The sequence below is a fragment of the Novosphingobium sp. SG707 genome (genome assembly GCF_012275515.1).
GTDB lineage: Bacteria > Pseudomonadota > Alphaproteobacteria > Sphingomonadales > Sphingomonadaceae > Novosphingobium.
This window is the reverse complement of sequence record NZ_JAAZQL010000006.1, coordinates 112488-226819: the sequence shown is the minus strand read 5'-3', so window position 1 is coordinate 226819 and position 114332 is coordinate 112488. Positions and strand designations below refer to the sequence as shown.

95 protein-coding genes, 1 tRNA gene and 1 other RNA gene (1 of these 97 only partly in view) are annotated in these 114332 nt (G+C 63.7%); 37 read left to right on the top strand and 60 right to left on the bottom strand.

What is annotated here, in order from left to right; all coding sequences use genetic code 11:
* The 7 genes in view from FHW92_RS17755 to FHW92_RS17725 are tightly spaced (each overlapping or abutting the next) and all read right to left on the bottom strand, a layout consistent with a single transcriptional unit that may run on beyond the window.
* Positions 1-316, bottom strand: the 5' portion of a protein-coding gene (locus tag FHW92_RS17755; RefSeq protein ID WP_246870244.1) for a TrbI/VirB10 family protein. The gene continues 713 nt to the left of window position 1, outside the view; the window shows 316 of its 1029 coding nt (coding positions 1-316); its start codon is at positions 314-316; the stop codon falls past the left edge of the window.
* Entirely contained in the window at positions 313-975 is a 663-nt protein-coding gene (locus FHW92_RS17750; protein ID WP_210428568.1) for a TrbG/VirB9 family P-type conjugative transfer protein, read from the bottom strand. Before FHW92_RS17750 ends, FHW92_RS17755 begins: the two co-directional genes overlap by 4 nt.
* Entirely contained in the window at positions 972-1781 is an 810-nt protein-coding gene (locus FHW92_RS17745; RefSeq protein ID WP_168604607.1) for a VirB8/TrbF family protein, read from the bottom strand. Before FHW92_RS17745 ends, FHW92_RS17750 begins: the two co-directional genes overlap by 4 nt.
* The gene (locus tag FHW92_RS17740) at positions 1778-2926 is read right to left on the bottom strand and encodes a type IV secretion system protein (RefSeq protein ID WP_210428567.1); all 1149 of its coding nucleotides are present in this window, start codon (positions 2924-2926) and stop codon (positions 1778-1780) included. The genes FHW92_RS17745 and FHW92_RS17740 overlap by 4 nt, the downstream gene beginning before the upstream one ends.
* Positions 2923-5247 (bottom strand): VirB4 family type IV secretion/conjugal transfer ATPase, encoded by a 2325-nt coding sequence (locus FHW92_RS17735; protein ID WP_168604605.1) that lies wholly within the window; start codon positions 5245-5247, stop codon positions 2923-2925. Before FHW92_RS17735 ends, FHW92_RS17740 begins: the two co-directional genes overlap by 4 nt.
* On the bottom strand, positions 5226-5534 hold the full coding sequence (locus FHW92_RS17730; RefSeq protein ID WP_168604604.1) for a VirB3 family type IV secretion system protein: 309 nt from the start codon (positions 5532-5534) through the stop codon (positions 5226-5228). Before FHW92_RS17730 ends, FHW92_RS17735 begins: the two co-directional genes overlap by 22 nt.
* Positions 5531-5860, bottom strand: a complete 330-nt coding sequence (locus tag FHW92_RS17725; protein WP_282599797.1) for a TrbC/VirB2 family protein — start codon at positions 5858-5860, stop codon at positions 5531-5533. Before FHW92_RS17725 ends, FHW92_RS17730 begins: the two co-directional genes overlap by 4 nt.
* A 277-nt stretch (positions 5861-6137) precedes the next feature.
* Here FHW92_RS17725 and purC point away from each other — a divergent pair, with 277 nt between their 5' ends.
* The 7 genes from purC to purQ all read left to right on the top strand — a co-directional run bounded on the left by purC (position 6138) and on the right by purQ (position 17143).
* Complete coding sequence (purC, locus tag FHW92_RS17720) at positions 6138-6917, top strand: phosphoribosylaminoimidazolesuccinocarboxamide synthase (RefSeq protein WP_168604603.1); 780 nt, start codon at positions 6138-6140, stop codon at positions 6915-6917.
* A 232-nt stretch (positions 6918-7149) separates the two neighbouring features.
* Entirely contained in the window at positions 7150-10137 is a 2988-nt protein-coding gene (locus FHW92_RS17715) for an insulinase family protein (protein WP_168604602.1), read from the top strand.
* Between the two features lie 160 nt (positions 10138-10297).
* Positions 10298-11488 carry an efflux RND transporter periplasmic adaptor subunit gene (locus FHW92_RS17710; protein ID WP_168604601.1) on the top strand — a complete coding sequence of 397 codons (1191 nt, stop codon included), beginning with the start codon at positions 10298-10300 and terminating at the stop codon, positions 11486-11488.
* Between the two features lie 18 nt (positions 11489-11506).
* A complete protein-coding gene (locus tag FHW92_RS17705) occupies positions 11507-14665 on the top strand; it encodes an efflux RND transporter permease subunit (protein ID WP_168604600.1) in 3159 nt (1052 codons plus the stop codon).
* A complete protein-coding gene (locus FHW92_RS17700) occupies positions 14662-16089 on the top strand; it encodes a TolC family protein (RefSeq protein WP_168604599.1) in 1428 nt (475 codons plus the stop codon). The genes FHW92_RS17705 and FHW92_RS17700 overlap by 4 nt, the downstream gene beginning before the upstream one ends.
* Positions 16090-16237: 148 nt before the next feature.
* Positions 16238-16468, top strand: a complete 231-nt coding sequence (purS, locus tag FHW92_RS17695) for a phosphoribosylformylglycinamidine synthase subunit PurS (RefSeq protein ID WP_168604598.1) — start codon at positions 16238-16240, stop codon at positions 16466-16468.
* Positions 16469-16471: 3 nt separating this feature from the next.
* A complete protein-coding gene (gene purQ, locus FHW92_RS17690) occupies positions 16472-17143 on the top strand; it encodes a phosphoribosylformylglycinamidine synthase subunit PurQ (RefSeq protein WP_168604597.1) in 672 nt (223 codons plus the stop codon).
* A gap of 43 nt (positions 17144-17186) precedes the next feature.
* Here the strand turns inward: purQ and FHW92_RS17685 are convergent, their stop codons facing one another.
* From FHW92_RS17685 to glmU, 3 genes are all read right to left on the bottom strand, one after another.
* The gene (locus FHW92_RS17685; RefSeq protein ID WP_168604596.1) at positions 17187-19577 is read right to left on the bottom strand and encodes an EAL domain-containing protein; all 2391 of its coding nucleotides are present in this window, start codon (positions 19575-19577) and stop codon (positions 17187-17189) included.
* A 143-nt stretch (positions 19578-19720) separates the two neighbouring features.
* Positions 19721-21544 carry a glutamine--fructose-6-phosphate transaminase (isomerizing) gene (glmS, locus tag FHW92_RS17680; RefSeq protein WP_168604715.1) on the bottom strand — a complete coding sequence of 608 codons (1824 nt, stop codon included), beginning with the start codon at positions 21542-21544 and terminating at the stop codon, positions 19721-19723.
* Between the two features lie 99 nt (positions 21545-21643).
* Complete coding sequence (glmU, locus tag FHW92_RS17675; protein WP_168604595.1) at positions 21644-23008, bottom strand: bifunctional UDP-N-acetylglucosamine diphosphorylase/glucosamine-1-phosphate N-acetyltransferase GlmU; 1365 nt, start codon at positions 23006-23008, stop codon at positions 21644-21646.
* Between the two features lie 60 nt (positions 23009-23068).
* On the opposite strand from glmU, the gene FHW92_RS17670 reads away from it, so the two are divergent.
* Positions 23069-23746 carry an HAD-IA family hydrolase gene (locus tag FHW92_RS17670; protein WP_168604594.1) on the top strand — a complete coding sequence of 226 codons (678 nt, stop codon included), beginning with the start codon at positions 23069-23071 and terminating at the stop codon, positions 23744-23746.
* On the opposite strand, the gene FHW92_RS17665 is transcribed toward FHW92_RS17670, so the two are convergent.
* Genes FHW92_RS17665 through FHW92_RS17650 form a run of 4 tightly spaced genes read right to left on the bottom strand, consistent with a single transcriptional unit; the run spans position 23743 to position 26818 of the window.
* A complete protein-coding gene (locus FHW92_RS17665) occupies positions 23743-24093 on the bottom strand; it encodes a DUF2794 domain-containing protein (RefSeq protein WP_168604593.1) in 351 nt (116 codons plus the stop codon). The two genes, FHW92_RS17670 and FHW92_RS17665, sit on opposite strands and share 4 nt — an antisense overlap.
* Positions 24094-24102: 9 nt before the next feature.
* Complete coding sequence (gene epsC, locus FHW92_RS17660) at positions 24103-24795, bottom strand: serine O-acetyltransferase EpsC (protein ID WP_168604592.1); 693 nt, start codon at positions 24793-24795, stop codon at positions 24103-24105.
* Positions 24796-24850: 55 nt separating this feature from the next.
* Positions 24851-25483: an ATPase gene (locus FHW92_RS17655; protein WP_246870242.1), complete on the bottom strand. Its 633-nt coding sequence runs from the start codon at positions 25481-25483 to the stop codon at positions 24851-24853.
* A 15-nt stretch (positions 25484-25498) separates the two neighbouring features.
* Positions 25499-26818: a heavy-metal-associated domain-containing protein gene (locus tag FHW92_RS17650; protein WP_168604590.1), complete on the bottom strand. Its 1320-nt coding sequence runs from the start codon at positions 26816-26818 to the stop codon at positions 25499-25501.
* A 98-nt stretch (positions 26819-26916) separates the two neighbouring features.
* On the opposite strand from FHW92_RS17650, the gene purM reads away from it, so the two are divergent.
* Entirely contained in the window at positions 26917-28026 is a 1110-nt protein-coding gene (gene purM, locus FHW92_RS17645; protein ID WP_168604589.1) for a phosphoribosylformylglycinamidine cyclo-ligase, read from the top strand.
* Positions 28019-28972 (top strand): phosphoribosylglycinamide formyltransferase, encoded by a 954-nt coding sequence (purN, locus tag FHW92_RS17640; protein WP_168604588.1) that lies wholly within the window; start codon positions 28019-28021, stop codon positions 28970-28972. Before purM ends, purN begins: the two co-directional genes overlap by 8 nt.
* A gap of 279 nt (positions 28973-29251) precedes the next feature.
* On the opposite strand, the gene ndk is transcribed toward purN, so the two are convergent.
* The 3 genes from ndk to FHW92_RS17625 all read right to left on the bottom strand — a co-directional run bounded on the left by ndk (position 29252) and on the right by FHW92_RS17625 (position 31672).
* Complete coding sequence (gene ndk / locus FHW92_RS17635) at positions 29252-29674, bottom strand: nucleoside-diphosphate kinase (RefSeq protein WP_168604587.1); 423 nt, start codon at positions 29672-29674, stop codon at positions 29252-29254.
* Between the two features lie 87 nt (positions 29675-29761).
* Entirely contained in the window at positions 29762-30202 is a 441-nt protein-coding gene (locus FHW92_RS17630; RefSeq protein ID WP_168604586.1) for a DNA polymerase III subunit chi, read from the bottom strand.
* The gene (locus tag FHW92_RS17625; RefSeq protein WP_168604585.1) at positions 30203-31672 is read right to left on the bottom strand and encodes a leucyl aminopeptidase; all 1470 of its coding nucleotides are present in this window, start codon (positions 31670-31672) and stop codon (positions 30203-30205) included.
* A gap of 131 nt (positions 31673-31803) precedes the next feature.
* On the opposite strand from FHW92_RS17625, the gene lptD reads away from it, so the two are divergent.
* From lptD to rsmA, 4 genes are all read left to right on the top strand, one after another.
* The gene (lptD, locus tag FHW92_RS17620) at positions 31804-34125 is read left to right on the top strand and encodes an LPS assembly protein LptD (protein WP_168604584.1); all 2322 of its coding nucleotides are present in this window, start codon (positions 31804-31806) and stop codon (positions 34123-34125) included.
* Between the two features lie 128 nt (positions 34126-34253).
* Positions 34254-35735, top strand: coding sequence for a peptidylprolyl isomerase (locus tag FHW92_RS17615; RefSeq protein ID WP_246870241.1), 1482 nt, complete (start codon positions 34254-34256; stop codon positions 35733-35735).
* 28 nt (positions 35736-35763) lie between these two features.
* Positions 35764-36783: a 4-hydroxythreonine-4-phosphate dehydrogenase PdxA gene (pdxA, locus tag FHW92_RS17610; protein ID WP_168604583.1), complete on the top strand. Its 1020-nt coding sequence runs from the start codon at positions 35764-35766 to the stop codon at positions 36781-36783.
* Positions 36783-37628 carry a 16S rRNA (adenine(1518)-N(6)/adenine(1519)-N(6))-dimethyltransferase RsmA gene (gene rsmA / locus FHW92_RS17605; RefSeq protein ID WP_168604582.1) on the top strand — a complete coding sequence of 282 codons (846 nt, stop codon included), beginning with the start codon at positions 36783-36785 and terminating at the stop codon, positions 37626-37628. Before pdxA ends, rsmA begins: the two co-directional genes overlap by 1 nt.
* Positions 37629-37667: 39 nt before the next feature.
* On the opposite strand, the gene FHW92_RS17600 is transcribed toward rsmA, so the two are convergent.
* A complete protein-coding gene (locus tag FHW92_RS17600) occupies positions 37668-39818 on the bottom strand; it encodes a malate synthase G (protein ID WP_168604581.1) in 2151 nt (716 codons plus the stop codon).
* 339 nt (positions 39819-40157) lie between these two features.
* Here FHW92_RS17600 and FHW92_RS17595 point away from each other — a divergent pair, with 339 nt between their 5' ends.
* Entirely contained in the window at positions 40158-40400 is a 243-nt protein-coding gene (locus FHW92_RS17595) for a hypothetical protein (protein ID WP_168604580.1), read from the top strand.
* Here the strand turns inward: FHW92_RS17595 and FHW92_RS17590 are convergent.
* The 4 genes from FHW92_RS17590 to mscL form a co-directional block, all read right to left on the bottom strand.
* Complete coding sequence (locus FHW92_RS17590; RefSeq protein ID WP_168604579.1) at positions 40397-40936, bottom strand: rRNA large subunit pseudouridine synthase E; 540 nt, start codon at positions 40934-40936, stop codon at positions 40397-40399. The genes FHW92_RS17595 and FHW92_RS17590 overlap by 4 nt on opposite strands.
* A complete protein-coding gene (locus tag FHW92_RS17585) occupies positions 40936-42072 on the bottom strand; it encodes a cupin domain-containing protein (RefSeq protein ID WP_168604578.1) in 1137 nt (378 codons plus the stop codon). Before FHW92_RS17585 ends, FHW92_RS17590 begins: the two co-directional genes overlap by 1 nt.
* Before the next feature lie 193 nt (positions 42073-42265).
* Positions 42266-42667: a transfer-messenger RNA gene (gene ssrA / locus FHW92_RS17580) on the bottom strand.
* Positions 42668-42742: 75 nt separating this feature from the next.
* Entirely contained in the window at positions 42743-43180 is a 438-nt protein-coding gene (gene mscL / locus FHW92_RS17575) for a large conductance mechanosensitive channel protein MscL (RefSeq protein ID WP_168604577.1), read from the bottom strand.
* Positions 43181-43334: 154 nt separating this feature from the next.
* On the opposite strand from mscL, the gene FHW92_RS17570 reads away from it, so the two are divergent.
* On the top strand, positions 43335-43895 hold the full coding sequence (locus FHW92_RS17570) for an NUDIX hydrolase (protein WP_168604576.1): 561 nt from the start codon (positions 43335-43337) through the stop codon (positions 43893-43895).
* Between the two features lie 63 nt (positions 43896-43958).
* Positions 43959-45059, top strand: a complete 1101-nt coding sequence (locus FHW92_RS17565) for a substrate-binding domain-containing protein (RefSeq protein ID WP_172249327.1) — start codon at positions 43959-43961, stop codon at positions 45057-45059.
* Positions 45060-45326: 267 nt separating this feature from the next.
* On the opposite strand, the gene FHW92_RS17560 is transcribed toward FHW92_RS17565, so the two are convergent.
* The gene (locus FHW92_RS17560) at positions 45327-46760 is read right to left on the bottom strand and encodes a DEAD/DEAH box helicase (RefSeq protein WP_168604575.1); all 1434 of its coding nucleotides are present in this window, start codon (positions 46758-46760) and stop codon (positions 45327-45329) included.
* Between the two features lie 147 nt (positions 46761-46907).
* Positions 46908-47480: a hypothetical protein gene (locus FHW92_RS17555; RefSeq protein WP_210428566.1), complete on the bottom strand. Its 573-nt coding sequence runs from the start codon at positions 47478-47480 to the stop codon at positions 46908-46910.
* 188 nt (positions 47481-47668) lie between these two features.
* Between FHW92_RS17555 and FHW92_RS17550 the strand changes: the two genes are divergently transcribed.
* Together FHW92_RS17550 and FHW92_RS17545 are read left to right on the top strand one after the other, a co-directional pair.
* Positions 47669-49099, top strand: coding sequence for an FAD-binding oxidoreductase (locus tag FHW92_RS17550; RefSeq protein WP_168604573.1), 1431 nt, complete (start codon positions 47669-47671; stop codon positions 49097-49099).
* 104 nt (positions 49100-49203) lie between these two features.
* Entirely contained in the window at positions 49204-49989 is a 786-nt protein-coding gene (locus tag FHW92_RS17545) for a SapC family protein (protein WP_168604572.1), read from the top strand.
* Positions 49990-50311: 322 nt separating this feature from the next.
* On the opposite strand, the gene FHW92_RS17540 is transcribed toward FHW92_RS17545, so the two are convergent.
* Entirely contained in the window at positions 50312-51265 is a 954-nt protein-coding gene (locus FHW92_RS17540) for an N-formylglutamate amidohydrolase (protein ID WP_168604571.1), read from the bottom strand.
* A gap of 146 nt (positions 51266-51411) precedes the next feature.
* Here FHW92_RS17540 and FHW92_RS17535 point away from each other — a divergent pair, with 146 nt between their 5' ends.
* The 3 genes from FHW92_RS17535 (at position 51412) to FHW92_RS17525 (ending at position 53624) form a co-directional block, all read left to right on the top strand.
* Positions 51412-51786 (top strand): cell cycle two-component system response regulator CpdR, encoded by a 375-nt coding sequence (locus FHW92_RS17535; protein ID WP_168604570.1) that lies wholly within the window; start codon positions 51412-51414, stop codon positions 51784-51786.
* A 128-nt stretch (positions 51787-51914) separates the two neighbouring features.
* Positions 51915-51989: transfer RNA gene (locus FHW92_RS17530), tRNA-Val, on the top strand.
* A gap of 159 nt (positions 51990-52148) precedes the next feature.
* The gene (locus FHW92_RS17525) at positions 52149-53624 is read left to right on the top strand and encodes an oligosaccharide flippase family protein (protein WP_168604569.1); all 1476 of its coding nucleotides are present in this window, start codon (positions 52149-52151) and stop codon (positions 53622-53624) included.
* On the opposite strand, the gene FHW92_RS17520 is transcribed toward FHW92_RS17525, so the two are convergent.
* A complete protein-coding gene (locus FHW92_RS17520) occupies positions 53601-54518 on the bottom strand; it encodes a glycosyltransferase family 2 protein (protein ID WP_168604568.1) in 918 nt (305 codons plus the stop codon). The two genes, FHW92_RS17525 and FHW92_RS17520, sit on opposite strands and share 24 nt — an antisense overlap.
* A 238-nt stretch (positions 54519-54756) precedes the next feature.
* Here FHW92_RS17520 and FHW92_RS17515 point away from each other — a divergent pair, with 238 nt between their 5' ends.
* Positions 54757-55980 (top strand): NADP-dependent isocitrate dehydrogenase, encoded by a 1224-nt coding sequence (locus FHW92_RS17515; protein ID WP_168604567.1) that lies wholly within the window; start codon positions 54757-54759, stop codon positions 55978-55980.
* 168 nt (positions 55981-56148) lie between these two features.
* Here the strand turns inward: FHW92_RS17515 and FHW92_RS17510 are convergent, their stop codons facing one another.
* Entirely contained in the window at positions 56149-56874 is a 726-nt protein-coding gene (locus FHW92_RS17510; protein WP_168604566.1) for a tetratricopeptide repeat protein, read from the bottom strand.
* Positions 56875-57073: 199 nt separating this feature from the next.
* Here FHW92_RS17510 and FHW92_RS17505 point away from each other — a divergent pair, with 199 nt between their 5' ends.
* The gene (locus tag FHW92_RS17505; protein WP_168604565.1) at positions 57074-58852 is read left to right on the top strand and encodes a cation:proton antiporter; all 1779 of its coding nucleotides are present in this window, start codon (positions 57074-57076) and stop codon (positions 58850-58852) included.
* Positions 58853-59121: 269 nt separating this feature from the next.
* Here FHW92_RS17505 and alaS read toward each other — a convergent pair whose 3' ends face one another.
* The 9 genes from alaS to FHW92_RS17460 all read right to left on the bottom strand — a co-directional run bounded on the left by alaS (position 59122) and on the right by FHW92_RS17460 (position 71034).
* The gene (gene alaS, locus FHW92_RS17500) at positions 59122-61770 is read right to left on the bottom strand and encodes an alanine--tRNA ligase (protein WP_168604564.1); all 2649 of its coding nucleotides are present in this window, start codon (positions 61768-61770) and stop codon (positions 59122-59124) included.
* A gap of 191 nt (positions 61771-61961) precedes the next feature.
* The gene (gene recA / locus FHW92_RS17495) at positions 61962-63035 is read right to left on the bottom strand and encodes a recombinase RecA (RefSeq protein WP_168604563.1); all 1074 of its coding nucleotides are present in this window, start codon (positions 63033-63035) and stop codon (positions 61962-61964) included.
* Between the two features lie 107 nt (positions 63036-63142).
* Positions 63143-65599, bottom strand: coding sequence for a response regulator (locus FHW92_RS17490; RefSeq protein ID WP_168604562.1), 2457 nt, complete (start codon positions 65597-65599; stop codon positions 63143-63145).
* 5 nt (positions 65600-65604) lie between these two features.
* Complete coding sequence (locus FHW92_RS17485; RefSeq protein ID WP_246870240.1) at positions 65605-66129, bottom strand: DUF2062 domain-containing protein; 525 nt, start codon at positions 66127-66129, stop codon at positions 65605-65607.
* Positions 66130-66170: 41 nt separating this feature from the next.
* The gene (smpB, locus tag FHW92_RS17480; protein WP_168604561.1) at positions 66171-66653 is read right to left on the bottom strand and encodes an SsrA-binding protein SmpB; all 483 of its coding nucleotides are present in this window, start codon (positions 66651-66653) and stop codon (positions 66171-66173) included.
* Between the two features lie 128 nt (positions 66654-66781).
* Positions 66782-67990 (bottom strand): type III PLP-dependent enzyme, encoded by a 1209-nt coding sequence (locus tag FHW92_RS17475; protein WP_168604560.1) that lies wholly within the window; start codon positions 67988-67990, stop codon positions 66782-66784.
* A 309-nt stretch (positions 67991-68299) separates the two neighbouring features.
* Complete coding sequence (locus FHW92_RS17470) at positions 68300-69475, bottom strand: carboxynorspermidine decarboxylase (protein WP_168604559.1); 1176 nt, start codon at positions 69473-69475, stop codon at positions 68300-68302.
* Between the two features lie 3 nt (positions 69476-69478).
* Positions 69479-69823 carry a DMT family protein gene (locus FHW92_RS17465; RefSeq protein WP_168604558.1) on the bottom strand — a complete coding sequence of 115 codons (345 nt, stop codon included), beginning with the start codon at positions 69821-69823 and terminating at the stop codon, positions 69479-69481.
* Positions 69823-71034 (bottom strand): saccharopine dehydrogenase family protein, encoded by a 1212-nt coding sequence (locus FHW92_RS17460; protein ID WP_168604557.1) that lies wholly within the window; start codon positions 71032-71034, stop codon positions 69823-69825. The genes FHW92_RS17465 and FHW92_RS17460 overlap by 1 nt, the downstream gene beginning before the upstream one ends.
* A 199-nt stretch (positions 71035-71233) precedes the next feature.
* Here FHW92_RS17460 and FHW92_RS17455 point away from each other — a divergent pair, with 199 nt between their 5' ends.
* Both FHW92_RS17455 and FHW92_RS17450 read left to right on the top strand, forming a co-directional pair.
* Positions 71234-72472, top strand: a complete 1239-nt coding sequence (locus FHW92_RS17455; protein ID WP_168604556.1) for a BtaA family protein — start codon at positions 71234-71236, stop codon at positions 72470-72472.
* A 5-nt stretch (positions 72473-72477) separates the two neighbouring features.
* Positions 72478-73131 (top strand): class I SAM-dependent methyltransferase, encoded by a 654-nt coding sequence (locus FHW92_RS17450; RefSeq protein ID WP_168604555.1) that lies wholly within the window; start codon positions 72478-72480, stop codon positions 73129-73131.
* Between the two features lie 16 nt (positions 73132-73147).
* Here the strand turns inward: FHW92_RS17450 and FHW92_RS17445 are convergent, their stop codons facing one another.
* From FHW92_RS17445 to FHW92_RS17425, 5 genes are all read right to left on the bottom strand, one after another.
* Complete coding sequence (locus tag FHW92_RS17445) at positions 73148-74347, bottom strand: class I SAM-dependent RNA methyltransferase (RefSeq protein ID WP_168604554.1); 1200 nt, start codon at positions 74345-74347, stop codon at positions 73148-73150.
* 9 nt (positions 74348-74356) lie between these two features.
* Positions 74357-75739 carry an NAD(P)H-hydrate epimerase gene (locus tag FHW92_RS17440; RefSeq protein WP_168604553.1) on the bottom strand — a complete coding sequence of 461 codons (1383 nt, stop codon included), beginning with the start codon at positions 75737-75739 and terminating at the stop codon, positions 74357-74359.
* Positions 75736-77577: a dihydroxy-acid dehydratase gene (gene ilvD / locus FHW92_RS17435; RefSeq protein WP_168604552.1), complete on the bottom strand. Its 1842-nt coding sequence runs from the start codon at positions 77575-77577 to the stop codon at positions 75736-75738. Before ilvD ends, FHW92_RS17440 begins: the two co-directional genes overlap by 4 nt.
* Before the next feature lie 78 nt (positions 77578-77655).
* Positions 77656-78390, bottom strand: coding sequence for an N-formylglutamate amidohydrolase (locus FHW92_RS17430; RefSeq protein ID WP_168604551.1), 735 nt, complete (start codon positions 78388-78390; stop codon positions 77656-77658).
* Positions 78387-79214, bottom strand: a complete 828-nt coding sequence (locus FHW92_RS17425; protein WP_168604550.1) for a 4-(cytidine 5'-diphospho)-2-C-methyl-D-erythritol kinase — start codon at positions 79212-79214, stop codon at positions 78387-78389. Before FHW92_RS17425 ends, FHW92_RS17430 begins: the two co-directional genes overlap by 4 nt.
* A 105-nt stretch (positions 79215-79319) precedes the next feature.
* Here FHW92_RS17425 and FHW92_RS17420 point away from each other — a divergent pair, with 105 nt between their 5' ends.
* Genes FHW92_RS17420 through moaB form a run of 3 tightly spaced genes read left to right on the top strand, consistent with a single transcriptional unit; the run spans position 79320 to position 82530 of the window.
* Complete coding sequence (locus FHW92_RS17420) at positions 79320-80114, top strand: hypothetical protein (RefSeq protein ID WP_168604549.1); 795 nt, start codon at positions 79320-79322, stop codon at positions 80112-80114.
* On the top strand, positions 80111-81976 hold the full coding sequence (locus FHW92_RS17415; RefSeq protein ID WP_168604548.1) for a lytic transglycosylase domain-containing protein: 1866 nt from the start codon (positions 80111-80113) through the stop codon (positions 81974-81976). Before FHW92_RS17420 ends, FHW92_RS17415 begins: the two co-directional genes overlap by 4 nt.
* Positions 81977-81990: 14 nt before the next feature.
* Positions 81991-82530 carry a molybdenum cofactor biosynthesis protein B gene (moaB, locus tag FHW92_RS17410; protein WP_168604547.1) on the top strand — a complete coding sequence of 180 codons (540 nt, stop codon included), beginning with the start codon at positions 81991-81993 and terminating at the stop codon, positions 82528-82530.
* Between the two features lie 239 nt (positions 82531-82769).
* Here moaB and FHW92_RS17405 read toward each other — a convergent pair whose 3' ends face one another.
* Positions 82770-83648, bottom strand: coding sequence for an arylamine N-acetyltransferase (locus tag FHW92_RS17405; protein WP_168604546.1), 879 nt, complete (start codon positions 83646-83648; stop codon positions 82770-82772).
* A gap of 102 nt (positions 83649-83750) precedes the next feature.
* On the opposite strand from FHW92_RS17405, the gene FHW92_RS17400 reads away from it, so the two are divergent.
* On the top strand, positions 83751-84830 hold the full coding sequence (locus FHW92_RS17400) for a PA0069 family radical SAM protein (RefSeq protein ID WP_168604545.1): 1080 nt from the start codon (positions 83751-83753) through the stop codon (positions 84828-84830).
* On the opposite strand, the gene dnaE is transcribed toward FHW92_RS17400, so the two are convergent.
* From dnaE to FHW92_RS17370, 6 genes are all read right to left on the bottom strand, one after another.
* On the bottom strand, positions 84831-88388 hold the full coding sequence (gene dnaE, locus FHW92_RS17395; RefSeq protein WP_168604544.1) for a DNA polymerase III subunit alpha: 3558 nt from the start codon (positions 88386-88388) through the stop codon (positions 84831-84833).
* Between the two features lie 88 nt (positions 88389-88476).
* Positions 88477-88959, bottom strand: a complete 483-nt coding sequence (locus FHW92_RS17390) for a glutathione peroxidase (RefSeq protein ID WP_168604543.1) — start codon at positions 88957-88959, stop codon at positions 88477-88479.
* 10 nt (positions 88960-88969) lie between these two features.
* On the bottom strand, positions 88970-89566 hold the full coding sequence (locus FHW92_RS17385) for a GNAT family N-acetyltransferase (RefSeq protein ID WP_349237705.1): 597 nt from the start codon (positions 89564-89566) through the stop codon (positions 88970-88972).
* Between the two features lie 3 nt (positions 89567-89569).
* The gene (locus FHW92_RS17380) at positions 89570-89812 is read right to left on the bottom strand and encodes a hypothetical protein (RefSeq protein WP_168604542.1); all 243 of its coding nucleotides are present in this window, start codon (positions 89810-89812) and stop codon (positions 89570-89572) included.
* A gap of 57 nt (positions 89813-89869) precedes the next feature.
* Positions 89870-90574: an ABC transporter ATP-binding protein gene (locus tag FHW92_RS17375; RefSeq protein ID WP_168604541.1), complete on the bottom strand. Its 705-nt coding sequence runs from the start codon at positions 90572-90574 to the stop codon at positions 89870-89872.
* Positions 90567-91808 (bottom strand): lipoprotein-releasing ABC transporter permease subunit, encoded by a 1242-nt coding sequence (locus tag FHW92_RS17370; RefSeq protein WP_168604540.1) that lies wholly within the window; start codon positions 91806-91808, stop codon positions 90567-90569. Before FHW92_RS17370 ends, FHW92_RS17375 begins: the two co-directional genes overlap by 8 nt.
* 186 nt (positions 91809-91994) lie before the next feature.
* On the opposite strand from FHW92_RS17370, the gene FHW92_RS17365 reads away from it, so the two are divergent.
* From FHW92_RS17365 to FHW92_RS17355, 3 genes are all read left to right on the top strand, one after another.
* A complete protein-coding gene (locus tag FHW92_RS17365; protein ID WP_168604539.1) occupies positions 91995-93764 on the top strand; it encodes a sensor domain-containing diguanylate cyclase in 1770 nt (589 codons plus the stop codon).
* A 106-nt stretch (positions 93765-93870) separates the two neighbouring features.
* On the top strand, positions 93871-95364 hold the full coding sequence (gene purF / locus FHW92_RS17360) for an amidophosphoribosyltransferase (RefSeq protein ID WP_168604538.1): 1494 nt from the start codon (positions 93871-93873) through the stop codon (positions 95362-95364).
* A 3-nt stretch (positions 95365-95367) separates the two neighbouring features.
* Positions 95368-96069 (top strand): SDR family NAD(P)-dependent oxidoreductase, encoded by a 702-nt coding sequence (locus FHW92_RS17355; RefSeq protein WP_168604537.1) that lies wholly within the window; start codon positions 95368-95370, stop codon positions 96067-96069.
* 186 nt (positions 96070-96255) lie between these two features.
* Here FHW92_RS17355 and FHW92_RS17350 read toward each other — a convergent pair whose 3' ends face one another.
* The 3 genes from FHW92_RS17350 to FHW92_RS17340 all read right to left on the bottom strand — a co-directional run bounded on the left by FHW92_RS17350 (position 96256) and on the right by FHW92_RS17340 (position 100859).
* A complete protein-coding gene (locus tag FHW92_RS17350) occupies positions 96256-97629 on the bottom strand; it encodes a deoxyribodipyrimidine photo-lyase (protein WP_168604536.1) in 1374 nt (457 codons plus the stop codon).
* A gap of 294 nt (positions 97630-97923) precedes the next feature.
* The gene (locus FHW92_RS17345; protein WP_168604535.1) at positions 97924-98967 is read right to left on the bottom strand and encodes a 2-oxoacid:ferredoxin oxidoreductase subunit beta; all 1044 of its coding nucleotides are present in this window, start codon (positions 98965-98967) and stop codon (positions 97924-97926) included.
* Positions 98968-98978: 11 nt separating this feature from the next.
* Complete coding sequence (locus tag FHW92_RS17340) at positions 98979-100859, bottom strand: 2-oxoacid:acceptor oxidoreductase subunit alpha (RefSeq protein ID WP_168604534.1); 1881 nt, start codon at positions 100857-100859, stop codon at positions 98979-98981.
* Between the two features lie 332 nt (positions 100860-101191).
* Between FHW92_RS17340 and FHW92_RS17335 the strand changes: the two genes are divergently transcribed.
* A complete protein-coding gene (locus FHW92_RS17335; protein ID WP_168604533.1) occupies positions 101192-101692 on the top strand; it encodes an RNA pyrophosphohydrolase in 501 nt (166 codons plus the stop codon).
* Here the strand turns inward: FHW92_RS17335 and FHW92_RS17330 are convergent, their stop codons facing one another.
* From FHW92_RS17330 to FHW92_RS17305, 6 genes are all read right to left on the bottom strand, one after another.
* Positions 101693-102277 carry a tetratricopeptide repeat protein gene (locus tag FHW92_RS17330; RefSeq protein WP_168604532.1) on the bottom strand — a complete coding sequence of 195 codons (585 nt, stop codon included), beginning with the start codon at positions 102275-102277 and terminating at the stop codon, positions 101693-101695.
* 27 nt (positions 102278-102304) lie between these two features.
* Positions 102305-103483, bottom strand: a complete 1179-nt coding sequence (locus FHW92_RS17325; protein ID WP_168604531.1) for an RsmB/NOP family class I SAM-dependent RNA methyltransferase — start codon at positions 103481-103483, stop codon at positions 102305-102307.
* A 264-nt stretch (positions 103484-103747) separates the two neighbouring features.
* The gene (gene guaB / locus FHW92_RS17320) at positions 103748-105205 is read right to left on the bottom strand and encodes an IMP dehydrogenase (protein ID WP_168604710.1); all 1458 of its coding nucleotides are present in this window, start codon (positions 105203-105205) and stop codon (positions 103748-103750) included.
* Between the two features lie 146 nt (positions 105206-105351).
* Positions 105352-106221, bottom strand: coding sequence for a GGDEF domain-containing protein (locus FHW92_RS17315; RefSeq protein WP_168604530.1), 870 nt, complete (start codon positions 106219-106221; stop codon positions 105352-105354).
* Positions 106222-106431: 210 nt separating this feature from the next.
* Entirely contained in the window at positions 106432-106758 is a 327-nt protein-coding gene (locus FHW92_RS25570) for a hypothetical protein (RefSeq protein ID WP_210428565.1), read from the bottom strand.
* Positions 106759-106850: 92 nt separating this feature from the next.
* Positions 106851-108326, bottom strand: a complete 1476-nt coding sequence (locus tag FHW92_RS17305) for a M20/M25/M40 family metallo-hydrolase (RefSeq protein WP_246870239.1) — start codon at positions 108324-108326, stop codon at positions 106851-106853.
* Between the two features lie 240 nt (positions 108327-108566).
* Between FHW92_RS17305 and FHW92_RS17300 the strand changes: the two genes are divergently transcribed.
* Both FHW92_RS17300 and FHW92_RS17295 read left to right on the top strand, forming a co-directional pair.
* Entirely contained in the window at positions 108567-109481 is a 915-nt protein-coding gene (locus FHW92_RS17300) for a neutral zinc metallopeptidase (RefSeq protein ID WP_168604528.1), read from the top strand.
* 65 nt (positions 109482-109546) lie between these two features.
* A complete protein-coding gene (locus FHW92_RS17295) occupies positions 109547-110065 on the top strand; it encodes a hypothetical protein (RefSeq protein WP_168604527.1) in 519 nt (172 codons plus the stop codon).
* A gap of 317 nt (positions 110066-110382) precedes the next feature.
* Here FHW92_RS17295 and sdhA read toward each other — a convergent pair whose 3' ends face one another.
* From sdhA to sdhC, 3 genes are read right to left on the bottom strand one after another with little or no spacing between them, the layout of a single operon-like run.
* Positions 110383-112191 carry a succinate dehydrogenase flavoprotein subunit gene (gene sdhA / locus FHW92_RS17290; protein WP_168604526.1) on the bottom strand — a complete coding sequence of 603 codons (1809 nt, stop codon included), beginning with the start codon at positions 112189-112191 and terminating at the stop codon, positions 110383-110385.
* Positions 112192-112195: 4 nt separating this feature from the next.
* Positions 112196-112576: a succinate dehydrogenase, hydrophobic membrane anchor protein gene (gene sdhD / locus FHW92_RS17285; RefSeq protein ID WP_168604525.1), complete on the bottom strand. Its 381-nt coding sequence runs from the start codon at positions 112574-112576 to the stop codon at positions 112196-112198.
* Between the two features lie 12 nt (positions 112577-112588).
* Entirely contained in the window at positions 112589-112990 is a 402-nt protein-coding gene (sdhC, locus tag FHW92_RS17280; protein ID WP_168604709.1) for a succinate dehydrogenase, cytochrome b556 subunit, read from the bottom strand.
* A 194-nt stretch (positions 112991-113184) separates the two neighbouring features.
* On the opposite strand from sdhC, the gene FHW92_RS17275 reads away from it, so the two are divergent.
* On the top strand, positions 113185-114168 hold the full coding sequence (locus tag FHW92_RS17275; protein ID WP_168604524.1) for a 50S ribosomal protein L11 methyltransferase: 984 nt from the start codon (positions 113185-113187) through the stop codon (positions 114166-114168).
* The last annotated feature ends 164 nt before the right edge of the window (positions 114169-114332 follow it).

Below are 114332 nucleotides of genomic sequence, written 5' to 3'. Positions count from 1 at the left end.
AGGTAAAAGCCGCCGCAGGAGGCATATAGGCCACCGGCGGCGGAGGTGGCGGGAGCGAGGGCGCTGTCCGACGCAACACCACCGGATGCGCCACCACAACCGGCGCCCGATCAACCGGCAGCACCAGCGGCGGCGGCACGCTCAGCATGACCTGCGCCTGCGGCTCGGGCGGCACCTTCCTCTGCCCCTGCATCCAGACGAACAGGCCCAGCCCCAGCGCGCCCGCCACCCCCAGCATCACCGGAAAGGGCAGCATATCGCGCGGCGGGGCCACTTTCGGGCGAATATCGCGCCCTGTCATCGGGTGGTCGCTCATGGCACGATCCTCCGCCCCTCGGCCCGCGCATGGCCCGCGATGAAGGTCAGCCGCGCATAGACCCCCTCGACCACATAGAACCCATCGCGCATCGCGCCATTGACCAGCGCCCGCCCCCCTGCTCCCACGCCATAGACCGCAGGCATCGCCGCCCCCTCGGCCCAGCGCATCCGCGTCACCGCACCATCATCGCCAATTTCCACCGGCCAGAGCGCCTGATCCCCGCCCAGCCGATAGCGCCCCACAACCACCGGCCCCGCCGCCACCGGCACGGGATAGGTAAAGCTCAGGAGATAGGGCTGAACCCCTTCGCCCGGCGCCGCGCCATAAAGGGTGAAATTATAGGCCCGCGCATCGCTCAACACCGTCAAATTGGTCGTCGGCGCATAGCCAACCGGCTTGATAATCAGACTGTCGGCCCGCTTGTTGGTCTGCACCACCCATCCCGCGCCATCGCCCAGCGTCACCGTCTCTATCCGCTCATCCGCGCCGAACCGCACCGTCAGCGCAAAGCCATTGGCCACACGCAGCGCCACCACCTCGTCCGGATCATAGGCCACCGTCTGCACATGCGGATCGCCGCCGCCCGCGCGCGGCGTGATCTCGGCTACGGCGGGCGTGCCCCCCATCAGGGCAAGGGCGAGCAGCAGGCGCATCATGGCTCTCCTCCGCCCGGCTGCACGATCTGGGGCGCCCGGTGAGGATTGCGGAAAGGATAGGGGCGCGGCTGCGGCGCATCAGGCGCAACCTCTCGCACGGCTTCCGCTGGGGCCACGGGGCGCGGCGCGGCGGGCACGGCGACAGGCGCGGCTGGAGGCGCCTCCTGATCCCGGCGATAGGCGGTCACCTGAAAGCCCAGCGGGTTGATCATCCGATCCTCCATCCGCTGCGGCGCGCCGGAAAAGCGGTAATGCACCAGCGCCACCCAGTAATCGCGCCCCTCCGGCCTCTCCGCCCAATAGCGCACCATCGCCTGACCGGCGCCCATCGGCGTCACGCTCTCCACGCCCACATGCACCACCTTGGCGCGGCCATAGAGGCTGATCGGCCCCTGCGGATTGCCCGCCTGCATCAACGCCAGATAGTCGCGCCGCGCCGCGTCGGCCGACCACAGGGCAACCTTGCGATACTGCTCCTCGACCGTGGCGGCATCATAGCCTTCGCGCGCGATAACATATTGCACCAGCAGCGATTGCGTCAGCGCCGCGTCCGGGCGAACCGTCTGGGGATGGATGCCCTCCAGCGTCTGGGTAAAACCGGTGTGGCTGTCGACCAGCAGCGTGTAGGGCACCACGGTTTTCAACGGAGTCAGCGCGATAATGGCCAGCGCCTCCAGCCCCGCCACGCCCACCGCGACGCCCGCCACGATCCACGCCCGCCGCGCCGAGCGGGCATAGGCCGTATCACGCTGCCGCGCCCAACTGTCGGCCTGTTGATAATAGGCGATCCTCGTTTCCTCGCTCATGCCGCCCCGTTCCCGTTTCGCGCATCCCGCCGGCGCGCGGCGCCGGAGATCCGGCCCATCCGCCGCGCTGCCGCGCCGCCCGTTTGGCCCAAAGGTACCCATGCGGCGTTCGCCCGCTCGCTGTTTCGTTCAATGTGCATTTCCTCGCGGCACAGGCTGCGCATGGCGGCCTGCGCAATATGTTGCGCGCGAGTGGTGCTGTTGGTCTGCCGGGTCCGGTACGAACCGGTCGTCTGCGCTGATACTGCTGCGTAGAAGGGAGACGAAACCACCCGCTCCTCACGCCTCACGCCTTCGGGCAAACGGATCGCAAAGGCCGCCCGCATCACCCCCAGCGCCACCGCCCCCAGCAAAACCGCAAACAACCCCGCCCCCGAGGCGATCCGCCCCGCTATCGCATTGGCCCCATCGCCCCCCAAGGCGCCGAGCAACCCCGCCACCTGTGGCCCGATCACCGCCAGTTCCAGCCCGAGCACCATCGCCCCCGCCACCGCCGCCAGCATCGCTCCTGCAACGGCCCGCACCCAGCCCACAAACAGCCCCTGCGCGCCCACCAGCAGCAGCGCGCCCACAAACAGCGGCCCCAGCCCCAGCAGCAGCGCGATCACCAAACGCGGCGCCATCAGCCCCGCCAGCGCCGCCCCCGTCAGCCAGCCACTGGCCCATGCCACTTGGCCACGCGCCTCGCTCGACAAGACATGGCCGCCCTGTTGCACCTTGTCCTCGGCGGTCTGGGCCGCATCCATGCGCAGGGCCTCGTCCAGATCGCCTGCGATTCCATCAAACCGCGCCGCAAGACCATAACGCGCACCATCCGCGCCGATCACCGAAAGAGCGAGGCTCTCCGGCCCCTCGATCCCCACGCGATAGGCCACCGCCTCCCACGCGGGCCATTGCGTGGTCAGCGCCAGCACCACCCCGATGCGCAGCGCCAGCATCAGCCCGTCGCGCCCGCGCGCCTGCCCCAGCATCAACCGATAGCCGATCAACGCCACGGCAATCGTCAAAGCGGCAGTTAACCACGCGCTGCCGCCCAACACCCGCCAGCCATCCTGCGCCAGCCCCAGCGCCCGGCAATCGGCCAGCGCCAAAACCCCGCCCACATAAGGCCCGGAAGGATCGAACGCTCCGCAATCGGCCATCATCCATCCCCCAACAGGCGCGGCAGCCAGCAGGCCGGATCATCCCCCACCTCAGCCCGGATGGCATCAAGCCGCCGCACATGCGCCTCACGCCCCGACAGCACCGTCAGCCAGCGCGCCCCGCCATTGAGCGCAAGGCGCAGGACCACACTCTCCCCGCCCTGTTTCACCAGAAAGCATCGCGCCGCATCGGGCATCGCGCGCACCAGTTCGAACTCATGCAGGGTCAGGCCAAAGCCATCGACATAATCCACCGCCCGCGCCTTGGGGTTGGCGGTGAAGATCTGGGTCGCCGTCTGCTCGACGATCGCCCCCGCGATCCGGCTGGCCAAGGCATCCTCGGCATTTTGCGTGACAAAGCCCAGAATGCCGCCCCGCTTGCGAATGGTTTTCAGCCAGTCGCGCAGCCGCCCGGCAAAGATGTCATCATCCAGCGCCTTCCATCCTTCATCCACAACGATGATCGCGGGCATGCCGTCCAGCTTGGCGTCCACCAAATGAAACAGCGCCATCATCAACGGCGTGCGCAGCACCGGATGGTCCAGCACCAGCGTCATGTCGATCCCGACCACATCATGCGTCAGATCGAGGCTGTCCGCCCCCTCATTGTCAAACAGCCAGGCATGTTCACCCCCGCCCCACCATGGCCGCAGCCGCGCCGCCAGATCATCGGGCGTGGGCCGCGCCCCCCCGCGCAGCAGCGCCGCAAAATGGCGCAGCCGCCGCAATTCGGGCGGGGCCAGATAGTTGGCCTCCACCGCCGCCCGCATAACCTCCATTTCCGCCGCATCGCGCAGCCCGCCGACAAGGCAGCCCAGCCAGTCGAGCAGAAACGTCCGGTTGCCCGCCGTATCGGGCAGGCGCAGCGGATTGAGGCCGGAGGGCCGGTCGGGCCGCATTGCCTCATAGGCGCCCCCCATCGCGCGGATGAAGATTTCCCCGCTGCGATCCTTGTCAAACAGCACGATGCGCGGGTCAAAGCGGCGCGCCTGTGCAAGGAGGAAATTGGTGATGACGGTCTTGCCGCTACCGCTGGGGCCGATCACGGTGAAATTGCCCAGATCGCCGTCGGCGTGAAAGTTGAAATGGTAAGGCCCCGCCGCCGTGGTTTCAAACAGGGCCACAGCATCGCCCCACGGATTGCCCCGCGCGCGGCCCAGCGGGAAATTATGCCCGCTGGCAAAGGCGGCGAAATTGGCCGATCCGATCAGCGCGCGGCGGGTGATATAGGCAAAATTGCCCGGAAACTGCGCCCAGAAGGCCGGTTCCATCCCCACATCCTCGCGCACCGCCACGATGCCCAGATCGCCCAGCGCCGCCAGCACCTCGGCCACGCCCGCATCGACCTCGCGCTGATCCTCGCCCATGATCTGCACGCTCAGGTGGTGTTCGCCAAAACCGGCGCGCCCTGCCGCCACTTCATCCTTGGCCTGCGTCAGTTCCTCACGCAGGCTGATCGCCTCATCATCGGCGGCGCGCATCCGGCGCAGCGCGCGGTTCATCCGACCAAGGCTCTCCCCCCGGTCCACAAAGGCAAAACTCTGGCTGATGCTCATCGCACAGGGCAGGCGCAGCAAATCGTCGAGCATCCCCGCCGTGGTCTGCCCCGGATAGTCCTTGATCGAAACCATCGCGCCAAAACCATGCCCGATTTGCAGCGTATCCTGACCAAAGGAGACGCGGGCGCGAGGCAGATGATGGCCGACATCGCCATGGGGCAGCAGCATCGGCGCCATATCGCCATGAAACAACGCGCCCAGAAATTCGAGGAGCTCGCTGCACACGCCATGGCCCGCGTCATAGGCCCCCAGCCGCCGCGCGCCATAGGGGGCAAGCGCGGCCAGCACCTGTTCCACCGCCGCCTCCAGCGCGCGACGTTCCCCCGCCATCTCCGCCCCCTGCGCCCGGCTCCACAGGCGCCGCACTCGCGCCGGGCGGCGGATGACGGTGATGAACAAGTCATTGGCATAGAGCCGCCGCGCCGCCAGCCTTTCGCGCCATGCCTCGTCCAGCCCCGCGCTGAAGGCATCAGGGAAAGCGCCCCCCAGCTCAGGCTCCACCCGGCGACGCAGGATATGGTGATAGAGAGCAAAGCGCGAGGAGCCGATCGCCCGCAGCATCGCCTCACGCATGTCCTTGCGATAGTTCAGCGTATCGCCATCGGCGGTTTCAAACATCAGCCCGTCGATGCGGATCACCTGCATCAGCGCCCCGTCGCGCAGCGCCAGCGTGGCATCATCGACCATATGCGAATAAGGCAGATGCGCGCCTGCCGCCGCCTCTCCGGCGTAATCGGGGGCCTTTACGGCCGATAGGAATTGCATTGCCAGAACCGGTAATGCCGCACGCGCGGACAGCGCATGGCGCGGACCATCCAGAGATCGAACCGACGCGGTTCATGCAAACAGGCCAGCGCCCCCAGCCCATGCACCCCCAAGGCCAACGCCACCACCCATGCCGAGCGCAGCAGCAGGAACGCCTCGGTCGAGACAACCAGATTGAGCACGAAAAACGACCATGTGACGCCCGCGAACATCTGGGGCCGGGTCAGCCCCACAAACAGCGTATCGCGCGCCAGAGGGGCCGAGGATGGCGCGGAACGTCCGTTCATTGCCCCATCCCCGCCGCCGATTGAATGCCCGCCACGATGCTGGCCGCGCCGAACAGAACGAAGCATCCAAGGATGACGCTCGCCCCGTATCGCCAGTTGATCCGTCCGGTCAGCATCATCATGCCCACCACCGCCACGGCCACCACCGCCGCCACCGTGGCCACCGAGCCCATCAGCGTGCCTTGGACCCAGCGCAGCGCGCCCACAATGGGGCCGGAGCCCGCCGGGTCCACCCCGCCATAGGTTTGCGCCCAAAGCGGCGCGGCCCAAAGCGCCATCAAAAGCCCGGCCATCCGGCGATAATAGGGGATCAGATCCTGTTTCATGCCCCGAGGCTAAAAACGGGCCGCCCCCCGCGCAACGCGGATTGTATCGGTTTTCAATCCGATTTTTTACCTAAAAGCATCAGCCCTATCGTTCAATCTCGACAAAGCGTGTCGGACAAAGGTTGATGCCGGGGCCTGCTTCGGCTAAAGGCCCGCCCTTTCCCGGAGTCCGGCGGTATTGTCGCCGAATTTTTCCGCATTCCGGGGCTTGCCTTTTGGCGGCGCTGGGCGCCAAAGGCATGTATCGCCGATCCAGTCAGGAATTAGGGGAAAGCCCATGTCGCGTCGCCGTCAGATCTATGAAGGCAAGGCCAAGATCCTTTACGAGGGTCCTGAGCCGGGCACGATCATCCAGTATTTCAAGGATGATGCCACCGCTTTCAACGCGCTCAAAAAGGGCACGATCAACGGCAAGGGCGTGATCAACAATCGCATCAGCGAATATGTGTTCACCCGCCTGAACCATATCGGCATCCCGACCCACTTTATCCGCCGTCTCAACATGCGCGAACAACTGGTGCGCCAGTGCGAGATCGTGCCGATCGAGGTGGTGGTGCGCAATGTGGCCGCAGGTTCGATTTCCAAGCGTCTGGGCATCCCCGAGGGTGAGCCGCTGCCCCACACGCTGATCGAATATTACTACAAGGACGATGCGCTGGGCGATCCGATGATCGCCGAAGAGCACATCGCCTGCTTCGGCTGGGCCAGCAATGAGGAAATGCAGGACATTTCCAGCATGGCCATCCGCATCAACGATTTCATGTGCGGCATGTTTGCGGCGATCAACATCCGTCTGATCGACTTCAAGCTCGAATTCGGCCGTATCTGGGATGGCGATTACAGCCGTGTGATCCTGGCCGATGAAATCAGCCCCGACGGTTGCCGCCTGTGGGACATGAATTCGGGCGAGAAGCTGGACAAGGACCGCTTCCGTCAGGATCTGGGCGGCGAGGAAGAAGCCTATCAGGAAGTCGCGCGCCGTCTTGGCCTGCTCGACAATGAAGGACCGAGCGAGGTTCTCGACCTGAACCACCATCGCAAGCTGCGCGGCAAGTAAGCCGGCGGCTTTCGGGTCTGAACAAAGGGAGCGCTCCACACCGGGGCGCCCCTTTTTGTATGCGGCCAATCCTGTGAGTTGGGTCCGGCCTGGATCTCGTATCCGCAATTATCCGGTTGCGCCATAAACGCTTCGATAACGGATAAAACTGGCCGATGCGGTTCCTGCGCCCGGAGGATCCGGCGACAATTGTCCGCTTCCCCTGCGCGGCTTTCGCCCTTACTCTGAGGCCATGAAGCCGCTTCGTACTTCGTTTGCCCCTGCCGCCCTATTCGGAGCCGCCCTGTTCGGACTGGTTGCCGCCCCGCTGTGGGCGCGTCCGGCGCCTTTGCCGCAACATGGCGTGGCGCATCGCGCCATCGCCGCCAATATCGGCACATGGCCGTTTCAAAAGAGCGATATTGCCCCCGACCCGGCCTATCGCTTTGGCCAGTTGCCCAACGGCATGCGCTATATCCTGCGCCACAATGAAACGCCCAAGGGCGAAATCGCGGTGCGGATGCGCTTTGATGTCGGCTCGCTGGACGAGGGCGAGCAGGAGCGCGGCTTTGCCCATTTCGTCGAACATATGGCGTTTCAGGGCAGCACCCATGTCGCGCAGGGCGAGATGGTGCGCCTGCTAGAACGCAAGGGGCTGGCCTTTGGCGCGCATACCAACGCCTTTACCACCTATGAAACGACGACTTATCATTTAGACCTGCCGCGCAACACGCCCGATCTGATCGACACGGCCCTGATGCTGATGCGCGAAACGGCGGGCGAACTGACCATCTCGCCCGAGAGCGTGAGCAATGAGCGCGGCGTGATCCTGTCGGAAAAGCGCGACCGCAATAACTGGCAATATCGCGAGGCGCAGGACCGCTACGCCTTTGTCGATCCCAAATCGCGCTATCTGCAACGCAGCCCCATCGGCACCGAGGAAACGCTGGGCGGAGCCACGGCCGAAGCGCTGCGCGCGTTCTGGCGCCGTAATTATGTGCCGGAAAAGGCCGTGCTGGTGATGGTGGGCGATTTCGATGTCGCCGCGGTCGAGGCCGAGATCCGCTCCCGTTTTGGCGACTGGGCACCATCGCCCGCCGCGCCGCAACCTTCGGCGGGGCCGATTGACGGGGCCGATGCGGGGCGCAATTCGATCTATCTCGACCCTTCGCTGTCCGAACATATCACCATCACCCGGCGCAGCGCATGGCGCGACGAGCCCGACACATGGGCCAACCGACGCAAAGGTCTGGCCGGCACGGTGGGCTATGCCATCATCAACCGGCGGCTGCAGAAATTGTCGCGGCGGCTCGATCCGCCCTTCCGCGCGGCGCAATTCGGTACGAATGACATTTTCCACGCCGGGCGCGATACGGCGATCAATGTCGATTCGATCGACGGACGCTGGCGCCGCGCGCTGACCGCCGCGACCACCGAGGTGCGCCGCGCGATCGAGCAGGGCTTTACTCAGCGCGAGATCGACGAGCAGGTAGCGGTGCTGACCAGCCTTGCCGAAACGGCGGCGGCGCGCGAGGAAACGCAGGGCAGCGTGGCGCTGGCCAATGCGGCGTTGGGGATGCTGCGCGGAGGGGCGATCCCGTCCGATCCGAACGCCAACCTGGCCTTCATCAAGGCGCAGACCCCCGGTCTGACGCCCGAGCGCGTGCTGGCTGCCGTCAAGGCCGATATGGCTGAACTCGACAATCCGCTGATCCGTTTTACCGGACGGCGCGCGCCCGATGGCGGGGCCGACGCCATCCGCACGGCGTGGAACGAGGCATCCACCACCCCCCTGCCCACGATCATGGAGCCGCCGCCCGCCCCCTTTGCCTATACCGATTTCGGCGCGCCGGGCCGCGTGGTTGAGGACAAGCGCGAGCCCTATTTCGGCATCCGCGAGATCCGTTTTGCCAATGGCGTCCGGCTGAACCTGAAGCGCACCACACTTTCGCGGCAATCGGTGCTGGTGCATATGGCGATTGATGGCGGACAGATGCTGGCCACCAGCGGCAATCCGCTGGCCGTGGAAATGACCGCGATGATGGGCACGGGGGGCCTTGGCAAACATACGCTGGACGAGATGCAGTCGCTGACCGCAGGCCATCTGGTCAGCCTTGGCCTGACCGCCACGGGCGACAGTTTCAACGCATCGGCGGGGACACGGCCCAAGGATCTCCTGCTCCAGCTTCAGATGATGGCCGCGCTGATCACCGATCCGGGCTATCGGCAGGAGGGCGAGAATATCTTTCACCAGAACGCCAACACGATGTTCCTGCGCCTGCGCGCCACGCCGAGCAGCGCGTTGCAGAGCGCCATCGGCGGCATTCTGTCGGACAATGACCCGCGCTTTACGCTGCAGCCCGTCACCGCTTATCGCGGCCTGACCTTTGCCAAGCTGAAGGCCGATATCAGCGAGCGCCTGCAGCATGGGGCCATCGAGATCGGTCTTGTCGGCGATCTGGACGAGGAGGCCGCGATTGCCGATGTGGCGCGCACCTTTGGCGCGCTGCCCCCGCGCGAGGCCGAGTTTCGCCAGTATGATGACCAGCGCAAACGGCCCTTTACCAGCCGGAGGGGGGATCGCACTCTGACGCATACCGGGCCTGCGGATCAGGCGCTGATCTATGACGTGTGGCCCACGCGCGATGATCGCGATCCCAATGAAAAGCAGGTGTTCAACATGCTGCAGCGGGTGGTGCGCATCCAGTTGACCGAAACCTTGCGCCAGAAACTGGGCCGTTCCTATTCGCCCAGCGCCAGCAGCGATCTGAGCCGGGTGTGGCGCGATTACGGCACTTTCGCGGTGGCCGCGTCGGTCGATGTGAACAGCGTGGATGTGGCCAAGCAGGCGATTGACGAGGCGGTGGAGGCACTGGTCAAAACACCCCCTTCGGAGGATCTGATGTTGCGCGCGCGTCAGCCCTTGCTGGAAACGATCGACAACACGCTCAACACCAATGGCGGCTGGCTGGGCATCGTCGCGCTGGCCCAGAGCGAGCCCGATCAGATTGAGCGTCAGGTCCATGCGGCGCAAAGGTTGCGCGCCGTAACGCCAGAGGCGGTGCAGGCCGCTGCGCGGCGCTATCTGGCCGCGCGCGATGCGGTGCGGATCACGGTCCTGCCCGCCTCTGCAGCGGCGCCCGAGCCATCCACGGCCCCCAAGGAACCGGCCGCACAGCCGCAAGGGACGACAACGCATGAAAGCGGTTTTGTTTCCCGCAGCGATGCCCCGGCCTCGTGATTTTACCGAATGGCCGTAAAGTGAGCGAAACAGCGTATGCCTTGCGACAAATAATTACCCTTTTTCCGACATTCTGCTCCTTTGGCACCCTTGACGTTTGTGGCCTGTGACCGGAAAGCCGCAAGCTATAGAACGATTGTATCAGTACCGGGGGCCCTCCATGTTTCATAGCCGTCGCCTTGCCTCCCTTGCGGGTGGGCCTGCCATGCTGGCTGTCAGCCTTGCGCTGGCATTGTCCGCGTGTTCGGGCGGCCCGCAACGCGACAAAAAGACCCCGCAGGTCGGCTTTTCACAGGTCACGCTGACCGAGGTTCCGCTCGAAATAGAACTGCCGGGCCGTACCGCCCCCTATCGCCAGGGCCAGGTCCGCCCGCAGGTGTCGGGCGTGCTGATGCGCCGCCTGTTCACCGAAGGCCAACTGGTCCATCAGGGCCAGCCCCTTTATCAGATCGACCCCAGCGTCTATCGCGCCGCCGCCGATCAGGCCGCCGCCAATCTGGTGAGCGCGCAGGCCAGCGCCGAGGCCGCCAAGGTCAAAGCCGACCGCTACAAGCCATTGGCGCAGGATCAGGCCGTGGCCCAGCAGGATTACACTGATGCCGCCGCCGCCGCGCGCACCAGCGCCGCCTCGGTCGCGCAATATCGCGCCGCGCTCAACGCCGCCAAGGTCAACCTGCGCTTTACCACTGTCCCCGCCCCGATCACGGGCCGCATCGGCCGCTCGCTTTATACCGAGGGCGCGCTGGTGACGGCGAACCAGACCGATCCGCTTTCGGTGATTTCGACGCTGGACCCGATCTATGTCGATATTCAGCAGAGCAGCGCCAGCCTGATGAAGCTGCGCAAGGAATTTGCCGATGGCGGCATCAAGGAAGTCGGCAAGGTCAAGCTGATCCTTGAGGACGGCAGCGAATATCCGATCCCGGGCACGCTGGAATTTTCCGAAGTCACGGTCGACACCACCACCGGCACGGTCGCGCTGCGCGCCAAATTCGCCAATCCCGACGGTACGCTGCTGCCCGGCCTGTTTGTCCGCACGCGCGTGTCGCAGGGCAAGCAGAGCAAGGTCGTGCTGGTGCCGCAGGGCGCGCTCAGCCGCGATCCGCGTGGGGGCGCCACGGTGATGGTGCTGGGCGCGGGCAGCAAGGCCGAGATCCGCAAGGTGACCGCCGACCGCACGATCGACGACCAATGGGTGGTGACCGATGGTCTGAAACCGGGCGACAAGCTGATCACGCAAGGCCTTGGCAAGATCCGTCCGGGTCAGGTCGTGGTGGCCGTGCCCGACAGCACGCCGCAGGGCATCAAGGCCCATGACAAGTCCTCAGCCCAAAAGCCCTCCGCAAAGTAAGAGACGGGAAAAAGCGTCATGTCGCGCATCTTTATTGACCGTCCGATCTTTGCATGGGTGATCGCGATCATCATCATGCTGGCCGGTATCGCCGGGGTTTCGACCCTGCCGGTGCAACAGTTTCCCGATATCGCCCCGCCGCAGGTGAACATCAACACCACCTATCCGGGCGCATCGGCCGCCATTCTGGAAACCAGCGTCACGCAGGTGATCGAGCAGCAATTGACCGGCCTTGACGGGCTGCTCTACTTCTCGTCCACCTCGAGTTCCTCGGGCTCGGTGTCGATTTCGGCCACGTTCGAAAAGGGCACCAACCCCGACATCGCCCAGGTGCAGGTGCAGAACAAGGTGCAGCAGGCCCTCTCGCGCCTGCCCTCGGTGGTGCAGCAGCAGGGCGTGCGCGTCACGAAGTCGAACCCCGACTTCCTGCTCGTGGCCTATGTGGCCGACACCTATGACCGCACGACCAATATCGACGTTTCCGACTTTCTGGCGAGCCGGTTGCAGGAGCCGATCGGGCGCATCGAGGGCGTGGGCCAGACCAACGGTTTTGGCGCGCAATATGCGATGCGCGTCTGGATGGACCCGAACAAGCTGGCCGCCAACCAGTTGATGCCCTCCGACATCATCACCGCGATCACCGCGCAGAACGCCGAAGTGGCCGCTGGCGAAATCGGCGCTGTCCCCTCGCCTGCGGGCCAGATGCTGGACGCCACCGTGACCGCCCAGTCGCGCCTGACCAGCCCGGCCGAATTTGCCCAGATCGTGGTGAAGAGCGCCAGCAGCGGCGCAACGGTGCGCCTCTCGGACGTGGCGCGCATTGAGCTGGGTTCGGAATCCTATGGCGTGGTCAGCCGCGTCAACGGCCATCCGGGCGCGGCGCTGGCCATCTCGCTGGCGCCGGGGGCGGACGCTCTGGCCACGGCCAAGCTGGTCAAGGCCAAGTTCGCTGAGCTCTCCAAGAGCTTCCCGGCGGGCTATACCTATGGCTTTGCCAATGACTCGACGCGCTTCATCTCCAAGTCGGTGGCCGACGTGGTGGAAACGCTGTTCGAGGCGATCATTCTGGTGGTGATCGTGATGTTCGTCTTCCTGCAAAGCTGGCGCGCGACGCTGATCCCGGCGATTGCGGTGCCGGTGGTGATGCTGGGGACTTTCGCGATCTTTGCGGTGGCGGGCTATTCGATCAACACGCTGACGCTGTTCGGCCTTGTGCTGGCCATTGGTCTGCTGGTCGATGACGCGATCGTGGTGGTGGAGAATGTCGAGCGATTGATGGCCGAAAATCCGGGCATGACCCCGCGTGAGGCGACCATCGAATCGATGAAGGAAATCTCCATCGCGCTGATCGCCATCGCGCTGGTGCTCTCGGCGGTGTTCATGCCGATGGCTTTCTTTGGCGGCTCGACGGGCGTGATCTATCGCCAGTTCTCGCTGACCATCGTGTCGGCCATGGCGCTTTCGGTGGTGGTGGCGCTGGTGCTCTCGCCCGCGCTGACCACGACGATCCTGAAAAGGCCCGAGGATGAGGATGAAACCTCGCTGGTGGGCCGGGCCAGCCATTGGATGCGGGTCCGTTTCGAGCGCTATTTCGGGCGCCTGCTCGAATGGTATCACCCCAAGGCGAGCTGGGCCGCGACGCACAAGCGCATTCCGATTGTGGCCTATGGCATGGTGCTGGTGGCGTTGGTCGTGCTGTTTGTGCGGATGCCTACGGGCTTCCTGCCTTCGGAAGATCAGGGCATGGCCCAGATCAGCTTCCAGTTGCCCGCCGGCGCCACGCTGGAGCGCACGCAGGAAGCACAGCTGGCGATCGAGAAATATTTCCTCCAGCACGACAAGAAGAACATTGATGCGGTTCTGGTCGTGGCGGGCGGTTCGCAGGGCGGCGGCAGCGGCCAGAACGCGGGTCGCGGCTTTGTCTCACTGACCGACTGGGACGAACGCAAGGGCACGGAAAATTCGGCCGAGGCCATCACGCGCCGTGCGACTGCCGCGATCAGCGGCGGCTATCGCGATCTGGAATTCTATGCGCTGCAACCGCCCACTGTACGCGGCCTTGGTCAGGCCACCGGCTTTACCGCCGAGGTGCTGAACAGCGGCGGCATGGATGCCGAAGCCTTTGCCAAGCTGCGTGACGAAATTCTGGCCGAGGCGCGCACGCTGCCCCAGCTTTCGAACGTTCGCCTGACCGGGCTGCCCGATCAGCCGACGCTGAAGATCACCACCGACACGGCCAAGCTGACCGCGCTGGGTGTCGCGCCTTCGGATGTAAACACCACGCTGGCCGCCGCCTGGGGCGGGCGCTATGTCAATGACTTCGTAGATCGCGGGCGTGTGAAGCGCGTTTATGTAATGGGCGATGCCCAGTTCCGCTCGCGCCCCGAGGATCTGTCGCAATGGCAGGTGCGCAACAGCAGCGGCAAGATGGTCCCCTTCTCGGCCTTTGCCAGCTTTACGTGGAGCAAGGCGCCCAATGCGACCTACCGCTTCTCGGGCACGCCCAATTTCGAAGTTTCGGGCCAGTCCTCGCAGAGCTATTCCTCGGGCGATGCGATGAATGCGTTCGAGGCTTTGGTCGCGCAATATCCTGATGTATCGATCGCATGGTCGGGCGCCTCCTATCAGGAACGCCTGTCCTCGGGTCAGGCGCCGCTGCTCTATTCGGTGTCGCTGATCGTGGTGTTCCTGTGCCTTGCCGCGCTGTATGAAAGCTGGAGCATTCCCTTTGCCGTGCTGCTGGTCATTCCGGTGGGTCTGGTGGGGGCGGTTGCTCTGGTCACCCTGCGCGGGCTTCAGAACGACGTCTATCTCCAGATTGGCCTGACGACGACGATGGGTCTTGCGGCTAAGAACGCGATCCTGATGATCGAATTTGCCGAACAGGGCGAAAAGGCGGGCAAGGACCCTATCACGGCGGTGCTGGATGCGGCGCGGATGCGTTTGCGCCCCATTCTGATGACGTCCTGCGCGTTCATCTTCGGCGTGCTGCCGCTGGCCATTGCTACGGGTGCGGGCGCCAATGCGCGCATCGCCATCGGCACTTCGGTGATCGGCGGGATGCTGACCGCCACGGGTCTGGCGATCTTCTTCATTCCGCTCTTCTTCGTGCTGGTGCGCGGCGGTTTCCGTCAGTTCCGCCGCAAGAAAGCGGACGATCAGGGAGCGGTGGCATGAAGAACCTCTCCCTGATTGCGGCTCTCGCTCTGGTGGTCGTCCCGGCAGGACTCGAAGCCCGCCCGCGCGCGGATCAGCCCGCCGATCCCGCGCCCTTGCCGATCCCCGCCGCCTGGCCCAAGGGCGAGGCCTATGTCCTGCCCGGCGATGCGGCGCTGCCGTCCTATTCCTATGCGCAGGTCCTGGCCGATCCGCGTCTGGTCAAGGTGATCGAACTGGCGCTGACCAGGAATCAGGATCTGGCCGTCGCGCTCGCCAATATCGAGACGGCGCGAAACCAATATCTGGTGCAGCGCGGCGCGCTCTTTCCCGAAATCGACGCCAATGGCGGTTTCACCCATGCGGGCGGCGATGGCAACCGCGTGACGGGCGCGACCACCAAGGGCGATTCGGCCAGCGCGACCGGCACTCTGGCCAGCTATGAGGTCGATCTGTTCGGGCGCGTGCGCGGCCTGACGGCGGCGGCCAAGGCGACCTATCTGGCCAGCGAGGCCGGATCGCGCGCCACGCGGCTGACGCTGATCGCCAATGTGGCCAATGGCTGGCTGACCTATGCGGCGGATCGCAGCCTGCTGAAACTGGCGCAGGATACGACGGCCAGCGCGGAAAAGAGCGTGGCGCTGACCCGGCGGCGCGTCGAAGGCGGGATCGGCCTGCTGGCCGATCAGCGCAAGGCCGAACTGACCCTGCGCACGGCGCAGGCCGATGTCGCGGCCCAGACCAATGCGGTGGCGCAGGACCTTAACAGCCTGCGCCTGCTGGTGGGTGATGAGGTGCCGGGCGATCTGTTGCCCGCTTCGATTGATGATGCGGCCTCACATCTGGCGCCGGTGGCGGCAGGGCTCGATTCCTCGATCCTGCTGCGCCGCCCCGATGTGGCGCAGGCGGAATTTTCGCTGCGTTCGGCCTATGCCAATGTCGATGCCGCGCGCGCGGCGCTCTATCCCAAAATCACGTTGACGGGCGTTGCGGGGGTGGCGACCACTGCGCTTTCCAGCTTGTTTTCGCCCACGAATTTCGCATGGGGTCTTACCTCGGCGGCCTCGTGGCCGATCTTCAAGGGCGGCGCGGCCAAAGCATCCTATCGCGTCAGTCAGGCCCAGCGCGATGCGGCGCTCGCCACCTATCGCAAGACGGTGCAGACCGCGTTTCAGGATGTGGCCAATGTTCTGGCCCGCCGCGGCACGATCGAGGCGCAGGTGGAGGCCGTGCGTGCCGGGCGCGATGCGGCGTCCGACAATTACCGTCTGGTCAACCGCCGCTATGAAGGCGGGATCGGCACCTGGCTCGATGCGCTGACCGCGCAGCAGGCGCTCTATTCGGCTGAAAAGACGCTGGTGTCGGCTCAGTATACGCGGGCCAGCAATCTGGTCGGCCTCTATCGCGCGCTGGGCGGCGACCGCGCGGCCATTGCACCGCGTTAAAGGGGCAGTGCGGGCTTTTTGACGTCAAAAGGCCCGCGCCCCCTTGGCTTTTGCGCCATTGCGCGCCATAGGCGGGGCCGATTCTACCATGATGCATCATCGGTGCATCGCACCCGATCGGGTGCCATAACAGAAAGGCCGCCCAGCGATGAAAGTGCGCGTTTACGTCAGCCTCAAGAACGGGGTGCTCGATCCGCAGGGCCGCGCGATCCACCATGCCATCGAAGGCCTTGGCTTTTCGGGCGTTTCCGACGTCCGCGCCGGTCGCCTGATCGAGCTGGAAGTGGACGAGACGGTCAGCGATGCAGCGCTTGAAGAGATGGCGCAGAAGCTGCTCGCCAATCTGGTGATCGAGAACTACCGCATCGAGAGGGTGTAAGCCATGCGTTCGGCAGTCATCACCTTTCCCGGATCGAATTGCGACCGCGACATGGCCGTGGCCGTTGAGCAGGTCTGCGGCGGCGAGGTTCACCGCGTCTGGCATGGCGACGCCGCCCTGCCCGAAGGGCTGGACTTCATCGCACTGCCCGGCGGTTTCTCCTATGGCGACTATCTGCGCAGCGGCGCGATGGCGGCTCGCAGCCCGATCATGCGTGCCGTGATCGAGGCGGCCAATCGCGGCGTCAAGGTGCTGGGCGTTTGCAACGGCTTTCAGGTGCTGACCGAGGCGGGCCTGCTGCCCGGCGCGCTGATGCGCAATGCCGGTATCCGCTTTGTCTGCCGCGAAGTGAAGCTGACGGTGGACAACAACACCAGCGCCTTCACGCATCGCTATCTCAAGGGTCAGACGATCACCATCCCCGTGGCGCATCACGACGGCAATTTCTTTGCCGACGATGCCACGCTTGACCGCATCGAGGGCGAAGGCCGCGTGGCTTTCCGCTATGCCGAGGACGTCAATGGTTCGGCCCGCAACATCGCGGGCGTGCTGAACGAAGGCGGCAATGTGCTGGGCATGATGCCCCACCCGGAACGCTTCATCGAGGCGGCGCAGGGCGGCACCGATGGCCGCGCGCTGTTCGAAGGCGTGACCAAGGCGCTGCTGAGCGCCTGATCGCTTCAGACGATGGGATCAGAAAGGCGGGTTGACCAGACGGTCAGCCCGCCTTTTCCTGTTGCGCCACCGGCATTGAGCGGGTGCCGAACAGATCGCGCACTTCCTCCACCCCGCGCGCCTCGCCATAGGCCAGCCCCTGAAGGCGGCGGCAACCCAGTTTGCAGGCGATTTCCAGCTCTTGCGGGGTTTCCACACCTTTGGCGATGGTGATCATTTCCAGACTGTCGGCAATCGCCACGGCGGCGCGGATCATCGCCACGCTTTCCGCATTGCCCGAAGCCGCGCCTTTCATCAGCGCCCGGTCCAGCTTGATAGCGTCGAACCGCATCTCGCACAGGATCGCGACCGAGGCTTGCCCCGCACCGAAATCATCAAGGATCACCGAGCAACCCAGCGCCGTCAGCCGCTCTATCGTGGCGCGCGCCAGCGCAGGGTCGCGCTGGAACAGGCTCTCGGTCACCTCGATTTCCAGCCGCTGCGGCGCCAGATTGCTGACCGCCAGCGCGGTGACGACATGATCGATGAAGGCCGGATCCAGCGCCTGCTTGTCCGAAACATTGACCGAAACACGCAGATTGCCGGGCCATTGCGCCACCTGATGGCAGGCTTCTTTCAGCACCCATGCGCCGATCGGCAGGCTCAGGCGCGTGTCCTCGGCCAGCGACAGGAAGCGGTCGGGCGAAACCCGGCCCAATTCGGGGCTGTTCCAGCGCAGCAAGGCTTCAAAACCCACCAGCCGTTCGCTGGGCGCATCGACGACGGGCTGATAGAACATCTCGAATTCCTGCCGCTCGACCGCCGCGCGCAGGGCCTCTTCCAGCCAGGCGCGCGCCTCAGCCTCGGCGCGCAGCGCTTCGTCAAAGGCAGAATGCATGCCGCGCCCGTTGCGCTTGGCGCGATAGAGCGCGAAATCGGCATTGCGCATCAGGGCCGGTACGCTGCCTCCATCGACAGGGCCAAAGGCCGAGCCGACCGAGGCGCCGATGGTCAGTTCATGACCATCGACGAAATAGGGCTGCGAGAGGTCGGCAATGATCGCCTGGGCCAAACGGGCCACGAGCGTGCGCTCATTCGCCTGACGCAGCACCACGCAAAATTCATCACCGCCCAGCCGCCCGCACAGCGAATTGGGTGTCATCAGCACGCGCAAACGTTCGGCCACCTGGCTCAGCAACTGATCGCCCACAGGATGGCCCAGCGTGTCATTGACCGCCTTGAACCGGTCGAGATCGATCATCATGAAGGCGCATTGCCCATCGCCCTCACGCGCGGCGACCAGCGCATTTTCCAGCGCATCAATCACCATCATGCGGTTGGGCAGCCCGGTCAGCGTGTCATAGCGCGCCAGATAGGCAATCTTTTCACTGGTTTCCTGCTGCTCGGTCACATCCGATGCCACGCCGCGAAAGCCCATGAAGGCCCCCACCTCATCGAACCGCGGCGCGCCCGAGAGCGACCAGTAGCGCCGCGTGCCCTGCACCATCACGCGCACCACGAGGTTCGAGAAACTCTCGCGCGCCTTGAACTTTTCTTCCAGTTCCTTAAGTCCTGGCACCGTCCCGCGCTCAATCCCACGCCCCTCGCCCGAGCGCGGATCGCCGCCCGGCCCCAGCAACAGCGCGAGAAAACCCGCGCCCTCGATCTCGCTGGGGGCCATGCCCATGGCTTCGGCAAAACGTTCCGACACCGCGCGCACCCGGCGCTGGGCGTCGGTCTGCCACAGCCAGTCGGCCTCATCCTCATCAAATTCGCGCAGCAGCAGGCTCACCACCTCGTTGCGTTCGGCCATGCCCGCCACCGCAAGGCGCGAGGCAAGGAAATGACGCGAGGCCTCGATCGTGCCCAGCGCGATACTGGCCACAAACAGCGCCGCGACCCCAGCCATGCCCGGCTGAAGCAGCGTGAAAAAGCCCACCACCGAGCCGCAGCCGACAATCGTGGAAAACAGCAGCGTGGACAAAGGTACCGTGGGCACGATCACCGCCGAAACGGTCATCAGCATTGCCAGCACGGTCCAGAATTCATAGCGCAGATGCACCGGCGCCTGAGGCAGGAAAAACAGCAAAGGCGAGGCCCAGACCAGCGCATTGATGATCGTGCCAAGCGCCTGACGGCGGAATTCATTGCTGGACATGCCGCGGCGGTCGGCGTCGCTCAATTGCCCTTCGTTGCGCACACTATAGGTTAACGAGGCGCATAAAGCGCCCAGCCAACCCCCGATCATCGGATGGCTGACAAAGGGGGCAAACAGCAGTACCGAGACGATTGCGGCCAGCGCCTGCGCCCAAATCCGCGCGCGCGCCACCAGCGCAAGTTGCGAATATTGCAGGCCGCGCAGCCGCGCCCATTCATCCGTGCCTTGGCCAGAAAGGCCCAGCACCGACCAGATGCTCAATTCGCCAATCGCGGGGGAGGAAATCGCGTGAGTCATTGCAGAGTAACCTACGCTGCAATGCCTATCACCATGTGTAATGGATTTGGTAAACGACCAATCAACCCTTTGCCGTTTTAAAGTCAAAAAGGGGGCGGGAACAAACAGATACTCTGCCGTCCCCGCCCCCGCAATTCCGTCAATTATTCCACCGTCACCGACTTTGCCAGATTGCGCGGCTGGTCAACATCGGTACCCTTAACGCAGGCCACATGATAGGCCAGCAACTGCACCGGCACGGCGTAGACCAGGGGCGCGATCAGCGGGTGGACCTGCGGCATTTCGATGGTAGCCATACAGCCCTCACCCGCCTCGGCCAGACCTTCGGCATCCGAAATCAGCACGATCTTGCCGCCGCGCGCGCGCACTTCCTGCATGTTTGAAACGGTCTTTTCAAACAGCGGGCCCGATGGCGCGATCACGATCACCGGCACATGCTCGTCGATGAGGGCAATCGGCCCATGCTTCATCTCACCCGAAGCATAACCTTCGGCGTGGATATAACTGATTTCTTTCAGCTTAAGCGCGCCTTCCAGCGCCAGCGGATAATCCTGACCACGGCCCAGATAGAGCACATCGCGCGCCGGTGCGATCAGATGGGCCATGGCCGCAATCGCATCGTCATAGGCCAGCGCGGCATTGAGCGCCGAGGGCGTCTCGATCAGATTGCGCACAACTTCGCGCTCTTCATCGCGCGTCATGCGCCCGCGCTTGACCGCCAGATGCGCGGCCAGAGCCGCCAGCACGGCGAGCTGACAGGTGAACGCCTTGGTCGAGGCCACGCCGATTTCCGGCCCGGCATGGGTGGGCAGCAAGAGATCGGCCTCACGCGCCATGGACGAGGTGGGAACATTCACCACCACCGCGATGGTCTGCCCATTGGCCTTGCAATGGCGCAGAGCAGCCAGCGTATCGGCCGTCTCGCCCGACTGGCTGATGAAGATCGCCAGACCGCCCGGCTCCAGCACGGGATCGCGATAGCGGAATTCGGACGCCACATCGATGTCCACCGGCAGGCGCGCGAAATGCTCAAACCAATATTTGGCCACGAGGCCCGCGTAATACGAGGTGCCGCAGGCCACGATGGTCACGCGCTTGATCGCCGACAGATCAAAGTCGATCTGGGGCAGCGCCACGCTTTCATCATCGCGGCGGACATAGCTTTGCAGCGTCTGGGCTACGACCGTCGGCTGGTCGTAGATTTCCTTCTGCATGAAATGGCGGAAATTACCCTTTTCCACCGCCGCCGCCGAAGCGCCCGAGGCCACAATCGCGTGGGTGACCGGATTGTTGTCCTTGTCGTAAATCTCCACCCCTTCGCGGCGGATGACGACCCAGTCGCCTTCCTCGAGATAGGTGATGCGCTGTGTCAAAGGCGCCAGAGCCAGCGCGTCTGAACCGAGGAAAGTCTCACCCTCGCCATAGCCCAGCACCAAAGGCGAACCCAGACGGGCGCCGATCAGCATGTCGGGATGTTCGCGGAAGGCAATCGCCAGCGCAAAGGCCCCGCGCAATTGCGGCAGCGCAGCCTTGACCGCATCGACCGGAGACAGTCCGCCCTCGACCAGATCCGACACCAGATGGGCCACCACCTCGGTATCGGTTTCCGATTCAAACACGCGGCCCTTGGCCTGCAATGCCTCACGCAGAGGGCGGAAGTTCTCGATGATGCCGTTATGCACCAGCGCCAGCTTTTCCGTGGCATGGGGGTGGGCATTGGCGGCCGTGGGCGCGCCATGCGTGGCCCAGCGGGTGTGGGCGATGCCCACATTGCCCGGCGCGGGATTGACCGCCAGTTCCTTGACCAGATTGAGCAATTTGCCCGGTGCGCGGCGGCGGATCAATTCGCCGTCATACACGGTGCAGACGCCCGCCGAGTCATAGCCGCGATATTCCATCCGGCGCAGACCATCGACCAGACGATCCGCCACCTCTTCCTTGCCGACAATGCCGATAATCCCGCACATATGTTCAGCCGCCCCTTTATCCATCCGTGGCCGGACCATGCCCGGCCATTCCTTGCCGCCCCTATAGGGGGCAAACGCTTTCTGTCCGATTAAGCGGGTTTAGCCCTGCTTTTCGGCCTTTTTCTTCTTCATCGCGTCGTGAAAACGATCGGCCCAGCCGGGCTTGACCATCTGTTCGGCACGCACCAGCCGCAATTCACCATCGCCCACATCGCGCGTGACCGCGCTGCCTGCGGCCACAATGGCGTCCTTGCCGATACGCACCGGGGCGATCAGCGCGCTGTTCGAACCGATGAAGGCGCGCTCGCCGATCACGGTCTTGTATTTGAAATAGCCGTCATAATTGCAGGTGATAGTACCCGCGCCCAGATTGGCGCCCGCCCCGACTTCGGCGTCCCCGACATAGGAGAGGTGGTTGACCTTGGCGCCCTCGCCGATGGCCGCCTTCTTAATTTCGACGAAGTTCCCGATCTTGGCCTTGGCCCGGATATCCGCACCGGGGCGCAGACGGGCATAGGGGCCCAGCTCAGCTTTACTGGCCACGGTCGCGCCTTCCAGATGGCTGAAGGCATGGATCGTGACGTGATCGGCCACGGTCACGCCGGGGCCAAACACGACGTTGGGTTCGATCAGCACATCGCGGCCGATCTGCGTATCCCAACTGAACCACACGGTTTCGGGCGCGATCAACGTGGCGCCATCGGCCATGGCCTGTGCGCGGCGGCGATCCTGCCAGCGGCGCTCGGCATCGGCCAGTTCAGCGCGGCTGTTGATCCCGGCCACCTCGTCGGGGTCGGCGGTCACCACCACAGCGGCGCGATCGCCATCGGCCAGCGCGATATTGACGATATCGGGCAGGTAATACTCGCCCTGCGCATTGTTGTTGTCCACCCGCGCCAGCAGCGCGAAAAGATCGCCCGAACGCGCCGCCAGCAGGCCCGAATTGCACAATTTCGTCGCGCGCTCGACCTCGGTGGCGTCCTTGAATTCCACCATCTTCACAATGGCATCGCCATCGGCAATAACCCGCCCATAGGCCAGCGCATCATCAGGCGCAAAGCCCAGAACGACCACCTTGGGCGCATCATCGGCATGAAGCCGCTCGATCATCGAGCGCATCGTCTCGGCCGTGACAAAAGGCACATCGCCATAGAGCACCAGCACATCACCATCGAAATCGGCCAGCGCATCCTGCGCCATCTGCACCGCATGGGCGGTACCATGCTGGGGGTCCTGCACCGCGATGGCCGCCCGCGCGCCCAGCGCCTTTTCCAACTGATCGCGGCCATGGCCCGCCACCACCACCTGACGCGCAGGCGCCAGATCCGCCGCGCTCGAAAGCAGATGCTCAAGCATCGGCCTTCCGGCAATCGGGTGCAACACCTTGTGGGTGTCGCTTTTCATGCGGGTCCCCTTGCCCGCGGCAAGGACGATGACGGCGAGCGGTGTCGGAATATTTGTCATATCGCCCCCATGCCAGCAAATCCTTGCAGATTCCATACGGACGCGGCATCGGCATCAGTCATGCACAATTTTCCTTTCGATATCGTCGGATTCGACCTCGACGGCACGCTGATCGACAGCAAGCTCGACCTTGGCGTGGCGCTCAACCATGCGCTCGAACAAGGCGGCTTTGCGACGGTTCCGCTCGACATGATTCCGCGCCTTGTGGGCGGGGGCACGCGGGTGCTGATGGAGCGCGCGCTGGCGGTTCAGGGGGCGACGCTGGATGATGACGGGCTGACCGCCATGGCCGCCGAACTGGTGCGTTATTACGAGGCAAATATCGCGGTCCATTCGCGCCTGTTTCCGGGCGGGGCGGAGATGCTCGACGATCTGGCCGGGCGCGGGGTCAGGCTGGCCGTGGTGACCAACAAGATGGAGCGCCTGGCGCGCAAATTGTTTGGCGAACTTGGACTGACGGACCGGTTTTATACGATCATCGGGGGCGATACGCTGGGTCCGGGGCGGCAAAAGCCGCTGCCCGATCTGCTTCATCTGATGGTCGAGCGTTCGGGGATGTCTTCCCCGCGCACCGCCTATATCGGCGACACCCATTTTGACACTGGCGCGGCGCAGGCGGCGGGCATCCCATGCGTGGTGTGCAGCTTTGGCTTCAATCAGGGCCAGACGGGGCAGTTGGGAGCCGATGCGGTGATCGACCATTTCGACGCGCTGGTGCCGACGCTGGAAAGCCTCTAACCCTCGACAGCCTTGAGCAACCGGCGCTCGATGATGCTGAGCACCCCGGCCAGTTCGTGGCCGCGCTTCAAGACTTGCCCGGCCTCGCCGTAAAGCGCCCACATACCTTGCTTGCCGCGCAGTGAGGGGCGCTTTTCGATCCGCGCCTGCGGCCTTTCGGCGCTGCGTTTAAAGGCAGAGAAACTGGCGGCTTCCTTGCCGAAATCCATCGCATAATCGCGCCATTGGCCCGCCGCGACCATCCGACCATAAAGGTCGAGGATGCGCATCAGTTCGGCCCGGTCAAAGGCGACCTGCAAAACCGGGCGGGGAAAGGCAACGACTGTAGGCGGCTTCTCCGGCTCCATCGCGCCGGATTACCCCTTGGTCCCATCGTGGCGCTGATCGGCGGCCAGCAGATCGGCCACCTGCGCGCGCAGATCGGCGATTTCGGCCTCAAGCTTGCAGATACGCCCGACCGCCGGTTCGGCATCCGCGCAAGGCTCCTTGCAGGGCGTGCCATAGGGGATGAAATCCTTGGCCCATGTCTCGGCGGCCACCAGCGTGCTGCGCGCCTTGACGCCCACCATGGTCGCGCCCTCAGGCACATCCTCGGTCACGACCGCATTGGCGCCGACGCGGGCGCGGCGACCAATCGTGATCGGCCCCAGAATCTGCGCGCCCGAACCGATGATGCTGTCATCCGAAAGCGTGGGGTGGCGCTTGCCGCCGATGCCATTGGCCGGGTTGGTCCCGCCCAGCGTCACGCATTGATAAATCGTGACATTATCGCCGATTTCCGCCGTTTCGCCGATCACGGTAAAACCATGGTCAATGAACAGATGCCGCCCGATGGTCGCACCGGGATGGATGTCGATGGCGGTGAAAAACCGTGCCAGATGGTTGACCGCGCGGGCCAGAAAGAACAGCCGCGCCCGAAACAGGCGATGCGCCACGCGATGGAAACCCACCGCCCACAGGCCCGGATAGAGCAGCACTTCCCAACGCGAACGCGGCGCAGGGTCACGCGCGACAATCGAGTCCAGATAGGCGATCAGACCTGAAATCATCCCTCAAAATCCCTCTGCGCGCCGTGGGCGTCCCACATCCGCCTTATGCTATGCCTTACAACATACGCGGTTCGGCGGACCCATTCAACTCCTCCAGCGCGTCACGCAGGATCGCCTGTCCCGGCGGCGCCTTGCGCTCCAGAGACAGCCGGTCAATCGTCGCCACCAGACGTTCAGCCGCGATATGGGTACGCTCGCACCGGCTTGCAAGATAGCGCGCGTGATCGTCGGTCAAAGGCAGCAGGCGCGTTTCGGCATGGGCCGCGATCAGATCGGCCATCATTTCGTCGTCGGGCGCATCAATATCCAGCCAGAGCGCCGCCCCCATGCGCGAGCCAAGGTCGGGCAGCGTAATCTTCCACCCGCCCTCGCGCGCGGTGGTGGTCAACAGCAGAGGCGTCTTTTCCTCCTGCGCGCGGTTCCAGCGGTGAAACACGGCCGTTTCGTCCATCGTGTCGGCATCGTCCAACGCGACGCCGCCGCTCTCGGCAAACCATGCCGCCAGCAGGCTCTTGCCCGAACGCGGCGGGCCGGACAGAATCGCGGTGCGAAACGGCCAACTGTCCGGCGCGGAAAGCGCGGCAATCGCCGAAGCATTGCCCTCACCTACGACAATGCGCGCGGCGCTGGGCGACTGATCGGGGGCCAGCGGCAGCGCGAACTGACTGGAAACGGGTTTTTTCATCATTTTGCTCATAAATCTCTATCGGCGGATGCGCAGCGCGGCCCCTGCCACGCTGACCTGCCACCCTGCCTTGCGTAAAGCCGCCGCCAGAGCGTCGGCATTGCCGTTGAACTGCGCGCGCATCACCGAAGTTCCGCCAATCGCGATCGAAGTGGTGGCCGCATTGTCCACCCCCGCCACGCCGCGCACCGCGGCCAGCGCCTGATCCACCGCGCGCGCATCGGGCGAGGCGAATTGAATGGTCAGCGCCGCCGCGCCCGGCTTGGGCTGGGGCGCGACAGGCGCGGCGGCGACCGCCTCGGCGGCGGCGGCTTCGTCTGCGGCATGTTCGGCGGCGGCCTGCGCGGCGGCGGCGGCCTCTGCGGCGCGGCCTGCGGCGATCAACGAGGCCAGTCCCGGATCCATCGTGGGATGATCGACCGACAGCGTGGGATCAGGCCGCAACAGCCCGCGTGACAGCGCATCGGTGTAAATCTGGTCCATCCGCGCCAGCGCCTGCGCCAGCATCGCGGGCACCGCGCCATCATCCGAAGCGGTCAGTTCAAACGAGCCCAGCGCGATATTGTCCGGGCCATAGCGCGCGGTAAAAAAGCCCTTCACCGGACCGCCGGGCCATTGCCGCTCCAGCCGCGCCGCCGGGATCAGCACATCAGACGCGCCAAACTGATCCAGCACCCCGCGCCACCACACACGGCTGCGCCGTCCGGGCTGGCCCGCGTTGATGATCAGCGAATCGGCGCCGCCGCCATTGGCGCGCACATAATCAATCGCGCTGGCCCCGGTGCGATATTCGGCCCAGACCTTTTGCCAGGGGCTGCGCACCTCAAACACCTGCGACACCCCGCCCGAGGTCAGCATGGGAATCACCAGCATCGGCGCCGAACGCACCGCCACCCCGCCATTGCCCGCGCCATATTGACCGGCCCGGCCGCGATCAAACGCGATCACCAGCTTGGCGCGATAGCGATGCGGGCCGATTTCCTCGCGGTCCACCACCACGCCCGCCACGATGCTTTCGATCGTCCCCACGTCCAGCGCCGGGCCATGGGCGGCTTCCCACGCTTTCTTATAGGCTTCGCGCCAACCATTGAGCTTGGCGTCCTGCGCGTTCTTGCCGGTGGCGTCGACCTCGATATTGCCGATTTCAATATCGTTGCTGGCCACCACCGGGGCGATGCCGCGCTCGCCCTCGATTTGCGCGAGCAGGCGATCGGGGCCGACAAAAGCCACCCCGCCCGCCAGCAACAGGCCCGCCGCCAGCGCGCCGCGCGCGGCAAAACCACGAGGGAGAAGCGCGATTCTGCCACGCCGTGCGATAAGATTTGCCGGTTTTGTCATGTTCAGGGCCCGCTATTGCCCAATCGGGCATGGAAATCCAAGCAGGAAAGCGCTAGGCGGCCCCCAAACGTGATTTCTTCGCAAGCGAGCAAGGCCCCATGACCGACACCACAGCCTCTGGCCCCACCAATTACACTTATGAGGACGCAGGCGTCTCGATTGCCGCCGGCAATGCCTTGGTGAAGGCCATCGGCCCGCTGGCCAAATCGACCCGCCGCCCCGGCGCAGACGCCGATCTGGGTGGTTTTGGCGGCTTTTTCGACCTGAAGGCGGCCGGTTACAAGGACCCGCTGCTGGTGGCGGGCAATGACGGCGTGGGCACCAAGGTCAAGCTGGCCATCGACCATGACCGCCATGACAAGATCGGCATCGACCTTGTGGCCATGTGCGTCAACGACCTGATCGTTCAGGGCGCCGAGCCGCTGTTCTTTCTTGACTATTTCGCCACGGGCAAGCTGGAAAACGGCGTGGCGGAGCGCGTGATCGCCGGTATCGCGGAGGGCTGCCGCATCGCGGGCTGCGCGCTGATCGGGGGCGAGACGGCCGAAATGCCGGGCATGTATGCCGCCGGCGATTATGACCTTGCCGGTTTCTGTGTCGGCGCGGTGGAGCGCGGCGAGCAGCTGACGGGCGACCGGGTTGCGGCGGGCGATGTGCTGCTGGGTCTGGCCTCGTCGGGGGTGCATTCCAATGGCTATTCGCTGGTGCGCCGTCTGGCCGCCGACAAGGGCTGGAAGCTGGACCGCCCCGCCCTGTTCGACAATGAAAAGCTGCTGATCGACTATCTGATCGAGCCGACTCGCATTTATGTGAAGACGCTGCTGCCCTTCATCCGTTCCGGCCGGATCAACGCGCTGGCGCATATCACCGGCGGCGGTCTGCTTGAAAACGTCCCCCGCGTGCTGCCCGAGGGGCTCCATGCCTTTATCAGCGCTGATGCCTGGGAACAGAGCCGCCTGATGGCTTTCCTGCAGGCGCAGGGCAATATCGAGCCGGGCGAAATGGCACGTACCTTCAACTGCGGCATCGGCATGGTGCTGGCGGTCAAGCCCGAGGAAGCCGAAGCGCTAGCTGCGGATCTGGCCGCTGCGGGCGAGACAGTGTTCCGCATCGGCGAAATCCGCCAAGGCGCGCGCGGCTGCACCGTTTCGGGCAGCGCCGAGGCGTGGAGCGCACGGCAGGCATGGGAAGCCACCCATAATGCATAAAGCAAAGGTCGCCGTCCTGATTTCGGGCGGGGGTACGAATATGGCCGCGCTGCTCTATGCGAGCCGCGCGCCGGAATGCCCCTTCGAAATCGTGCTGGTGGCCAGCAACAATCCTGAGGCGGGCGGCCTGAAACTGGCCGCCGCCGAGGGCGTGCCCACCTTTGCCCTGCCCCACAAGGGCATGGCACGGGCCGATCATGACATGGCGATGGACGCGGCGATCCGGGCATCGGGTGCGGAATATGTCGCGCTGGCCGGTTATATGCGCATCCTGACGGCGGAATTCGTTTCCGGTTGGGCGGGGCGGATGGTCAATATCCATCCCTCGCTGCTGCCCAAATACAAGGGGCTGCACACCCATGAGCGCGCCATCGAGGCGGGCGACAGCCATGGCGGCGTGACCGTCCATCTGGTCACGCCCGAGTTGGATGACGGGCCGATTCTGGGCCAGACGCCGGTGGCGATCATCCCCGGCGATACGGCCGAGAGCCTCGCCGGGCGCGTGCTGTTTGCCGAGCATCAGCTCTATGCCCGCTGTCTGGTCGAACTGGTGACGCGGCCCTATCGCGCCGACTGGCTGCTGGCGCGGGTGTCGGAACTGGCCGCCGCCCTGCCCGAAGTCGAGGCACGTGAAAGCCACGGTTCGCCCGCATGGTCGATCAAGGGCGGCAAATTTTTCGCCTATTTCAATGATCGCCACCATGGTGAGCAGCATATCGCGCTGCTGGTGAAAACCAGTGGGCAGGATGAAATGAACGCCCTGATCGACGCCGATCCCGAGGTATGGTTCCGGCCTGCCTATTACGGGGCTTCGGGCTGGGCGGGCTTGATCCTCAACCGAGCGGATGTGGATTGGGATCAGGTCTCCGATTGGCTGGCGCGGAGCTGGCGCTCGGTCGCGCCCAAGCGGTTGACGCGGTTGATGGATGTGGCGGATCAGTTTTAAGGTTTAAGGGCCTCCGGCGGGCAAAGGGTCTCGACCCTTTGCAATCCCATGAATGGGGTTGCACCAAATTTTCCCGGAAAAGCGCTGTTCCGCGAAGCGGTATAAAAGCCTGCGGCGCTGCAAGGTCGCGCGACGATGATCCGAAGCGCAACAAAGACAGTATCGGGATTGCAAAGGGACGAGTCCCTTTGCCCGCCGGAGGCATAAAACCCCCAACAAAAAGCCACCGGAAGGATCATCCCCTCCGGCGGCTTTTTCATGCCATCAAAGCGTCAGGAATTAACCGACGATTTCTTCCGGCTTGAAGAAATAGGCGATTTCGATCGCGGCGTTTTCTTCCGAATCCGAACCATGGACCGAGTTGGCTTCGATCGATTCGGCCAGTTCCTTGCGGATGGTGCCGGCGTCGGCGTTGGCGGGGTTGGTGGCGCCCATGATGTCGCGGTTGCGCTTCACAGCGTCTTCGCCTTCCAGAACCTGAACCACGACCGGGCCCGAGATCATGAACGAAACCAGGTCGTTGAAGAAAGGACGCTCGGCGTGAACGGCATAGAAGCCTTCGGCCTGTTCCTTGGTCATCTGGATGCGCTTGCTGGCGACGACGCGCAGGCCGGCTTCTTCCAGCATCTTGGTGACGGCGCCGGTCAGGTTGCGGCGGGTGGCGTCGGGCTTGATGATCGAGAAGGTGCGGGTAAGCGCCATGTCGTAGGTTCCTTGCGTTGGATGGGCCTTGACGGCCCTGTTGCGCGGCGCCCTAGCCTTTCGCGCTCTCTCCTGCAAGGGTGACCATTATCCCGCTTGCGTCCATTTCCGGCCTTCCCGGCGATAGAAGCGACAGGCCCAGCCCTCACGCCCTTTGAGCAGACGCCATGTCTCACGTGCGGCGGCACGCTCGGCCTCGCCAAAAACCAACAGGACGCGGTCGAAATCCCCTTCGCCCGGCTCGCGCCAGACGCCATCGGCCAGAGCAAGGAAGCGCGCGCCGTTGGCCGGGGCCACGTCCTGCGCGATCAGGATAGGCTGGCGCGCATCATGGTCGCCCCCGGCGATGCCATTGGCCAGAAAGCTGGTCGCCCCGGCGCTCCACAAGGCCTGCGAGATCCGCTCACGCGCGCGCGCCTCGCCCGCCACCACCAGCAGGCGGCCGCCCGTCTCCAGCACCTTGCCCGCCAGTGGGGCAAGGGCCAGTTCCGGGCCGCCGGATTCCAGCAGGTAGAAGTCGGCCTGCATTTATTCTGCTTCACGAACCAGCGCGTCGAGCAGGCGCACGCCAAAGCCGGTGGCGCCCTTGTCCCAGGTCGCGCCGGGCTTGTCGGTCCACACCGTGCCCGCGATGTCGAGATGCGCCCACGGGGTCTGCTTCCCGTCGGCGTCCTTTTCGATGTAGCGGGCGAGGAACTGCGCCGCCGTGATCGAGCCGCCGAAACGGCCGCCGACATTCTTCATGTCGGCAATCGGGCTGTCGATCATCTTGTCATAAACCGGGCCCATCGGCATCCGCCACAGCTTGTCGCCGGTGGCCGCACCCGCCTTGGTCAGATCGGCCGAAAGCGCATCATCATTCGAGAACAGCCCGGCATATTCATGCGCAAGGCTCATGATGATCGCGCCGGTCAGCGTGGCCAGATCAACGATCTTGGCAGGCTTGTACTCGCGCTGCACAAAGGTCAGCGCATCGCACAGCACCAGACGGCCCTCGGCATCGGTGTTGATGACCTCGATGGTCTGGCCCGACATGGACGTAACCACATCGCCGGGGCGCTGGGCATTGCCGTCGGGCATGTTTTCAACCAGGCCGAGAACGCCCACCACATTGGCCTTGGCCTTGCGCCGGGCCAGCGTCAGCATCGCGCCCGACACCGCGCCCGCACCGCCCATGTCCCACTTCATGTCCTCCATGCCTGCGCCGGGCTTGAGGCTGATGCCGCCGGTGTCAAAGGTCACGCCCTTGCCGACAAAGGCCAGCGGGGCCGCATCAGCCGCGCCGCCGCGCCATTCCAGCACCACCATCCGGGGCGGCCGCGCCGAACCCTGCGCCACGCCCAGCAGCGAGCCCATGCCCAGCGAGCGCATTTCCTTTTCGTCCAGCACGCGGATGTCCACGCCCGTCCCGGCGAAACGCTGGCGTATGCGTTCAACGAAGCTTTCCGGATACAGCACATTGGCCGGTTCGGTCACCAGTTCGCGGGTGAATTCGACGCCCTCGGCAATGGCGGTGGCGGCTTCCCACGCGGCCTGCGCGCCATCGGCGGCGTTCATCACCAGAATTTCCTCAAGGCTGGCCTTTTCCTCGTCCTTGAGCGTGGTGCGATAGCCATCCTGTTTCCACAGGCGCAAACGCAGCGCCAGCAGCACGCTGGCCAATTCATCCGCCGCCAGCCCCGCGCCGTCGAGCAACAGTTGCGTCGCGCCCGAGGTGCGATACTTGCCCGCCAGCGCCCCGCCCGCCTTTTCCAGCGAAGCGCGGCGGTCGGTATCGGAATCGCCCCCGCCGGTGCCCGCCAGCGCCAGGCGCCCGATCACCCCATCGACATCGGCAAAGCCTTCAAACACTTGTCCGGCCCGTCCCGCAAAGCGCGCGGCCTTGGCACCGGCCACGATCACGGCGGGCAAACCTTCTTCCCACCCATCGGCGGCCACGAAACGGGCGACCGGCGCAAGGACCGAAGCGGGCGGGCTGGCGAGGAATGTGACGATCATGGTAACTCCTTGCAGGCCGGACGAGCGGCCCGTTCAAAAGCATTGGGTCGGTATTGCGATGCGGTGGGTTGATGCCAATCTCATCGCCTTCATGGATTGCAGTTAGGCATCCCCTCTGCGATAGGCAAGCCATGCCTGCGTTGATTGGGCCTCATGCGCCCCTTGCCAAACCGAACCTTTCCATTGCCCTGCGCCGGATGGCGCCATGGGCGGCGCTTTGCGTCGCGCTGGCCGCCGATCCGACATGGGCGGCAACCATGCGCGAGGCCGGTGGGCCATCGGCGGGGGGGCTGGAAACCGGCGCCGAGGCGGGCGGCCCGGCCGCCGACCTGCCCCAGCGCACGCGCTATGACGAAAACAAGATCGATTTTGCCGCCGATCAGGTCGATTACGACGACACGAATGATGTCGTGATCGCCACGGGCAATGTCTTTTTGCGGCGCGGCGAACAGACCGTGCGCGCCAATACCGTCCGCTGGAATCGCAAGACCGGCCAGATCATGGCGCAGGGCCAGCTTCGCGTGGTCGATGCCAATGGCAACGAATTGCTCACCGACCAGATGGAGCTGAGCGAGGATTTGAGCGTTGGGCTGACGCATAATATGCTGATGCTGATGCGCGAGGGCGGGCGCCTGGCCGCCAATGAAGGGCGGCGCGACACCAACGGCCATTATGTCCTGACCCAGGCGGCCTATACCGGCTGCGACGTGGTGGACAGCAAGGGCTGCGAGAAAAAGCCGATCTGGAAGGTGACGGCGCGCCACGTCGAATATGATCCTGATAAAAAGATCGTGCGTTTCAAGGGCGCGCGCCTGTCGCTGTTCGGCGCCTCCATCGTACCTCTGCCCAGCCTTCAGGTGGCGACGGACGGACGGCCCCTGCCCGGTTTTCTGGTGCCCGATTTCCGCACATCGGCGGCCAACGGATTTGAATTTTCCAGCACCTATTACGCCCGCCTTGCCAATAACAAGGATCTGGCCATCACCGGCTATGCCTTTACCAAGGCCAAGCCTATGGCCAAGGTGCATTACCGCCAGTTGGGCGATACCGGCGCGTTTCAGATCACCGGCTATCTGACTCGCTCGGCCGCCACCGACGTTTCGGGCCTCAACACCCAGCAAAAGTGGCGCGGCTATTTCGACGCCAACGGCAAATATCAGCTCTCGCCCAACTGGAGCCTCGATTTTTCGGGCCGCTTTGCCTCCGACCGCACGTTCCTGCGCCGCTATTATATTTCCTCGGACGATACGCTGCGCTCGAACATCAATCTGGAGCGGATCGGCCAGACGTCCTATTTCTCGCTTTCGGGCTGGGCGTTCCAGACGCTGCGCGCCACGGGCACGCAGGGGCTGGTGCCGATTACCCTGCCGATGATCGACTATCGCCGGCGGTTTGACGAAAACCTGCTGGGCGGCAAGATCGAGGTGCGCGCCAACACGCTGGCCATCACCCGCAGCGCCGGGCAGGACATGCAGCGCGCCTTTGCCAGCGTGGAATGGAACCTGCGCAAGATGACGCCCATGGGGCAGATCATCACGCTGACCGCGCTGGGCCGGGGCGATGTCTATCATTCGACCGACAATCTGCTGACCAGCACCGCCATCTATCGCGGCACCGCCGGTTGGCAGGGACGCGCCACGGCCACGGCTGCGGCCGACATCACCTGGCCCTTTGTCGGCCCGCTGTTCGGCGGAACGCAGGTGCTGACCCCCCATGTGCAGTTCGTGGCCACATCGCCCACGCCCAACATGCGAATCCCCAACGAGGACGCGCGCGCCATCGAACTCGAAGACATCAATCTCTTCGCGCTCAACCGCTTTCCCGGCTATGACCGGATCGAGGACGGCAACCGCGTGACCTATGGCATGGAATGGCGGCTGGAGCGGCCCAACTGGCGCATCAACGCCAATGTCGGCCAATCCTATCGCCTGACCAGCCAGCCCACCCTGCTGCCTCAGGGCACGGGTCTGTCGGACCGCATGTCCGATATCGTCGGGCGCACCGAAATCCGCTATCGCGATTTCTTCAAGATCACCCACCGTTACCGGCTCGACCACGACAGCTTCGTGTTTCGCCGTAACGAAGTGGACGCGACCTTGGGCAGCGACACCACCTATCTCGAGGTCGGCTATGCGCGCCTGAACCGCAATATCACCACCAGTCAGGAAGATCTGGTCGACAGCAATGAATTGCGCACAGCGGGGCGAATCGCCTTTGCGAAATTCTGGTCCGTGTTCGGTTCGGGCGTGTTCGACCTTTCGGACAAGAGCCTGCTGGCCAACACCAGCACCGCCTCGTTCCAGCCCTTGCGCACAAGGCTGGGCGTTTCGTTCCAGACCGACTGCTTCCAGTTCGACCTGAACTGGCGGCGCGACTATGTGACCATCGGTGACGCCGTGCGCGGCAGCAGCTTTGAATTGCGCTTTTCGCTGCGCAATCTTGGTTTCCGGTAAACGGCCACAAGCATCTGTTGGCAGGGCCAGACAAAGACGCTATCGCCTGCGGCCATGGCGGGGCGGCATATCACGATATGCTCCCAAATCGCTGCTGGCTCAGCCGGGGTTAAGCCCGGAGGGTGCAGATGCACGGCGACAAGAACAGGATCGAGCGCAAGATTATGGTGGTGACGAAAAAGGCAGGATCTGGATCGGGTGCGGCGCGCGTAAGGGCGGTGGCCCGGATGGGCGCGCTCGCTGGCCTGTCTCTGGCGCTGGCCGCGCAAGGTTTCGCGCAAGCCCCCGTGCGCTCCAAAACGCCCAAGGCTCCTGCGGCAGCGCCCAAGGCCCCGGCCGCCAAGCCCGCCGAAGCGCCCACGGCCAGCGATCCTTTCGGCATCGGCCAGAATGTGACCATGTTGGGCAAGGACAACCCCAATCTGCGCCGCGCCACCGCCATCGTTAACGGCGATATCATCACCGGCACCGATGTGAACCAGCGTCTGGCGCTGATCCTGGCGGCCAATGGGGGCAAGGTCGCGCCTGAGGAAGTCGAGCGGCTTCGCGCGCAGGTTTTGCGCAACCTGATCGACGAAACGCTCCAGATTCAGGAATCGAAGAACGCCGACATCAAGATCGACGAGGGCGAGGTCGACGGCACCTATGCCCGCGTCGCTCAGGAAAACTTCAAGCAGGAACCGGCCGCGCTCGACGCCTATCTGGCCCGCATCGGCTCCTCGCCCAATTCGCTGAAGCGCCAGATCCGCGGCGAATTGGCATGGAACCGCGTGCTGCGCCGCAATGTCCAGCCTTTCGTCAATGTCAGCCAGCAGGAAGTCAAGGAACTGCTCGAGCGGATGAAGGCGTCGAAGGGCACCGAGGAATACCGTCTGGGCGAAATCTATCTGTCGGCCACGCCCGACAGCCGCGCCGTCGTGGCCGAAAATGCCCAGCGCATCATGAGCCAGTTGAAGGAAGGCGGCAGCTTTGCCGCCTATGCCCGCCAATATTCCGAAGCCTCGACCAAGGCGGTGGGCGGCGATCTGGGCTGGATCCGTCTGGCGCAATTGCCCACCGAACTGGCCGCCTCTGCGCGTGAGATGCAGACCGGCCAGCTCGTTGGCCCGATCGAAATGCGCGGCGGTTTCTCGATCCTTTATCTGATCGACAAGCGTCAGGTGCTGACCGCCGATCCGCGCGATGCGGTGCTTGCGCTCAAGCAGATCACGCTGGCCCTGCCCGCCAATATTGCCGAGGCCGAGGCCAACAAGAAGATCGACGAATTTTCCAACGCGATCAAATCGGCCAAGGGCTGCGGCGGCGTCGATGCGGTTGCCGGCAAGCTGGGCGCGCAGGTTGTCGCCAACGACCAGATCCGCGCGCGCGACCTGCCCGCCCCGCTTCAGCAGTCGCTGCTGGCGCTTTCGCTGGGCGAAACCACGCCGCCGTTTGGTTCGGTGCAGGAAGGCATTCGCATGCTGATGCTGTGCGGCCGCGACGATCCCAAGGCGGCCAGCGGCCCCTCGTTCGAGGAATTGATGTCGCAGATGGAAGAAGACCGCGTCAACAAGCGCGCGCAAATGTACATGCGCGACCTTCGCCGCGACGCGATCATCGAGTATAACTGAGATATCGGGTTTAACTGAGGATAAAGAGGTGGCCTATCCAATCCTTCCATTGGCTGTTTCGCTGGGCGATCCGGCCGGTGTAGGGCCGGAACTGATCGCGGCGGCGTGGTTTGCGCGTCGTGTCCACGCCCTGCCCGCCTTTTGCGCGGTGGGCGGCGCGGCCGTGCTGGCCGGTGCGGCGCGCGCGCGCGGGCTGGACATTCCGGTCGAGCGCGTCGCTTCGATGGAGGAGGCCGCGCTGGTCTATGATCGCGCGCTGCCCGTGATCGGCGATTTCGATGGCGAATATCGCCCCGGCGCGCCCGATCGCGACGGCGCGGCGCTGGCGCTGGAAAGCCTGACGCAGGCCACCGCTCTGGCCGTGTCGGGTCAGGCTGGCGCGCTGATGACCGGGCCGATCGCCAAATCGCGGCTGGCCGAGGTGGGTTTCGATTATCCCGGACAGACCGAATTTGTCGCCCATGCCGCAGGTGTTGAGGCCGAGGATGCGGTGATGATGCTGGCGGGTCCGAATTTGCGCACCGTGCCGCTGACGGTCCATGTCGCGCTCTCGGCGGTGCCGGGGTTGATTACGCAAGACCTGATCCTGCGCCGTGCGCGGGTGGTGGCGCGGGCGCTGGAGCGTGATTTCAGGCTGACCAACCCGCGCATCGCGATTGCCGCGCTCAACCCCCATGCCGGCGAAGATGGGCGCTTTGGCGACGAGGATCAGCGCATCGTGGCCCCGGCCATAGAGCAATTGCGCGCCGAGGGCATCAATGCCAGCGGGCCGCACGCCGCCGATGGCCTGTTTGCGGCGCGTGGGCGGGCCTCGTTTGACGTGGCCATCTGCATGTATCACGATCAGGCGCTGATCCCTTTGAAAGCGCTCGATTTTGACCATGGTGTCAATATCACGCTGGGCCTGCCGATCATCCGCTCCTCGCCCGATCACGGCACAGCCTTTCCCATCGCGGGCAAGGGGCAGGCCAATGTCGGCGCGACGGTCTCGGCGCTGCGCCTTGCCGCCGATTGCGCACGCAGCCGCGCCGCCCTATTGGCGGCCTGATGAGCGATTCCGATTTACCGCGTCCCGATTTGCCGCCCCTGCGCGAGGTCATCAATGCCCATGGCCTGTTTGCCAGCAAGGCGCTGGGCCAGAACTTCCTGTTTGACGAGCAATTGCTTTCGCGCATCGCGGCCATCCCCGGACGGCTGAAGGGCCAGAATGTGCTGGAGGTCGGCCCCGGCCCCGGCGGCCTGACGCGCGCCCTGCTGCGCGCGGGGGCCAAGGTCACGGCCATCGAAATGGACAAGCGCTGTATGACGCCGCTGGGCGAGTTGGCCGAGGCGTTTCCGGGGCAATTGACGGTGATTGAGGGCGATGCGCTCAAGATCGATCATGCCGCCCTGTTTGATGGCGAACCTTACGCGATCCTGGCCAACCTGCCCTATAATGTCGGCACGGCTTTGTTCACGGGCTGGTTGTCGGGAGAAATCTGGCCGCCGCGCTGGACTTCGCTGACGCTGATGTTCCAATTGGAAGTGGCCGAGCGGATCGTGGCGCCATCGGGCAGCGATGCTTTCGGGCGTCTAGCCGTGCTCAGCCAATGGCGCGCCGCCCCCAAGATCGCGATGAAGGTGCATCGCAGCGCCTTTACCCCGCCGCCCAAAGTGATGAGCGCGATCATCCATGTGAAGCCCGGCGATATGCCCGAAGGCGTCTCGGCCCGGATGCTGGAGCGCGTGACCGAGGCCGCCTTTGGCCAACGGCGCAAAATGCTGCGGCAAAGCCTGAAAGGCCTGCCCGGCGCGCTGGACGCGTTGGAAACATTGGGCATCGACCCGGCCCGCCGCGCCGAAACGCTGTCCGTGGCAGAATTCGTCAGCATCGCCAAAATTCTGAGCGCCTGAAGAAAACCCCCGGAGCATCGGCCCCGGGGGTTTCTTGCATCAGACCGTTTCGAGTTGCCGCGCCGCCTGCTTCTTCTTCAGGCGCCATGCGTGCAGCAAGGGTTCGGTATAGCCGCTGGGCTGCTCCACCCCGTTGAACACCAGATCGCAGGCCGCGCGGAAGGCATAGCTTTCCTCCCAGCGCCCGGCCATCGGTTCATAGAGCGGATCGCCCGCGTTCTGGGCATCGACCTTGGCGGCCATGCGCTTGAGCGAATCCATGACCTGCTCGCCCGTGGCCACGCCATGCAGCAGCCAATTGGCCATATGCTGGCTGGAAATACGCAGCGTGGCGCGATCCTCCATCAGGCCCACGTCGTTGATATCGGGAACCTTGGAGCAGCCGACACCCTGATCAATCCAGCGCACGACATAGCCGAGCAAACCTTGCGCATTGTTATCCAGTTCCTCGGCGACATCCTCCGCCGAGAAATTGGTGCCCAGCGCCAAGGGAATCGTCAGCAAAGGCTCCAGACCCGGCACAGGCTGCGCGGCGATTTCACGCTGGCGGGCAAAGACGTCCAGCCCGTGATAATGCGTAGCGTGGAGCGTGGCCGCCGTGGGCGAAGGCACCCATGCGGTGTTGGCCCCGGCGCGCGGATGGCCGATCTTCTGCTCCAGCATGTCACGCATCCGGTCGGGCGCGGCCCACATGCCCTTGCCGATCTGCGCCTTGCCCGACAGGCCGCTGGCAAGGCCGATGCCGACATTGCGCGCCTCATAGGCCGAAATCCAAGCCGAAGCCTTGATGGCATTCTTGCGAATGACCGGGCCGGCCTGCATCGAGGTGTGGATCTCATCGCCGGTGCGGTCAAGGAAGCCGGTATTGATGAAGACGATCCGCTCCTTCACCGCCTCAATGCAGGCGGCAAGGTTGGCGCTCGTCCGGCGCTCCTCGTCCATCACGCCCACCTTGATCGTGTGGCGCGCAAGGCCCAGCAGATCCTCGACCGCGTTGAACAGGTCGTTGGTGAAGGCGACCTCCTCCGGCCCGTGCATCTTGGGCTTGACGATATAGATGCTGCCCGTCCGGCTGTTGCGATGACGACCCAGACCTTTAAGGTCCTGCATCGCAATCGCGCTGGTGATGACAGCGTCCATCACACCTTCGGGGATCTCGCGGCCATCGGCCAGCAGGATCGCCGGATTGGTCATCAGATGGCCGACATTGCGGATGAAGAGCAGGCTGCGCCCCGGCAGGGTCAAGGCCGATCCATCCAGCGCCGTCCATTCCCGGTCCGCCGCCAGTTCGCGGTGCAGGATCTTGCCGCCCTTTTCAAAGCTCTCGGTCAGATCGCCGCGCATCAGGCCCAGCCAGTTGGCATAGGCAGCGATCTTGTCCTCGGCATCGACGGCCGCAATCGAATCCTCCAGATCGCAGATCGTGGTCAGCGCCGATTCGAGGATGATATCGCTGATCCCCGCCTTGTCGGTCGCGCCGATGACATGGGTGTGGTCGATCACGATCTCAATATGCAGGCCATTGTTGACCAGCAGCAGCGCGCCCTTATGCCCATCGCCGCGCCGGGCGATCAATTGCTCGGGCCGCGCCAAAGCGGGCAGCGGACGTTCGGGACTGATGCCTTCCCAATCGGCCCATGAGCCTTCGGCCAGCGGAACTGCCGAATCGAGGAAAGCCCGTCCCGCCGCGATCACCGCCGCGCCGCGTTCGACATCATAGCCGCCCTTTTTGGCCGCCGGAGCATCGAGCGCATCGGTGCCGTAATAGGCGTCATACAGGCTGCCCCAGCGCGCATTGGCGGCGTTAAGCAGGAAGCGGGCGTTGAGGACCGGCACAACCAATTGCGGCCCGGCCATCGTCGCGATTTCCGCGTCCACATTGCGCGTGGTGATGGCAAAGGGTGCCGGTTCGGGCACGATATAGCCGATGGCGCGCAGGAAGCCCTCATATTCGGGCAGATCCACGGCGATCTTGCCGCGCTCGCGATGCCAGCCATCAATGGCGGCCTGAAGTTCATCACGGCGGGCCAGCAGCGCGCGATTGCGCGGCGCATATTCGCCCAGCAACGCGGCAAAGCCCGACCAGAAGCGCGATGCATCCAGCCCCAGCGGCGGCAAAACCCGATTTTCGACGAAAAGGGCCAGATCGCCATCAACCTGAAGGCCAGCCCGGTCCTGATACTTGCTCATCATCACTCACCCTCATCCAAGGTGCCGCTCAAGCGAATGCCTGAACGACATAAAGGCACGCGCGCTAAACGCATGGCATACATGGACTCCGGGGAGGAGAGACAGATAGACTTATGACCGATGGCAGCGCCTTTGGCAACCGGCTTGTCGGGCGCGGCGAATTTTCAGGCGCCTTGCGGCAATTATCGCAAAGCCGGAGCGTTTTGTCCCAAAGGCGAACAGTTCATGGTTAACATCCTGTTTACCACCCTTGCGCCACCTAGGGGTTATGCCAGAGTGGAGCCACAGGCCGACACGGACATTTCAAAACACCGTGAGGGCAAAGCAGAGGTTTGGCTTATGTGGCAGAAAATCGCCCGTCTTTTCGTCATCAAGACTCGTGCCGAAGCGTTTCTCGTGATTTTCGCGCTGGCCAATGGCGCGGTGCAGCGCGGACAGGTCTATCTGGGCCAATATCCCGGTTTTGGCGGCAAGCTGCTGTTTCTGGCCTGCACCGGCTCGGTGTTCATGGCGGGGGCCAAAATCCTCGACTGCATCAAGCATGAGGCTGCCAAGGCCGAACCGGAAACCGTCAAAGCCTAAACCTCTCTGAACTCTCCCTGCGCCAATCCATCCAGCGACCATTCCCCCACGCGCCAGCGCACCAGACGCAAGGTTGGGTGCCCCACGGCAGCCGTCATGCGGCGGACCTGACGGTTGCGTCCTTCGTGAATGGTCAGCGCGATCCAGCAATCAGGCACAGTTTTACGAAAACGCACCGGCGGATCGCGCGGCCACAGATCGGGCGGGTCGATCCGCTCGGCCTTGGCGGGCAAGGTCATGCCATCCTTCAACCGCACCCCTCGCCGCAGCGCTTCAAGAGCCGCCTCGTCCGGCTCGCCTTCCACCTGCACCAGATAGGTCTTGAGCGCCTTGTAGCGCGGATCGGTGATGCGCGCCTGAAGCCGCCCGTCATCGGTGAGCAGCAGCAGCCCCTCGCTGTCATGATCGAGCCTGCCCGCCGGATAGACGCCGGGACGCTTGATGAAATCGGCCAAGGTCGGGCGCGGCGGGCCATTGGGTTCGGGGGTGAACTGGCATAGCACGCCATAGGGTTTATTGAAGAGAATCAGCGCCATCAATCCTCTTCCTCAAAACCAAGACTACCCTGATTGATGAGAGCCGTGAGCAAGGCCAAAGCCTCCTCTCCCGGCGATCCGCTCCATTCGCCGCCCGCGCAAAGATCGCGCGCCAGTGCCGCAGCCTCGCCCCGGCATTCGCGGCAGACGCCATCGACGAAGAGCAGAACACCCTCACCCGCCTCGATAAAGGCGAAGCGATGCGCCGGGTTGCGATGCAGCGCATGGCCCTCGCCCAGCATCGCGGCGACCTCGTCGGCCTCCATTTGCTCCTCGGGCCGCCAGTCGGTTTCGGCATATTTGGACAGGCTGTTGTAATGGCCAAACCAGCGGGCAAAGGCATCCCGGTCCGCCAGCGAGGCCAGCACCATGCCATGCAGGCGGTCGAGCGCCTCGGCAGTGATTTCGCCCGGATGCGCCTGAAAGCTCAAATCGGGGTCGGCATAGCGGTCATCCTCGGCCATGGCATCGACCTGATGCGCGGTCCACGCCTCGGCCAGTTCGGCGCGCGAGGGAGCGCGAAAACCCACCGAATAGGTCATGCAATCATCGCCAATCGCCACGCCGTCATGGGCAAAACCGGGCGGGACATAGAGGATATCGCCCGGCTCCAGAACCCAATCGCCCGTCGCCTCGAAATCCTCGATCAGGCGCAGATCCTCATGAGGAACCAGCGGCGTCTGCGCATCGCAAACCGGCCCGACCCGCCAGCGGCGGCGACCAAGGCCCTGAATCAGAAACACATCATACTGATCGAAATGCGGCCCCACGCCCCCGCCATCATTGGCATAGGACACCATCACATCGTCGATCCGCCAGTCCGGCACGAAACGAAACGGCTCGATCAGCGCGGCCACATCGGGCACATAATGATCGACCGCCTGCACCAACAGCGTCCAGGGTTCCTTGCCCAGCTTGGCGAAGCGTTCCTCGGCAAAGGGACCGCGCTCCAGCGCCAATTTGCCGCTGCCACTCGTAATCAGACGCGATTCAACGCCCTCCTCGCAGGCAAGGCCCGCCAGTTCGTCCGGCTCAAGCGGATTGGCCCAAGCCTTCCACGGATTGCGGATCAGCAGCGGGCGCTTCTGCCAATTGGCGTTGATGAAAGCGGCGACATCGAAATGGGCGAATTGCATCGCGCGCTCATGCGCTCTTGGGCGCGTTCTGTCAAAATGTAGGGAAACAGGCGGGGCGGTTCTGTTGCTGGGCCCGCAAGCCCGATTTTGAGCGGGGAGCCGCGCGACCGCCGCGCAATAAGGTGAGGAGATTCTGTTGCTAGGCTCCGTGCCTTTGCTGCGTACGAGCCCAGCGAAAGGGCGGCCTGGAACAGGTGGGGCGGTTCTGTTGCTAGGCCCGCCCCGGGCCCCCGAATTCCCTTCTGTTACCCGGTGGGTTCAACCGTGTTCTAGGTTTGTAACTTCAGCCCGTTAAGGCCTAGAATTACGCAGCCAGAGCAAGTGCTTCGTTGTCGTTGGCACTTATGAGTTTTGAGCCTATAACAGGTTACTCAGCCTGGGTAAAAACAGCGCTTTTCAACACACGTCGATCCTAGTTCGGCCCCATCAACACCCTCGCGACAACGAGGCCCCGGCACAGGTCCGGGTAGTGATGGTGGAGCCGCCGGGTACCGCCCCCGGGTCCGCTGCATCTATTGCACGCCGCAGTTTATCACCATAGCCGGTCGAAACCGGCGAGGGGTGATATAGGCGCAATTTTGCAAAAGAAAAGGGGGCCGCCCCGATTTCCGATGGCAGCCCCCCTGTGCATGTTGGCTGGTCTCAGCGCGCCTTTTTCAACGAGCCTTTTTCAACGCGCCTTGAGGGCATCGCGGATTTCGGCCAGCAGTTCGACCTCGGTGGGGCCGGCGGGCGCGGCCGGCGCCTCGGGGGCGGCAGGCTTGGCGGTGGCCTTGTTCGCGCCCTTGACGATCAGGAAGATCACGAAGGCCATGATCAGGAAATTGATGATCGCGGTGACAAAGCTGCCATAGCCCAGCATCGCCACACCCGCCTTTTTCAGCGCGGCATAATCGGTGGGCGATCCGGTATAGCTGGCCGGAATATCGCCCAGCAGGATGAATTTGGACGAAAAATCGATGCCGCCCGTGACCTTGCCGATCACCGGCATCAACACATCATCGGTAAGGGAGGAAACGATCTTGCCAAAGGCCCCGCCGATGATCACACCGACCGCCAGATCCAGCACATTGCCGCGTGCGATAAAGGTCTTGAATTCCTGAAGCATATTATCCTTCCCTCTTCTGCCTGACCCAGAATTGCCACAGGGCGATGTTAACCACAACCGCCTATCAGGCCCTTATGTTTGCGCCTTCAACCTGACGCCTTGCACTTTGCCCAAAGCGGTGGTTAGCCCGCAAGACGTTGCAACGGAGCCTTTGATGACCAAGGAAAAGATCGTCCAGACCTGGCGCGAGAGCGAAGAGCAGGTGGTCTGGCAGGGCCGGTTCATCGCGACCAAGCAGCGCGGCAACTGGGAATATGTCAGTCGCGCGCGCAACATCCGCGCCGCCGTCATTCTGGCGATTGACGAGGAGGACCATGTCCTGCTGGTCGAGCAATATCGTGTGCCGTTGAAGCGCATCTGCCTGGAATTGCCCGCCGGTTTGGTCGGCGATTCCGATGACAATGCCGATGAAGTGGCCACCGATGCCGCCCGGCGCGAATTGATCGAGGAAACCGGCTATGATGCCGCGCGCATGGAAGTGGTGGGCGAATTCTACTCCTCGCCCGGCATGGTGACCGAGAGCTTTACCCTGCTGCGCGCCCATGGGTTGACCAAGGTCGGCCCGGGCGGCGGGGTGGATGACGAAGAGATCATCACCCACCGCGTGGCCCTTGCCGACATCGGCGCTTTTGTCGCCGCCCGCCGCGCCGAGGGCATGGCGATTGACGTGAAACTGTTGATGCTGCTCGCGCCTCAGATTATTGCGCGGGGGTGAAATCGACCGTATGGCCCAATGGCCTCTGGACAAGTGATAGCAAAGAGGGCCAAGACCGCCGCCATGGGGGAAGATGATCGCCACAAAACCGCCAAGCTGCATTCGACCGACGAGGCCGAAGCGCTGATCGACGCCGGTAAGGCGAAGAAGCGCTATCGCGTCACGTCCTTCGATGTGGCCGCCGAGGCAGGCGTCAGCCAGTCCACCGTCAGCCGCGCGCTGGCGGGCGACCCGGTGGTGAGCGAGGCAACCCGCGCGCGCGTGGCTGCGGCCGCGGCCAAGCTGAACTATCACGTGGACGAGAATGCCGCCCGCCTGCGCACCGGCCGGACGGGCACTCTGGCGGTGGTGGTGATCTGCCGACCCGACGAAGATATCAAGAATTTCAACCCTTTCCACTTCGCGCTTTTGGGCAGCGTCTGCGCGGCGGCTTCGCGGCGGCGGCATGAAACGATCGTCTCGTTTCAGGGCGCGTCCGACCACCTGTGGGGCCTGTATCAGGAACAGCGCAAGGCCGACGGGCTGATCGTCATCGGTACCAGCGAGAATTGGGACGCTTGGGATTACTTCCACTCCATTGCCGCCGAGGGCGCGCATCTGGTGTGTTGGGGCAGCCCGCATGAGGACCTCGATTGGGTGCGGTCGGACAATATCGGCGGGGCGCGGATGGCGACCCAGCATCTGATCGATTCGGGCTATCGCAATATCGTTTGCATTGCCTCGGAAACCTCGGCCCAGCGCCAGTTCAAGGAGCGGTATGAAGGCTATGCCGAATTGCTGCGCGAACAGGGCATGGAGCCGCGCCTGATCACCTTTGAGGAGGGGATGAGCCGCGACGAACAGGGACGCCGCGCGGCGGTGGAACTGATCCGTTCGGGCGTGCCTTTCGATGCGATCTTTGCCTGCTGCGACGAAATGGCGCTGGGCGCGCTGCGTGTACTGCGCGAACAGGGGATTTCGGTGCCTGAACAGGTGGGCCTGATCGGCTTTGACGGCATCCGTGCGGGCGCGCATTCGGCCCCGCCCCTCTCCTCGGTCGAACCGGATTTCCAGACAGCGGGCGAGGTTCTGGTGGACCGCCTGCTCTCGGTGATCGCAGGCACGCCGGGCGAAAAGAAACGCGTACCGGTGCGCTTGTTGCCCAGGGGCAGCAGCCGGAGGTAAGGGAGCCTTTTGCTGTTTGCGCTTTTGCAGGCTGCGTAAACGGCCGAAACGCCCGCCAACTGCGCCCTCACCAAATCCAGCGGATCAGGGGAACTGGACAAGGCTACCTGCCCCCATGCCCGTGCGTCCATGCTTTTTAAGCCGGCACGAGATGCGCAGGGTCTTGCGGTTCAAGGCACCTATAATCGCAGGTTCGTCTGGACGGTTCCGCAAAAGCGGTAAAGGCAAAGGGCCGCGTGACGAAACACGCAGCCCTTCAATCCATCCTTAAAGAGCTGATACACCCAAAAATTCGGGAATCGGCCCATTCCATTCGCCCGGCTTGGACGGCGGATCATTGTCGCGCCAACGGCCACGGCTGCGATCTTCCTGACGATGCTCGTGGCGGTTTTCATGCCTATGCTCGCGGCGGGGCGCGCGCTCCTCGCGGGGGCTGCGCTCTTCCTGCTGCGCCCGTTCCTCGCGGCGCGGACGCTCCTCACGGGCAGGCCGTTCTTCACGCGCAGCGCGTTCCGGCGCCTTGCGCTCGCGCGGCTTATGCGCGGTTTTCTCGGCCTTCTCTTCCGCCTTTTCGGCCTTGTGGTCGATCTCCAGCTTGATTTCCGGGATCGGGCCGCCGGTCAGCTTCTCGACATTCTGGATCGCTTCCAGATCGGCATCGCAATAGATCGTGAAGGCGCGGCCTGTGGCCCCGCCGCGACCGGTGCGGCCGATGCGGTGGACGTAATCATCCGGATGCCAAGGCGTGTCGAAGTTGAAGACGTGAGAAACGCCCTTCACATCCAGCCCGCGCGCGGCCACGTCCGAAGCGCACAGGATGTTGATCGAGCCATCCTTGAACCGGTCCAGCTCGGCAATGCGGCTCGACTGATCCATGTCACCATGGATTTCACCGGCGGCGAAACCATGGCGCTTCAGGCTCTTGGCCAATTCGCGCACCGTCGTTTTCTTGTTGGCGAAAATGATGGCCGTGGTCACGTTGTCGTGACGCAACAGATGACGCAGCACTTCGCGCTTCTGCTTGGGGCCGCATTTGACCTTGTGCTGGGCGATGCTGGTGTTGTTCGAAGCGGGCCGGGCAACCTCGATATATTTCGGGTTGCTCAGGAAGCGGTCGGCCAGCTTCTTGATCGGCGGCGGCATCGTCGCGGAGAACAGCAGCGTCTGGCGCTGGGCCGGGAGCTTGGAGCAGATCGTCTCGATGTCGGGAATGAACCCCATGTCGAGCATACGGTCGGCTTCGTCGATCACCAACAGGTCGCAGCCCGTGAGCAGGATCTTGCCCCGCTCGAACAGGTCCATCAACCGGCCCGGCGTGGCGATCAGCACGTCCACACCATCCGAGAGCGCCTTGACCTGATCCCCCATCTGCACGCCGCCAATCAGCAGCGCCATCTTGAGATCATGGTTCTTGCCATATTTCTCGAAATTCTCGGCCACCTGCGCGGCCAGTTCGCGCGTAGGCTCAAGAATGAGCGACCGCGGCATCAGCGCGCGGCGGCGGCCATGCGCGAGAATGTCGATCATCGGCAGCACGAAACTGGCGGTTTTGCCGGTGCCGGTCTGTGCAATACCGATAAGGTCGCGCATCATCAGCACGGAAGGGATTGCCTGCGCCTGAATCGGCGTGGGCGTGTCATAGCCAGCAGCGGTAACGCTTTGCAGCAATTCGTCGGAAAGGCCGAGATCGGCGAAACTCATGGGTTTGGGGTGTTTCCGCAAGTGGGGGCATCCGTCCTACCCGTGGCCGGATGCACAAAACCGCCGCCTTGGCGGACAAGGCGGCGCGGGTGTTGGGGGATTAGCGCCAAATCGCGGCGAAAGTCAAGAAAATCGCCCGAAACAGCCTTAACGGCGCACGGGAACTTCGACCAGGGCGTGTAAATCATGGATCAGGCAATTGGCACCCGAGCGCGCGTGGATCTTGTCACGTTCGATGCAGATCTGGCCGTCGGCGTTGCGTTCGACATAAAAACCGGAATAAAAATCATGCGCATGGCATGATTTATCCAGCCCCGCCGTGACCACCCGCGAATCGCGCAGAAAGAACAGCAGGCGGTTGCGCGGCGCGCTCTGAACGCTGACAATGGAGGAGGCGGGCAGGCATTTGCCCATGTTGCGCTCTTCCAACCGCGTGGAGCGATCCTCCTGATCATTCTCGATCACAAAGACCGGCGGCGGCACCGGCGGCCCGGGCGAAATGCGGATCGAGAACTGCTGCTGAATGCGGACCTGTTTGTATTCATCGTCCAGATCGAGGCCGCGCACTTGCACAGCATGCCAGACTTTCTCGCCCGTATCGACCAACGAGGCAGCTCCGGCCGGAGACTCGCCATGAATCAGTGCGACAAGGCCCAGCGCAGCCACGGCTCCCCCAAGCACCCAACGCCCGCGGCGCAGGCCGGAGCTGACGCCAATCATGCGCCGCAAAAGGATCGGAAAGGGAAGTCTGGCCATATATTTGCAAGGTTTGATCCTCCCATGCGGCAGGCCAAACGTGTAACCCTCATGTCTGTTTCTCGGACTTGTGACATAATCACATTTGTTTGAACAGCCGCTTAACCTGCACCTTCTGGAAGCGGCGCAGGGTCTGTGGCATAGGGCGGGCCATGACCCGGAACGACACCTTTCTCGCCGCCGCCGCCGCCCTTCTTGGCCCGCGCGGATTGACCTGTGATCCTGACCTTCTGGCGCCGTGGCTGACCGATTGGCGCGGACGCTATACCGGTGCGGCCATGGGGCTGGCCTCGCCCGCCGACAGCGCCCAACTGGCCAAGCTGGTGATGCTGGCAGGAGAGCACAATGTGACGCTGGTGCCGCAGGGCGGCAATTCGGGCATGAGCGGCGGGGCAACGCCCGATGCAAGCGGGGCCTCTTTGCTCGTTTCGCTGCGGCGGATGAATGCCATCGGGCCGATCGATCTGGAAAACCGCCGCGTCACCTGCGGGGCGGGCGTGGTGCTGCAAAACCTGCACGAAGCCGCCGAGGCGGTGGGACTGCGTTTCCCCCTCACCCTGGGCGGCAAGGGTTCGGCCACGGTGGGCGGGCTGATCTCGACCAATGCGGGCGGCACGCAGGTGCTGCGCCATGGCAACATGCGCTCGCAGGTGCTGGGGCTGGAGGCGGTGCTGGCCGATGGGGCGATCTATTCCGCGCTGACGCCGCTGAAGAAGGACAATCGCGGTTTCGACCTGAAGCAGCTTTTCATCGGGTCCGAAGGCACGCTGGGCATCGTCACCGCGGCCACGCTCAAGCTCGAACCGGCACTGGCCGACCGGCGGGTGATCTGGGCTGGGGTGGAGAGCATTCAAGCCGCGCGCGCGTTGCTGCTTCATGCCGAAAAGGCCGTGGGCGAGGCGCTGGAAGGCTTTGAGGTGATCCCCCACCCCAGCCTTGAAGCGGTGTTCGATTATGCGCCCGATATGCGCTCTCCGCTGGAGGGCGCGCATGCATGGTACGCGCTGATCGAGGTCGTGGCCGATGCGGCGGATGCGCCGACTCTGGGCGAGCGGGTCGAGACGATGCTGGCCGAGGCGTTTGAGGCGGGGCTGCTGCAGGACGCCGCCATCGCCAACAGCGAGTCGCAGGCCGAGGCCTTTTGGGGCCTGCGCGAGACGGTTCCCATGGCCGAACGCAGCAAGGGACCGGCGATGCAGCACGATATATCCGTTCCGGTGGAAAAAATGCCCGACTTCATCACCGACGCCATCGGGCGCGTCGAGGCGGCCTTTCCGGGCGTCCATGCCGTGGCTTTTGGGCATCTTGGCGATGGGAATGTGCATTTCCACGTAATCTCTCCGGAAGGGAGCGAAAGGGCCGTCTGGGAGGCCGGAGACGGCAAGGCGATCAGCCGTTTTGTTCACGATCTGGTCACGCAATGGGGCGGCTCGCTCAGCGCCGAACATGGCATTGGCCAAATGAAAGTGGGCGAATTACAGCGCCTTGGCGATCCGGCCTCGCTGGGCCTGATGCGTGCGGTCAAATCCGCGCTGGACCCCAAAGGATTGCTTAACCCGGGAAAGCTATTGCCCTTGGCGTGAAACCGTGCAGGGTGACTTGCCTTGGGCAAAACCGCGCCCTATGGCCTGTAACTTGAATATTGACCTTGTGGGGCCTTTATCGCCCCAGTTTTCGGAGAGACCCCATGGCCAGCGCGCCGCAGAACGCCAACCTGCCGCTGTTCTACAACGACCTCGTTCCGCTCAACAGCCGGGACCACGCCAATTACAAGAGCCAGAGCACCGACAAGGCGACCTGGTTGATTGGCCAGCACGCCGTGCCGCTGACGGTCGAGGAATTCCCGCAGGCCGCGCGCCACTTCCCCATCGTGTTCTCCAGCGGCGATCAGCCGGTTCCGCTGGCGCTGATGGGCCTGAACGAAGGCGTGAACGTTTTCGTCGACGCCGAAGGCAAGCTGACCTCGGAAGTCTATGTGCCGGCCTATGTCCGTCGCTATCCCTTCATGCTGGCCCGCCTGACGCCCGACGCGCAGGAACTGTCGCTCTGCTTTGACCCCACCACCAACCTGCTGGGCGAAGAAGTGGACGGCGCGCCGCTGTTCGATGGCGAAGCGCCCAGCGAAGCCACCAAGAACATGCTGCAGTTCTGCGAAAACTTCGAAGAGGCCGGTATGCGCACCGCCGCTTTCGTTGAAGAGCTCAAGAAGCACAACCTGCTGATGGAAGGCGAAGTCGCCATCCAGCAGGAAGGTACGGAACAGCCCTTCGTCTATCGCGGCTTCCAGATGGTCGATCAGGCCAAGCTGCGCGAAGTGCGCGGCGACGTGCTGCGCGGCTGGAACCAGTCGGGCCTGCTGCCGCTGCTGTTCGCCCACCTGTTCAGCCTTGACCTGCTGCGCGAAATCTTCGCCCGCCAGGTTCAGCTCGGCGTTGGCCCGGTTGTGCTGCCGCAGGTCGCTCCGGTCGCCTGAACGCGCAACACGCCTTAATGCGTAATATCGCGGCCCATCACGGGCCGTGATGAAAACAGACCCCGCCCGGCCCTGCGCCCGGTGGGGTTTTGTTTTAAACGAACCAAAAAGGATAAATTTCAACTCGTCGCATTTTCTTTTCCAAGTGATGCATTTTATCACTAAACGCTTGCGGCGGCCAAAATGTCAGGGTAATACACAGTCATCCGGTTGGCGCTTCCCTCATGGCCCGACTGGATTGGTGCAACTTCGGTTGCACTTCCTCCCTGAACCTTGGCCACCTCGCGCACCGCGCGAGGTGGTTTTTTATGTGTCGCGCGGTTTATTCGGCCGCTTCGGGCCATGCCTCGCCCGCCCGCCGCCCGCCCATCGCGGCCACCTGCGCGCCCAGCGTAAGGACCAGCGAGGACAAGAGCGCCGCCATCGCATCGAAACCCTTGCCGGTTTCGATCAGTTGCGAGTCGAGATAGGCGGCCCGGTCCACCTCCAATTGCATGGCATGGACGCCACGGCGCGGCGCGGCATGGTGATCAAGCGCAAATCCCCCGGCATAGGGCCGGTTATGCGCGGCCAACACACCCCCTGCCGCGAAATGCGAGAAGGTCCGCGCCACCAGTTCACCATGGCAACTGGCCCCAAAACGATCCCCGATGACAATGGTGGCCGCCTCCTGCCCGATGATTCGCGGCAGAGGCGGCATGGAGTGCAGGTCGATCAGCAGCACCGCGCCCCAGCGCTCGCGCTCCTGCGCCACCAGATCGGCCAGAGCGGTATGGTAGGGCTGATGAATACCATCGACTCGCGCCTCGACCTCGCTCCATGACAGGCGCCCACGCCAGATCTCGCCCATGCCCGGCAGGCGGCGCGGCACAAGCCCCAGCCCGCTGCGCGCCCGGCCATTGGCGGGCCCCGGCCCCGGCGCGACAAGACCGAGCATATCCCAATCCACATCATCATCGGCGCGGTTGAGATCCAGCATCGCACGCGGCGCATGGGCCAGCATCAGCGCCGCCCCGGTTTCGCGCGCCACCGCCAGAGCCAGATGGTCCACCAACCGATCCTCAAGCCGCAGCGCCGAGACGTCGGGATACCGCATCCGCGCCAGCACATCGGGAGGATAGCGCCGCCCGCCATGGGGCGCGGCAATCACCACCGGCAGGCGCGAAACCGCAGGCGACAGAACAGAAAAGGCCGGTTCACCAAGGCTGGGGATCACGCCGCCATCGCGGCGGATCATACCCAGCGAATCGCACAGTTCAGGCCGAATTTCATCCATCGCCCCACAGTGCGGATTTCTCCCCCGCGTGTCAAAGTTAGCACCTTGGCGACGGGTTGTTTCAAATCAGGTCATGCCCGAAATGCCGCGAGAAATCCTTTGCAGCGCGCGCTATAAGCGGGACAACGATAAAGAGAGAAAGCGCCATGATCCGAATCCTGCTTGCCGAAGACGAAGCCGCCATGCGCACCTATCTGGCCCGCGCGCTGGAGAACGCAGGCTATGACGTTGTGGCGGTGGATCGCGGCACGGCGGCGCTGCCCTATCTGGAGCGCGAGCATTTCGACCTTTTGCTGTCCGACATCGTGATGCCCGAAATGGACGGCATCGAACTGGCCCAGCGCTGCGCCGAGGTCAGCCCGGACACCAAGGTGATCTTCATCACCGGCTTTGCCGCCGTCACGCTCAAGGCGAGCCGCGAAGCGCCCCAGGCCAAGGTGCTTTCCAAGCCCTTCCACCTGCGCGATCTGGTGGCCGAAGTGCAGCGCGTGTTCGGCCAGCCCAGCCAAATCAGCGTCTAAACAGGCCCTTACGCAAAAAAATTGCAATATTTCGCATAAGCCTCTTGCGCTAATCGAAGAGCACCGTTAGAGGCCGCGTCACACCCGGCGGACGCCAACAACGCCAACCGGGATGGACTTGAAAGTGTGGGCGTATAGCTCAGTGGTAGAGCACTGTGTTGACATCGCAGGGGTCGGAAGTTCAATCCTTCCTACGCCCACCATTCAAAAACCCGCCACGCCGCAAGGCTGGCGGTTTTTTTGTTTTGCGTGTCTTTTGCGTGAAGCATCCGGGCCTTCGGGGTAAATCTTTACCTCTGATCGCTAGAGCTTGGGGCCATGATCTCTCCCCTGCCCTGCATTCCGGTCGGCTGCTGAACCCCATGTCGATTCGCGCATCCATCGCATGGTCCATGGCCACGCAATATCTGGCCTTTGTCATCCAGTTCGCGGTCAGCGTCATCATTTCGCGGCTTTATCTCAGCCCCTCGGAATTTGGCGTCTATTCTGTGGCGCTGGCGGCCTCGATGCTGGTGGCCATGTTTCAGGATGCCGGGATCACGCGGTTCGTTTCCGGGCAAAGAGCGATGGACCCGGCCCATGTGCGCGAATACGCCGGGGTTGCGGTTTCGATCGCCTGCGGAGTAGCGGTGGTGCTGGGGGCGCTGGCGCCGGTCATCAGCCATATCTATCACGATACCACACTGATCCGGCTGACGCTGATTATTGCTGCGGCCAGTTTCATCAGCCCCTTCGCGCTGATCCCGGTGGGGCTGCTGACGCGCGAGATGAATTTTCGCGCGCTGTTTTTCGCCAATATCATCAGCGCCCTGTCCGGCGGACTGCTCAGCATCTATCTGGCCGCGCATGGGGTGGGGCCTGCCTCGATGGCATGGGGCCTGCTGCTGGCGGCGATCTTGCGCACCGGTATCGTCATGCGGTTTCGCCCTGTGGTGCCGCGCTTTCCGCGCGACTGGGCTACGGCGCGCCCGCTGCTCTCCTTCAGCGCCAATTCCTTTTTCATCAGCGCCAGCGGCGCCATCGGTATGCGCACCCAAGACCTGATCGTTGCGCGCCTGCTGGGCGTGACCGCCACCGGCCTGTTCAGCCGCGCCACCGCGCTTTCGGCCCAGCTCTCGACGCTGGTGACCAGCGGGCTGACCTCGGTGTTCTATGCCGCCTTTGCGCGCAAACGCGATGCGGGCGATCCGCTGGCGCCCTCCTATCTGCACCTGACGGCCTGCAATACGGCGGTGAACTGGGCGGCGATGGTCGGACTGGGGCTGGCTGCGGGGCCGTTGGTGCATCTGCTATATGGGCCGAAATGGGCGGGCGTGGCAGTGCTGCTGAAATGGACGGCACTATCCGAAACGCTGTTTGTCGCGGTGCCGCTGCAGATGGATGTGCCGATCCTGCTGGGCCGCATCCGCACGCTGATCTGGGTAAACTGGATCGACACGGCGATCATCATCGGCTGTCTGACCGTGGCCTGTTTCATCGGGGTTGAGGCGGCTGCGGCCAGTCGTATCGTCTATGGCCTGCTCTGGGTGGGCATTTACGGGGTGTTTCTGGCGCGGCTGATGCATTTCCGCTTTGTCGATCTGGTCAATATCTACTGGCGCAGCGCGGTGGCCGCCTATGGCGCGGGCATTCCGCTGATCGTGGCGCAGGATTGGCTGGGCATGGGCGCGGGCGATATCGGCTGGGGCCTGTTGATCGCTCTGTCGGTGGCGGGCATTCCGTGCTGGCTGGCCTGTCTGTTTCTGGTGCGCCACCCCGCCACAATCGAGATCCGCACCATTGCCACGCGGGCCTATGCGATGGCGATGGGGCGTTTAGGCCGCAGCTCGGCGGCCTAAACAGGTGGCGGCATAACTGGCCGCCACGCGCAGTTCCAATTCATCGCGGAACTTTTCAGCCGAAGTCCCCGCCCCCACCAGCCGCCGCATGGCGCAACCCGCAATCTTGCGCCAATACCAGCGCTGCGCCAGCATGTTGGGCCGCGAGAGCAGCGTATCGCACGTGGCCAGATCGCGCCCTTCGCGCCGCGCCCATTGGCGGAAATAGTCCCGGTTCACACGCGCCGGCTGCAACAGATGGGTCACGCCGAAGTCGGGGCAATAGAACCCCCGCTTGCCCTGATCGGTCAGCCATTGGTTGAGCCAGCGATCCTCGGCGGTATTGAAGCAATCGGGATAAGGGCCAAATTCTTCAAAGATTTTTGCCCGCAGCGCGCAATTGCCCTGCGTCAGCATGCCATGAAAACCGGGAGCGAACTGGCGGCGCTGGCTCCCGTGATCGATGAAGCCCAGCGCGCCGTTGAACCCATCGGGCAGCCATTCGGGCAATGAACTGCCCTGAGGGAAAAGCACCGGCCCGGCGATATAATCAGTGGCCGGATCGCCAAATTCGCGCGCGATGGCCTGAAGCCAGCCCGGCACGATGCGTTCATCATCGTCAAAACAGGCGACGATCTGCCCGCGCACAGCCCCAAGCGCCGCATTCAACGCATGTTGCGGGCCCGGGCGCGCCTCATAGAGCGGCACCAGCGCCTCGCCATAACGCGCCTGCAAATCGGCCAGCACAGCCTGCGTATTGTCGCTCGATGCATTGTCGACCACCAGCAATCGGGCATTGACCCCGCGCGCATCGGCGGCAAAAAACGACGCCACCGCCTCAGGCAACATGTCGGCGCGATTGTGGGTGCGTAAAATGACATCGACATCAAGGACAGATAGCTCAGGGGCGGACATGCAAAGCTCCTTATCGGGGCGGCAAGCAGGCGTCCCGGCCGGATTACTCTAGGATTGGCGCGTTAAAATAGCCTTGCCCACGGGCGCGGGACCTGTGGATAGGCGTTTATTTGCTATGACTTCGCAATATCAAAAACTATCTTTCGTCACATCGCCCAATGCGAAAACCCGCCCTTGCGCGGCGGAAATCCTATGCTAGGGGGAATGCAAGCCACTCCACCCCAGGGAACAAAAGCACATGGCAAAAATCAAGGTAGCCAACCCCGTTGTCGAGATCGACGGCGATGAAATGACCAAGATCATTTGGCAGTGGATCCGTGAACGACTGATCCTGCCCTATCTGGACATCGACCTGAAGTATTACGACCTGTCGGTGGAAAACCGCGACGCGACCAACGACCAGGTGACGGTCGATTCGGCCAACGCGATCAAGGAATATGGCGTCGGCGTGAAGTGCGCCACCATCACCCCCGACGAAGCCCGCGTTGAAGAATTCAACCTCAAGGAAATGTGGAAGAGCCCCAACGGCACGATCCGCAACATCCTTGGCGGCGTTGTGTTCCGCGAGCCGATCGTGATCTCGAACGTGCCCCGTCTGGTGCCGGGCTGGACCGACCCCATCGTGGTTGGCCGTCACGCCTTTGGTGACCAGTACAAGGCCACCGATTTCCTCGTCCCCGGCAAGGGCAAGCTGCGCCTCGTCTGGGAAGGCGAAAATGGCGAAGTGATCGACCGCGAAGTGTTCAACTTCCCCTCGTCAGGCGTCGCCATGGCGATGTACAACCTTGACGATTCGATCCGCGATTTCGCCCGCGCCTCGTTCAACTATGGCCTCGCGCTGGGCTGGCCGGTGTATCTGTCGACCAAGAACACCATCATCAAGAAGTATGACGGCCGCTTCAAGGACCTGTTCGCCGAAGTCTTCGCCACCGAAGGTTTCGCCGAAAAGTTCAAGGATGCCGGCATCCATTACGAACACCGCCTGATCGACGACATGGTGGCCTCGGCCCTCAAGTGGTCGGGCAAGTTCGTCTGGGCGTGCAAGAACTATGACGGCGACGTGCAGTCGGACACCGTCGCTCAGGGCTTTGGCTCGCTGGGCCTGATGACCTCGGTTCTGATGTCGCCCGATGGCAAGACCGTCGAAGCCGAAGCGGCCCACGGCACCGTGACCCGCCACTATCGCCAGCACCAGCAGGGCAAGGCGACCTCGACCAACCCGATCGCCTCGATCTTCGCATGGACGCGCGGCCTGATCTATCGCGGCCGTTTCGACAACACCCCCGAAGTGGTGAAGTTCGCTCAGACGCTGGAACGCGTCTGCATCGAAACCGTCGAAAGCGGCAAGATGACCAAGGACCTCGCGCTGCTGATCGGCCCCGAACAGGGCTGGCTCACGACCGAAGCGTTCTTCGAAGCCATCGTCCAGAACCTCGAAGCCGAAATGGCCAAGGGCGAGTAATCGCTCCTCGGTCCTTCGATGACGAAAAGAGAGGCTCGGGAAACCGGGCCTCTTCTTTTTTTTGCGTATACCGCGCGGGCCGATCAAAAGGGCTGCGGGCAAATAAAAAGGGCGCCTGCGTTAACAGGCGCCCTTCAGCTTCCCCCCTGAAAGAGGGTCATTAGGGTCTTAGCCGCCCTTCTGTTCCGATGCCGCCCGCTTGCGGGCGATATATTGCAGTTCGCCAAGCGCGACCTTATTTTGCGGGTCGTCGCTCAGGCTGTCCCGATAGGCTTTCTCCCCACCTTCGAGATCCCCTTTATCCACCAGCAGATTGCCGATGCCGCGCAGCGCCGCCGCGCGATACTTCTGCTGCCCCGGCGCCGAAGCCAATTCGGCGGCGTGGCGATAGGTTTCCATCGCGCCCGCCTTGTCGCCGCTGGCCCGATAGGCATAGGCCAGTTCGACAAAGTAACGCGGATAATCTGGCGAGAGCTGGGTCAATTGCTCCAGAGCCTCCACCGCATCGGTGCGGCGGCCCAATTCGGTCAGCGCAAAGGCGCGCAGATAGAGCGCATCGCACAGATCCGCATCCAGCACGCGGACCCCGCGCTTGGCCGAACCGTCATGCTGGCAATAGGGCCGCGCCCCACCCTTGGCCGCCGATTGCAGCTTGCCCATTGCCGGTTCCAGCAAGGCCAGCGCATCGGCCGAGCGCCCCGAACGCATCAGATCCATGGCCGCCGCAACTGGAGAAAGCGCCATCGAGGTCGAGGGCGTTTCCACCTGAACGGCGGCGGCCATGGTCACCGGCGTAGCAAGATCGGCGGCCTGAGCGGGAACGGCGAGCACGCCAGCGGCCGAAACCGCATATCCCGCCAACAGCAACCAAATCCGCTTACCGGTCTTACGCATCCAACAAATCCCCAAACTTCTTTTCGTTGAGACCAGGCTAACCGATTCGCCTTCACGGGAAAAGCGAAAAATGCAATGGATGTTGCATATTTTGCAATAGAGGCTGTTTTTATGACTAAGTCATGACAAAACCGCCACATTCCATGTCTGAACCCTATCCAGCCGTGACATGACCGCCCCCATGGCCTAGCCTGCCCCCATGGCTCATGTTTCTTTCTCCCCCTCCACGCCGCTGGGCGATGCGCTGGTCATTCTGGGCGCAGCGGGCATCGTTATCCCGGTTTTCGCCCGTTTTCGCATTACGCCGGTGATTGGTTTCATTCTCGTCGGCCTGCTGGTCGGCCCCTATGGTCTTGGCCGTCATGTGGCCGAAGTGCCGTGGCTGGCCTTTGTCACGATCACCGATGCCCAAGCGCTGGCGCCCTTTGCCGAATTCGGCATCATTCTGCTGTTGTTCTCGGTGGGGCTGGAACTGTCCTTCGACCGCCTCTGGGCCATGCGCAAACAGGTGCTTGGGCTGGGCGCGGCGGAATTGCTGCTGGCGGCGCTGGCGCTGGGGGTCGGACTGAAGCTGATGGGGCAAAGCGCGGCGGGCGCGGTCGGGCTGGGCCTTGCCTTGTCCATGTCCTCGACCGCGCTGGTGCTGCCCATCGCCGGTTCGACCACGCCGGTTGGCCGCGCCGCGCTGGCCATGCTGCTGTTCGAGGATCTGGCGCTTGTGCCGATCATCTTCCTGCTGGGCGCGCTGGCGCCCCGCGCGGAAGGCGCGGGCTGGATGGAACTGGCGCAAACGCTGGGTTATGGCGCGCTGGTCGTGGCGGTGTTGATGGTGTTCGGGCGCTACATGCTGCCCCATCTGTTTGCCCAGGCCGCACGCACGAAGAGCCCCGAACTCTTCCTTTCGGCCAGCCTGCTGGTGGTCATCGTCGCGGCGCTGGCCACGGCGGGCGTCGGCCTGTCACCCATCGTCGGCGCGCTGATCGCGGGCCTGCTGATTGCCGAAACCGAATATCACACCGAGGTCGAAGGCATCACAGCCCCCTTTAAAGGTCTGGCGCTGGGCGTTTTTCTGATCACCGTGGGGATGAGCATCGACCTCGCGGCCGTCGCGCAAAACTGGGTGATGATCATCGCGGCCACCACCGGCGTGGTCGTGATCAAGGCGGCGGTGACGGCGGGCATCCTGCGTCTGACCGGCGCGCGGCGGGGCGTGGCGACCGAGGCGGGCATCCTGATGTCCAGCCCTTCGGAAACCACGCTGATCGTGCTCGCCACGGCCAGCGGCGCCTCGCTGATCGCGCCATCAACGGCGCAATTCTGGCAGACGGTAACCGCGCTGGGCCTGACCGTGACGCCTTTACTGGCATGGGCTGGGCGGCGCCTTGCGCGCCGGGTCGATGCTGCCTCTCATCAGGCCCAGGATCTGGGCGAGGAAAGCGCCCCCCATGCCGTTATCATCGGTTTCGGCCGCGTTGGCCAACTGGTGGCCGATATGCTCAACGCGCATCACAAGCCCTATATGGGCATCGATTCCGATCCAGATCTGATCGCGGGCGCCGTGCGGCAAGGCTATCGCGCCACTTTTGGCGAAGCGTCATCGAGCCATATGCTGGAAAGGCTGGGCCTTGATCGCGCCAATTGCGTCATCCTGACCATGGACGAGCCGCGCACCGCCCAGCGTCTGGTCAAGAAATTGCGCGCGCAATATCCCGACCTGCCCATTCTGGCCCGCGCGCGCGACACGATCCACGCCGCCGCCATGTATCGCGCGGGCGCAACCCACGCGATCCCCGAAACGCTCGAAGCGACGCTGCAACTGTCCGAAGCTGTGCTGGTGGAATTGGGCGTGCCGATGGGCTTCGTCATCGCCTCGATCCATGAAAAGCGCGACGAATATCGCGAAACCATCATGCATGACGGCGGCTTGAGCGAGAAGCCGAAGCTGAAAAGCAGCAGTCTGCGGGAACGCGTGGGGTAATGGAAAATCCGCCGCCGGCGCCGTCAGGTGACCGGCGGCATTTTCGATGCTGCGTGCTCATCCACCGGTTACGGAATCAGAAACGCCTCACGCGAGACGGTGCGACCACTTTTCCAAAAAAGCGAAGCGCATAGTCATCCATGCGGCGGGTATCGGAACATTGCCGCAATGCATCGCCGCGACCACGCGCCGAAAACAATAAGGAAACAATAAGGCCGCTGCAGATTGCCCTGCAACGACCCTAATAAAATTCAACAGTATCAAGAAATTCAGCCAGCAATCACAGCCTTGACCGCCGCAATCGCCTCAAGTGCCTTGGCGCCATCCGGCCCGCCGCCCTGCGCCATGTCCGGACGACCGCCGCCGCCCTTGCCGCCCAGCGCCGCAACGCCCGCGCGCACCAGATCGACCGCGCTGACCTTGTCCGTCAGATCCTCGGTCACAGCCGCCGCAATCGCGCCTTTGCCATCATTGACTGCAACGATCACCGCCACGCCGCTGCCCATCCGCTGCTTGGCCGTATCGAGCAGCCCGCGCAATTCCTTGGCGTCCAACCCGTCAATCACCTGACCACTGAAAGTCACGCCATTGATCACCTCGTCCGCCGCCTGCGCCGCAGCCCCGCCGCCGCCCAAAGCCAGCGCCTTCTTGGCCTCGGCCAATTCACGCTCCAACTTCTTGCGCTCGTCGAGCAGCGCCACAACGCGCGCTTCAACCTCATCGGGCGTAGTGCGCAGCGCCGAAGCGGCAGCCTTCAACTGTTCTTCACGGTTCACGAACCACTGCCGCGCACCTTCGCCGGTCAGTGCCTCGATCCGGCGTACGCCGCTCGACACCGCACTTTCGCTGACGATACGCAGGACGCCAATGTCGCCCAAAGCCCGCACATGAGTGCCGCCGCAAAGTTCAACCGAAAAGTTCTTGCCGTCGGCCTTGCTGCCCATCGACAGAACGCGCACTTCCTCGCCATATTTTTCGCCGAACAGCGCCATGGCTCCCGCCGAAATCGCGTCTTCCGGGCTCATAAGACGCGTGTTGACCACCTCATTGCCGCGAATTTCCGCATTCACTTCGGCCTCGATGGCGGCGATATCCTCCGCCGTCAGCGCAGTCGGCTGCGAGAAGTCGAAGCGCAGACGCTCAGGCGCAACCAGCGAACCCTTCTGCGTAACATGCGCGCCCAGACGATTGCGCAGCGCGGCATGCAGCAAGTGAGTCGCCGAATGGTTGGCGCGGATCGCATCGCGCCGTACCACGTCAATCGAGAGAACGACCGCATCCCCGACCTTGACGCTGCCGCTCTCGATCTTGCCGCCATGAGCGTGCAAACGGCCAAGCGGCTTGGCGGTATCGGCAATCACGATGGTCAAACCATCCGCGCCCGTGATCGTGCCGGCATCACCCATCTGGCCGCCCGATTCGCCATAGAAAGGCGTCTGGTTGGTGATGATCGTCACCGCATCGCCCGCGTCGGCGCTCTCGACTTCCTTGCCGTCCTTCACGATGGCAACGATCTGCGCCTCTCCGGTGGTGCTGGTGTAGCCGGTGAATTCGGTCGCCCCGACACGCTCGGCAATGTCGAACCACACTTCGCCAGCGGCGGCCTCGCCGCTGCCCTTCCATGCGGCGCGGGCCGCAGCCTTTTGCTGAGCCATGGCGGCGTCAAAGCCGTCCTTGTCAACGCTGATCCCGCGTGAACGCAGCGCGTCCTCGGTCAGGTCATAGGGGAAACCATAGGTGTCATAGAGCTTGAAGGCCGTCTCGCCCGTCAGCGTGCCGCCCTCGCCCAGGCCATCGGTGGCCTCGTCGAGCAACTTGAGCCCCTTATCAAGCGTCTGACGAAACTTGGTTTCCTCGCGCTCCAGCACTTCCTGAATCAACGCCTGCGCCCGGCCCAGTTCGGGGTAGGCAGCGCCCATTTCCGTCACCAGCGAAGGCACCAGACGGTGCATCAACGGGTCCTTAGCACCCAGCAGATGGGCATGACGCATCGCGCGGCGCATGATGCGACGCAGCACATAACCGCGCCCTTCATTGCTGGGCAACACGCCGTCGGCCAGCAGAAAGCTGGTGGAACGCAGATGGTCCGCGATCACGCGATGGCTGGCGCGGCTGTCGCCCTCGGCCTTCACACCGGTTAGCGACTCGCTCGCCGCGATCAGCGCCTTGAACGTGTCGATGTCGTAATTGTCGTGCTCGCCCTGCATGACCGCAGCAATGCGCTCCAGCCCCATGCCGGTGTCGATGCTCGGCTTGGGCAGGCTCAGGCGCGTGCCATCGGCCTGCTGCTCGAACTGCATGAACACAAGGTTCCAGATCTCGATGAAGCGGTCGCCGTCTTCCTCCGGCGAACCCGGAGGGCCACCCCAGATGTGATCGCCATGATCGAAGAAAATCTCGCTGCAGGGCCCGCAAGGCCCGGTATCGCCCATCGACCAGAAATTGTCGCTGGTCGGAATGCGGATGATGCGATCTTCCGACAGACCCGCAATCTTCTGCCACAGGCCAAATGCCTCATCATCGGTGTGATAGACCGTGACCAGCAACTTGTCCTTGGCCAGCCCCCATTCCTTGGTCAGCAGCGTCCAGGCATGGGTAATAGCCTGTTCCTTGAAATAATCGCCGAAAGAGAAATTCCCCAGCATTTCAAAAAAAGTATGATGACGCGCCGTATAGCCGACATTGTCGAGATCGTTATGCTTGCCCCCGGCGCGCACGCACTTCTGGCTGCTGGTGGCACGCGGGATCGCTCGCGTCTCCAACCCCGTAAAGACGTTCTTGAACGGGACCATGCCCGCATTCGTGAACATCAACGTCGGATCGTTATAGGGCACGAGCGGCGCAGACGGCACCACATCATGGCCATTCGAGCCGAAATATTCGAGAAAGGAGCGGCGGATGTCGTTGGTCGAGATCATGGGGCTTGCCGATAAGCTACCAAAGGGCGGCGGACAAGCAGGAAGGCGCAATCATAGCCATCGTTTTTGCCGAACAGTGCAAGGTTTTGCCCAGTTTCTGCTGATTGTTCCCGCCCGCATCAAAAAAAACGGGGGCGCGAGAGAGAAATTCGCCCGCGCCCCCGCCTGTTTTCAGCCTTCAACCGAAGGAATCACGCGTCATCTTCGGCCTCAGGCCCGACCATCATCTCGCCCGCCAGGCCTTCGGTCTGCGCACGGATGGCGTTTTCGATGCGGTCACGAATCTCAGGATGCTCGCGCAGATAGTTCTTCGAATTCTCACGCCCCTGCCCGATGCGGATCGAATCATAGCTGAACCACGCGCCCGACTTCTCGACGATCCCGGCCTTGACGCCCAGATCGAGGATCTCGCCGATCTTCGAGATGCCTTCGCCATACATGATGTCGAATTCGACCTGCTTGAAGGGCGGCGCCACCTTGTTCTTCACCACCTTCACACGGGTCGCATTGCCGACAATATCGTCGCGATCCTTGATCTGGCCTGTGCGGCGAATGTCCAGACGCACCGAAGCATAGAACTTGAGCGCATTACCGCCCGTCGTCGTTTCAGGATTGCCGTACATCACGCCGATCTTCATACGCACCTGGTTGATGAAGATCACCATGCAGCGCGAGCGGCTGATCGAACCGGTCAGCTTGCGCAGCGCCTGGCTCATCAGACGGGCCTGAAGGCCGACATGGCTGTCGCCCATTTCGCCCTCGATTTCGGCCCGCGGCACCAGCGCGGCCACCGAGTCGACCACCAGCACGTCAATCGCGTTCGAACGCACCAGCGTATCGACGATTTCCAGCGCCTGCTCGCCCGTATCGGGCTGCGAAACGATCAGATTGTCGATATCGACGCCCAATTTCTTGGCATAGACCGGATCGAGCGCATGTTCAGCATCCACAAAGGCCGCCGTCCCGCCGCCCTTCTGCGCCTCGGCAATCGCGTGCAAAGCCAGCGTGGTCTTGCCCGAGCTTTCCGGCCCATAGATTTCCACGATACGCCCGCGCGGCAAGCCGCCAATCCCCAGAGCAATATCAAGGCCCAGCGATCCGGTGGAAATCGCTTCCACCTGCATGGCTTCCTTGGCCCCCAGACGCATGGCAGAACCTTTGCCAAACGCCCGATCAATTTGTGCCAATGCGGCTTCCAGCGCCTTTTGACGGTCCATGCTGTCCTTGTCCTTGCCTTCCTGAATCAGCTTGAGTTGAGCTGCCACGTGCCGTCTCCTTGCTAAGGCGCTGTTGCCAAAGGTCAACACGGCATTGTGTATTTGATTTGTTCCAAAAGAACAAGGCCGGAACAAAATTATTCCAGCCGTCCCGCTCAGCCCTTTTTCCCCGCCCTTTTGGCCAGTACTCCAGCCACTTTTCCGGCAATCTGGTTTACGGAAAAAGGCTTAGGGATGAAATACATATTCACTATATCGATCTCGCGCCGCAACTGTTCCTCGGCATAGCCCGACATGAACAGCACCGGCAAATCGGGCTCAACCGCACGGATGGCGCGCGCCATGGCTGGCCCATCCATCACCGGCATCACGACATCGGAAACCACCATATCGAACATCGCGGCCCCCGAATCGCGCCGCGCCATCACCGCCTCGACACCCTCCTCGCCATCGCTGGCCGTGGTCACCTGATAGCCGGCGCGGCTCAGTGCCCTTTCGGCCACCACGCGCACCGCATCCTCATCCTCAACCAGCAGAATATCGCCGCCGCCTGCCCAGGCCGTTGCCTCCTCCAAAGGCCGCGCAGCCACCTCAGCCGCGCCATGATGGACCGGCAGATAGACCGTGAAGCGCGCGCCCGCCGCCACCCCGTCCTGCGCCGGAACATTATCGGCAAAGATGAAACCACCCGATTGTTTTACAATGCCATAGACCGTCGAAAGCCCAAGCCCGGTGCCGCGCCCCTGCTCCTTGGTGGTGAAAAACGGCTCCCAGATCTTGCCCAGAATATCGCCCGGAATGCCCCCGCCCGTGTCGCGCACGACCAGCGCGGTGTAATCGGCAATCGGCAGAATATCGCTGCCCATTGCACGCACATCGGCCGCCGGCACCCGCCGCGTGGCCAGCATCAGCGCCCCACTGCCATCGCCGCCCACCTTGCGCGAAGCTTCCTGCATCGCATCGCGCGCGTTGACCACAAGATTGACGATCACCTGCTCCACCTGCGTCGGATCGGCCCGCACCGCCCCGAGATCGCGGTCATGGCTGACCTCCAGGCGGATCTTCTCGCCAATCAGACGGCGCAGCATCTGCGTAATATCCGAAACAATATCAGGCAGTTGCAATACCTGCGGCCGCAAGGTCTGCTGGCGGCTGAAGGCCAGCAACTGCCGCGTCAGGCTGGCCGCGCGGTTCGAATTGGCGCGGATCTGCTGAATATCATCATAATCGCTGTCGCCCGGCGTATGGCGCAGCAGCATCAGATCGCAGGTGCCGATGATCGCGGTCAGCACATTGTTGAAATCATGGGCCACCCCGCCCGCCAACTGCCCCACTGCCTGCATCTTGGTCGCCTGCGCCACCTGCCGCTTCAGCCGCGTTTCCTCGGTCGTATCGGTCAGGCCCAGCAGCACCGCCGCCTCGCCCAGCCCCCGCACGCCCGCAAGGCTGAGCGAAACCGGGTCCTCGGGCTGCGCGGCCAGACGCACCGCAACGTCGCCGCTGGTCGCCGCGCCATAGCCGAACCGGCGCACCGCATCGGCCAGCGCCGCCTTATCTTCGCGCACCACCAGATCGGTGGGATAGGTGGGAACATCTCCCCCTTCGCGCCCCGCCGCGCGCATGAAGGCGGCATTGGCAAAGAGCAGCCGCCCATCGCGATCCGCCATCGCCAGCCCCAGCGGCAATCCGCCCAGCAGCGCCTGCAAATGCGGCACCGCCGCGCTCACCTCGCCGCTGCCGCCGAGGCCCACCCCCTGATCGACCAGCAGCATCAGCGAGGGGCTTTGCTGCGGATCGGCCAGATCGGGCCCATCTGGATCGACCAAAGGCAAATAAAACAAGGTCAAAGGCACCGAGCGTTTGACGTCATGAGCCCAGAAAATCCGGTCCTGCTCATCCTGCGCCAACAGGCCGATGAAAGGTTGGCCCACCAACGCCCCTTCCGCGCCCGACCTTTGCGCGAAGGCGCGGTTTGCCGCACGAATCCGGCCATCGGTTTCGACCAATGCGGCGCAAAACCCCGCATGGCCTAAGACGACGCCCAGCTTGCCCGCCAGATGATTGCACAGTTCGCCCACCGGATCGGACGCGGCCACCGGGCGTAAACGCCAGATCAGATAGGCCTCGGCCCGGCCCGCCCGCGCCACTTCGATCCGCCAACGAGTCCCGTCAGGTGCGGTTACGCCATCGGCCGCCGCGCCGTCGCGCCAGGCCGCGCGCGCCAGATCCTCCAAGGCGCCCGCCGCATCGCCAAAGGGCAGTGTAGGCGGCGCCCATGCGCCAAATCCGGCCTCAAACGCGCCATTGGCGCAAACCAGCCGCCCCGCGCGATCCACAATTGCCACCGCCGCATCGCCCTCGATCGCGGCCACCGTCACTGACCAGTCCAGTTCCACGGGCTCCGCGTCCGGCGCCGCGCCCGGCCCGCGCCCCAGCATCACGCCCGCCGCGCCCAGCACCAGCGCCCCGCCGACAAAGCCCGCCACCGCGCCCATCTGCCCCGTGGCCAACCATACCAGACCCGCGCTGATCGCCAGCGCCGCGCCCACCAGCAGCAACGCCATCCCGCGCGCGGGCTGATCGCCGCGCTCCTGCTCCCCCGACATCATCATCCCGTTCAGCCCTGCGTGCCGGAGCGTTGCCGCCGCCGCGCGTGACGCACCAGCACCACCCGCCGCCACACCAGCGCGGCCACCACATAACCGACCGCCGCGCTGACCACCGAGATCACGCCCAGCCCCAGCAGCAGCGCTGGCGCGCCATCCGAAAGCATCCAGCGGCTCCATTCCGTCAACCCTGCCCCGCTGCGATACAGATGATCGAGCGTGTTCAGATCGGCATGGAAACCGAAATTATTGCCCACCGAAATCGCCCCAACCATGATGAAGGGCGTGGTGGCCGGATTGGAAAGGAAAGTCATCGCGCCCGCCAGCGGGATATTGCCCCGCCACGGCACGCACATCAGCGCCGCGCCCACCAGCTGCACGCCGGGGATCAAGGCGAAAATACCGACCAGCAGGCCGACCGCCACCCCGCGCGGCACGCTGCGCCGGTTGAACCGCCACAGATCGGCGCGCAGCACCAGGTGAGCAAAGGGGGCGATAATGCGGCTGTTTTCCAAAGCCGCTCGGGTGGGCAGCAAGTTTCGCGCCCAATTGGACAGAGAAACGAGCCGCCGCCCGCTCACTTGTATTCCCTCATGATCCGGGCCTGATCACGCTTCCAGTCGCGCTCTTTGATCGTGTTGCGCTTGTCGGCAACATTCTTGCCCTTGGCCAGCGCCAGTTCGACCTTGGCCCGGCCCCGCCCGTTGAAATAGACCGAGAGCGGAACCAGCGTCATGCCCTTGCGTTCCACCGCACCGGTCAGCTTGGCGATCTCGCGTTCGTGCAGCAGCAATTTGCGCGGGCGCTTGGGCTCATGGTTAAAGCGGTTGCCATGACTGAATTCGGGCACATTGGCGTTAACCAGCCAGACCTGACCATCGCGCACCTCGGCATAGGCCTCGGCAATCGAGCCTTCACCAAAGCGCAGGCTCTTCACCTCGGTGCCGGTGAGAGCGATGCCCGCTTCCAGCTTGTCCTCGATAAAATAGTCGAAACGCGCGCGCCGGTTTTCGGCAACGGTCTTTTTCTTGTCGAATTGGGTCGGAGTCGGGCGTGCCATACTCGGCATGTAGGGCGCGCAGGCCCCAAGCGAAACCCCTTGCCGGGCCGTTTTCGACCCAATGGGCAAAAAAAGGGGGCGACCCGATGCCGAGCCGCCCCCTTTTTTTCATGTCTTTTGCGAAGGCCTTAACGCAGGCGCACCACATTGTCCGAATGGCGCGGATCACGGCGGGTGCCGCAATATTGCGTCGCCATCGGCTCGTCACGGACATCGATCACCATGCCGGTGCCAAAGCCGTTGAAGCGCGTGCGCATCGCCGCACCATAGGCGCCCAGCATACCGATCTCGATATAATCGCCCGGCTGGATATTGGCGGGCAGACGGAACGGCCCTTCCATATAGTCGGCATCGTCGCAGGTCGGGCCGTAGAAGGCGAAGTCTTCCTCGGCGCTGTCGCGCTCGGGGTTGAGGCACTTGACCGGGAAACGCCATTCGACATGGGCCGCGTCATAGAGCGCGCCATAGGCACCCTCGTTGATGAACAGCTCGTTGCCGCGGCGCTTTTCCACCTGCACGATCATCGAGTTATATTCCGCCGACAGCGCCCGGCCCGGTTCGCACCACAGCTCGGACGAGTAGGACACCGGCAGCGATTCTGCGGCGCGGTGGATCGAGGCGAAATAATCCTCCATCGGCGCAGGCTCCATCCCCGGATAGATCGAGGGAAAGCCGCCGCCCACATCAATGATGTCCACCGTGATCGACGCATCGACAATCGCCGCACGCACGCGCTCGAGCGCCTGAACATAGGCGAAGGGCGTCATTGCCTGCGAACCGACGTGGAAGCAGATGCCAAGGCAATCGGCAACCTGACGCGTGGCCTGAAGCAGCGGGGCCGCATCGGCCAGATCGATCCCGAACTTCGACGCGAGGCTCAGCTCCGAATATTCGCTCGATACGCGCAGACGCACACAGAGCGAAAGATCGGTGGCCGCATTGCCGTCACGGTCGCGGGTCGCCTCGACGATCTTTTCCAGCTCTTCCTGGCTGTCCAGACTAAACGTGCGGACGCCGTGGATGTGATAGGCCTCGTGGATCGCGGCAACGGGCTTGACCGGGTGCATGAAGCACAGGGTCGGCTCCGAGCCCAGCGTTTCGCGGACAAGGCGCACTTCGGCGATGCTGGCGGTGTCGTAATGCGTAACGCCATTTTCCCACAGCACGGCCAGCAGGTCGGGCGAGGGATTGGCCTTCACGGCATAGAGCGACTTGCCCGGAAACTTCTCGACAAAGAAGCGGGCAGCGCGCGCAGCAGCCTGCGGGCGATTGAGGATAACGGGTTCGTTGGGCGCGAGGGCGCGAACTACAGCCGATGCATCAAGATGAATGGACAACGCAAGGGACCCCCAATAGGCCATTCGGCCAAGATAAACACAATGGTGAAAAGCTGCCTTGCGGTTTGGAAGTCCCCATGGGGCAGCGAGGGGGGTGCATATAGGCCGTTTGTCGGGGGGTGCAAGCGGAAAAATCACGCTTCATCGCAGCTTTGAGCACGAATGGCGGAAAACTGGACTATCCTGAAATCATCCCAGAATCAGATGACAGTTTCATGACAAAAACAGAGTGACGCAACGCCCAGGCAGGACGGCGCGCCACTCTCATATATCATTGAAATTTAGTTATTTATTCGGACAATCGCGCAATCAACTCAAACGGTCGCGAAATGTCTCCCAACTGAAATGTTTCACGCATTCCAGCGAATCATCCGCACTGTTCCATAGCCATATCGAGGGCAAAGGCACGCCGTTGAAGGTCGTGGTCTTGACCATCGAGTAATGCGCCTGATCGAGGAAGGCAAAACGCTGCCCCGGCTCACACGGCACCGGCAGGCGATAATCGCCGATCACATCGCCCGCGAGGCACGAAGGACCGCCTAAACGCACCGCTTCACCATCCTCGCGCTCGCCCAGCATGGCGGGTCGATAGGGCGCCTCGATCACATCGGGCATATGACAGGTGGCCGAAATATCGACGATGGCGACCGGGATGCCATTGGTATGGGTGTCCAGAACCGTGCCGATCAGAATGCCCGCGTCCAGCGCCACCGCCTCGCCCGGTTCCAGATAAAGCTCACAGCCCGTCTGCGCCTTCACCGCTTGCAGGAAGGCGACCAGATCGTCGCGCTGATAATCGGCGCGGGTGATATGATGCCCGCCGCCGAAATTCAGCCAGCGGATCGGCCCGCCATTCACCGCCAGCCAAGGCGCGATGGTGGGATAAAGGGCATTCCATGTACGCTGGAGCGGCTCGAAATCCTGCTCGCAGAGCGTGTGGAAATGCAGGCCCGTGACGCCTTCGAGATGTTCGGCCCTCACCTGATCGACCGGAAAGCCCAGACGCGAGCCCAGCGCGCAGGGGTCATATTTCTCGACCTCACCCTCGCGATGCAGCGGGTTGATGCGCAGGCCGATGTCGAAATCGCCGCCCTGCTGCGCCAAGATCGGGCGGAAGCGCGCCAGCTGGTTTGGCGAATTGAAGATCACATGATCGGAAATCGCGCAGATCTCGGGCAGATCCTCGGCCTTGTAGCCCGCGCAATAGGTCGCAATCTCGCCCTTATAGGACTGTTGCGCCAGACGCGCTTCCCACAAGCCACTGGTGCAGACGCCATCGAGATATTCGCCCACGATGGACGCCACGCGCCACATGCTGAACGCCTTCATCGCGGCCAGCACCTTGATCCCCGCCCGGTCACGCACATCGGCCAGCACCGCCAGATTGGCCCGCAGCCGCGCCTCATCCACCACAAAGGCGGGCGAATTGACACGGTTCAGGTCGAAATGCGCAAAGGCGCCCGGATCGCCTGCACGAGTTTCCATGCGTCAGTTTCCTTTGAAAATCAGCGCCGCGCCCGCGATAATCAGCGCAAAGCCCGCCAATTGCGCCAGCCCCGGCTTTTGCCCGAACAGCGCCCATGCCACCAGCACGAAGCCCGCCAGCGAAAAGACTTCCTGCATCGTCTTGAGCTGGGCCAGCGAATAGGCCTTTGACCCAAGACGATTGGCGGGAACGGCCAGCCAATATTCGAAAAAGGCCAGCCCCCATGAGGCCAGTACAGCCACCCAGATCGCCTTGTGCGGCGCCTTGAGATGGCCATACCACGCCACATTCATGAACAGGTTCGACCCCGCCAGCATCAGCGGGGGCAGGATCAAACCCCAATTCATCAGAACTGCACCGGACCGTCGAGCTCTTCGACCGACCAGGGCAGGCCGTGCTTGTTGAGCATGTCCATGAAGGGATCGGGATCGAACTGTTCGATGTTGAACACGCCCGCACCGGTCCAAACGTCCTGCATGATCATGGCCGCGCCGATCATCGCCGGAACGCCGGTGGTGTAGCTCACCGCCTGATTGCCGGTTTCGGCATAGCATTCTTCATGGTCGCAGATGTTTTTGATGTAGAACGTCTTTTCGCCGCTGCCGTCCAGCGCCTCGCCGGTGGCGATGTCGCCGATGTTGGTCTTGCCCTTCGTCGTCGCGCCCAGCGTGCTGGGTTCGGGCAGAACGGCCTTGAGGAACTGAAGCGGAATGATTTCCACGCCATTGTAGATGACCGGATCGATGCGGGTCATGCCCACATTCTGCAGCACGGTCAGATGCTTGATGTATTCATCGCCAAAGGTCATCCAGAAACGCGCACGCTCCAGTTCAGGGATGAACTTGGCGAGGCTTTCCAGCTCCTCGTGATACATCATATACATGTTCTTGGGGCCGACTTCGGCAAAGTCGAACTGGACCTTGTTGGCCATCGCCGGGGTTTCGACGAACTGGCCGCCTTCCCAGTGGCGCGCGGGCGCGGTCACTTCGCGGATGTTGATTTCCGGGTTGAAGTTGGTGGCAAAGGCCTGCCCATGATCGCCGCCGTTGCAGTCGAGAATGTCGAGCTGGCGGATGGTTTTCAGCTTATGCTTCTTGAGCCACATCGCAAAAACCGAGGTCACGCCCGGATCGAAACCGCTGCCCAGCAGCGCGGTCAGGCCAGCTTCCTTGAAGCGATCCTGATAGGCCCACTGCCAGTGATATTCGAACTTGGCCACGTCCTTGGGCTCATAGTTCGCGGTGTCCATATAATGCGCGCCCGCGATCAGGCAGGCGTCCATGATCGTCAGATCCTGATAGGGCAGCGCCAGATTGACCACCAGCTTGGGCCCGATCTGCTTGATGAGAGCGGCCAGCGCGGGCACGTCCTCGGCATCGATCGCATAGGTGGCGATATCGACACCCGTGCGTTCCTTGACCGACACGGCAATCGCATCGCACTTGCTCTTGGTGCGGCTGGCCAGATGGATGTCGGAAAAGATATCCGCATTCATCGCCATCTTGTGCACCGCCACCGAGCCGACGCCGCCGGCGCCAATCACCAGAACCTTGCCCATGGGCGAAACTCCATAAAAACGGGCCGGCGCTGATGCCCGGCCCTGAAAAATCCGAATGCCGCCATATAGGGCCGTATTGTGACAGCACAACATGCCTTGATAGGCCCAATTGTCGCCAAACCGTCACGGCCGCGTCATGGCAGCGCAACGCACCGGTCATATGAGCGCTGAAAATAGTTCAGCCGGAGACAAGTCGCCCATGTCCGCCCCTATGCGTGCCAGCCCTATTACCGACCCGCATATTATCGACAGGGCCGTGGTGCGCAGCCATGCCCCCCGGCGCGAACGCCTTGCCGACCGGGCCTTTGCGCTGGCTTTTCGCGGCCTGGTCTATGCTCAGATCTGGGAAGATCCAGTGGTGGACATGGCCGCGCTGGAAATCGCGCCTGACAGCCGGATCGTTACCATCGCCTCGGGCTCGTGCAATGCGCTGTCCTATCTGGTGGCCGATCCGGCGCAGATCACGGCGGTGGACCTCAACACCGCGCATATTGCGCTGGGGCGGCTGAAATATGCCGCGTTTCGTCACCTGCCTGATTACGAATCGCTGCGCCGTTTCTTTGTCGAGGCCGACAACAAGGCCAATCTGGCCGCCTATCGTCAATATCTCGCGCCGCATCTCGATGAACCCACCCGCCGCTATTGGGAAGGGCGCGATCTGGCCGGGCGCAAGCGAATCGGCGGCTTTGCCAGCGGGATCTATAAGCGCGGCCTGCTGGGCAATTTCATCGGCATGGCCCATTTCGTCGCCCGCCTCTATCGCGTCGATCTGCGCGCCATTCTGGAGGCGCAGAGCATCGAGGACCAGCGCCGCATTTTTGATGAAAAGATCGCGCCCGTGTTCGACAAACGCTTCATCCGCTGGCTGACCAACCAGCCCGCCAGCCTCTATGGCCTCGGCATCCCCCCTGCGCAATTTGACGCGCTGGCGGGCGATCAGCGCATGGCCAACGTGCTGCGCGCGCGGCTGGAAAAACTGGCCTGCGACTTTGCCGTGGGCGAAAATTACTTCGCATGGCAGGCCTTCAACCGCGGCTATGGCAAGGGGCCGGACGCGCCGCTGCCACCCTATCTTCAGCCCGCCAATTACGCGAAGGTGCGCGACCGCATCGACCGCATCGACTGGCGTCATGTCAATTTCACCGACCATCTGCGCGAGCAACCCGACGCCAGCCTAGACCGCTACATCCTGCTCGACGCGCAGGACTGGATGAGCGACGCGCAATTGACCGACCTGTGGCAACAGATCACCCGCACCGCCCGGCCCGGCGCGCGCGTCCTGTTCCGCACGGCGGCCGAGGAAACACTCCTGCCCGGCCGCGTGCCTGAGGAAACCCTCTCGCGCTGGGACTACAGCGAGGCCGAAGCGCGCAGCCTGATCCGCGCCGACCGCTCCTCGATCTATGGCGGCCTCCACCTCTATCGCTTCAAGGGATGATCCCCATGGCTACCGCACCTGCTCTCGAAACCCATGGCGATCTGATGGACAGCGTCTATCGCTGGCAACGCCATATCTATGATGTCACGCGCAAATATTTCCTGTTCGGCCGCGACCGGCTGATCCGGGGCCTGCGTATGCCCTATGGCAGCGCGGTGCTCGAAGTGGGCTGCGGCACTGGGCGCAACCTCTCGCTGGTGCGCGAACTGTGGCCCAAGACGCAGATCCATGGGCTGGATATTTCTCCCCTGATGCTGGAAACCGCGCAGGACCGGCTGGGCGCCCGCGCGCGTCTGGCCGTGGGCGATGCCTGCGAATTTGATGCGCAGGACCTGTTTGGCCGCCCGCATTTCGAACGGGTGATGATTTCCTTTGCCCTCTCGATGATCCCGGCATGGGAAGAGGCCATCGCCCAAGGCATCGCCGTGCTGGCGCCGGGGGGCGAGCTGCATATTGTCGATTTCGGCGATGCGCGCGGGCTGCCCGCGCCCTTGCGCTGGGTGCTGATGCGCTGGCTGGCACATTTCCATGTCAGCCCCCGCCCCGATCTGGCCGACGTCGCCCACCATCTGGCGGGCAGCATCGCCTCGGTGGAGGCCCATGACGGCCCGCTGGGTTACTATCGCCTGATCGTCATCCGCCGGTATCGGGGCGCGTAATGCGCCCCGGCCCGAATTAATCGCGCAAAAACAGGCTGGCGAGTTCCACATGCGTGGTCCAGCGGAATTGCCCCACCGGACGCAATTCGGCCAGCCGATAGCCCCCCTCGATCAACTGGGCCGCATCGCGCGCCCAGCTTGACGGGTTGCAACTGATATAGACCACGCGCTTGACCGTGCTGGCGGCGATGCGCCCCACCTGCTCGCGCGCGCCCGCGCGCGGCGGGTCCAGCACCACGCCGCCAAAGCGATTGAGTTCGTCGGGCATCAACGGATTGCGGAACAGATCGCGGTGCAGCGGATGAACGATCAGCCCGCTGCGCCCCGCCGCCGATTTGCAGGCGAGGAAGGCGGCCTGATCAGCCTCGGCCGCCAAGACCTTCGATCCAGCCTTGGCCAATGCGAAGGCGAAAGTCCCCAGCCCGGCGAACAGATCGGCCACCGGCGACACGCCCTTGAGCCATTCCACCGCCGCACCCACCAGCGCCTGTTCGCCATCCAGCGTGGCCTGAAGGAAGGCGCCGGGCGGCAGAGGTGCTTCGACGCCCGACAGGTTGACCGTCACGCCGTCGGGCTCCCACAGGCTCTCCGGCCCATAGCCCTGATCGAGCGAAAGCCGGGCCAGCCCATTGTCGCGGGCAAAGTCCAGCATCGCCTCGGTCTGCTGCAACCCTTCGACCGTCAGGCCTTTCAGCGCAACATCCACGCCCTGACTGGCCAACGTCAGGTCCACTTCCACGGCAAAGCGTCCATCGCGCCGCGCCAGCAATTTGCGCAAAGGCCCCAGCACCGCCACCAGTTCGGGCGCCAACACCGGGCATTCCTTCAGATCGACCAGCTTGTGCGACCCGCCCTCGGAATAGCCCAGAGCGATGGCGCCGCCCACCCGCGCCGCGCGCAGCGAAGCGCGCCGCCGCGATCCGGCGGGCGAGAGATGGGTGGGCGCCAAAATCTCGGGCTCCATCCCCTGCCCCCGCGCGGCATGGACCACACGGTCGCGCACGAAATCGGACAGGGCCTCGTCACCCACATGCTGCAGTGTGCAGCCCCCGCAGGTGCCATAATGGCGGCAGACGGGCGCGGCATAATTGGCCCCGCGCGCAATCGAGCCATCCGAGCGCAACACATCCCCCGGCGCAGCCCCGGCCACATAGGCCCCGCTGGCGGTTATGCCATCGCCCTTGGCGGCAATGCGCAGGATCGGATCGTCACTCATGCTGGCCCCTTAACTCTGGAGGCTGGCCCGATAGGCTTTTGCGATGGATTTGGCCAGTTCCCCGGCAGAAAAAGGCGGCGGCGTGATCCGCGCCGCCTCACCATGCAGCCAAACGCCTTCGCAAGCCGCCGCGAAAGGTTCGGCCCCGGTGGCCAGCCTGCTGGCAATCGCGCCCGCCAGCACATCCCCAGTCCCCGCCGTGGAAAGCCAGCTTGAAGCACGCGGCGCGGCGGCCCAGCGGCCATCGGGCGCTGCGACTATCGTATCCGGCCCCTTGGCCACGATCACCATCCCGCTCGCCTGTGCCAGATTGCGGGCGCGGGAGATCTTGTCCTCGCCATGGCTGCCGAAATGATGCTCCAGCGCGACCAGTTCACCCTCATGCGGCGTGGCAATTGTGGCCATCATCCCTTTGGAAAGCAAATGACATCCGTCAGCGTCCAGCACCGTCGGCCGCGTCGCGGCCAATGCCTCGGCCAGCAGGAAATGGCCCGCCGCATTTCTCCCAAGCCCCGGCCCGACCAACAGCGCCGCGATCCGATCATCGGAAAAATCCGCCCGTGCGCAGACCAGATCGACAGGCACCGTCAGAGGAGAATCGCAAAGCACTTTGACATAGCCCGCGCCCGCACCCTGCGCCGCCGTGGCCGCCAGCACCGTCGCGCCGGGCATCGCACCCGCCACCACGCCCAGCAGCCCCCGCCGGTATTTATGCGCATCGACAGAAGGGGCATGAAACCGGGGCCGCCCGATCACCTGACCCGCGTCCTCCACCGCGCCGCAGCCGATATCGACCAGCCGCAGCTCCCCCATCCGCGCCATCGCAGGCATCAGGAAATGCGCAGGCTTCCACGCGCCCAGCGCTATCGTCAGGTGATAATCGGGCAGGCCATCATTCAATGCCGCGCCCGTATCGGTGGCCACGCCGCTGGGCAGATCAACCGCGATCCGTTTGCCATGGCGCGCCGCCAGACCATTCAGCAACGCCAGATCCGCCTCGCCCAACCCGCGCGTCAGCCCGGTGCCGAACAGACAATCGACCAGCACATCGCCATCCACTGGGCCATCCACTGGGCTATCAACCACTGCGCCGGAATAGAGCGAACGCGCCACCCGCGCCGCATCGGTGCGAGGCTCTGCGGCAGGAACTACCACAACATGGCCGCCCCGCCGCCGGATCGCCTCGGCAATGACCCAGCCGTCGCCGCCATTGTTGCCCGGCCCGGTCAACACTGTCACGCGCCGCGAGGGACCGACGATGCGCCAGACATAATCCGCCGCCCCGTTCCCCGCGCGCTGCATCAATTCATCCACGCCGATCCCGCCCGCCATCAGCGCGCCTTCGGCGGCGCGCATCTGGTCGGCGGACAGGATCTGGGCGTGAGCGATCATTTCAGTTGCGAGAGATCCCGCACCGCGCCCTTGGCCGCGCTGGTGGTCATCGCGGCATAGGCCTTCAGAGCGGTCGAAACCTTGCGCGGACGCTCCTTGGCCGGGTGCCAGCCCTTGGCCGCCTGCGCGGCGCGGCGCTCGGCCAACACCTCGTCCGAGACGGCAAGGTTGATCGTGCGACCGGGGATGTCGATCTCGATCACATCGCCGGTTTCGACAAGGCCGATCGCGCCGCCTTCGGCAGCTTCAGGCGAAGCATGGCCGATCGACAGGCCCGAGGTGCCGCCCGAGAAGCGACCATCGGTGATCAGCGCGCAGGCCTTGCCCAGCCCCTTCGACTTCAAGTAGCTGGTGGGATAGAGCATTTCCTGCATGCCCGGACCGCCCTTGGGCCCTTCATAGCGGATGACAACCACATCGCCCGCCACGACCTGTCCGGTCAGAATCGCCGTCACCGCGGCGTCCTGGCTTTCATAAACCTTGGCAGGACCGGTGAACTTCAGGATGCTTTCATCCACGCCCGCCGTTTTGACTATGCAGCCTTCGAGCGCGATATTGCCGAACAGAACCGCCAGACCGCCATCCTTGCTGAACGCATGTTCGCAGCTGCGGATCACGCCCTTTTCGCGGTCGGTGTCGAGGCTTTCCCAGCGGCGGCTCTGGCTGAAAGCCACCTGTGTCGGCACACCGCCGGGAGCGGCAAGGAAGAATTCCTGCACTTCGGGATCGTTGCTGCGCCCGATGTCCCACTTGGCCAGCGCATCGCGCAGAGTGGGCGAGTGGACGGTGGGCAGATCGGCATGGAGCAGCCCGCCGCGTTCCAGTTCGCCAAGGATCGAATAGATCCCCCCCGCACGGTGAACGTCCTCCATATGCACGTCATTCTTGGCCGGCGCCACCTTCGACAGGCAGGGAACGCGGCGCGAGAGGCGGTCGATGTCATTCATCGTGAAATTGACGCCCGCTTCCTGTGCGGCGGCCAGCAGGTGGAGCACGGTGTTGGTCGAGCCGCCCATGGCAATGTCGAGGCTCATCGCGTTTTCAAAGGCTTCGAAGCTGGCGATGTTGCGCGGCAGCACGCTTTCATCGTCCTGCTCATAGTAACGCTTGCACAGCTCGACCGCCAGACGACCCGCGCGCAGGAACAGTTTCTTGCGGTCGCTATGCGTGGCCAGCGTCGAACCATTGCCCGGCAGCGACAGGCCCAAAGCCTCGGTCAGGCAGTTCATTGAATTGGCAGTGAACATGCCCGAGCAACTGCCGCAGGTGGGGCAGGCCGACCGTTCGATGGTCTTCACTTCATCATCGGTATAGGCTTCATCCGCCGCCGCGACCATCGCATCGACCAGATCGAGCGCCACTTCCTTGCCGCGCAGCACGACCTTGCCCGCCTCCATCGGCCCGCCGGACACGAAGACCACGGGGATGTTCAGGCGCATCGCGGCCATCAACATGCCGGGCGTGATCTTGTCGCAGTTGCTGATGCAGACCATGGCGTCGGCGCAGTGGCCGTTGACCATGTATTCCACGCTGTCGGCGATCAGGTCGCGGCTGGGCAGCGAATAGAGCATGCCGTCATGGCCCATCGCGATGCCATCGTCGATGGCGATCGTGTTGAATTCCTTGGCCACGCCGCCTGCCGCCTCGATCTCGCGCGCGACCATCTGGCCCAGATCTTTCAGGTGAACGTGGCCCGGCACGAACTGGGTAAAGCTGTTGACCACGGCAATGATCGGCTTGCCGAAATCGCTGTCCTTCATGCCGGTGGCGCGCCACAGGCCCCGCGCGCCCGCCATATTGCGGCCATGGGTGGAGGTGCGTGAACGATAGGCAGGCATGGGGATACTCCGGCAGACTCGGGAAGACGTTTGCGCCCCTACTAAAGGGCTGCGCAAGTGGCAATGTGAAAATTGCAATCAGGGAAGATTTAGCGCAACTTTATTACAAATATCCGCCATGCGGTTGGCCCATAGCGCCTGCCCTGCGGTATCGCCAATCAGGTCCTGACGAATCTCGACGCCCAGATAGGGGCGGCCCTCAGCCTCGGCATGGCGGTTCATCGTGTAATTCAGCACGCGGCCAGAATAGGGCAACTGATCGCCCACGATCAGCCCTTCGGCCTCCAGCAGCGGAATGGCGATGCGCGCGGCGCAATCATCCTCATTATAGAGGATGCCGACATGCCACGGCCGCGCCTCATCGCTGGTGGCCAAACGCGGCGTGAAGGAATGCAGCGAGAGGATCAGCGCGGGCGGCGCGTCATCCAGCAATTGCGAGAGCGCCGCGTGATAGGGATGATGGAACCGCGCAAGACGGGCCTCGCGGGCCTCTTGCGTCAATTCATTGCCGGGGATCGCATGGCCATCGCTGACATGCGGGATGGTCGCGGCCTGATGATCGCCCCGGTTGAGGTCGCAGACAAGGCGGCTGACATGGGCGCAATAGGCCGCAATGCCGGGGCGCTGCGCCATAATCTGGGCGATCGCACCCACGCCGATGTCGACGGCAATATGCTGGTCCATCAATTCAGGCGCAATGCCAAGGTCCACATCTTCGGGCACGCGGTTGCTGGCATGGTCGGATACGATCAAGATGCCGCCGAATTTGGGCTCGCCAAACAGGCGATAGGCGTCGGTTTCGCGCGCGATCATCGCAGCAGCCCCGCCATTTGCCACCAATCGGGATGATGCGCCGCAATTCCGGCGGCGGCCTCATCACGCGCGGCCATATCATCAAACAGGGCAAAACACGTCGCCCCCGAACCCGACATGCGCGCAAGCCAGGCCCCCGTTTGCCCCAAAGCCGCCAGCACATCGGCCACCGGCGGGCAAATCGAAATCGCGGGCGCCTCCAGATCATTGCGGCCATGGAGAGCGATGTCGCGCGCGCTGCCCTGCGGCATGGCGCCGCGATCGACGCGATCCCAAGCCTTGAACACCGGCCCGGTGGGCAGAGGCACGCGCGGATTGACCAGCAGCACCGGGCAGCCTTTCAGATCCTCGGGCGCAGGCTCCAGTTCCGTCCCCGTGCCGCGCCCGACCATCGCCACGCTTTCCACACAGGCGGGCACATCGGCTCCCAACCCAGCGGCCAGCCCATGCCAATTATCCGGCAAAACCCCCGCCCGGCGCGCCATGCGGAACACCGCGCCCACATCGGCCGAACCCCCGCCCAACCCTGCGGCCACCGGCAGCGCCTTGTCCAGCGCCACCGCCCAGCCGCCCTCACGCGGGATCAGCGCCAGCGCGTCCAGCACAAGGTTGCTCTCCTCACCGGCCAGCAAAGGAGAGAATTCGCCGGTGATCGTCAGCGAATCCCCACCCGCCTGCGTCGCGCTCAACGCATCGCCCGCATCGACAAAGGCGAAGAGCGTTTCCAGCTCGTGATAGCCATCATCGCGGCGGCGGCGCACGTGGAGCGCGAGGTTGATCTTGGCATAAGCCGTTTCGGAGAGGGGGAAATCGACGGGTTCCATGGCGCCTCCCATGGCGCGGGCGCCGCGCGCAGGCAAGACGCCTTTGCATGAAAATACCGCACAGCATCTTGTCATCCGCCCCCAATGCCGCCAATCAGGCGCGCAATGACCGCCCACCCTCCCCTTTCGGCCCAGATCGCCGCCGCGCTCGACTGGTGGCGCGAGGCCGGAGTCAGCTATGCCTACAGCGACGAGCCGCAGGAATGGCTGGAGGAGATCGCGCAGGAAGGCGCCTCGCCGCAGGGCGCACCACCCCCGATGATGCGGGCCAAGCCCGAACCGTCGCCTCCCCCGCCCCGCCCGCGCCTTGGCGGCGAGATTGGGCAATGGCCCCAAACGCTGGCCGATTTCGCGCCATGGTGGATGGGCGAGCCGACGTTGGACCCCACCGGCGCCTCGGGCCGGGTGCCCCCGCGCGGGATTGCCGGGGCGGCGCTGATGGTGGTCGTGCCCATGCCCGAAAGCATGGATGGCGAAACGGGCCAACTGCTGTCCGGGCCGCAGGGCAAGCTGCTGGAAGCCATGCTGCGCGTGATGGGATTGGGGGCGGATGATTGCTATATCGCCGCCGCACTGCCCCGCGCGATGCCTGCGCCCGATTGGGATCTGCTGCGCCAAGAGGGCATGGGTGCGGTTTTGGCCCACCATATTGCGCTGGCCGCGCCGCGCCGCCTGCTTTTGCTGGGGGATCGCATCCTGCCGCTGCTCGGCCACGACCCATCGCAAAAGCCTGCCCTTTTATCACTGATTAACCAAAGTGAGGCAGGACATGGCGGCCCGGAGGCCGGAACGGATGCGCGTGGGGTCGCCGTTCTGGCAGCTCAGGATCTGGGTATGCTGCTGGAAAATCCACGGCGCAAGGCCGGTTTCTGGCGCAGCTGGCTGAATTGGGCCGAATGACTGGACGGGATAAGGGATTGATTTTGCGGTTACGGGATCGACAAAAGGCTGGGCCTGCGCGCGCGTTGCTTTGCGCCCTTGCCGCATTGGCGTCCGTGGCCGGGGCGGGGCCGGCCGCCGCCAATTCCGCCGCCGCCGACTATTTCATGAGCCGCGTCTCGCGCTCGGCCGTGCCCAAACTGTTAAGCGAGGACGAGCGCGCCTGGTACAAGGACATATTCGGCGCGATCAAGCGGCAGGACTGGACGCGGGTTCAGACCATGTTTGCCGAACGCCCCGATGGCCCGCTGCATGGTTCGGCGCGGGCTGAATATTATCTGGCCCCCGGTTCGCCGCGCATTGATCTTGCCGCGCTGACAGACTGGCTCAATGCCAATCCCACCCTGCCTCAGGCCGAACAGATCGCCGCGCTGGCCATCAAACGCGGGGGCACGGCGTTGCCTACGCTGCCCATGCCGCAGGCGCTTTATACCCAGCCCAACGCGCCGCGCCGCGCCCGACCGCGCAGCATTGCCGACGGCACCATGCCCGCCACCATCGCGCAGGGCATCAATGACAAGATCAAGGTGGACGATCCGCTGGGCGCGCGCCTGCTGCTCGACGGCGTCGATGCCACCCTTTCGGCCGAGGCCCGCGCCGAATGGCGGCAGAAGGTCGCATGGGCCTATTACATCAACAATCAGGATGCCGACGCCTTTGCGCTGGCGTCATCCATTGGCGACAACAGCGCCCCCATGTCCGGCCCGTGGGTGGCCGAAGGAGCATGGGTGGCGGGCCTTGCCGCATGGCGGCTGGGCGATTGCCTGAATGCAGGCGAGGCTTTTGCCCGCACGGCCAAGGGTTCCACCAACAATGAGCTGACCGCCGCTGCGTATTATTGGCAGGCGCGCGCGCAGGTGCGTTGCCGTCAGCCGGAAATGGCCTCGGCGCCGCTGCGTTCGGCCGCGCGGCTCGATGAAACGCTGTATGGCATGATTGCGGCCGAGCAATTGGGCCTGCGCATGCCCACCAGCCATTCCGCGCCCGATTTCACCCCCGCCGACTGGCAATCCCTGCGCGAAAATCCCAATATCCGCGCGGCCGTGGCTCTGGCCGAAATCGGCGAGGATGGGCTGGCCGACGATGTGCTGCGCCATCAGGCCCGCATCGGCAGCGTGGATCAGTATCAGCCGCTGTCGCGTCTGGCGCGCGATCTGGGCCTGCCTGCCACGCAATTGTGGATGGCCTACAATGCGCCGGGCGGGGCAGTGCCCGCGCCCGCAAGCCGTTTCCCCACACCGAAATGGACCCCCGCCACCGGGTGGCAGGTCGATCCGGCGCTGGTTCTGGCCCATACGCTTCAGGAATCGGCGTTTCGCGCCACGGCCTTGTCCAGCGCGGGCGCGCGCGGGCTGATGCAGATCATGCCCGCCGCCGCGCGCGATCATGCCGCGGCGCTGGGCGTTTCGGGGTCGGTCGGCGATCTGACGCGGCCCGATGTGAATTTGGCTTTCGGCCAACAGCATTTGCAGGCGCTGAAGAACAGCGCCGCCACACAGGGGCTGCTGCCCAAGGTGATGGCGGCCTATAATGCCGGGCCGCTGCCCGTAGCGCGCTGGAACACACAGATCCATGATGGTGGCGATCCGCTGCTGTGGATGGAATCGGTGCCCTATTGGGAAACGCGCGGCTATGTCGCCACGGTGCTGCGCAATTACTGGATGTATGAGCGGCAGGCGGGCGGCGCTTCGGAAAGCCGCACCGCCCTGGCGCAGGGCCTGTGGCCGACCTTTCCCGGCCTCGACGGCGCGCGCGGGGTCAAAATGGCCAGCAACGGTGTGATTGCGGCCCCCGGCATGAACGGCTACCAAGCCACTCCATAACAAGGAGTGCGCCCATGGCCATTGACGAAACCCGCGAGTTCAAACCGATCCGCATCGCGCTGCTGACGCTGTCGGACACGCGCACATTGGACAATGACACCAGCGGCGACATTCTGGCCCAGCGCATCACCGACAAGGGGCATATCCTCGCCACGCGCAAGATCCTGCGCGAGGATGTGCATACGCTGGTGGCCCAGCTTGATACCTGGATCGATGACCCGGAAATCGACTGCGTGATCTCGACCGGCGGCACCGGACTGACCGGGCGCGACGTCACGCCCGAGGCGCTCGACCAGATCATCATTGCCCACAGCGGCAAGCTGATCCCCGGCTTTGGCGAACTCTTCCGCTGGCTGTCCTATAAATCCATCGGCACCAGCACCGTCCAGTCGCGCGCCATGGCGATCATGGCGGGCGCTACCTATATCTTTGCCCTGCCCGGTTCGAATGGCGCGGTGAAGGATGGCTGGGACGGGATCCTGAACGAACAATTGGACAGCCGGAACCGGCCTTGCAACTTTGTCGAGTTGATGCCGAGATTGCGGGAGGTTTGACGGGGGGTTCTATGCCTCCGGCGGGCAAAGAGACTCGTCCCTTTGCAATCCCGTTAATTTGAGTGGGTTTGAGAGGATGCGATTGCATTAAAGCCTGCGGTGCGGAGAGGCTCCGCTAAAGGCGCCGCAGGCTTTCAAATCGCGGGGGTGCGTCCGACACCCATCGGCCAAACCACGCACGCAATGCAGACAGTAACGGGAGCGCGAGGGTCTAGACCCTCGCACCTTATCTAAACCCTCTAGAACACCTTCAACCCCGCCACCTCATCCTCGCTCAACTCCACCCGAAACAGATCGGCCAGCATCGCGCGCCAATCCTGCGCATGGGCGATTTCCATCACATCGCCGCGCCCGCCCGCATACATGGAAAGCCGCCGCCCATTGAGCGCGGCAAAGCCATCCTCCAGCACGATGGAGGCGATCCATGCGGTGGTGAAGCGCGTCTCGGGCTTGGTAAAGGTCCAGTGGTTCGACAGCTCAAGGTCGATGGGCGCAACTTCGTTAAGGTTGAAACTGTACTGTTTCTGCCATCCCGGCGCGGTGGCGCGGCCGTCAGTGGCGGCGGCGGGGCCCATGCGCTCGACCAGCCATTCGCCCCACAGCGAGCCGGGCGCACTGTGCCGGGTGATGCGATGCTGCGCGCCATCACTGGTATGGGCGGTGGCGCCATCGGCCAGCGGCATGGGCGGGACATAGGAGCCGCCAAAGCCCGCATCGGCAATCCAGGCCTCTCCATCCAGATCGACCAGCCGGAACGTATGGGTCAGCGGCGATGCCGGGGCATCTTCGGAAAGGCCAAGCCAGACCCGCGCCAACAGCGGCCGGTTGGCAAAGCCCATTTGCGCCAGCATCGTGCCGAACAGCCAGTTCTGTTCAAAGCAATAGCCGCCCCGCGCGCCCATCACCAGCTTGCCAAAGATCGCATCGGGATCGAGGCTGATCGCGCGGCCCAGCATGACATCCATGTTTTCAAAGCCGATATTCATGCGATGCGCGCGTTGGAGGATTGCCAGCCCCTCCGCTGTGGGTTCGACCGGGGAGGCAAGGCCGATTCGCGCCAGATAAAGCGAAAGGCGGTCAGCATCGGCGGGAATCAGGCTGGCGTAAGGCGCGGACATGGAAGGGATTCCGGATAAGAGAACGTCGCGGATCTGTTTAGTCGGCGCGGGGCGCAATAGCCAGCGCTTGCACATTTGTTCTTTTTATGTTCTTTATGAGCGATGGTTTCGCCTCCCCCTCCCCGCGGTCGCGGCGCGCAAAGCGGCGCGCTCTCCACCCGCTTTGCCCTGCCAGGACGTGAGGCGGATGGGGATTGGCTGGACGCCATGGAGGATGTCGATGGCGGGCCGCCGCCTTTGCGCACCACCGTGACCGAGGAGGCCGCGCGCAAGATCATCTCGCGCAACAAGTCGCCAGATGTGCCCTTCGACCGCTCGATCAACGCCTATCGCGGGTGTGAGCACGGCTGCATCTATTGTTATGCGCGGCCAACCCACGCCTATCTCGACCTCTCGCCCGGGCTGGATTTTGAAAGCCGCCTGTTTGCCAAGCCCGAGGCGGCAAAGTTGCTGCGGCGGGAATTGGGCGCACGCGGCTATTCCCCCGCGCCGATTGCCATGGGGACGAACACCGATCCCTATCAGCCGATCGAGGCGCACTATCGCCTGACGCGGCAGATATTGGAGGTTTGCCTCGAAACGCGCCATCCCGTGACGATCACCACCAAATCGGATCGCATCCTGCATGATCTCGACCTCTTGGCCGAACTCGCGCGGCATCGGTTGACGGCAGTGGCGGTTTCGGTGACTTCGCTTGATGCGCGGCTGTCCCGCAGCCTCGAACCGCGCGCGGCCAGTCCGGCCAAGCGGCTAGATGCGATTGAAAAATTGAGCGCGGCGGGCGTGCCGGTCTGGGTCAATGTCTCGCCCATCGTGCCCGCGATCACCGAGGAATGGATCGAGCGCATTCTGGAGGCCGCCGCCGCGCGCGGGGTGCGGGGGGCAAGCTGGATCATGCTGCGCCTGCCCCATGAGGTCGCGCCGCTGTTCCGCGAATGGCTGGAGGCGCATTTCCCCGACCGCGCAGATAAGGTCATGCATATCGTGCAATCCCTGCGCGGCGGGGCCGATTATCAAAGCGATTTCTTCACCCGGATGAAGCCGCAGGGCGTGTGGGCCGACCTGATCCGCGCGCGCTTTCGCATTGCCAAGACGCGATTAGGCCTTGCCGACAACCGCGCCGATCTGGACATCACCCAATTTCGCCCTCCGCACCGCGACGGGCAGATGACGCTGTTCTGATCAGGCGACCAGCCGCAGATGCCCGCCCGCCCGTGTAGGCTTGAGCGAGACATTGGCCACCCCGTCCAGCCCGGCGATCAGATCCGTCAATTCGCCATCCAGCAGGAAATCGCGCCCCAGACGCAAACGCGGCTCCTGCGCCCCGCCGGTTTTCAGCAGCACCTCGACGGTGCCGAGCCCCCCGCGCGGCAGCATAGCAGCCAATTCGCCAAACACATCGGGCCGCGACACATCAAGGCTGAGCGTCATCTTGGCCGCCGCCTTGATTTCCGAAAGGGCCTGCGCGCCCCGCACCGTCACGCGCGGCGGCTCCTCCGGGCTGGGGCTGTCGAGTTCCACGGTGAGCAGGATACAGGCGCCCTCCTTGGCCCAGTTCACGAAACTGTCGACAAGAGATTCCTCAAAGCACGAAGCCGAGAAATTGCCCGACTGGTCCGAAAAATCGGCCATGATGAAATCCTTGCCGCGCTTGGTTTTGCGCTTCTGGACGTTTTCCACCATGGCGGCCATCACCGCGCTGGTGCGGCCCGCAACGCCGCTGGCCAGCAGGCTGGAATGGCTGCGCGCACCATTGGCGCTGGCCACGGCGCGCCATTGTTCAACCGGATGGGCGGCGAAATAGAAGCCGAAATTCTCGCGTTCCTTCGCCATCTGGTCGCTGCGGCTCCAGGGCGTCGCTTCGGTCAGGCGGATCGCGCCTGCGCCGGCTTCCTCGCCGCCGAACAGACCGTGCTGGCCGCTGGTGCGGGTGCGCTCGGCCTCATCGGCCACCGCGAGCAGCATGTCAGCATTGGCCAGCACCTTGGCCCGATTGGGCTCCAGCGCGTCAAACGCCCCGCTGGCTGCCAGACCTTCGAGCATGCGCCGGTTGAGCGAGCCATAAGGCACGCGGGTGAACAGATCGGCCAGATCCTTGAACGGACCATTGGCCTGCCGCTCGGCGACGACAACCTCCATCGCCTTTTCGCCCACATTGCGGATGCCCGCCAAAGCATAGCGCACCTGATGACCATCGGCGGTCTGTTCGACCATGAATTCGGCCTCGGAATGGTTGAGGCAAGGGCCAGCCACCGCAATCCCGTTACGCCGCATATCATCGACGAAAATCGCAAGTTTTTCCGACTGATGCATATCGAAGCACATGGCGGCGGCATAGAATTCATGCGGATAATGCGCCTTGAACCACGCCGTTTGATAGGCGAGCAAAGCATAGGCGGCGGCGTGCGATTTGTTGAAGCCATAGCCCGCGAACTTGTCGATAATGTCGAAGAGTTCGTTGGCCTTGTCCTTGTCGATATCCGACACTTCGCGGCAACCGATGACGAAGCGCAGGCGCTGGGCGTCCATTTCGGCCTGCACCTTCTTGCCCATCGCGCGGCGCAAAAGGTCGGCATCGCCCAGCGAGTAGCCCGCAAGGATCTGCGCGGCCTGCATCACCTGTTCCTGATAGACGAAAATGCCGTAGGTTTCGGCCAGAATACCCGAGAGTTTTTCATGCGGATATTCAATGGGCGCCATGCCGTTCTTGCGCTGGCCGAACAGGGGGATGTTGTCCATCGGCCCCGGACGGTACAGCGAGACGAGCGCGATAATATCGCCGAAATTGGTCGGCTTCACCGCCGCCAGCGTGCGCCGCATGCCTTCGGATTCGAGCTGGAACACGCCGACCGTATCGCCGCGCTTCAGCAGGTCATAAACGTCGCTGTCATCCCAAGGCAGGGTGGACAGGTCGATCGAAATCCCCCGCCGCCCCAAAAGATCGACCGCCTTGCGCAGGATCGAGAGCGTTTTCAGGCCCAGAAAGTCGAATTTGATGAGACCGGTGTTCTCGACATATTTCATGTCGAACTGTGTCACCGGCATGTCCGAACGCGGATCGCGATAGAGCGGGACCAGTTGTTCCAGAGGGCGATCCCCGATCACGACGCCCGCCGCGTGGGTCGAAGAGTTGCGCGGCATGCCCTCCAACTGCATCGCCAGATCGATCAGGCGCTTGACCTCTGGGTCATTGGTATATTCGCGGTGCAATTCCTGCACGCCGTTGAGCGCGCGCTCCAAAGACCACGGATCGGTCGGATGGTTGGGCACCATCTTGGTCAGGCGATCGACCTGTCCATAGGACATCTGAAGAATGCGGCCCGTATCGCGCAGCACGGCGCGCGCCTTCAGCTTACCAAAGGTGATGATCTGGGCCACATGGTCGGCGCCATATTTGCGCTGAACATAGCGGATTACCTCGCCACGCCGCGTTTCGCAAAAGTCGATGTCGAAGTCAGGCATCGACACACGTTCGGGGTTGAGGAAACGTTCGAAGAGCAAGCCCAGACGCAGCGGATCAAGATCGGTGATCGTCAGCGCCCATGCGACCAGCGAGCCCGCGCCCGAGCCGCGCCCCGGCCCTACGGGAATGTCATTCTGCTTGGCCCATTGGATAAAGTCGGCCACGATCAGGAAGTAGCCGGCAAATCCCATGCGGTTGATGATGCCCGTCTCGAAATCGAGCCGTTTGGCATATTCAAGGAAGCTTTCATCCACGCCCAGCGGGCGCAGCGCCTCATAGTTTTCCTCAGGCGCGGCCAGAGCCTTGTCCAGCGTCGCCTCGTCCACGCCAGGCCAATAGGGGGCCAGACGCTTGGCCAGACCCGCGCGGGCGTGATCGACCATCATGCGCGCCTCGCCTTCCTTGTCGCCCGCCAGAGACGGCAGCAGCGGCTTGCGCTTGGGCGGCTCAAAGGCGCAGCGCTGGGCGATCACCAGCGTATTGGCCAAAGCCTCGGGCAGATCGGCAAAGAGCTGTTCCATCAGCTCGGCGCTGCGCACCCATTGCTGGGGGTTGGAGCGCTTGCGGTCGGGCGCATCGACATGGGTGGACCCAGCGATGCAGAGCATGGCGTCATGGGCCGCGCTGTCCTTGGCATCGGCAAAATGGGCCGGATTGGTCGCCACCAGCGGAATGTCGCGGGCATAGGCAAGGTCGATCAGTGCTTCTTCGCTGCCATCCTCGGCCGGGTCGCCGGTGCGGGCGATTTCGATATAGAGCCGGTTGGGGAAGGCCGCCTGCAACGCATCGGCATAGCGCAGCGCCGCCTCGTTCTGCCCTTCGGCAAACATGCGCGCCAAGGCCCCCTCGCCCGCGCCGGTCAGGCAGAGCAGCCCGTCGGTATGCCCATCAAGATCGGACAGGCGGACATGGGGATCAAATTCCAGCGGGCGCTCCAGATGCGCCTTGGACACCAGGTGGCACAGATTGTTCCACCCCGCCTCGTTCTGGGCCAGCAGCACCACCGCGTCGATCTGGGGCGCAGATGGCAGCACGCCGCCGCCGCCCGCGCTGGGCCGCGCGATGGAGAGCAGCGCGCCGATGATCGGCTGAACGCCCATATCCTTGCACGCGCCGGCATAGGCGGGCGCGCAGTAAAGCCCATTGCGGTCCGTCACCGCCATGGCGGGAAAATTGTGCTTCTTCGCCAGCTTGGCCATGGCCTTGGGGTCAATGGCGCCGTCCAGCATGGTGAAGCTGGAATAGACATGCAGCGGGACAAAGGAAGAATGAGCCATGATCAGATCCCTAGGGCGCGGGGGGCCTTGGCATCAATCTGACCCTTCAGGATCTGCGGACAAGCCTGTGGCCAATGCTGTGGACAATTCAGAGGATATTTTCGATGGCCCCGGCGATCGCCTCCGGCTTGACATTGGGGGCGAAGCGACGAACCACGCGGCCGTCGCGCCCGATCAGGAATTTGGTGAAATTCCACTTGATCTTTTTCGTGCCTAAAATCCCCGGCGCGCTGTCCTTCAGCCAGTTCCAGAGTGGATCGGCATCCGGGCCGTTAACCTCGACCTTGGCCATCAGCGGAAAGGACAGGCCGAAATTGACGCGGCAGAATTCCCCGATCTCCTCCGCGCTGCCCGGCTCCTGCCCGCCGAACTGGTTGCAGGGAAAGGCGATCACCTCAAACCCGCGCGCGCCATAATCGCGCCACAGCTTTTCCAGCCCGTCATATTGCGGCGTAAACCCGCATTTGCTGGCCGTGTTCACCACCAGCAGCACCTTGCCCAGTCGATCAGCCAGCGAGATGGTTTCGCCATTGGGGAGATGCGCGGTGAAATCGGCAATCGTCTGGGGCATCGGGGGATCCTTATCTGTCCAGCAAGGCGTCAAGATGGCGGCGAATGCCCGGCCATTCAATGTCCAGGATCGAATAGACCACCGTATCGCGCCGCCGTTCGCCATAATCGGGATCGTGCATGACATTGTGACCGCGCAGGATGCCATCCTGTTTGGCCCCGATCCGCTCGATCGCGCGGCGGCTGGCATGGTTGAGGACATCGGTGCGGATCTGGACACAACAGACGCCCAGAACATCGAACGCATGGCCCAGCAGCAGTTTCTTGGCCTCGGTGTTCAGCCCGGTGCGCCGCACGCGGGGCGCATAGAGCGTGGTGCCGATTTCCACCCGGCGCGCGGCTGCGTTCATCCGCATATAGCGCGTGGTGCCAGCCACCACGCCATCGGCGTCCAGCACCGCAAAGACCTGCGCCCGGTCCGCCGCCGTCTCGGCCTCTGCCCGGTCCAGCCAGCTGTCGATGGTTTCGGGCGTGGGCAATCCGCCCGCAAAGGTTCGCTCAAAACCCGTCGACAAGGCCGCCAGCAGATCGTTCCGATCGGCGCGCTGCAGCGGGCGCAAGGTGACATGGCGCCCGCGCAGCACCGGCACTTCGGGCCAGTGGCTCACGCCCTATGCCGCATGGGGGAAATCGGCGCGCGCAAAGAGTTCCATGATTTCATCGGCCTTCATCCGGTGGTCGCCCACCCGCTCGATCTCGTAACGCTGCCGCTCGGGCGCATCGAGCAGGGCAATATATCGCACCAGATCAGCCAGAGAACCACGCCGCACCGTCTTCAACTCGTCCAGCAGTCCGCCGCCGTCATTGGCCAGATGCAGCGCCACCGTTTCCTGCCAGTCGATCAGTTTGGTCATGGATCTCTCCTTATCTTGCGCCTTACCAACCCCATGTGGGAGACGCGACATTAACCTTCAAGCGGTTTGTTCAGAATTGGGCGCGCACTCATTATGCAGCCGTCCCTCGTGCAATCGCAAGACGCGATCCATACGCAGCGCCAGCCGTTCATTATGCGTGGCGATCAGCGCCGCCGCCCCGCTTTCGCGCACCAAACGCAGGAATTCATCGAACACGCGGTCGGCGGTCGCCTCGTCCAGATTGCCGGTGGGTTCGTCGGCCAACACGAGACGCGGGCGATTGGCCAGCGCGCGGGCCACGGCCACGCGCTGCTGCTCGCCGCCCGACAATTGGTTGGGGCGATGCGTCACGCGCGAGGAAAGGCCCAGCGCGCCCAGCAATTCGTGCGCCCTGCCTTCGGCCTCGCCCTGCGCATGGCCGGCCACCAGTTGCGGCAGCACGACATTTTCCATCGCCGTGAAATCGGGCAGGAGATGGTGGAACTGATAAACAAAGCCGATGGAGGAGCGGCGCACATCGGTGCGCTGATCGCCGTTCATCGCGCTGGCATCCTGCCCCGCCACCTCGATCCGCCCGCCAAAGCCGCCCTCGAGCAGGCCGACCGCTTGGAGCATCGTCGATTTGCCCGAACCCGAAGGGCCCAGCAGCGCGACGATTTCGCCCGGCATGATCGACAGGTCAATGCCCTTCAAGACCTCGATCCGCACCCCGCCCTGTTCAAAGGCCCGCGTCAGGCCGGTCAGTTTCAGAACCTCACTCATAACGCAGCACCTGCACCGGGTCCGTGCTCGCCGCCTTGAAGGCCGGGAACAGGGTGAACACAAAGGACAGGCCCAAAGCCATCGCCACGATCCCGATCACCTCGACCGGATCGGACCGGCTGGGCAATTCGGTCAGGAAGCGGATCTTGGGGTCCCACAATTGCTGGCCCGTCACCATCTGCACGAAATTCAGCACATTCTGGCGATAGAACAGGAAGACAAAGCCCAGCACCAGCCCCGCCCCGGTCCCCAGCGAACCGATCACCGCGCCGATGGTCAGGAAGATCTTCATGATGGACCGCCGCGAAGCGCCCATCGTGCGCATGATGGCGATATCGCGCGTCTTGGCGCGCACCAGCATGATGAGGCTGGACAGAATGTTGAACGAGGCCACCAGCACGATCAGCGAAAGCACCACAAAAGTCACCACGCGGTCCACCGCCAGCGCGTCGAACAACTGGGCATTGATGGTTTTCCAATCGGTGATCGTCGCTTGGCCCGCCAGTTTCTTGCCCAAAGGCGCCAGCATTTCGGCGGCCTTGTCGGCATTGTCGGTCTTGACCTCGATCATGCCGATGGAATCGCCGGTCAGCAGCAGCGTCTGCGCGTCCGCAATCGGCATAATGACAAAGGCATTGTCATAGTCATAGATGCCCACCTCAAAGATCGCGCCTACCTGATAGGCGACCTGACGCGGGACCGTGCCGAAGGGCGTGTCGCGCCCGGTGGGGTTGATCACGGTGATGCTGTCGCCAACCCGCGCGCCCAGGCTTTCGGCCAGGCGCGCGCCGATGGCCACCATGCCGCTGTCGGGCGTGATGGCGTCCATTGATCCGGAAATGACCTTGGACTTCATCGCGGCAATATCGGGCGCGGTCTGTCCGCGCACCAGAATGGCCTCGACCCGCCCATTAAAGGTGGTCAGCAGGGGCTGTTCGATCAGCGGGCTGGCCTTGACCACGCCGGGCGTGGCGCGGACATCCTTGAGCACCTGCTCCCAATTATCGAGTCGCCCGCCATAGGCCTGAATGATCGCATGGCCGTTCAGCCCGACGATCTTGTCCAGCAGCTCTGCGCGAAAGCCGTTCATCACGCTCATCACCACGACCAGCGCGGCCACCCCGAGCGCGACTGCCACAAGGCTGATCCCGGCCACAAGGGCTATAAAGGCCTCGCCGCGCCCCGGCAGCAGGTAGCGTTTGGCCACTGTCCATTCAAAACGATTGAGAATCACGGAATTATTGCGCCTGTTTGCTGCGGCCCACCCGGGCGTCCGACGCAGGATTTAGGCGCGCCGCGCCAAGCGCGCAACGTGCAATCCCCCGATGGCGACAAAACACAGCGCAGCACAGAGGATTCTCGCCATTCGCAATCCAGCCTAAAGACGAAATTAACCCTTATATACGTACATTCCTCGTCCATGAGATTACGCATCCCGCCTATCCATGACCGCACACCTCCCGGCTTTGCCATTCTGGGGCTGGTCTATTTCCTGTGCGCGCAACTGGGCACCAGTTTTGCCCAGATCGACCATGGCAACAGCTTTCTCTGGCCCGCAGGCGCGGTGCTGACGGCATCGCTGGCCACGGTATCGACGCGGGTGTGGTTTTCGCGGGTGGCGGCCTGTGCGCTGGCTTCGATGCTGGTGACGGGCATATGGGGCGCGGGCTGGGTGGCGGCGCCGATCATGGCGCTGGCCCATATGTCCGAAGCGGTGGCGGCCTCCTTGCTGATGCGCCGCCTTTTGCCCAAGACCGAGCTGGTGGGGTCGCTCAACTGGCTCATGGGCCTGCTCTTTGGCGTTTCGGTCTGCACGCCTTTGCTGGGCGCCGGCATCAGCCTGATCGGCCTGTCGATTGCCGGGCATGGCGAGGCTCTGCAGAATTTCCGCAACTGGTATTACAGCCACAGTCTGGGGCTGATGATCTTTCTGCCCTGTTTTACCGTGCTGGCCCATTCCCAGCGGCGCGGGCGGCGGTTTCTGTTCGACCGCCCGCGCTGGCCGGTGGCGCTGGGCTTTCCCATGGCGATGGCGCTGGTGGCCACGCTCTGCTTTGCCCAGACGATGATTCCGGTGCTGTTTCTGCCCATCCTGCTGCTGGTGGTCTCAACGGTGTTTGTGGATCTGGCCACGCTGTCGCTGATGTATGTCATTCTGGCAGTTATCGGCCTGTGGTTCGTGCGCGGGGGCGACAGCACGCTGGCGCTGTCGGGCCACAGTATCGGGCGGCAGTTGCAGTTCCTTCAGGTCTATCTGGCCTCCACCGCCCTGGCCATCATGCCTGTGACCAGCGCGATCCAGCATATGCGCCACCTGCTGGCCCGCCTGCGCGAGAGCGAAACGCGCTATCGCCTGCTGGCGGAAAATTCGACTGACATCATTCTGTCCAGCGACACGATGGGCAAGATCCGCTTTGCCTCCGCCTCGATCGAGCAGCTTGCACAGCAGGAGCCCAAGCGCCTGATCGGCCATTCGGCGCTGCGGCTGGTGGCGCCGCGCCATCGCCGGGCGGTGATGGATGCCTATCGCCGCGCGCTGGCGGCCAAGGGCAATGCGGTCGAGGTCGAATTTCTGGGCAAGCCGCGCAAGGCCGCGCCGCGATGGTATGAGGCGCAGATGCGCGCAGTGCTGGATGAGGCCGGACAGGTCGAGAGCGTGGTCAGCGTGGTGCGCGATATGTCCGAGCGCAAGGCCTATGAAAATGCGCTGGCCCGCGCGGCGCTGACGGACGAGCTGACCGGCCTGCCCAATCGGCGCCTGTTCCTCGATACGATCAACGGCTGTATCACGCGAGGGCAATCGGGCTGCGTGGCGCTGATCGACCTCGATTTCTTCAAACAGGTCAATGACCGCTATGGTCATGCGGCTGGCGATGCGGTGCTGCGCACCTTTGCTTCGGTGGCGCGTCAGGGCCTGCGCGGCACCGACATGCTTGCGCGCATCGGGGGCGAGGAATTTGCCCTGCTGCTGCCCGGCGCCAGCATCGAGGTGGCCGAACGGATCTGCGCCCGCCTTGGCAAGACGCTGGCCCATGCCGCCACGATTTACGACGGCCATGAGATCTATATCACCACCAGCATCGGCCTTGCCCGCCTTGGCACCTGCGCCGACAACGCCATGGCGGAGGCCGATCAGGCGCTCTATGCCGCCAAGGGAGCGGGCCGGGACCGGCTTTCCATCGCGGCTTAATCATATGTGATGCACCGGGGCCTTGCTTTCGGGGGCAACAAGCGCCAAATGCGCCCCGCCCCGCGCCGCCTCGGCGCATTGTCATCGAAGAGTCGCATCCACCCGCATGACCAGCATCAGCCAACACGCCGCCCCTTCCGACGCTTTCCGCGATGAAACCCCATGGGATGTGGGCGATGACGGAGATACGCTGCATGAAGAATGCGGCATTTTCGGCGTCATCGGCGCGCGCTCGGCCTCCTCGGTTGTGGCGCTTGGCCTTCATGCGCTGCAGCATCGCGGTCAGGAAGCCGTCGGCATCACCAGCTTTGACGGCGGCGAGTTCTTTTCCCATCGCGGCATCGGCCATGTCGCGCATGTGTTCAAGAATCAGGATATCTTTGCCGACCTGCCGGGCATGATGGCTTCGGGCCATGTGCGCTATTCCACCACGGGCGGCTCGGGCCTGCGCAATATCCAGCCGCTGTTTGCCGATCTTGCCGACGGTGGTTTTTCCATCGCGCATAACGGCAATATTTCCAATGCGATGACGCTGAAGCGTGATCTGGTGCACAAGGGTTCGATTTTCCAGTCGACCTCTGACACCGAGGTCATCATCCACCTCGTCGCCACCAGCCGCTATCCCACGCTGCTCGACCGTTTCGTGGATGCGCTGCGCCTGATCGAGGGCGCCTATGCGCTGATCTGCACCACGCCGGCGGGCATGATCGCCTGCCGCGATCCGCTGGGCATCCGCCCGCTGGTGATGGGCCGCATCGGCAGTTCGGTGGTGTTTGCCTCCGAAACCGTGGCTCTCGATGTGGTCGGCGCCGATTTCGAACGTGAGGTCGAGCCGGGCGAGCTGCTGGTGGTCGATCACAATGGCGTGATTTCCAGCCACCGCCCGTTTGGCGATCCTGCGCCGCGCCCCTGCATCTTTGAGCAGGTCTATTTCAGCCGCCCCGATTCGATCCTGGGCGGCCAATCGGTCTATCAGTCGCGCCGCCAGATCGGTGTCGAACTGGCCAAGGAAGCGCCTGCGGATGCCGATCTGGTCGTGCCTGTGCCCGACTCGGGCGTGCCTGCCGCCATCGGCTATGCGGCCGAAAGCGGCATTCCCTTCGAATTGGGCATTATCCGCAGCCACTATGTCGGCCGCACCTTTATCCAGCCGGGCGACAGCAAGCGCCATGCCGAGGTGAAGCGCAAGCACAACGCCAACCGCGCACTGGTGGCGGGCAAGCGCATCGTGCTGATCGACGATTCGATCGTGCGCGGCACCACCTCGCTCAAGATCGTGCAGATGATGCGCGATGCGGGCGCCTCCGAAGTGCATATGCGCATCGCCAGCCCGCCCACCGACCACTCGTGCTTCTATGGCGTCGATACGCCCGAGCGCAGCAAGCTGCTGGCCGCGCGGATGGATCTGGAGGCGATGGCCGATTACATTCAGGCCGACAGCCTTGCCTTCGTTTCCATCGACGGCCTCTATCGCGCCGTGGGGCAGCAGGATCGCAACGCGAAGTGCCCGCAATTCTGCGACGCATGTTTCACCGGCGAATATCCCACCCATCTGACCGACTATGACGCCGATGCGGTAGCGGGCGAGACTGAGGCGTAAACCATGGATCTGTCCGGCAAGATCGCTTTGGTAACCGGCGCAAGCCGAGGGATCGGCTCGGCCACGGCGCAGGCTCTGGCCGCGGCGGGCGCGCATGTCATCATCACAGGCCGCGATGTGAAGGCGCTGGAAGGCGTTGAGCAGGCGATCCACGAGGCGGGCGGCACCGCCACCATCGCCCCGATGGACCTGCTCGAACATGACGCCATCGCGCGCCTGGCCGAGGCCGTGGCGGGGCGCTGGGGGCGGTTGGACGTGATGGTGATCAACGCGGGCATCCTGCCCACGCTGATGCCGGTCGTCGATATTGACCAAAAGGCGCTGGGCAAGGCAGTTTCGACCCATCTGCTGGCAACGCAGGCTTTGCTGGCCGCCTTTGATCGCCTGCTGCGCAAGAGCGAGGCCGGGCGCGTGATCGGCCTCACCACGACGGTGGCGACTCAGCCGCGCGCCTATTGGGGCGCCTATGCCGCCACCAAGGCCGCGCAGGAGGTCCTGCTCGACTGCTATGCGCAGGAGGTGGCCAATATTTCCTCGGTCCGCGTGGCGATTGTTAATCCCCGCGCGACCCGCACCGCGATGCGCGCCAAAGCCTATCCGGGCGAAGATCCCAAGAGTGTCAAAGACCCATCGGTCGTGGCCGATGCGGTGGTCGGATTGGTCGGGCAGGATTTCGTCAGCCCGCACCGGATCACCATTAACTAAGATCGGCAACGCTTAATTCATTGCATTTTGCAAAGATGCCTGTGTCGCGGATTACCATCGGCGACCGGGCATAGCGTATTTTGTGCGAAGCGCTGCTGCCCGATCTCTATAGCAGGCGCGACGGGTGGCCGTTCGTGGACATGCCCCTCGCCGCGAACCCCCGCCCGGTCGCGCCTGCTTTTTCCTTCAGCCCTTGATAGCCCGATAGGCCGCCAGCGCCCTTTCGCGCCCCTCGACATGGGCGACAATCGGCATCGGATAGGCGCAGCGGCGGCGGGTGATCGGCGTGGGATCGTGGATCTCGCTCTCATCCAGTCCGGCCAGTTCCGGCACCCAGCGGCGGATATAATCGCCCGCTTCGAATTTGGGGCTTTGCGTCAGGGGCGCCATGATGCGGGTGAACTGGTTTGCATCGACGCCCGATCCGGCCGACCACTGCCAGTTGACCGCATTCTGCCCATAATCGGCGTCGACCAGCGTATCCCAGAACCACTGCTCGCCATGCCGCCAGTCGATCAGCAGATGTTTGATGAGAAAGCTGGCCACGATCATCCGCACGCGATTGTGCATCCAGCCCGACACCCACAATTCGCGCATCCCCGCATCGACAATCGGGTAGCCGGTCATGCCCCTCTGCCATGCTTTCAGATCATCGGGGGCGTCGCGCCATGGCATGGCCTCGAAATCGGGCTTGGCTGAATGGGCGCCGTAATCGGGAAATTCGGCAATGATATTCTGCGCATAATCGCGCCAGCCCAATTCGGAAAGGAACACATCGACCGATCCTCCCTGATCCATCGCCGCATGCCACAGGGTTGCGGGGCTGATCTCGCCAAAGGCCAGATGAGGCGAGAGGCGGCTCGTGCCGGGGCGCGAAGGGAGGTTGCGGCGCTCCTCATAAAGGTTCGAGCGGGGGAGGAAGGCGTCGAGGCGATCCTGTGCGCCGCCCTCGCCCGGCGTCCATTCCGCGCGGAAGCCCGGCGCCCAATCGGGGCGCGTGGGGAGCAAGGTCCAGTCGCTGAGATCATCGCTGGCTGGCCATGTTTCCGGCGCAGAAATCTTTTCGGGCGCGGGGGCCGGTTCTGCAGGCGGCATCCGCATTTGCACCTGACGCCAGAACGGCGTGTAGATCCGATAGGGCGTCCCCGCCCCGGTCGTCACGCTACCGGGAGGGATCAGGAAATTGCCGTCATAGAGATGCAGGTCCAAACCCTTGCGCCTGATCGCCTTTTCCGCATTCAGCCACCATGGCTCGTAATGATGCAACCCGTGAATTTCGCGCGCGCCCGTTTCCTGCGCCAATTGCGCCAAAACTTCGGCCGCCGCGCCGCGCCGCAGGATCAGGCGGCTGCCCAAGGCCTCAAGATCGCGCGCGAGGCTTTTGAGCGAGCCATGCAGCCACCAGCGCGATGCCGCGCCCATTTTGCGGTGCTTGGGCGTTTCATCATCCAGCACATAGACCGGAATCACCGGCGCGCCGGACTGTGCCGCCGCCACAACCGCCGACTGATCGGCAAGGCGAAGATCACGGCGGAACCAGAGGAGGATGGGTTGGGTCATCCTTCGGAGGTAGCGCGAATTTATGGGCTTAGAAGATGGTAGAAGGGGAAGTTTTTATAAAGGGCCTCCGGCGGGCAAAGGGCGGGGGCCCTTTGCAATCCCATTATGGGGTGGTGTTTTATCCGCGGCGTGCCGCCATGATGATAAAAAGCCTGCGGCGCTTAACTAAAGGCGCCGCAGGCTTTCAATTTCAAACGCTGCAAGGGTCAGCCTTGGCCGCACCTCTGGCGCTAACCAGTAAAGGGATTGCAAAGGGTCCGAGACCCTTTGCCCGCCGGAGGCATCACCCCAAAATCAAACCCCCGACAAAGGCCCCTGATCTTCCGGCTGCACCGTCCAGGTCTGTCCCTTGGCGAGCAGCTTGGCGAGGTTGGCCACCTTGCCTTCGCGCGCCACGGCGTCCTGACCCAGCAGCGCCGATTCATAGGTCGGGCGCGGATCGTCATAGATCACGCCCAGAGCGACCGGGAACAGCGCCATCGGCAGTTCGACCAGCATATGCGCGATCGAGCGGTTCTTGACGTCATGCACCAGCACGCCCGCCGCCTTCCAGTCACCATCGACGACATCGACGATTTCCAAATGCAGGCGATCAGTATTCAGGCGCAGACCCTGCGTACCCTTGTTGAACAGCATCGGCTCGCCATCCTTCAGCCAAAGCTGACGGGTGTCGGCCACCGCCTTTTCGGTGAAGTCGGCAAAGCGGTCCTTGTTATAGACGATGCAGTTCTGGAAGATTTCCACGAAAGCCGCGCCCTGATGGGCATGAGCGGCCTTCAGCACTTCGCCCAGATTCTTCGACGTATCGAAGCCGCGCGCGATGAAGCGAGCGCCCGCGCCCAGCGCAAAGGCGCAAGGCTGCATCGGACGGTCCACGCTGCCCAGCGGGGTGGTCGGGCTGTTGGTGCCTTCGCGGCTGGTGGGCGAATACTGGCCCTTGGTCAGACCGTAGATCTCGTTGTTAAACAGCAGGATCTGCGAATTGATGTTGCGGCGCAGGAAGTGCATCGTGTGGTTGCCGCCGATGGACATGCCATCGCCGTCGCCCGTCACCAGCCAGACGTCGAGTTCGGGATTGGCCAGCTTCAGCCCCGTGGCAAAAGCAGGCGCGCGGCCATGGATCGTGTGGAAACCATAGCTCGACACGTAATAGGGGAAGCGGCTGGAGCAGCCGATGCCCGACACGAACACGGTCTTGGCCGGATCCGCGCCCAGTTCGGGCAGCGTGCGCTGCACGGCCTTCAGGATCGCATAGTCGCCGCAGCCGGGGCACCAGCGAACTTCCTGATCCGATTCCCAGTCCTTGAGGGTCGTCTTGATGGCAGTCATCTCGTTCATCTTCTATCCCCTCAAGCCAGAGCCGCTTCGATCGCGGCTTCGATTTCCGCGATGGTGAAGGGCTGGCCGGAAACCTTGTTCAGCGGACGCGCATCGACCAGATACTGATCGCGCAGCACGGTCTTGAGCTGGCCCGTGTTCATTTCGGGCACGATGATCTTGTCATAGCCGCGCAGCAGATCACCCAGATTGGCGGGCATCGGCCAGACATGGCGGATATGGATATGCGACACGTCCAGACCCTTGGCGCGCGCGCGGCGCACGGCCTGATGGATCGCGCCATAGGTGCTGCCCCAGCCGACCAGCGCCAGCTTGCCATTGGGCGTGCCCTGCGAGACTTCCTGCGCGGGGATGTGGTTGGCGATGCCATCGACCTTGGCCTTGCGGGCGTCGGTCTGCAACTGGTGCGTGGCGGGCGAGTAATCGAGGTCGCCGGTGTCGGGCGCCTTCTCGATGCCGCCGATGCGGTGCATCAGGTCCGGGGTGCCGGGCTTGATCCACGGACGCACGCCATTTTCATCGCGCTTATAGGGCAGAACCTTGCCATCAGGATTGTTGTTTTCCTGCAGGAACTTGGCCGGGAACGGCGTGAAACCTTCTGGATCAGGCACCTTCCACGGTTCGGCAGCATTGCCGATATAGCCGTCGGTCAGCAGCATCACCGGCGTCATGAACTGCACCGCCAGACGGCATGCCTCGATCGCGCAGTCAAACGCATCGGCGGGCGAACGCGCGGCGATGACGGGCAGCGGCGTGTCGCCATTGCGGCCATAGACCGCCTGATAAAGATCCGACTGCTCGGTCTTGGTCGGCAGGCCGGTCGAGGGGCCGCCACGCTGCGAATTGACGATCACCAGCGGCAGCTCGGTCATCACCGCAAGGCCGATAGCCTCGGTCTTGAGCGCGATGCCCGGACCTGAGGAAGACGTAACGCCCAGCGAACCGGCATAGGAAGCGCCGATCGCGCTGGCGACAGCGGCGATTTCGTCTTCGGCCTGGAAGGTCGTGACGCCAAACTCTTTCAGCTTGGCCAGATTATGCAGGATGGCCGAAGCGGGCGTGATCGGATAGCCGCCAAAGAACAGCGGCAGTTCGGCCAGCTGCGCACCGGCAATCAGGCCAAGGCTGATGGCATCCGCGCCCGTGATCGTGCGATAGAGGCCCGGCGTCTGGGGCGCGGCCTCTATGTGCAGTTTCTTGACCTGACCACCGATTTCGGCCGTCTCGCCATAGGCATGACCAGCGTTCAGCGCGGCGATATTGGCGTCGGCGAGCACCTTGTTCTTGGCAAACTTGGTGTTGAGCCAGTCGATCAGCGGCTGACGCGGACGGTCGAACATCCAGAGCGCCAGACCCAGCGTCCACATATTCTTGCAGCGCAGCGCTTCCTTATTGCCAAGGCCGAAGGGCTTGACCGATTCCATGGTCAGCTTGGAAATGTCGAAAGCCAGCAGGTTCCACTTGGCCAGGCTGCCGTCTTCGAGCGGATTGCTCTCATACTTGGCCTTTTCCAGGTTGCGCTTGTTGAACTCGCCCGAGTCGGCAATGATCAGGCCGCCCGCCTTCAACTGACCCACATTGGTTTTCAACGCGGCGGGGTTCATCGCCACCAGCACGTCGGGCTGGTCGCCCGCGGTCGAAATCTCGGTGCTGCCGAAATTGATCTGGAAGGCCGAAACACCGAACAGCGTGCCTTGCGGCGCGCGGATTTCCGCCGGAAAGTCCGGGAACGTGGCAAGGTCATTGCCCGCCAGCGCGGTCGAGAGCGTGAACTGCCCGCCCGTCAACTGCATGCCGTCGCCCGAATCGCCCGCAAAACGCACCACCACCGCTTCGGGTGTGTTGTCAGTCGAACGCCCTTCGTTCGCGCCCGCTTCCAGAACAGTAGCCATCATCGTCCTTCCATACCCGGCCCGAACCGCTGCTGCTTTCGCGCCGAAGGTGATCGCCCTTGGCGCGGCGGCGTCGCATGTGCAATCGAGAAAAACTGTCAGCACAAAAACGCATCGTTGGCTTTTGATGCGCTATCCGGCCGACAACCCTTAACGCCGCCCAAAGAGCCGACATGCGCACGGACCTGTCGCAATTGCCCAAAACCTGTTGCGGGCTCTAGTCAAGCGGCAATCGCGATTCTATTGCCCCGCGCCCTCACCTTTTCCCCTTTGACGGTGCGGCCAAGACGACTATCCTGCCGCCCTGCAACAATGAAAGCCTGCCTAAACCCATGACCGATCTTGCTTCCCTGCCCTATCGTCCCTGCGTTGGCGTGATGCTGGTGAATGCCCATGGCCGGGTTTTCGTCGGCCGCCGAATCGATCAGCGTGAAAGCGAAGTCGATGGCGAAGGCGATTTCTGGCAGATGCCTCAGGGCGGAATCGACCCCGGCGAGGAATTGCGCGCCGCCGCCTTTCGCGAACTGGCCGAAGAAACGGGCGTGGGCGAGGCCCATGCTACGATTCTGGCCCAGACGCGCGAGGAATTGCTCTATGACCTGCCCGATCACCTGATCGGCAAGCTGTGGAAGGGCAAATATCGCGGCCAGCGTCAGCACTGGTTCCTGATGCGCTTTAACGGCCACGACGACGACATCGACCTGAACGCGCATGAACCGGCCGAATTCAACGCATGGAAATGGGCCGAGGCCGATCACCTGCCCGACCTGATCGTGCCGTTCAAAAAGCGCGTCTATCGCGCCGTGCTGGAAGAATTTCGGGCGCTGATCTGATCAATTGGTCGCAGGGGCCGGCTTGGCGGCAACATCGGCCGTACTGGCCACCTTGGCATTGGGCAGCGCGGCGGGCAAAGGTCCCTTGGCAATGGCCGCGATCAGGCGGTTCGCCGCATCGCTGCCCTTGCCGCCGAGATTCTCTATCTTGGTCAGATTCTCGCGCGCCTTTTCCACCGCGCCCTTTTCGGCCAGCGTTTCGCCCTCGCCGCCCATGGCGTCAATATTCTGCGGATCGCGGCTCAGCACGGTGCGGTAATAATGCAGCGCCTTGCCCTGCATCCCCTGCATCCGCGCGGCCTGCGCCAAAGATATGGTGATCCGGCTCGATCCGGGCTGAATGGCCAGCGCCGCTTCAAAGGCATCGGTGGCCTTGTCCACATCCCCCGCGTTCAACGCCACGCGCCCCGCTTCCTCCAGCACCGCCGCGCGCGGGTCGAGCACCTCGACCGGAGCCGAATGGCTGCTGCTGGCCGCCACGGCCAGTGCCAGCGAGAGGGCAGCCGAGACGGGGGCAAAACGCATGACTATTTCCTTGGCCGAAACGGGGCGAAACCGCCGGATATCAGGGGAGGCTTCGAACATGACAATCTTGCTACCAAAGGCTTGCGCTTACAACAAGCGGGCGCTGGCAACAAAGAAGCCGTCTGTGCCATCATGGGCCGGAGAAAGGCGGATTCCGGCGCCGCGCACCTCGCCCGCGCCCAAATCCAGCGGCATTTGAACCATGGCGGGATGGCGGGTCAGGAATGCGGCAAACTGATCCGCGCCCTCCTCGTCCAAAAGCGAGCAGGTGACAAAGACGATCCGCCCGCCCGGTTTCAGCAGCCCCACCGCCAGATCGAGCAGGCGGGACTGGATCCCTGCGATCCGGCCCAGTTCCGCCTCGGTCAGACGCCAGCGCGCCTCGGGATTGCGCCGCCATGTACCGGTCCCGCTGCAAGGCGCGTCGATCAGCACCGCGTCGGCCTGCCCCATCAGCGGGGCCAGGGCCTCCGCCTCACGGTTGGGGTTCATCAGGATCGTTTCGGCAATCAGCGCCCCCGCCCGCTGCGCGCGCGGCGCCAGACGGGAAAGCCTCGCCCGGTCCACATCGCACGCTATCAGCCGCCCCCGATTACCCATCGCAGCGGCCAACGCCAAAGTCTTGCCCCCTGCACCGGCGCACAGGTCGATCACCGTCTCGCCCGGCTGCGCCTTCACCGCGCCGCAGACCAGTTGCGAACCGCCGTCCTGCACCTCGATCTGCCCTTGCGCATAGGCGTCCCAGCCCTCGACTGGTGTATTGGCGGGGAAACGCAAGCCTTGGGGCGCGAGCAAAGCCTCGCCCGTTTCCGGCAAGGCCAACGAGGCGCGATCCGCCTTGAGCGCATTCACGCGCACATCCAAAGGCGCGCGGTCCAGCAAGGAAAGCGCGTCAGCCCCGCCCACGCCGCCCGCCGCCAGTCGCTGCGCCAGCCAGTCCGGGGCGACCCCGCCCTGCGCCACCTCTTCCGACGGATCAATCGGCGCCGGTGCATGACGCCCGCCATCGAACAAAGCCGCCAGCGCCTCATCCCCCTGCGCCACGCGCAGCATCGCCGCACGCCCGCTGGCTGGCACCGGGCCGCAGGCGCGGATCGCGCCATAAACCAGTTCGCGCACCGCCCGTCGATCCTTGCTGCCCGCAAAGCGGCGCGTGCGGAACCATTCGGTGATGATCCGATCCGCCGGAGCGCCCTGCCTGCGCGCCGCCGTAATCACCTCATCAAGGATCTCGATCGCGGCCTGAACACGGGCTTGAGGGGTCATGGTTTCGAGGCTTCGCCTTTTTGGGGTTTTAAAGAAGGATTGAATGCGAGGGACTAGTCCCTCGCGCTCCCATTACTGTCTTCGTTGCGCCACGGGTTTGCCGTCCGGTGTCGGACGCACCGTTCCAATTTGAAAGCCTGCGGCGCCTTTTGCTAGCGCCGCAGGCTTTCAAAAATCATCACACAATCTGGCCCCCATCATCCCCATAATGGGATTGCAAAGGGTCGAAACCCTTTGCCCGCCGGAGGCATGAACCCAAAAAAATCAACGCGTCGGATAATTCGGCGCCTCACGCGTGATGGTCACGTCGTGAACATGGCTTTCCTTGAGCCCTGCGTTGGTGATCTGGACAAAGCGCGCCTTCGTGCGCAGTTCCTCAATCGTGGCGCAGCCGGTATAGCCCATCGCCGCCTTCACGCCGCCGACCAGCTGGTGGATGACATCCTTGGCCGGGCCCTTATACGGCACCTGACCTTCAATGCCTTCGGGCACCAGCTTCATCTGGTCCTTGATGTCCTGCTGGAAATAGCGGTCGGCGCTGCCGCGCGCCATGGCGCCGACGCTGCCCATGCCGCGATAGGCCTTGTAGGCGCGGCCCTGATAGATGAAGGTTTCGCCCGGCGCTTCTTCCGTGCCCGCCAGCAGCGAGCCGACCATCACCGTCGAGGCACCAGCAGCCAGAGCCTTGGCCGCATCGCCCGAGGTGCGCAGACCACCATCGCCGATCACCGGCACGCCCGCATCACGCGCGGCGCTGGCCGCTTCCATGATCGCGGTGAGCTGGGGCACGCCCACACCCGCCACGATGCGCGTGGTGCAGATCGAGCCAGGCCCGATGCCGACCTTGACCGCATCCGCGCCCGCGTCGATCAGCGCCTTGGTCGCTTCGGCCGTGGCGACATTGCCTGCCACCACCTGCGCATGGGGATACAGCTTCTTCACGCGCTCGACCGAGCGGGCAACGTCGCGGTTATGGCCATGGGCGGTGTCGATGATCACCACATCGCATTCCGCCTCGATCAGCGCCGAGGTGCGTTCAAAGCCCTTTTCGCCCACAGTCGTCGCAGCGGCCACGCGCAGGCGACCGGCGGCATCCTTGGTCGCGGCCGGATAGGTCACGGCCTTTTCGATGTCCTTGACGGTGATCAGGCCGACGCACTTATAGGCGTCGTCCACCACCAGCAGCTTTTCGATGCGGCGCGCGTGCAGCAGCTTGCGCGCTTCGTCCTGATTGACGCCCGCGCGCACGGTGGCGAGGTTTTCATGCGTCATCAGTTCGCGCACCGGCTGGGCCGCATTGTCGGCAAAGCGCACGTCGCGGTTGGTCAGGATGCCCACCAGCTTGCCGCTGGCCTCGACCACGGGAATGCCGCTGATGCGGTTGGCCTGCATGATCGCGCGCGCTTCGCCCAGCGTGGCGTCGGGGCCGACAGTGATCGGATTGACCACCATGCCGCTTTCAAAACGCTTGACCGCGCGCACGGCGGCCACCTGTTCCTCGATGGTCAGATTGCGGTGCAGCACGCCGATGCCGCCCATCTGCGCCATGACGATGGCCATATCGGCCTCGGTCACGGTGTCCATCGCCGACGAGATCACCGGAATATTGAGCGCAATGCCCTTGGTCAGCCAAGTGCGCGTATCGGCCATGGAGGGCACGATGTCGCTTTCGGCAGGACGCAGCAGCACGTCGTCGAAGGTAAGGCCGAGAGAGATGTCCATGATCGCCACGCTGAATTCCCATGCTGAAGGGCGTTTGATGAATCCGCCCATCGATTCGTGGCGGCCCATGTAAACAAGCATGGCGCAAAGGGCTAGAGGGGAGTTCAGGCTGTTTTCATGACATTGCGATTTTTGTTGGCCGCGCTTTACCGCGCCGGGGTCAGCGCCACCGCCGTGCAGACCTGATCGCGCCCATTGCGCTTGGCCTCATACAGGGCCTCGTCGGCATGGATCAGCGAACCGGTCAGATCGCCCTCGACCCAGCGGCAAACGCCGCCCGAGAAGGTGATCGGACGCCCCTTGATCCGGCCGATCGGGTCGCCCTGCATTCGCCACGCGATGCGTTCGAGCGCCCAGCACGCCTCGGTTTCGATCACGCCATTGAAGAAGACGACGAATTCCTCGCCGCCCCAACGCGCGACAATATCGGCCCGCCGCGTCTGTTCCGACAAACGCCCCGCCAGCGCGCGCAGCACGCGGTCGCCTTCATCATGACCCATCTCGTCATTGACCTGCTTGAAATAGTCAATGTCGAGAATGGCAAAGCAGCCATGCCGCTGAGACGCAGGCAAGGAATTGATCTTCTTCATAAAACCGCGCCGGTTCAAAATGCCGGTCAGCATGTCTTCATGCGCGACCAGATCCAGTTCGCGCATCGTCTTGTCGGTCGAACGCCGCGCGCGATGGACGCCATTGTACAGCTTCTGGATCAGATCCTGCGCGCGCGACATATCGTGCCCGCCCTCACCTTCCTCCTCGCCATCCTGGTCGCCCAGCGCATCAGCCAGTTTCTCGATCGGCGCCAACAGCGCACCAATGCCCAGCAGCGCCAGCACCGTCCCTGCCGCCGTGGCCGTCAGCAGGAGCCAGAAAGCCACCGCAGCGATCCGCCCCGTGGCCAGCCCCCAGACCGTATAAGCCAGCAAAGGCACATGCGTGGCCGCAAAGCACAGGAAAAAAATCCGCATCCGCAAGGAGCGCGGAAAAATGAACGAGGTGGCAAGATAGAAATTCATGGCAACCCCTTTTCCCCCGGCGAAAGCGGCAAGTTTCTTGGAGCGATGATTCGTATAACTACTGATTAAAAAGGATGATCAAGACTGGTTAACAATTCACCATACATTCTTAGCCCTGACCATCAAAATCCGGCAATTTCAAAGCAAAACAGCGCGCCGGGCGATTGGCCCGACGCGCTGTTTTCATCCCGTCCGGGACAGGTCAGAAATTCAGGCGGCGCATTTGATGAATTTGCCCTTGGCGTCCTTGCAAGGCGCCTTCTTGGCCGGGGCCATCGCGGGGGCAGCGGGCTTGGCGGCGGCGGGCGCCATGGCGGGCTTCATCGTCGGGGCTGCGGGCTTCATGGCCGGTGCGGCAGGCTTCATGGCGGGAGCAGCGGGCTTCATCGCCGAGCCGGCCTTGGCCTTGGATGGCATCGCGCCGGGCGTACCGCACTTGGCGAACTGACCCTTGGCGTTGCGGCACTGTTCAGCTTGCGCGCTGGCGGGCAGCGCAACCAGAGCCATCAGAGCCATCGGCAAAAGCAGCTTTTTCATACAATCCCTCCTCGTCGCAGGTTACGACTTGCCTTGGATATGCCCGGCCCGATTGGCCGTCAATGAACCACCCGTTCACGGCACCGAAAGCTTCAGCGTGTGCCCGCTACCACCGTGGCCGGAAAGCGTTTGGTATCGGCAAAATACTGCACCAAGGCGACATGAAAAGCCACATCTTCCGCCGCCCCGCCCAATTCGAGGCCCGGCTTCACCACGTCTTGCGGGCGGTGATAATCGGTGTCGAAATATTTCTCGAGCCGCGCCAGATCGCCATAGGCGCTGGTCACCATCACAGCGGGCAGATCATGCGACATCAAGGCCCAGCCATCCTGACGACGGATATAGCGGTTGGGCTCATCCGACATGGACAGCTTGCGCTTCTGTTCGCGCGCCACCGTGGCGATTCCGGTATCCAGCACCGTCATCCCGCGCCCCACGATCCCCACCGGCGTTCCGGCAGGCGCAATCGCCACCGAGTCGATATTGAAAGCAGCCACGATATTCTTGAGCGGCAGCGGCGGGTTTTCCGCAAAAGCCTCCGCCCCCAGCAGGCCGATTTCCTCGCCCGTGGTGAAAAGCACGATCACATCGCGCTCCATCCCGCCTGGCACCTTCATCAGCCGCCGCGACACCTCCAGCAAGGCCGCGACCCCGCTGGCATTGTCCACCGCGCCGTTGCAGATCAGATGTTCGGCGGGCGGGCTGGCGCATTGGCCGAAATGATCCCAATGGGCCAGCAGCAGCACCGCGCCGGATCCCGGCTTGCGCCCCGGAATGCGGCCGATCAGATTATGCGTGCGGATGCTGGTTTCGCGCGTCGTCGCTTCGAAACTGGCCGAAACGTCGAGCAGATGGGGCGCGAAATCGGGCCTGTCCGCCTCGCGCCTCAGACTGGCCAGATTGTCAGGCACACCCGCCAGCGCCTGCTCAAGCCCCTCGGGTGAGAGGAACCCCTCCATATCGCCCCCCAGCGCCTCGCTGGCCAGCGCATAGCCCTGACGTCGCCGCCGCTCGGCCACACCGGCCAGCGTGCGCTGACCATCCAGCACCGTGACCACCGCCGCCGCCCCGCCTGCCAGCAAGGCGTTCTGGCGCAGCGACGCATCCGGCCCATAGGGCGCCTCTTTGGCCCCCAGTCCGCCCTGATCGTCGAGCAGCAGCGCCACCCGCCCCGCCAGTTCCGCGCGCGGCGGCACGACATTGCCCCGCCCGACAAAATAGAGCGGCGCCCCCTGAACCAAGGCCCGCCGCCCCGAGGTCAGCAGCAGCGCCTGATCCTGATCAAAGGGCACGACGCGCCCTCGCCGCGAGAAACGCGCCACACTGCCCGCTGGTTCGCGCGCGACCAGTTTGACCGGGGCATACCAGGGATTGGCGGGCTGATTCGTGCCCGACACCAGCCCCATCTCGAACAATTGCCGCCCGATATAGCGCAAGGTCTTGGCCTCGCCATCGGTGCCCGGTTCGCGCCCGCCGTAATCGTCGCTGGCCAGCACGCGGATATGCTCGAGCAATTGCGCCTCGATCTGCTTCTCGCTCCTGCTGTCGGTGCGGGCAGCGGCGGGCATCGCACAAAAAGCGGCCAGCAACGCGGCCACAGGCGGCACAATGCTGCGCCGCCATCTGCTGTCTGTCGCTACTCGGCCTCGTGTCATCGCAGCCCAGCCTACACAGAACGCTTTGACCCGCAAGACCGGCGATGACGCCAAAATGGGGAAAATTCCGAAAGTTGCCTCCACGCATCATCGCGCGCTTGCAAGGCTGGGGGAAAATCCCGATCTAGCGATGCAAGGAACAGGAAGAGTTTCATGCGACTTGACGATTTCGACCCCAATGATGTGGACATCGAGGATCAGCGCGGTCGTGGCGGTGGTCTGGGGGGCGGCTTCGGCTTTGGCGGGGGCGGCCAGGGGTTGCAACTGGGCGGCGGCGGACTGGGGATCGGCACGATCGCGGTCCTGATGATTGGCGCATGGATGCTGGGCTTCAACCCGCTCAGCGTGCTGGGTCTGGCGGGCGGCGGCCCGGTCGGCGCGCCGGTGGCGCAGCGCCCCGTGGCCAGCGGCAGCGATGCGGCCAGCAGTTGCACGGTGGATGCGGCAAGCCGGGAGAGCTGCAACGCGCTCTCCTCGCTCAACAAGACATGGCGCGGGCTGTTCGAAGGGCGCGGGCATACTTTCACACGCCCTCGCCTCGTGTTCTATTCTTCGCGCGGATCCTCGGGCTGCGGCGCGGCGCAGAGCGCGATGGGGCCGTTCTATTGTCCCGCCGACCACGGAATCTACCTCGACACCGACTTCTATCGCCAAATGGATACCGAACTGGGCGCGACCGGCCAGTTTGCGCGCGATTATGTGATCGCCCATGAATATGGCCATCATGTCCAAAGCCTGCTGGGCACCTCGGCCAAGGTGCAGGCCCAGCAGGAGCGCAATCCTGACGCCGCCAACCCGCTCTCTGTGCGACTGGAGCTTCAGGCCGATTGCTATGCCGGGGTCTGGGCCGCGCGCAACCGCGACCGGCTGGAAAAGGGCGATATGGAAAGCGGGCTGAATGCCGCCCATCAGATCGGCGACGATACGCTGATGAAATCGGCAGGGCGCACCCCGGTCGAAGCCGCCTTCACCCATGGCTCCTCTGCCCAGAGGATGGAATGGCTGCGGCGCGGCATGGAGAGCGGCGATCCGGCGAAATGCGATACATTCGGGGCGGTGAAGGGATAAGCGCCACCTTTTGCCGTCTCGCGCGTTCCCATGGATGAGAGGAACGCAACAGCGGGACCAAGCCCATGACTCTTTGCCGATTGATCGCGATTGCCCTGATCCCGCTGCTCGCCACGCCGCGCTCGGTTCAGGCCCAGACGGCCAGCCCCAGCCCCAAGCCGCCACCGCCCGTCACCCGCGCCGCGCCAAGCGTTGAAGATGTTGCGACCACGCCGCTGAGCGACCTCAACATCCGCAAAAAGGGGGTGCCCGACATTCTGGTCCGCGCGCAGGCCGCCCCTTATGGACTGAGTGGCATGAGCCGCTGCCCGGCGCTGCAAAAAGAAGTCCGCCAACTCAGCGCTGTGCTGGGCGAGGATGTCGATGCCGCCCGGCGCAGCGGGCGCAAGGTCATCCCCGGCAAGGTGGCGCAGGATCTGGTCGGCGGCATCCTGCCCTTTCGCGGCATTGTCCGCGAGATCAGCGGGGCCAATGCCGAGAACCGGGCATTGCAGCAGGCAATCTATGCCGGGTTTGCGCGGCGGGCCTTCCTGAAGGGCGTGGGGTTGCAGAAGGGTTGCGGATATCCGGCGCGGCCGGGGTAAGGTTTTAAAGAAATTGGGCCTCCGGCGGGCAAAGGGCGACGACCCTTTGCAATCCCATTTTTGGGGTGGTGGGAGGTTTGACAGATTGTGTGATGAATTTGGAAAGCCTGCGGCGCAGAAGCATCAGGCTGATTGGCGCCGCAGGCTTTCAACATCAGACGCCGCGTCCGACACTCATTGGCCGCGCTTTTGGCGCAACGCATACAATAATGGGAGCGCGAGGGTCTAGACCCTCGTATTCAACCCTACTTCTAAAACAAAAAAGCCGAAGGCTCCTCGCCCCCGGCTCTTTTGCATTTCAATCCGAAACCGGCGTCTTAGTAAACGCGCTTCTTCGGCTTGATATATTCGACGTCGTCGGTCAGCGTGTATTCGTGGACCGGACGGTAGTCGAGCTTGACGTTGCCGCCCTTGCCGCCCCAGCCGTCGAACCAGCCCACGGTGTGCTTCATCCACTCGCCATCGTTGCGATCGGGGAAGTCTTCGTGAGCGTGCGCGCCGCGCGATTCCTTGCGGGCGTGCGCGCCATGCAGCGTGACCGAAGCCTGCGAGATCAGGTTGTCGAGTTCAAGCGTCTCGATCAGATCCGAGTTCCAGATCAGCGAGCGGTCCTTGATCGCGATGTCCTGCATCTTGTCATAGGTCGCGGCCAGCTTGGTCTTGCCTTCAGCCATCAGCTCATCGGTGCGGAACACGGCGGCGTGGCCCGACATGGTGCGCTGCATCTCGGTGCGGATTTCCGCGGTCGAGCTGCCGCCCTTGGCGTGGCGGAAGTGATCCAGACGGGTCAGCGCCAGATCGGCCGAGTCGGCGGGCAGTTCGCCATGCGCCATGCCCGGCTTCACGATTTCCTTCAGGCGATGGCCGGTTGCCCGGCCAAACACCACCAGGTCGATCAGCGAGTTCGAGCCAAGGCGGTTCGCGCCATGGACCGACACACAGGCCGCTTCGCCCACCGCGAACAGGCCCGGAACCACATGGTCAGGGTTGCCGTCCGGCCCGATGGTCACGACTTCGCCGTGATAGTTACAGGGAATGCCGCCCATGTTGTAGTGCACGGTCGGCACCACCGGCAGAGGCTGGCGGGTCAGGTCGACACCGGCAAAGATCTTGCCGCTCTCGGTGATGCCCGGCAGACGCTCAGCCAGCACCTTGGGATCGATGTGATCGAGGTGCAGATAGATGTGGTCGCCATGCGGGCCAACGCCGCGGCCTTCGCGGATCTCCAGCGCCATCGAACGCGAAACCACGTCACGCGAGGCCAGGTCCTTGGCCGAGGGAGCATAGCGTTCCATGAAACGCTCGCCCTGCGAGTTGGTCAGATAACCGCCCTCGCCGCGCGCGCCTTCGGTGATCAGCACGCCCGCGCCGTAAATGCCGGTCGGGTGGAACTGCACGAATTCCATATCCTGCAAGGGCAAGCCCGCGCGCAGAACCATGCCGCCGCCGTCGCCGGTGCAGGTATGGGCCGAGGTGGCGGTGAAGTACGAACGGCCATAGCCGCCCGTGGCCAGCACAACGGCATGGGCCTTGAAGCGGTGGATCGTGCCATCATCGAGACAGATGGCAATCACGCCACGGCACTGACCATTTTCCATGATCAGGTCGATGGCAAAATATTCGATGAAGAAGTCGGCGTCATACTTGAGCGACTGCTGATACAGCGCGTGGAGCATGGCGTGGCCGGTACGGTCGGCCGCGGCGCAGGTGCGCTGGACCGGCGGGCCTTCACCCATGTTCTGCATGTGGCCGCCGAACGGGCGCTGATAGATCGTGCCGTCGGCGTTGCGGCTGAAGGGCACACCGGCGTGCTCCAGCTCGTAAACGGCCGCAGGGGCCTCGCGCACCATATATTCGATGGCGTCCTGATCGCCCAGCCAGTCCGACCCCTTGACGGTGTCGTACATGTGCCAGGTCCAGTGATCGGGCGTGTTGTTCTTGAGCGAAGCGGCGATACCGCCCTGTGCGGCCACGGTGTGGCTGCGGGTGGGGAACACCTTGGTGATGCAGGCGGTCTTGAGACCGGCTTCTGCGCTGCCCATGGTGGCGCGCAGGCCGGAGCCCCCGGCGCCGACAACCACGGTGTCGTAGGTATGGTCGATGATCTTGTAAGCAGGCGCGGACATTATCTTATGCTCCCAGCGCGAGACGGAGGATGCTGAACAGGCCATAGGCCGCGCCGCCAAAGGCGGCCAGGTTCAGCGCGGTCATGGCGGCGAACTTGGCGCCGGCCTCATGAACATAGTCTTCCACCACGACCTGAAGGCCAAGGCGCGCGTGCCAGAATGTGCTGATCACGAACAGCGCCAGACCGGTCGAGGTCACGGGGCTGATGATCCAGTCGCGCAGCGTGATGTAAGAGAAATTCGGCAGCGCCATCAGCGAGACCGCCAGCCAGCTGGTCAGCACCAGATTGCCGATGGCGGTAAAGCGCTGGAGCAGCCAGTGATGCGAGCCCGAATGGGCCGAGCCAAGACCGCGAACGCGGCCTACGGAAGTTCCGTTACCCATCTTCCAATCCCCTTAACGGGCCAGCAGGCAGGCCCAGAAGGCCGCCGTCAGCAAGATGCCAATGACCGGGCAAAGCGCCGACCAGAAATTGTTGCTTTTCACTTCAAAGCCCGCACCGATGTCGAGCAGGAAGTGACGGATGCCCGAAACGGCATGATTAAAGACCGACCAGCTGATACCGATCAGCACGATACGGCCATACCAGGTGCCAGCCTGCGCCGAAAACAGCGCATAGGCGTCAGGACCAGCAGCCAGAGTGCCAAGCCAGCAGAGCAGCAGGCCAAGCCCGGCAAACGACGCGGCGCTGCCCGTGGCACGGTGCAAAATCGAGACAGCCATAGCTGGTCCCCAGCGCCAGATCTGCAAATGCGGTGAAAGCGGCCGCGCTTTGCGGGCTTGCGAGGCTTGAGCCATTGCGACGAATCCCCCTTGGGCTGGTTCATGTTGCGTTGCGGGACAGTCCCGCGCGAAGAACCCCTTAGCCAAATCCTTGTCGCGTGCAAGCTTCACAATGAGGCATTGCCGCTAAAGTCGCAATTGAATGGTAACACGCGGGTCATTTTCGCGGCCACTTGGCATTGGTGGGCCTTGGGCCTATCTGCGCGGCTATGACCGACGCCAATGACAGCCCTGAATCCGCCGAAAACTGGAAAATCACCGTTTTTGGCCCCCGCAAACAGATCGAGGCGGCGCTGATCGCGCATGAAGACGCCTTTGACTGGGATTTCGAGATCGTGCTGTCGGGCTGCGAAGTGGCCAAGGACAAGCCCGAGGAATGGGTGCTGGAGGCCTATCTGCCGCGCAAACCGCGCAAGGCAGATAAAAATGCGGTCATCGCGTTGTTTGCCGATGCGACTCCGCAACTGATCGTCGAACGCCTGCCCGATATCGACTGGATCACGGCCAGCCAGGAGGGACTCGAACCGATCGTGGCGGGGCGATTCTGCGTGCACACGCCCGACCATGCGCCGGTGCCGGGGCTGATCCCCTTTGAAATTCCCGCCAGTCGAGCCTTTGGCACCGGCCATCATGAAACCACCGCCGGTTGCCTGACCATGCTGGGCCATATGAAGGATCAGGGCGTGATCGCGCGCAATGTGGCCGATATCGGCACGGGCACGGGGCTGCTGGCCTTTGCCGCGCTGGAATTGTGGCCGCGCGCCTATGCCACGGCCAGCGACATCGATGCCGCCTGCGTCGGCGTGGTCGAGCATAATTGCGCGGTCAACGGCTTTCCCATGGGCGCCCGCGCGGGCGAGGTCACGATGGTCGTGGCCGATGGCATGGACGATCCGGTGCTTCAGGCGCGCGGGCCTTATGACCTGCTGATCGCCAATATCCTTGCCGGACCGCTGATCTCGCTGGCGCCCGATTTCGCCAAATCGCTGGTGCCGGGAGGGCATCTGCTGCTGGCAGGCCTGCTGGAAACGCAGGAGGCGCAGGTGCGCGCCGCCTGTCGCCGGGCGGGGATGCGCCTTGCCGCGCGGATGGTTTCGGGCGACTGGTCGATCCTGTGGCTGCGCAAGCGGAGCTATGCGCGGGTGCATGCTTCGCAGGTCGGGGCTTTGGCGGAGTGGTCGAAGAAGTGGTGAAAGGATGATGCGAGAGACTCGTCCCTCGCGCTCCCATGACTGTATGCGTTGCGCCATAGGTTCGGCCAATGGGTGTCGGACGCCCCGTTAAAAATTGAAAGCCTGCGGCGCTATCCGGCGCAAGGCCTCCGCGCCGCAGGCTTTCCAAAAATCATGACGCAATC

What these genes read in the sequence shown, in the direction of transcription:
- FHW92_RS17750 (WP_210428568.1), bottom strand. Translation starts at nt 975, where the DNA reads ATGATGCGCCTGCTGCTCGCCCTTGCCCTGATGGGGGGCACGCCCGCC.
- FHW92_RS17745 (WP_168604607.1), bottom strand. Translation starts at nt 1,781, where the DNA reads ATGAGCGAGGAAACGAGGATCGCCTATTATCAACAGGCCGACAGTTGG.
- FHW92_RS17740 (WP_210428567.1), bottom strand. Translation starts at nt 2,926, where the DNA reads ATGATGGCCGATTGCGGAGCGTTCGATCCTTCCGGGCCTTATGTGGGC.
- FHW92_RS17735 (WP_168604605.1), bottom strand. Translation starts at nt 5,247, where the DNA reads ATGCAATTCCTATCGGCCGTAAAGGCCCCCGATTACGCCGGAGAGGCG.
- FHW92_RS17730 (WP_168604604.1), bottom strand. Translation starts at nt 5,534, where the DNA reads ATGAACGGACGTTCCGCGCCATCCTCGGCCCCTCTGGCGCGCGATACG.
- FHW92_RS17725 (WP_282599797.1), bottom strand. Translation starts at nt 5,860, where the DNA reads ATGAAACAGGATCTGATCCCCTATTATCGCCGGATGGCCGGGCTTTTG.
- purC (WP_168604603.1), top strand. Translation starts at nt 6,138, where the DNA reads ATGTCGCGTCGCCGTCAGATCTATGAAGGCAAGGCCAAGATCCTTTAC.
- FHW92_RS17715 (WP_168604602.1), top strand. Translation starts at nt 7,150, where the DNA reads ATGAAGCCGCTTCGTACTTCGTTTGCCCCTGCCGCCCTATTCGGAGCC.
- FHW92_RS17710 (WP_168604601.1), top strand. Translation starts at nt 10,298, where the DNA reads ATGTTTCATAGCCGTCGCCTTGCCTCCCTTGCGGGTGGGCCTGCCATG.
- FHW92_RS17705 (WP_168604600.1), top strand. Translation starts at nt 11,507, where the DNA reads ATGTCGCGCATCTTTATTGACCGTCCGATCTTTGCATGGGTGATCGCG.
- FHW92_RS17700 (WP_168604599.1), top strand. Translation starts at nt 14,662, where the DNA reads ATGAAGAACCTCTCCCTGATTGCGGCTCTCGCTCTGGTGGTCGTCCCG.
- purS (WP_168604598.1), top strand. Translation starts at nt 16,238, where the DNA reads ATGAAAGTGCGCGTTTACGTCAGCCTCAAGAACGGGGTGCTCGATCCG.
- purQ (WP_168604597.1), top strand. Translation starts at nt 16,472, where the DNA reads ATGCGTTCGGCAGTCATCACCTTTCCCGGATCGAATTGCGACCGCGAC.
- FHW92_RS17685 (WP_168604596.1), bottom strand. Translation starts at nt 19,577, where the DNA reads ATGACTCACGCGATTTCCTCCCCCGCGATTGGCGAATTGAGCATCTGG.
- glmS (WP_168604715.1), bottom strand. Translation starts at nt 21,544, where the DNA reads ATGTGCGGGATTATCGGCATTGTCGGCAAGGAAGAGGTGGCGGATCGT.
- glmU (WP_168604595.1), bottom strand. Translation starts at nt 23,008, where the DNA reads ATGACAAATATTCCGACACCGCTCGCCGTCATCGTCCTTGCCGCGGGC.
- FHW92_RS17670 (WP_168604594.1), top strand. Translation starts at nt 23,069, where the DNA reads ATGCACAATTTTCCTTTCGATATCGTCGGATTCGACCTCGACGGCACG.
- FHW92_RS17665 (WP_168604593.1), bottom strand. Translation starts at nt 24,093, where the DNA reads ATGGAGCCGGAGAAGCCGCCTACAGTCGTTGCCTTTCCCCGCCCGGTT.
- epsC (WP_168604592.1), bottom strand. Translation starts at nt 24,795, where the DNA reads ATGATTTCAGGTCTGATCGCCTATCTGGACTCGATTGTCGCGCGTGAC.
- FHW92_RS17655 (WP_246870242.1), bottom strand. Translation starts at nt 25,483, where the DNA reads ATGATGAAAAAACCCGTTTCCAGTCAGTTCGCGCTGCCGCTGGCCCCC.
- FHW92_RS17650 (WP_168604590.1), bottom strand. Translation starts at nt 26,818, where the DNA reads ATGACAAAACCGGCAAATCTTATCGCACGGCGTGGCAGAATCGCGCTT.
- purM (WP_168604589.1), top strand. Translation starts at nt 26,917, where the DNA reads ATGACCGACACCACAGCCTCTGGCCCCACCAATTACACTTATGAGGAC.
- purN (WP_168604588.1), top strand. Translation starts at nt 28,019, where the DNA reads ATGCATAAAGCAAAGGTCGCCGTCCTGATTTCGGGCGGGGGTACGAAT.
- ndk (WP_168604587.1), bottom strand. Translation starts at nt 29,674, where the DNA reads ATGGCGCTTACCCGCACCTTCTCGATCATCAAGCCCGACGCCACCCGC.
- FHW92_RS17630 (WP_168604586.1), bottom strand. Translation starts at nt 30,202, where the DNA reads ATGCAGGCCGACTTCTACCTGCTGGAATCCGGCGGCCCGGAACTGGCC.
- FHW92_RS17625 (WP_168604585.1), bottom strand. Translation starts at nt 31,672, where the DNA reads ATGATCGTCACATTCCTCGCCAGCCCGCCCGCTTCGGTCCTTGCGCCG.
- lptD (WP_168604584.1), top strand. Translation starts at nt 31,804, where the DNA reads ATGCCTGCGTTGATTGGGCCTCATGCGCCCCTTGCCAAACCGAACCTT.
- FHW92_RS17615 (WP_246870241.1), top strand. Translation starts at nt 34,254, where the DNA reads ATGCACGGCGACAAGAACAGGATCGAGCGCAAGATTATGGTGGTGACG.
- rsmA (WP_168604582.1), top strand. Translation starts at nt 36,783, where the DNA reads ATGAGCGATTCCGATTTACCGCGTCCCGATTTGCCGCCCCTGCGCGAG.
- FHW92_RS17600 (WP_168604581.1), bottom strand. Translation starts at nt 39,818, where the DNA reads ATGAGCAAGTATCAGGACCGGGCTGGCCTTCAGGTTGATGGCGATCTG.
- FHW92_RS17595 (WP_168604580.1), top strand. Translation starts at nt 40,158, where the DNA reads ATGTGGCAGAAAATCGCCCGTCTTTTCGTCATCAAGACTCGTGCCGAA.
- FHW92_RS17590 (WP_168604579.1), bottom strand. Translation starts at nt 40,936, where the DNA reads ATGGCGCTGATTCTCTTCAATAAACCCTATGGCGTGCTATGCCAGTTC.
- FHW92_RS17585 (WP_168604578.1), bottom strand. Translation starts at nt 42,072, where the DNA reads ATGCAATTCGCCCATTTCGATGTCGCCGCTTTCATCAACGCCAATTGG.
- mscL (WP_168604577.1), bottom strand. Translation starts at nt 43,180, where the DNA reads ATGCTTCAGGAATTCAAGACCTTTATCGCACGCGGCAATGTGCTGGAT.
- FHW92_RS17570 (WP_168604576.1), top strand. Translation starts at nt 43,335, where the DNA reads ATGACCAAGGAAAAGATCGTCCAGACCTGGCGCGAGAGCGAAGAGCAG.
- FHW92_RS17565 (WP_172249327.1), top strand. Translation starts at nt 43,959, where the DNA reads ATGGGGGAAGATGATCGCCACAAAACCGCCAAGCTGCATTCGACCGAC.
- FHW92_RS17560 (WP_168604575.1), bottom strand. Translation starts at nt 46,760, where the DNA reads ATGAGTTTCGCCGATCTCGGCCTTTCCGACGAATTGCTGCAAAGCGTT.
- FHW92_RS17555 (WP_210428566.1), bottom strand. Translation starts at nt 47,480, where the DNA reads ATGATTGGCGTCAGCTCCGGCCTGCGCCGCGGGCGTTGGGTGCTTGGG.
- FHW92_RS17550 (WP_168604573.1), top strand. Translation starts at nt 47,669, where the DNA reads ATGACCCGGAACGACACCTTTCTCGCCGCCGCCGCCGCCCTTCTTGGC.
- FHW92_RS17545 (WP_168604572.1), top strand. Translation starts at nt 49,204, where the DNA reads ATGGCCAGCGCGCCGCAGAACGCCAACCTGCCGCTGTTCTACAACGAC.
- FHW92_RS17540 (WP_168604571.1), bottom strand. Translation starts at nt 51,265, where the DNA reads ATGGATGAAATTCGGCCTGAACTGTGCGATTCGCTGGGTATGATCCGC.
- FHW92_RS17535 (WP_168604570.1), top strand. Translation starts at nt 51,412, where the DNA reads ATGATCCGAATCCTGCTTGCCGAAGACGAAGCCGCCATGCGCACCTAT.
- FHW92_RS17525 (WP_168604569.1), top strand. Translation starts at nt 52,149, where the DNA reads ATGTCGATTCGCGCATCCATCGCATGGTCCATGGCCACGCAATATCTG.
- FHW92_RS17520 (WP_168604568.1), bottom strand. Translation starts at nt 54,518, where the DNA reads ATGTCCGCCCCTGAGCTATCTGTCCTTGATGTCGATGTCATTTTACGC.
- FHW92_RS17515 (WP_168604567.1), top strand. Translation starts at nt 54,757, where the DNA reads ATGGCAAAAATCAAGGTAGCCAACCCCGTTGTCGAGATCGACGGCGAT.
- FHW92_RS17510 (WP_168604566.1), bottom strand. Translation starts at nt 56,874, where the DNA reads ATGCGTAAGACCGGTAAGCGGATTTGGTTGCTGTTGGCGGGATATGCG.
- FHW92_RS17505 (WP_168604565.1), top strand. Translation starts at nt 57,074, where the DNA reads ATGGCTCATGTTTCTTTCTCCCCCTCCACGCCGCTGGGCGATGCGCTG.
- alaS (WP_168604564.1), bottom strand. Translation starts at nt 61,770, where the DNA reads ATGATCTCGACCAACGACATCCGCCGCTCCTTTCTCGAATATTTCGGC.
- FHW92_RS17490 (WP_168604562.1), bottom strand. Translation starts at nt 65,599, where the DNA reads ATGATGATGTCGGGGGAGCAGGAGCGCGGCGATCAGCCCGCGCGCGGG.
- smpB (WP_168604561.1), bottom strand. Translation starts at nt 66,653, where the DNA reads ATGGCACGCCCGACTCCGACCCAATTCGACAAGAAAAAGACCGTTGCC.
- FHW92_RS17470 (WP_168604559.1), bottom strand. Translation starts at nt 69,475, where the DNA reads ATGGAAACTCGTGCAGGCGATCCGGGCGCCTTTGCGCATTTCGACCTG.
- FHW92_RS17465 (WP_168604558.1), bottom strand. Translation starts at nt 69,823, where the DNA reads ATGAATTGGGGTTTGATCCTGCCCCCGCTGATGCTGGCGGGGTCGAAC.
- FHW92_RS17460 (WP_168604557.1), bottom strand. Translation starts at nt 71,034, where the DNA reads ATGGGCAAGGTTCTGGTGATTGGCGCCGGCGGCGTCGGCTCGGTGGCG.
- FHW92_RS17455 (WP_168604556.1), top strand. Translation starts at nt 71,234, where the DNA reads ATGTCCGCCCCTATGCGTGCCAGCCCTATTACCGACCCGCATATTATC.
- FHW92_RS17450 (WP_168604555.1), top strand. Translation starts at nt 72,478, where the DNA reads ATGGCTACCGCACCTGCTCTCGAAACCCATGGCGATCTGATGGACAGC.
- FHW92_RS17445 (WP_168604554.1), bottom strand. Translation starts at nt 74,347, where the DNA reads ATGAGTGACGATCCGATCCTGCGCATTGCCGCCAAGGGCGATGGCATA.
- FHW92_RS17440 (WP_168604553.1), bottom strand. Translation starts at nt 75,739, where the DNA reads ATGATCGCTCACGCCCAGATCCTGTCCGCCGACCAGATGCGCGCCGCC.
- ilvD (WP_168604552.1), bottom strand. Translation starts at nt 77,577, where the DNA reads ATGCCTGCCTATCGTTCACGCACCTCCACCCATGGCCGCAATATGGCG.
- FHW92_RS17430 (WP_168604551.1), bottom strand. Translation starts at nt 78,390, where the DNA reads ATGATCGCGCGCGAAACCGACGCCTATCGCCTGTTTGGCGAGCCCAAA.
- FHW92_RS17425 (WP_168604550.1), bottom strand. Translation starts at nt 79,214, where the DNA reads ATGGAACCCGTCGATTTCCCCCTCTCCGAAACGGCTTATGCCAAGATC.
- FHW92_RS17420 (WP_168604549.1), top strand. Translation starts at nt 79,320, where the DNA reads ATGACCGCCCACCCTCCCCTTTCGGCCCAGATCGCCGCCGCGCTCGAC.
- FHW92_RS17415 (WP_168604548.1), top strand. Translation starts at nt 80,111, where the DNA reads ATGACTGGACGGGATAAGGGATTGATTTTGCGGTTACGGGATCGACAA.
- moaB (WP_168604547.1), top strand. Translation starts at nt 81,991, where the DNA reads ATGGCCATTGACGAAACCCGCGAGTTCAAACCGATCCGCATCGCGCTG.
- FHW92_RS17405 (WP_168604546.1), bottom strand. Translation starts at nt 83,648, where the DNA reads ATGTCCGCGCCTTACGCCAGCCTGATTCCCGCCGATGCTGACCGCCTT.
- FHW92_RS17400 (WP_168604545.1), top strand. Translation starts at nt 83,751, where the DNA reads ATGGTTTCGCCTCCCCCTCCCCGCGGTCGCGGCGCGCAAAGCGGCGCG.
- dnaE (WP_168604544.1), bottom strand. Translation starts at nt 88,388, where the DNA reads ATGGCTCATTCTTCCTTTGTCCCGCTGCATGTCTATTCCAGCTTCACC.
- FHW92_RS17390 (WP_168604543.1), bottom strand. Translation starts at nt 88,959, where the DNA reads ATGCCCCAGACGATTGCCGATTTCACCGCGCATCTCCCCAATGGCGAA.
- FHW92_RS17380 (WP_168604542.1), bottom strand. Translation starts at nt 89,812, where the DNA reads ATGACCAAACTGATCGACTGGCAGGAAACGGTGGCGCTGCATCTGGCC.
- FHW92_RS17375 (WP_168604541.1), bottom strand. Translation starts at nt 90,574, where the DNA reads ATGAGTGAGGTTCTGAAACTGACCGGCCTGACGCGGGCCTTTGAACAG.
- FHW92_RS17365 (WP_168604539.1), top strand. Translation starts at nt 91,995, where the DNA reads ATGAGATTACGCATCCCGCCTATCCATGACCGCACACCTCCCGGCTTT.
- purF (WP_168604538.1), top strand. Translation starts at nt 93,871, where the DNA reads ATGACCAGCATCAGCCAACACGCCGCCCCTTCCGACGCTTTCCGCGAT.
- FHW92_RS17355 (WP_168604537.1), top strand. Translation starts at nt 95,368, where the DNA reads ATGGATCTGTCCGGCAAGATCGCTTTGGTAACCGGCGCAAGCCGAGGG.
- FHW92_RS17350 (WP_168604536.1), bottom strand. Translation starts at nt 97,629, where the DNA reads ATGACCCAACCCATCCTCCTCTGGTTCCGCCGTGATCTTCGCCTTGCC.
- FHW92_RS17345 (WP_168604535.1), bottom strand. Translation starts at nt 98,967, where the DNA reads ATGAACGAGATGACTGCCATCAAGACGACCCTCAAGGACTGGGAATCG.
- FHW92_RS17340 (WP_168604534.1), bottom strand. Translation starts at nt 100,859, where the DNA reads ATGGCTACTGTTCTGGAAGCGGGCGCGAACGAAGGGCGTTCGACTGAC.
- FHW92_RS17335 (WP_168604533.1), top strand. Translation starts at nt 101,192, where the DNA reads ATGACCGATCTTGCTTCCCTGCCCTATCGTCCCTGCGTTGGCGTGATG.
- FHW92_RS17330 (WP_168604532.1), bottom strand. Translation starts at nt 102,277, where the DNA reads ATGTTCGAAGCCTCCCCTGATATCCGGCGGTTTCGCCCCGTTTCGGCC.
- FHW92_RS17325 (WP_168604531.1), bottom strand. Translation starts at nt 103,483, where the DNA reads ATGACCCCTCAAGCCCGTGTTCAGGCCGCGATCGAGATCCTTGATGAG.
- guaB (WP_168604710.1), bottom strand. Translation starts at nt 105,205, where the DNA reads ATGGACATCTCTCTCGGCCTTACCTTCGACGACGTGCTGCTGCGTCCT.
- FHW92_RS17315 (WP_168604530.1), bottom strand. Translation starts at nt 106,221, where the DNA reads ATGAATTTCTATCTTGCCACCTCGTTCATTTTTCCGCGCTCCTTGCGG.
- FHW92_RS25570 (WP_210428565.1), bottom strand. Translation starts at nt 106,758, where the DNA reads ATGAAAAAGCTGCTTTTGCCGATGGCTCTGATGGCTCTGGTTGCGCTG.
- FHW92_RS17305 (WP_246870239.1), bottom strand. Translation starts at nt 108,326, where the DNA reads ATGCCCGCCGCTGCCCGCACCGACAGCAGGAGCGAGAAGCAGATCGAG.
- FHW92_RS17300 (WP_168604528.1), top strand. Translation starts at nt 108,567, where the DNA reads ATGCGACTTGACGATTTCGACCCCAATGATGTGGACATCGAGGATCAG.
- FHW92_RS17295 (WP_168604527.1), top strand. Translation starts at nt 109,547, where the DNA reads ATGACTCTTTGCCGATTGATCGCGATTGCCCTGATCCCGCTGCTCGCC.
- sdhA (WP_168604526.1), bottom strand. Translation starts at nt 112,191, where the DNA reads ATGTCCGCGCCTGCTTACAAGATCATCGACCATACCTACGACACCGTG.
- sdhD (WP_168604525.1), bottom strand. Translation starts at nt 112,576, where the DNA reads ATGGGTAACGGAACTTCCGTAGGCCGCGTTCGCGGTCTTGGCTCGGCC.
- sdhC (WP_168604709.1), bottom strand. Translation starts at nt 112,990, where the DNA reads ATGGCTCAAGCCTCGCAAGCCCGCAAAGCGCGGCCGCTTTCACCGCAT.
- FHW92_RS17275 (WP_168604524.1), top strand. Translation starts at nt 113,185, where the DNA reads ATGACCGACGCCAATGACAGCCCTGAATCCGCCGAAAACTGGAAAATC.